103 protein-coding genes and 1 pseudogene are annotated in these 112,058 nt (G+C 73.3%); 58 read left to right on the top strand and 46 right to left on the bottom strand.

Annotation, left to right across the window (positions count from 1 at the left end):
- Positions 1-3 precede the first annotated feature (3 nt).
- Together ACIQOW_RS06065 and ACIQOW_RS06060 are read left to right on the top strand one after the other, a co-directional pair.
- The gene (locus ACIQOW_RS06065; protein WP_401080214.1) at positions 4-1,422 is read left to right on the top strand and encodes a family 2B encapsulin nanocompartment shell protein; all 1,419 of its coding nucleotides are present in this window, start codon (positions 4-6) and stop codon (positions 1,420-1,422) included.
- Between the two features lie 284 nt (positions 1,423-1,706).
- Positions 1,707-2,756 carry a family 2 encapsulin nanocompartment cargo protein polyprenyl transferase gene (locus tag ACIQOW_RS06060; RefSeq protein WP_401080212.1) on the top strand — a complete coding sequence of 350 codons (1,050 nt, stop codon included), beginning with the start codon at positions 1,707-1,709 and terminating at the stop codon, positions 2,754-2,756.
- Between the two features lie 105 nt (positions 2,757-2,861).
- Here ACIQOW_RS06060 and ACIQOW_RS06055 read toward each other — a convergent pair whose 3' ends face one another.
- Positions 2,862-3,902 (bottom strand): NAD-dependent epimerase/dehydratase family protein, encoded by a 1,041-nt coding sequence (locus tag ACIQOW_RS06055; protein WP_401080210.1) that lies wholly within the window; start codon positions 3,900-3,902, stop codon positions 2,862-2,864.
- Between the two features lie 185 nt (positions 3,903-4,087).
- Here ACIQOW_RS06055 and ACIQOW_RS06050 point away from each other — a divergent pair, with 185 nt between their 5' ends.
- Both ACIQOW_RS06050 and ACIQOW_RS06045 read left to right on the top strand, forming a co-directional pair.
- Positions 4,088-5,122 carry a DUF1254 domain-containing protein gene (locus tag ACIQOW_RS06050; protein ID WP_401080208.1) on the top strand — a complete coding sequence of 345 codons (1,035 nt, stop codon included), beginning with the start codon at positions 4,088-4,090 and terminating at the stop codon, positions 5,120-5,122.
- Positions 5,123-5,167: 45 nt separating this feature from the next.
- Positions 5,168-6,502 carry a DUF1254 domain-containing protein gene (locus tag ACIQOW_RS06045; protein WP_401080206.1) on the top strand — a complete coding sequence of 445 codons (1,335 nt, stop codon included), beginning with the start codon at positions 5,168-5,170 and terminating at the stop codon, positions 6,500-6,502.
- Between the two features lie 272 nt (positions 6,503-6,774).
- Here ACIQOW_RS06045 and ACIQOW_RS06040 read toward each other — a convergent pair whose 3' ends face one another.
- Entirely contained in the window at positions 6,775-8,718 is a 1,944-nt protein-coding gene (locus ACIQOW_RS06040) for a sigma-70 family RNA polymerase sigma factor (RefSeq protein WP_401080204.1), read from the bottom strand.
- A 150-nt stretch (positions 8,719-8,868) separates the two neighbouring features.
- Between ACIQOW_RS06040 and radA the strand changes: the two genes are divergently transcribed.
- Positions 8,869-10,392, top strand: a complete 1,524-nt coding sequence (gene radA, locus ACIQOW_RS06035; protein WP_401080202.1) for a DNA repair protein RadA — start codon at positions 8,869-8,871, stop codon at positions 10,390-10,392.
- Positions 10,393-10,591: 199 nt separating this feature from the next.
- On the top strand, positions 10,592-11,650 hold the full coding sequence (gene disA, locus ACIQOW_RS06030; RefSeq protein WP_401081326.1) for a DNA integrity scanning diadenylate cyclase DisA: 1,059 nt from the start codon (positions 10,592-10,594) through the stop codon (positions 11,648-11,650).
- Positions 11,651-11,867: 217 nt separating this feature from the next.
- On the opposite strand, the gene ACIQOW_RS06025 is transcribed toward disA, so the two are convergent.
- Positions 11,868-12,728: a hypothetical protein gene (locus ACIQOW_RS06025; protein ID WP_401080200.1), complete on the bottom strand. Its 861-nt coding sequence runs from the start codon at positions 12,726-12,728 to the stop codon at positions 11,868-11,870.
- A gap of 242 nt (positions 12,729-12,970) precedes the next feature.
- Between ACIQOW_RS06025 and ACIQOW_RS06020 the strand changes: the two genes are divergently transcribed.
- Positions 12,971-13,846 (top strand): A/G-specific adenine glycosylase, encoded by an 876-nt coding sequence (locus ACIQOW_RS06020; RefSeq protein ID WP_401081323.1) that lies wholly within the window; start codon positions 12,971-12,973, stop codon positions 13,844-13,846.
- A 162-nt stretch (positions 13,847-14,008) separates the two neighbouring features.
- On the opposite strand, the gene ACIQOW_RS06015 is transcribed toward ACIQOW_RS06020, so the two are convergent.
- Positions 14,009-15,604, bottom strand: a complete 1,596-nt coding sequence (locus tag ACIQOW_RS06015) for an MDR family MFS transporter (protein ID WP_401080198.1) — start codon at positions 15,602-15,604, stop codon at positions 14,009-14,011.
- A gap of 220 nt (positions 15,605-15,824) precedes the next feature.
- Here ACIQOW_RS06015 and ACIQOW_RS06010 point away from each other — a divergent pair, with 220 nt between their 5' ends.
- Entirely contained in the window at positions 15,825-16,457 is a 633-nt protein-coding gene (locus ACIQOW_RS06010) for a TetR/AcrR family transcriptional regulator (RefSeq protein ID WP_401080196.1), read from the top strand.
- 92 nt (positions 16,458-16,549) lie between these two features.
- Here ACIQOW_RS06010 and ACIQOW_RS06005 read toward each other — a convergent pair whose 3' ends face one another.
- The 8 genes and pseudogenes from ACIQOW_RS06005 to ACIQOW_RS05970 form a co-directional block, all read right to left on the bottom strand.
- On the bottom strand, positions 16,550-17,482 hold the full coding sequence (locus ACIQOW_RS06005) for a M23 family metallopeptidase (protein WP_401080194.1): 933 nt from the start codon (positions 17,480-17,482) through the stop codon (positions 16,550-16,552).
- A gap of 590 nt (positions 17,483-18,072) precedes the next feature.
- Positions 18,073-20,418: an immune inhibitor A domain-containing protein gene (locus ACIQOW_RS06000; protein WP_401080192.1), complete on the bottom strand. Its 2,346-nt coding sequence runs from the start codon at positions 20,416-20,418 to the stop codon at positions 18,073-18,075.
- Between the two features lie 343 nt (positions 20,419-20,761).
- Positions 20,762-23,281: an ATP-dependent Clp protease ATP-binding subunit gene (locus ACIQOW_RS05995; RefSeq protein WP_188297603.1), complete on the bottom strand. Its 2,520-nt coding sequence runs from the start codon at positions 23,279-23,281 to the stop codon at positions 20,762-20,764.
- A 686-nt stretch (positions 23,282-23,967) separates the two neighbouring features.
- Positions 23,968-24,318, bottom strand: a complete 351-nt coding sequence (locus ACIQOW_RS05990; RefSeq protein WP_401080190.1) for an Lsr2 family protein — start codon at positions 24,316-24,318, stop codon at positions 23,968-23,970.
- A 92-nt stretch (positions 24,319-24,410) separates the two neighbouring features.
- Positions 24,411-24,947 (bottom strand): amino-acid N-acetyltransferase, encoded by a 537-nt coding sequence (locus ACIQOW_RS05985; protein ID WP_401080188.1) that lies wholly within the window; start codon positions 24,945-24,947, stop codon positions 24,411-24,413.
- A 10-nt stretch (positions 24,948-24,957) separates the two neighbouring features.
- A complete protein-coding gene (locus ACIQOW_RS05980; RefSeq protein ID WP_188297600.1) occupies positions 24,958-25,395 on the bottom strand; it encodes a BlaI/MecI/CopY family transcriptional regulator in 438 nt (145 codons plus the stop codon).
- A 296-nt stretch (positions 25,396-25,691) separates the two neighbouring features.
- Positions 25,692-27,239 (bottom strand): annotated as a pseudogene (gene lysX, locus ACIQOW_RS05975) (bifunctional lysylphosphatidylglycerol synthetase/lysine--tRNA ligase LysX); the annotation flags it as partial.
- 125 nt (positions 27,240-27,364) lie between these two features.
- Positions 27,365-28,105: a hypothetical protein gene (locus tag ACIQOW_RS05970; protein ID WP_188297598.1), complete on the bottom strand. Its 741-nt coding sequence runs from the start codon at positions 28,103-28,105 to the stop codon at positions 27,365-27,367.
- A gap of 161 nt (positions 28,106-28,266) precedes the next feature.
- Between ACIQOW_RS05970 and ACIQOW_RS05965 the strand changes: the two genes are divergently transcribed.
- The gene (locus ACIQOW_RS05965; RefSeq protein ID WP_401080185.1) at positions 28,267-28,821 is read left to right on the top strand and encodes a SigE family RNA polymerase sigma factor; all 555 of its coding nucleotides are present in this window, start codon (positions 28,267-28,269) and stop codon (positions 28,819-28,821) included.
- Positions 28,822-28,881: 60 nt separating this feature from the next.
- A complete protein-coding gene (locus ACIQOW_RS05960) occupies positions 28,882-29,811 on the top strand; it encodes a hypothetical protein (protein WP_401080183.1) in 930 nt (309 codons plus the stop codon).
- A 31-nt stretch (positions 29,812-29,842) separates the two neighbouring features.
- On the opposite strand, the gene ACIQOW_RS05955 is transcribed toward ACIQOW_RS05960, so the two are convergent.
- The 8 genes from ACIQOW_RS05955 to ACIQOW_RS05920 all read right to left on the bottom strand — a co-directional run bounded on the left by ACIQOW_RS05955 (position 29,843) and on the right by ACIQOW_RS05920 (position 37,747).
- On the bottom strand, positions 29,843-30,631 hold the full coding sequence (locus tag ACIQOW_RS05955) for a type III pantothenate kinase (protein WP_188296988.1): 789 nt from the start codon (positions 30,629-30,631) through the stop codon (positions 29,843-29,845).
- 47 nt (positions 30,632-30,678) lie between these two features.
- Complete coding sequence (gene nadC / locus ACIQOW_RS05950) at positions 30,679-31,641, bottom strand: carboxylating nicotinate-nucleotide diphosphorylase (RefSeq protein WP_401080180.1); 963 nt, start codon at positions 31,639-31,641, stop codon at positions 30,679-30,681.
- Positions 31,642-31,645: 4 nt separating this feature from the next.
- Complete coding sequence (locus ACIQOW_RS05945) at positions 31,646-33,316, bottom strand: L-aspartate oxidase (protein ID WP_401080178.1); 1,671 nt, start codon at positions 33,314-33,316, stop codon at positions 31,646-31,648.
- Positions 33,317-33,331: 15 nt separating this feature from the next.
- Positions 33,332-33,781, bottom strand: a complete 450-nt coding sequence (gene panD / locus ACIQOW_RS05940; protein WP_401080176.1) for an aspartate 1-decarboxylase — start codon at positions 33,779-33,781, stop codon at positions 33,332-33,334.
- Positions 33,782-33,844: 63 nt separating this feature from the next.
- The gene (gene panC, locus ACIQOW_RS05935) at positions 33,845-34,750 is read right to left on the bottom strand and encodes a pantoate--beta-alanine ligase (RefSeq protein WP_401080174.1); all 906 of its coding nucleotides are present in this window, start codon (positions 34,748-34,750) and stop codon (positions 33,845-33,847) included.
- Positions 34,750-35,727: a Rossmann-like and DUF2520 domain-containing protein gene (locus ACIQOW_RS05930; protein ID WP_401080172.1), complete on the bottom strand. Its 978-nt coding sequence runs from the start codon at positions 35,725-35,727 to the stop codon at positions 34,750-34,752. Before ACIQOW_RS05930 ends, panC begins: the two co-directional genes overlap by 1 nt.
- A gap of 97 nt (positions 35,728-35,824) precedes the next feature.
- Positions 35,825-36,514 (bottom strand): response regulator, encoded by a 690-nt coding sequence (locus ACIQOW_RS05925; RefSeq protein WP_401080170.1) that lies wholly within the window; start codon positions 36,512-36,514, stop codon positions 35,825-35,827.
- 36 nt (positions 36,515-36,550) lie between these two features.
- Complete coding sequence (locus ACIQOW_RS05920; RefSeq protein WP_401081320.1) at positions 36,551-37,747, bottom strand: sensor histidine kinase; 1,197 nt, start codon at positions 37,745-37,747, stop codon at positions 36,551-36,553.
- Positions 37,748-37,911: 164 nt separating this feature from the next.
- Between ACIQOW_RS05920 and ACIQOW_RS05915 the strand changes: the two genes are divergently transcribed.
- Positions 37,912-38,928: an SAM-dependent methyltransferase gene (locus ACIQOW_RS05915; protein WP_401080168.1), complete on the top strand. Its 1,017-nt coding sequence runs from the start codon at positions 37,912-37,914 to the stop codon at positions 38,926-38,928.
- Entirely contained in the window at positions 38,925-40,094 is a 1,170-nt protein-coding gene (locus tag ACIQOW_RS05910) for an NADH-quinone oxidoreductase subunit D (protein ID WP_401080166.1), read from the top strand. Before ACIQOW_RS05915 ends, ACIQOW_RS05910 begins: the two co-directional genes overlap by 4 nt.
- A 6-nt stretch (positions 40,095-40,100) precedes the next feature.
- On the opposite strand, the gene ACIQOW_RS05905 is transcribed toward ACIQOW_RS05910, so the two are convergent.
- Complete coding sequence (locus ACIQOW_RS05905) at positions 40,101-40,997, bottom strand: hypothetical protein (protein WP_401080164.1); 897 nt, start codon at positions 40,995-40,997, stop codon at positions 40,101-40,103.
- A gap of 254 nt (positions 40,998-41,251) precedes the next feature.
- On the opposite strand from ACIQOW_RS05905, the gene ACIQOW_RS05900 reads away from it, so the two are divergent.
- Positions 41,252-41,698 carry a hypothetical protein gene (locus tag ACIQOW_RS05900; protein ID WP_401080162.1) on the top strand — a complete coding sequence of 149 codons (447 nt, stop codon included), beginning with the start codon at positions 41,252-41,254 and terminating at the stop codon, positions 41,696-41,698.
- 26 nt (positions 41,699-41,724) lie between these two features.
- On the top strand, positions 41,725-44,496 hold the full coding sequence (locus ACIQOW_RS05895; RefSeq protein WP_401080160.1) for a toxin glutamine deamidase domain-containing protein: 2,772 nt from the start codon (positions 41,725-41,727) through the stop codon (positions 44,494-44,496).
- 191 nt (positions 44,497-44,687) lie between these two features.
- Here the strand turns inward: ACIQOW_RS05895 and ACIQOW_RS05890 are convergent, their stop codons facing one another.
- The 3 genes from ACIQOW_RS05890 to ACIQOW_RS05880 form a co-directional block, all read right to left on the bottom strand.
- The gene (locus tag ACIQOW_RS05890) at positions 44,688-45,560 is read right to left on the bottom strand and encodes a hypothetical protein (protein WP_401080158.1); all 873 of its coding nucleotides are present in this window, start codon (positions 45,558-45,560) and stop codon (positions 44,688-44,690) included.
- Between the two features lie 216 nt (positions 45,561-45,776).
- Positions 45,777-46,037 carry a DUF397 domain-containing protein gene (locus ACIQOW_RS05885; protein WP_401080156.1) on the bottom strand — a complete coding sequence of 87 codons (261 nt, stop codon included), beginning with the start codon at positions 46,035-46,037 and terminating at the stop codon, positions 45,777-45,779.
- On the bottom strand, positions 46,034-46,840 hold the full coding sequence (locus tag ACIQOW_RS05880) for a helix-turn-helix domain-containing protein (RefSeq protein WP_401080153.1): 807 nt from the start codon (positions 46,838-46,840) through the stop codon (positions 46,034-46,036). Before ACIQOW_RS05880 ends, ACIQOW_RS05885 begins: the two co-directional genes overlap by 4 nt.
- 232 nt (positions 46,841-47,072) lie before the next feature.
- On the opposite strand from ACIQOW_RS05880, the gene ACIQOW_RS05875 reads away from it, so the two are divergent.
- From ACIQOW_RS05875 to ACIQOW_RS05845, 7 genes are all read left to right on the top strand, one after another.
- On the top strand, positions 47,073-48,365 hold the full coding sequence (locus ACIQOW_RS05875; RefSeq protein WP_401080151.1) for an SUKH-4 family immunity protein: 1,293 nt from the start codon (positions 47,073-47,075) through the stop codon (positions 48,363-48,365).
- 139 nt (positions 48,366-48,504) lie between these two features.
- Positions 48,505-49,359, top strand: coding sequence for a glycerophosphodiester phosphodiesterase (locus tag ACIQOW_RS05870; RefSeq protein ID WP_401080149.1), 855 nt, complete (start codon positions 48,505-48,507; stop codon positions 49,357-49,359).
- 151 nt (positions 49,360-49,510) lie between these two features.
- Positions 49,511-50,473 carry a Ppx/GppA family phosphatase gene (locus ACIQOW_RS05865; protein ID WP_401080147.1) on the top strand — a complete coding sequence of 321 codons (963 nt, stop codon included), beginning with the start codon at positions 49,511-49,513 and terminating at the stop codon, positions 50,471-50,473.
- Positions 50,474-51,090: 617 nt separating this feature from the next.
- Positions 51,091-51,918 carry a sugar phosphate isomerase/epimerase gene (locus ACIQOW_RS05860; RefSeq protein WP_188296338.1) on the top strand — a complete coding sequence of 276 codons (828 nt, stop codon included), beginning with the start codon at positions 51,091-51,093 and terminating at the stop codon, positions 51,916-51,918.
- Between the two features lie 45 nt (positions 51,919-51,963).
- Positions 51,964-52,734 carry a class I SAM-dependent methyltransferase gene (locus ACIQOW_RS05855; protein ID WP_401080145.1) on the top strand — a complete coding sequence of 257 codons (771 nt, stop codon included), beginning with the start codon at positions 51,964-51,966 and terminating at the stop codon, positions 52,732-52,734.
- A 150-nt stretch (positions 52,735-52,884) separates the two neighbouring features.
- Positions 52,885-54,729: a dihydroxy-acid dehydratase gene (gene ilvD, locus ACIQOW_RS05850; RefSeq protein WP_401080143.1), complete on the top strand. Its 1,845-nt coding sequence runs from the start codon at positions 52,885-52,887 to the stop codon at positions 54,727-54,729.
- 82 nt (positions 54,730-54,811) lie between these two features.
- A complete protein-coding gene (locus ACIQOW_RS05845) occupies positions 54,812-55,342 on the top strand; it encodes a hypothetical protein (RefSeq protein ID WP_401080141.1) in 531 nt (176 codons plus the stop codon).
- Positions 55,343-55,348: 6 nt separating this feature from the next.
- Here the strand turns inward: ACIQOW_RS05845 and ACIQOW_RS05840 are convergent, their stop codons facing one another.
- Both ACIQOW_RS05840 and ACIQOW_RS05835 read right to left on the bottom strand, forming a co-directional pair.
- A complete protein-coding gene (locus tag ACIQOW_RS05840; protein WP_401080139.1) occupies positions 55,349-55,729 on the bottom strand; it encodes a hypothetical protein in 381 nt (126 codons plus the stop codon).
- A 112-nt stretch (positions 55,730-55,841) separates the two neighbouring features.
- A complete protein-coding gene (locus ACIQOW_RS05835; RefSeq protein ID WP_401080137.1) occupies positions 55,842-56,291 on the bottom strand; it encodes a hypothetical protein in 450 nt (149 codons plus the stop codon).
- Positions 56,292-56,467: 176 nt separating this feature from the next.
- Between ACIQOW_RS05835 and proC the strand changes: the two genes are divergently transcribed.
- Positions 56,468-57,295: a pyrroline-5-carboxylate reductase gene (gene proC, locus ACIQOW_RS05830; protein ID WP_188296330.1), complete on the top strand. Its 828-nt coding sequence runs from the start codon at positions 56,468-56,470 to the stop codon at positions 57,293-57,295.
- A gap of 93 nt (positions 57,296-57,388) precedes the next feature.
- Positions 57,389-58,642, top strand: coding sequence for an MFS transporter (locus ACIQOW_RS05825; protein WP_401080134.1), 1,254 nt, complete (start codon positions 57,389-57,391; stop codon positions 58,640-58,642).
- A gap of 52 nt (positions 58,643-58,694) precedes the next feature.
- On the opposite strand, the gene ACIQOW_RS05820 is transcribed toward ACIQOW_RS05825, so the two are convergent.
- Positions 58,695-59,159: a hypothetical protein gene (locus tag ACIQOW_RS05820; RefSeq protein WP_401080132.1), complete on the bottom strand. Its 465-nt coding sequence runs from the start codon at positions 59,157-59,159 to the stop codon at positions 58,695-58,697.
- Between the two features lie 238 nt (positions 59,160-59,397).
- On the opposite strand from ACIQOW_RS05820, the gene ACIQOW_RS05815 reads away from it, so the two are divergent.
- The 5 genes from ACIQOW_RS05815 to ACIQOW_RS05795 all read left to right on the top strand — a co-directional run bounded on the left by ACIQOW_RS05815 (position 59,398) and on the right by ACIQOW_RS05795 (position 63,584).
- The gene (locus ACIQOW_RS05815) at positions 59,398-60,594 is read left to right on the top strand and encodes an acetoin utilization protein AcuC (protein WP_401080130.1); all 1,197 of its coding nucleotides are present in this window, start codon (positions 59,398-59,400) and stop codon (positions 60,592-60,594) included.
- Positions 60,595-60,820: 226 nt separating this feature from the next.
- Entirely contained in the window at positions 60,821-61,030 is a 210-nt protein-coding gene (locus ACIQOW_RS05810; protein ID WP_045699258.1) for a helix-turn-helix domain-containing protein, read from the top strand.
- 191 nt (positions 61,031-61,221) lie between these two features.
- On the top strand, positions 61,222-61,320 hold the full coding sequence (locus ACIQOW_RS05805; RefSeq protein ID WP_003948845.1) for a 30S ribosomal protein bS22: 99 nt from the start codon (positions 61,222-61,224) through the stop codon (positions 61,318-61,320).
- Between the two features lie 151 nt (positions 61,321-61,471).
- Positions 61,472-62,569: an NAD-dependent epimerase/dehydratase family protein gene (locus tag ACIQOW_RS05800; protein WP_401080128.1), complete on the top strand. Its 1,098-nt coding sequence runs from the start codon at positions 61,472-61,474 to the stop codon at positions 62,567-62,569.
- 7 nt (positions 62,570-62,576) lie between these two features.
- Positions 62,577-63,584 carry a lysophospholipid acyltransferase family protein gene (locus tag ACIQOW_RS05795; RefSeq protein WP_188296326.1) on the top strand — a complete coding sequence of 336 codons (1,008 nt, stop codon included), beginning with the start codon at positions 62,577-62,579 and terminating at the stop codon, positions 63,582-63,584.
- 112 nt (positions 63,585-63,696) lie between these two features.
- On the opposite strand, the gene ACIQOW_RS05790 is transcribed toward ACIQOW_RS05795, so the two are convergent.
- The 3 genes from ACIQOW_RS05790 to ACIQOW_RS05780 all read right to left on the bottom strand — a co-directional run bounded on the left by ACIQOW_RS05790 (position 63,697) and on the right by ACIQOW_RS05780 (position 67,683).
- Positions 63,697-64,989 (bottom strand): DUF5667 domain-containing protein, encoded by a 1,293-nt coding sequence (locus ACIQOW_RS05790; protein WP_401080125.1) that lies wholly within the window; start codon positions 64,987-64,989, stop codon positions 63,697-63,699.
- A 265-nt stretch (positions 64,990-65,254) separates the two neighbouring features.
- Entirely contained in the window at positions 65,255-66,076 is an 822-nt protein-coding gene (locus tag ACIQOW_RS05785; RefSeq protein WP_401081316.1) for an ECF subfamily RNA polymerase sigma factor, BldN family, read from the bottom strand.
- A 611-nt stretch (positions 66,077-66,687) separates the two neighbouring features.
- Positions 66,688-67,683: an HAD family hydrolase gene (locus ACIQOW_RS05780; RefSeq protein ID WP_401080123.1), complete on the bottom strand. Its 996-nt coding sequence runs from the start codon at positions 67,681-67,683 to the stop codon at positions 66,688-66,690.
- Positions 67,684-67,838: 155 nt separating this feature from the next.
- On the opposite strand from ACIQOW_RS05780, the gene ACIQOW_RS05775 reads away from it, so the two are divergent.
- The 7 genes from ACIQOW_RS05775 (at position 67,839) to hemB (ending at position 75,146) form a co-directional block, all read left to right on the top strand.
- Positions 67,839-68,114 carry a glutaredoxin family protein gene (locus ACIQOW_RS05775; RefSeq protein ID WP_401080121.1) on the top strand — a complete coding sequence of 92 codons (276 nt, stop codon included), beginning with the start codon at positions 67,839-67,841 and terminating at the stop codon, positions 68,112-68,114.
- A 183-nt stretch (positions 68,115-68,297) separates the two neighbouring features.
- Positions 68,298-69,032: an exonuclease domain-containing protein gene (locus ACIQOW_RS05770; RefSeq protein ID WP_401080119.1), complete on the top strand. Its 735-nt coding sequence runs from the start codon at positions 68,298-68,300 to the stop codon at positions 69,030-69,032.
- Between the two features lie 107 nt (positions 69,033-69,139).
- Positions 69,140-70,036 carry a redox-sensing transcriptional repressor Rex gene (locus ACIQOW_RS05765; protein WP_401081313.1) on the top strand — a complete coding sequence of 299 codons (897 nt, stop codon included), beginning with the start codon at positions 69,140-69,142 and terminating at the stop codon, positions 70,034-70,036.
- Positions 70,037-70,061: 25 nt separating this feature from the next.
- Positions 70,062-71,402: a glutamyl-tRNA reductase gene (locus ACIQOW_RS05760; RefSeq protein WP_401080117.1), complete on the top strand. Its 1,341-nt coding sequence runs from the start codon at positions 70,062-70,064 to the stop codon at positions 71,400-71,402.
- A gap of 41 nt (positions 71,403-71,443) precedes the next feature.
- Positions 71,444-72,451: a hydroxymethylbilane synthase gene (hemC, locus tag ACIQOW_RS05755; protein ID WP_401080115.1), complete on the top strand. Its 1,008-nt coding sequence runs from the start codon at positions 71,444-71,446 to the stop codon at positions 72,449-72,451.
- A complete protein-coding gene (locus tag ACIQOW_RS05750) occupies positions 72,448-74,097 on the top strand; it encodes a uroporphyrinogen-III synthase (protein WP_401080113.1) in 1,650 nt (549 codons plus the stop codon). The genes hemC and ACIQOW_RS05750 overlap by 4 nt, the downstream gene beginning before the upstream one ends.
- A 68-nt stretch (positions 74,098-74,165) precedes the next feature.
- Entirely contained in the window at positions 74,166-75,146 is a 981-nt protein-coding gene (gene hemB, locus ACIQOW_RS05745) for a porphobilinogen synthase (RefSeq protein ID WP_401080111.1), read from the top strand.
- Positions 75,147-75,215: 69 nt separating this feature from the next.
- Here the strand turns inward: hemB and ACIQOW_RS05740 are convergent, their stop codons facing one another.
- The 3 genes from ACIQOW_RS05740 to ACIQOW_RS05730 all read right to left on the bottom strand — a co-directional run bounded on the left by ACIQOW_RS05740 (position 75,216) and on the right by ACIQOW_RS05730 (position 76,475).
- Positions 75,216-75,485, bottom strand: a complete 270-nt coding sequence (locus ACIQOW_RS05740) for a hypothetical protein (RefSeq protein ID WP_401080109.1) — start codon at positions 75,483-75,485, stop codon at positions 75,216-75,218.
- A 214-nt stretch (positions 75,486-75,699) separates the two neighbouring features.
- Positions 75,700-76,044 (bottom strand): rodlet layer protein, encoded by a 345-nt coding sequence (locus ACIQOW_RS05735; RefSeq protein ID WP_401080107.1) that lies wholly within the window; start codon positions 76,042-76,044, stop codon positions 75,700-75,702.
- 86 nt (positions 76,045-76,130) lie between these two features.
- On the bottom strand, positions 76,131-76,475 hold the full coding sequence (locus ACIQOW_RS05730; protein ID WP_401080105.1) for a rodlet layer protein: 345 nt from the start codon (positions 76,473-76,475) through the stop codon (positions 76,131-76,133).
- 301 nt (positions 76,476-76,776) lie between these two features.
- Between ACIQOW_RS05730 and ACIQOW_RS05725 the strand changes: the two genes are divergently transcribed.
- Positions 76,777-77,439, top strand: a complete 663-nt coding sequence (locus ACIQOW_RS05725; RefSeq protein WP_401080103.1) for a hypothetical protein — start codon at positions 76,777-76,779, stop codon at positions 77,437-77,439.
- Positions 77,440-77,536: 97 nt separating this feature from the next.
- On the opposite strand, the gene ACIQOW_RS05720 is transcribed toward ACIQOW_RS05725, so the two are convergent.
- The 3 genes from ACIQOW_RS05720 to ACIQOW_RS05710 form a co-directional block, all read right to left on the bottom strand.
- Positions 77,537-77,914, bottom strand: a complete 378-nt coding sequence (locus tag ACIQOW_RS05720) for a hypothetical protein (RefSeq protein ID WP_401080101.1) — start codon at positions 77,912-77,914, stop codon at positions 77,537-77,539.
- 113 nt (positions 77,915-78,027) lie between these two features.
- Entirely contained in the window at positions 78,028-78,291 is a 264-nt protein-coding gene (locus ACIQOW_RS05715; RefSeq protein ID WP_401080099.1) for a chaplin, read from the bottom strand.
- A gap of 110 nt (positions 78,292-78,401) precedes the next feature.
- Entirely contained in the window at positions 78,402-78,644 is a 243-nt protein-coding gene (locus ACIQOW_RS05710; RefSeq protein ID WP_401080097.1) for a chaplin, read from the bottom strand.
- Positions 78,645-79,137: 493 nt separating this feature from the next.
- On the opposite strand from ACIQOW_RS05710, the gene ACIQOW_RS05705 reads away from it, so the two are divergent.
- The 5 genes from ACIQOW_RS05705 to ACIQOW_RS05685 all read left to right on the top strand — a co-directional run bounded on the left by ACIQOW_RS05705 (position 79,138) and on the right by ACIQOW_RS05685 (position 84,914).
- Positions 79,138-79,377, top strand: coding sequence for a chaplin (locus tag ACIQOW_RS05705; RefSeq protein ID WP_401080095.1), 240 nt, complete (start codon positions 79,138-79,140; stop codon positions 79,375-79,377).
- A gap of 243 nt (positions 79,378-79,620) precedes the next feature.
- Positions 79,621-81,297 carry an RICIN domain-containing protein gene (locus ACIQOW_RS05700; protein WP_401080093.1) on the top strand — a complete coding sequence of 559 codons (1,677 nt, stop codon included), beginning with the start codon at positions 79,621-79,623 and terminating at the stop codon, positions 81,295-81,297.
- A gap of 244 nt (positions 81,298-81,541) precedes the next feature.
- The gene (locus ACIQOW_RS05695) at positions 81,542-82,822 is read left to right on the top strand and encodes a hypothetical protein (protein WP_401080091.1); all 1,281 of its coding nucleotides are present in this window, start codon (positions 81,542-81,544) and stop codon (positions 82,820-82,822) included.
- Positions 82,823-82,885: 63 nt separating this feature from the next.
- Positions 82,886-83,377, top strand: a complete 492-nt coding sequence (locus ACIQOW_RS05690; RefSeq protein WP_401080089.1) for a MarR family winged helix-turn-helix transcriptional regulator — start codon at positions 82,886-82,888, stop codon at positions 83,375-83,377.
- 94 nt (positions 83,378-83,471) lie between these two features.
- On the top strand, positions 83,472-84,914 hold the full coding sequence (locus tag ACIQOW_RS05685) for an MFS transporter (protein ID WP_401080087.1): 1,443 nt from the start codon (positions 83,472-83,474) through the stop codon (positions 84,912-84,914).
- Positions 84,915-84,972: 58 nt separating this feature from the next.
- Here ACIQOW_RS05685 and ACIQOW_RS05680 read toward each other — a convergent pair whose 3' ends face one another.
- Complete coding sequence (locus tag ACIQOW_RS05680; protein WP_078589103.1) at positions 84,973-85,455, bottom strand: hypothetical protein; 483 nt, start codon at positions 85,453-85,455, stop codon at positions 84,973-84,975.
- 440 nt (positions 85,456-85,895) lie between these two features.
- Between ACIQOW_RS05680 and hemL the strand changes: the two genes are divergently transcribed.
- From hemL to ACIQOW_RS05645, 7 genes are all read left to right on the top strand, one after another.
- Positions 85,896-87,224 (top strand): glutamate-1-semialdehyde 2,1-aminomutase, encoded by a 1,329-nt coding sequence (gene hemL / locus ACIQOW_RS05675; RefSeq protein ID WP_188301334.1) that lies wholly within the window; start codon positions 85,896-85,898, stop codon positions 87,222-87,224.
- A 62-nt stretch (positions 87,225-87,286) separates the two neighbouring features.
- Positions 87,287-87,937 carry a histidine phosphatase family protein gene (locus tag ACIQOW_RS05670; protein ID WP_188301360.1) on the top strand — a complete coding sequence of 217 codons (651 nt, stop codon included), beginning with the start codon at positions 87,287-87,289 and terminating at the stop codon, positions 87,935-87,937.
- A gap of 143 nt (positions 87,938-88,080) precedes the next feature.
- On the top strand, positions 88,081-88,698 hold the full coding sequence (locus ACIQOW_RS05665; protein WP_401080084.1) for a TlpA family protein disulfide reductase: 618 nt from the start codon (positions 88,081-88,083) through the stop codon (positions 88,696-88,698).
- Positions 88,695-89,468 (top strand): cytochrome c biogenesis CcdA family protein, encoded by a 774-nt coding sequence (locus ACIQOW_RS05660; RefSeq protein ID WP_401080082.1) that lies wholly within the window; start codon positions 88,695-88,697, stop codon positions 89,466-89,468. Before ACIQOW_RS05665 ends, ACIQOW_RS05660 begins: the two co-directional genes overlap by 4 nt.
- A 2-nt stretch (positions 89,469-89,470) precedes the next feature.
- Entirely contained in the window at positions 89,471-91,267 is a 1,797-nt protein-coding gene (locus tag ACIQOW_RS05655) for a cytochrome c biogenesis protein ResB (protein ID WP_401080080.1), read from the top strand.
- Positions 91,268-91,270: 3 nt separating this feature from the next.
- Positions 91,271-92,461, top strand: a complete 1,191-nt coding sequence (gene ccsB / locus ACIQOW_RS05650; RefSeq protein ID WP_188301336.1) for a c-type cytochrome biogenesis protein CcsB — start codon at positions 91,271-91,273, stop codon at positions 92,459-92,461.
- A gap of 122 nt (positions 92,462-92,583) precedes the next feature.
- Positions 92,584-92,988 carry a hypothetical protein gene (locus ACIQOW_RS05645; protein ID WP_401080078.1) on the top strand — a complete coding sequence of 135 codons (405 nt, stop codon included), beginning with the start codon at positions 92,584-92,586 and terminating at the stop codon, positions 92,986-92,988.
- Positions 92,989-92,997: 9 nt separating this feature from the next.
- Here the strand turns inward: ACIQOW_RS05645 and ACIQOW_RS05640 are convergent, their stop codons facing one another.
- On the bottom strand, positions 92,998-94,095 hold the full coding sequence (locus ACIQOW_RS05640; RefSeq protein ID WP_401080076.1) for a ScbA/BarX family gamma-butyrolactone biosynthesis protein: 1,098 nt from the start codon (positions 94,093-94,095) through the stop codon (positions 92,998-93,000).
- A 348-nt stretch (positions 94,096-94,443) separates the two neighbouring features.
- Here ACIQOW_RS05640 and ACIQOW_RS05635 point away from each other — a divergent pair, with 348 nt between their 5' ends.
- On the top strand, positions 94,444-95,013 hold the full coding sequence (locus ACIQOW_RS05635; protein WP_401080074.1) for a ScbR family autoregulator-binding transcription factor: 570 nt from the start codon (positions 94,444-94,446) through the stop codon (positions 95,011-95,013).
- Positions 95,014-95,154: 141 nt separating this feature from the next.
- Here the strand turns inward: ACIQOW_RS05635 and ACIQOW_RS05630 are convergent, their stop codons facing one another.
- The 4 genes from ACIQOW_RS05630 to ACIQOW_RS05615 form a co-directional block, all read right to left on the bottom strand.
- Positions 95,155-95,766: a ScbR family autoregulator-binding transcription factor gene (locus tag ACIQOW_RS05630; RefSeq protein WP_401080072.1), complete on the bottom strand. Its 612-nt coding sequence runs from the start codon at positions 95,764-95,766 to the stop codon at positions 95,155-95,157.
- 225 nt (positions 95,767-95,991) lie between these two features.
- Positions 95,992-96,198, bottom strand: a complete 207-nt coding sequence (locus ACIQOW_RS05625; RefSeq protein WP_188301340.1) for an acyl-CoA carboxylase epsilon subunit — start codon at positions 96,196-96,198, stop codon at positions 95,992-95,994.
- 72 nt (positions 96,199-96,270) lie between these two features.
- Positions 96,271-97,872 carry an acyl-CoA carboxylase subunit beta gene (locus ACIQOW_RS05620; protein WP_188301341.1) on the bottom strand — a complete coding sequence of 534 codons (1,602 nt, stop codon included), beginning with the start codon at positions 97,870-97,872 and terminating at the stop codon, positions 96,271-96,273.
- A gap of 453 nt (positions 97,873-98,325) precedes the next feature.
- Positions 98,326-98,748 carry a PLD nuclease N-terminal domain-containing protein gene (locus ACIQOW_RS05615; RefSeq protein ID WP_188301342.1) on the bottom strand — a complete coding sequence of 141 codons (423 nt, stop codon included), beginning with the start codon at positions 98,746-98,748 and terminating at the stop codon, positions 98,326-98,328.
- Between the two features lie 95 nt (positions 98,749-98,843).
- Here ACIQOW_RS05615 and ACIQOW_RS05610 point away from each other — a divergent pair, with 95 nt between their 5' ends.
- Both ACIQOW_RS05610 and mqnP read left to right on the top strand, forming a co-directional pair.
- A complete protein-coding gene (locus ACIQOW_RS05610) occupies positions 98,844-100,301 on the top strand; it encodes a menaquinone biosynthesis decarboxylase (RefSeq protein WP_401080069.1) in 1,458 nt (485 codons plus the stop codon).
- Complete coding sequence (gene mqnP / locus ACIQOW_RS05605) at positions 100,298-101,197, top strand: menaquinone biosynthesis prenyltransferase MqnP (protein ID WP_401080066.1); 900 nt, start codon at positions 100,298-100,300, stop codon at positions 101,195-101,197. Before ACIQOW_RS05610 ends, mqnP begins: the two co-directional genes overlap by 4 nt.
- A gap of 26 nt (positions 101,198-101,223) precedes the next feature.
- On the opposite strand, the gene ACIQOW_RS05600 is transcribed toward mqnP, so the two are convergent.
- On the bottom strand, positions 101,224-101,979 hold the full coding sequence (locus ACIQOW_RS05600) for an alpha/beta fold hydrolase (protein WP_401080064.1): 756 nt from the start codon (positions 101,977-101,979) through the stop codon (positions 101,224-101,226).
- A 44-nt stretch (positions 101,980-102,023) separates the two neighbouring features.
- Positions 102,024-103,247, bottom strand: a complete 1,224-nt coding sequence (locus tag ACIQOW_RS05595) for an FAD-dependent oxidoreductase (protein ID WP_401080062.1) — start codon at positions 103,245-103,247, stop codon at positions 102,024-102,026.
- Positions 103,248-103,348: 101 nt separating this feature from the next.
- Here ACIQOW_RS05595 and ACIQOW_RS05590 point away from each other — a divergent pair, with 101 nt between their 5' ends.
- Positions 103,349-104,155 carry a TetR/AcrR family transcriptional regulator gene (locus tag ACIQOW_RS05590; RefSeq protein WP_401080060.1) on the top strand — a complete coding sequence of 269 codons (807 nt, stop codon included), beginning with the start codon at positions 103,349-103,351 and terminating at the stop codon, positions 104,153-104,155.
- A 130-nt stretch (positions 104,156-104,285) separates the two neighbouring features.
- Here ACIQOW_RS05590 and ACIQOW_RS05585 read toward each other — a convergent pair whose 3' ends face one another.
- The gene (locus tag ACIQOW_RS05585; RefSeq protein ID WP_401080058.1) at positions 104,286-105,002 is read right to left on the bottom strand and encodes an MOSC domain-containing protein; all 717 of its coding nucleotides are present in this window, start codon (positions 105,000-105,002) and stop codon (positions 104,286-104,288) included.
- A gap of 79 nt (positions 105,003-105,081) precedes the next feature.
- Positions 105,082-105,825, bottom strand: coding sequence for a cyclase family protein (locus ACIQOW_RS05580; protein WP_401080056.1), 744 nt, complete (start codon positions 105,823-105,825; stop codon positions 105,082-105,084).
- A 90-nt stretch (positions 105,826-105,915) separates the two neighbouring features.
- Here ACIQOW_RS05580 and ACIQOW_RS05575 point away from each other — a divergent pair, with 90 nt between their 5' ends.
- The 6 genes from ACIQOW_RS05575 to ACIQOW_RS05550 all read left to right on the top strand — a co-directional run bounded on the left by ACIQOW_RS05575 (position 105,916) and on the right by ACIQOW_RS05550 (position 111,767).
- The gene (locus ACIQOW_RS05575) at positions 105,916-106,590 is read left to right on the top strand and encodes a UbiX family flavin prenyltransferase (RefSeq protein WP_188301351.1); all 675 of its coding nucleotides are present in this window, start codon (positions 105,916-105,918) and stop codon (positions 106,588-106,590) included.
- A gap of 119 nt (positions 106,591-106,709) precedes the next feature.
- Entirely contained in the window at positions 106,710-107,168 is a 459-nt protein-coding gene (locus ACIQOW_RS05570) for an Lrp/AsnC family transcriptional regulator (protein ID WP_030055719.1), read from the top strand.
- A gap of 3 nt (positions 107,169-107,171) precedes the next feature.
- Positions 107,172-108,134, top strand: coding sequence for a threonine/serine dehydratase (locus ACIQOW_RS05565; RefSeq protein WP_401080053.1), 963 nt, complete (start codon positions 107,172-107,174; stop codon positions 108,132-108,134).
- A 52-nt stretch (positions 108,135-108,186) separates the two neighbouring features.
- Complete coding sequence (mqnE, locus tag ACIQOW_RS05560) at positions 108,187-109,350, top strand: aminofutalosine synthase MqnE (RefSeq protein ID WP_401080051.1); 1,164 nt, start codon at positions 108,187-108,189, stop codon at positions 109,348-109,350.
- 116 nt (positions 109,351-109,466) lie between these two features.
- Entirely contained in the window at positions 109,467-110,699 is a 1,233-nt protein-coding gene (locus tag ACIQOW_RS05555; protein ID WP_401080049.1) for a L,D-transpeptidase family protein, read from the top strand.
- Positions 110,700-110,822: 123 nt separating this feature from the next.
- Entirely contained in the window at positions 110,823-111,767 is a 945-nt protein-coding gene (locus ACIQOW_RS05550; RefSeq protein ID WP_401080047.1) for a beta-ketoacyl-ACP synthase III, read from the top strand.
- Positions 111,768-112,058: the final 291 nt, after the last annotated feature.

Below are 112,058 nucleotides of genomic sequence, written 5' to 3'. Positions count from 1 at the left end.
CTCATGTCGACCGAAACCAATGCCGGTGTTCCTGCGCCAGGTGCGCAGTCGGAGATCCGGCAGCAGCAGAGTCTGAGCACGGCGGGCGCGCGGAACCTCGCGACGACCACGAAGTCCGCACCGCAGATGCAGGGCATCAGCCCGCGCTGGCTGCTCAGGAAGCTGCCCTGGGTGCAGGTGTCCGCCGGTACCTACCGGGTGAACCGGCGCCTGCGCTACGCGGTCGGCCGGGGCCGGGTGAGTTTCGTCAAGACCGGTGCCGAGGTGCGGATCGTCCCGCCGACGCTGGCCGAGGTGCCGGTGCTGCGCGGCTTCCAGGACGAGGCCGTGCTGGAGGAGTTGGCCTCGCGCTTCGTGCAGCGGGACTTCAACCCGGGCGACGTCCTGGTCCAGGCCGGGTCGCCGATCACCGAGGTCTTCCTGATCGCGCACGGCAAGCTCGACCGGCTGGGCACCGGCAAGTACGGCGAGGAGACGGTGGTCGGCACCCTTGCCGACGGCGACCACCTCGGCGACGAGGCGGTCCGGCAGGACGGCGGCGACTGGCCGTACACCGTCCGCGCCGCGACCGCCGGCACCGTCCTGTCGCTGACCTGGCCCGCCTTCCAGGAGCTGCACGACCGCTCCGAGGCGCTCCAGCTCCAGGTCATCGAGTACCTGAACGGCTTCCAGCAGGCGCAGAACAAGCACGGCGAGGCCGCGATCGACCTCTCCGCCGGCCACCTGGGCGAGTACGAGCTGCCCGGCGCCTTCGTGGACTACGAGCTGAAGCCGCGCGAGTACGAGCTGAGCGTCGCGCAGACGATCCTCAAGGTGCACTCCCGGGTCGCCGACCTCTACAACCAGCCGATGAACCAGACCGAGCACCAGCTCCGGCTGACCATCGAGGCGCTGCGCGAGCGCCAGGAGCACGAGCTCGTCAACAACCCCGAGTTCGGCCTGCTGGAGAACGCCGCGTACGACCAGCGCTTCCAGACCCACTCCGGTCCGCCCACCCCGGACGACATGGACGAGCTGCTCAGCCGCCGCCGCGGCACCAAGATGTTCCTGGCCCACCCGAGGGCCATCGCCGCCTTCGGCCGGGAGCTCAACAAGCGCGGCCTCAACCCGGGCACGGTCGAGGTCGAGGGCAGGCAGATCACGTCCTGGCGCGGGGTGCCGGTCTTCCCGTGCAACAAGATCCCGATCGTCGGGAGCACCAGCTCGATCATCGCGCTGCGCACGGGCGAGGACAACCAGGGTGTCATCGGCCTGCACCAGACCGGAATCCCGGACGAATACCAGCCGAGCCTTTCGGTGCGGTTCATGGGAATCGACGACAAGGCCATCATTTCCTACCTGGTGAGCGCCTACTACTCCGCCGCGATCCTGGTGCCGGACGCGGTCGGCGTCCTGGAGAACGTGGACATCGCGCAGTACTGACGGTCGGCGGGGCCGGACGCGGAGCGATGCGTCCGCCCTGGGCAGCCCGACGGGCCCCGGGCGGACGGCGCGCCCCGGCGCGTCCGGGCACGCCCGCCCGTACGCGCAGAGCCCGTACGCGCAGAGCCCGTACGCGCAGAGCCCGCGGCGCAGCGCCCGCCCGTACGGACACGGCCCGAGGCGCGGCCCGGGCGGCGTGCGCCCGCGGCCGGCCCCGCAGCGCAACCCCGGCCCGCCGACGGCGGGCCGTCCCACGACAGGCGCCCGACAGGGGGAAACACCCAATGACGAGTCCCACGCTGGAGCGGGACCACAAAGAGGGGCACGAGGCGGCGGACATCCTCGCCAGGACCCGAGCCCTCGTCGACCCGGTCCTGCGGGCCGCCGTCGACTCGCTGCCCGGCACCATGCGCAAGGTGTCCGGCTACCACTTCGGCTGGTGGGAGGCGGACGGCACCCCCGCCGAGGCCCCCGCCGGCAAGGCGATCCGGCCGGCCATGGTCCTCGCCGCCACCCAGGCCCTGGGCGGCAAACCCGACGAGGCCGTCGCCGCGGCCGCCGCCGTGGAGCTGGTGCACAACTTCACCCTGCTCCACGACGACGTCATCGACCGGGACGAGACCCGGCGCCACCGGCCCACCGCCTGGCGGGTGTTCGGCACCACCGAGGCCATCCTGGCCGGGGACGCCATGCACTCCCTCGCGCTGCGCCTGCTCGCCGAGGACACCCTCCCGGCCGCCCACGGCTCGATCCGCCGGCTCGCCGACTGCGTGGTCGAGCTCTGCGAGGGCCAGCAGATCGACTGCGCCTTCGAGCAGCGCAACGACGTCTCGCTGCCCGAGTGCCTGGCGATGGCGGAGGCCAAGACCGGCGCCCTGCTCGGCGCCGCCTGTGCGATGGGCGCCCTGTACGGGGGTGCGTCCGAGGAGGCGGCGCAGGCGCTGGACGGCTTCGGCCGGGAGATCGGCCTGGCGTTCCAGCTGATCGACGACCTGATCGGGATCTGGGGGGACCCGGCGGTGACCGGCAAGCCGGTCGGCGCGGACCTGGTCGCCCGGAAGAAGTCGCTGCCGGTGGTCGCGGCACTGGGCTCCGGCACCGCCGAGGGCTCGCGGCTGGCCGAGCTGTACGTGCTGGAACGCCCGCTGAGCCCGGAGGAGTTGGCGCAGTGCGCGGCGGCCGTCGAGGCGGCCGGCGGGCGCGGCTGGGCGCAGGGCGAGTCCTGCGAGCGGATGGCCACGGCGATGGCGCAGCTGGCCGTCGCGGTACCGGAGCCGGCCGCGGCCGACGAACTGCTGGCGCTCGCCGAGCTGGTCACCCGCCGTACCCACTGAGCGGGCCGCCCGTGTCGAACGTCCCCGGTGGTGCGCCGGTGGGTGTCCCCGGGAGCGGGAGGCCGGCCCGGCCTCCCGCTCCCGGCGCCCGAGCCGGCCCCGCCCTCAGCCGAACGCGGCCAACAGCCGCCGCTCCTTGGCGGGTTCGATGCCCTGCCGTACCGGGGCCTCCGGCCGTCCCTTGCGCCCCTCGGCGTCGGTGTCCCCGGCCGGCCCCCGCGTCCGCAGCCACTCCCAGGTGTCCCGCGCCGTCTCGGCGAACGGCCGGCAGCGCAGCCCGGCCGCCTCGGCCCGGCTGGTGTCGGCCAGCCAGGTGCCCGCCATCTCGGGCAGATCCGGTGCCCAGAAGGGCAGTTCGGTCCACGGGGCGACCTGGTCAGGACCCTCGGCGAGCAGCGGCCCGTCCGGGACCGGGACCAGTTCGGTGTCCGCGGCGCCCGCCACCTGCCGGCAGGTCTCCAGCCACTCACCGAAGCGCAGCCGCCCGGGCGGCGCCGTGGTGACGAACCGCCCCGTCGTCCCGGCCGTCAGCAGGTCCAGTCCGAAGCCGGCGAAGTCCCGGACGTCGATCACCTGCATGGTCCGCTGCGGATCTCCCGGGGCGAGCACCCGCCCGCCGCGCGCCATCCGCTCCAGCCACCAGGGCAGCCGGCCGCCGTACTCGTACGGCCCGGCGAGCAGCCCGCTGTTCAGCAGCAGCGTGCGCTCGGCGCCGAACCCCGCCAGCACGGCGCGCTCGCAGCCGGCCTTCAGGGCGGTAGCGGCCGGCTGGCCGGGCGGGGTGTCGGCGGGACAGAGGTGTCGTACGGAGTCCTCGTCGATCACCCGGGCGGGCCAGTCGGCGAAGGCGTGCACGGAGGAGACGAAGGTGTAGTGGCCGGCCCGCCCGCCCAGCAGCCGTGCGCTGAGCGCGGCCTGGGCGGGCTGCTGGGCCGAGGTGTCGACGACGGCGTCCCAGCTGCGGCCGTCGACCAGCCGGGCGAGGTCTCCGGCCCGGTCGCGGTCGCCCCGGACGGCCTCGACGCCGGGCAGGTCGGCGGCGCTGTGGCCGCGGTTGAAGGTGGTCACCCGATGGCCCCGGGCGAGGGCCTCGGCAGCGTAGGCCCGTCCGAGGAAGGACGAGCCCCCAAGCAGGAGGATCTTCATACCGCCGAGTCTCCCGCCGCCGCCCCGCCCGTACGTCCAGCTTCGCGCTCAGCAGAGGGCGGACGACCAGACGCCGTACGGCCGCCGGTCCGACGTGCCGCCCCACCCGGCCCCGCCTAGCATCCCAGGTGTACCGATCCGAGCGACACGTCGATCCGAGCGGCCCGCGGTGGGAGAGCGACAGCATGGTCAATCCGGCACTCGTGGACCCGACCACCGTCCGCGCCACCGCGGCCGAGGCCTGGATCCGCGGCTACCCGCTGCTGCGGAACTACCGCGCCCTGTACGCCCAGGCCCTGGACGACGCGGACCCGGGGTACGTCGGCGGCTTCGGCGTCTTCCGCCACCAGCCGCGGCCGTCCGCGCCCGGCAGCGGCAAGGGTGGCGCGCCAGGCGGTGACGAGCCCGGGGACACCCTGGACTCCCGCGCCTGGCTGGACCTGCGCACCGAGCCCTGGGTGGTCTCGGTGCCCGCCGGGGACCGTCACCACGTCCTCCTGGTGCACGAACTCGACACCGTGTACGCCGGGTTCATCGGCACCGGGACCACCGGCCCGGGGTCCGGCGACCACCTGGTGGCCGGCCCCGACTGGCACGGCGAGCCCCCGCCCGGCATCAGCGGCGTGATCCGCACCGCCACCCGGCTGGTCGGCATCCTGGGCCGCACCCGCCTCACCGGGACCACCCCCGCCGGGACCGCCGCCCTCCAGGAGCGGTACCGACTGCGCCCGCTGCACGAGTACGCCGGGACACCCGCGCCGGCACCCGCCCCGGAGCCGGTCTGGCCGGTCTGGCGCGAGGAGGTGACGGACACCGTCGAGTTCCTCTCCTTCCTCGACTTCCTGCTCGGCTTCTTCCCGCTGGACGGCCCCGTCCCGCTGCCGTCCGCCGAAACCGGACTGCGCGGCCGCCTCACCGACCTCGGCGTCGACGGCCGTGGCGAGTTCGAGCCCGCCGCCCTCCCCCTGGAGGTGCGCGCCGAGATCGGACGCGGCCTCGCCGACGGCCGGGCCCGGCTGGAGCGCGCCACCGCGGAACTGCGCGGACGCACCGGGCTGTCCGGCACCCGGGAGCAGATCGGTGCGGACTTCCTGCGCCAGGCCGCCGGCGCCGCGCTCGACCTCCACGGGCTGCCCGCCGCGGAGGCCGGGGCCGACACCGCCCCGGCCGGCACCGCCCCGGACGGCCGCCGGCCGCTCCCGCCGCTCGGCCCGCGCTGACCGGACCCGCCCCGACCGCCCCTTCCCCCGTCCGAAGGACCCCCGATGAACCAGCCCGAGCTGGAGGCCCTGGCCGCCGACGCGTACGTGTACGGCTACCCGCTGGTCGCCGGCCTCACCATGGTCGAGCGCTTCACCAGGGGCGGCATGGGCACCCTGCCGGCGGCGCCGTTCAACCACTTCAGCCACGCCACCCGGCTGGCCGGCCCGGCCGACGACTTCGTCTCGGTCAACAACGACACGATCTACTCGATCGCCCAGCTGGACCTCTCCGAAGGCCCGCAGGTGCTGAGCGTCCCCGACACCGCCGGCGCCTACTACGTGGTGCAGTTCATCGACGCCTGGACGGACAACGTCGCCTACCTCGGCAGCCGCGCCACCGGCACCGGTGCGCAGACCTGGCTGATCGTCCCGCCGGGCTGGCACGGCACCCCGGCCGACCGGGACCGGGTGATCGAGCTGCCGACCACCGTCGGCACCGTCGTCGGCCGCTTCGCCTGCGCCGGCCCGGACGACCTGCCCCGGGTCAGGGCCCTGCGGACCGCCCTGGAACTGGCGCCGCTGGAGCCCGGGGGCCTGGTCGCCGGACTGCCCGAGCCGGACGGGGACGTGCCCGAGCGGCTGGCCTTCTTCGAGCGCCTGCGGGTCTGGATGCAGGCCTTCCCGCCCGCCACGGCGGACATCGAGTACCAGCGCCGCTTCGCCCCGCTCGGCCTGCTGGACGACGGCGCCTCGCCGTACCGGGCGGCCGCCCCCGAATGGACGCTGGCACTCGCCAAGGGCCTGGCCGCCGGCCGGGAACGGGTCGAGGACGCCACCCGCCCGCCGGAGGACCACCCGCCCGGCGAGTGGCGCGGCGCGCTCCACCTCTTCGACTACAACACCGACCACCTGGGCCCCGGCACCCTGGACGACCCCGAGTGGCGCATCCCCGACCGCCGCGCCGCCTACCTCAGCCGGGCCGCCGCCGCCCGGGCCGGCCTCTGGGGCAACCACGCGTACGAGGCCTCGTACGCGATGACCTACGACGACTCCGACGGCCGCCCCCTCACCGGCGCCAACAGCTACACCCTGCGCTTCGACCAGCCGCCCCCGGCAGAGGCGTTCTGGTCCGTCACGATGTACTCCGTCCCGGACTACTACCTGGTGGAGAACCCGATCGACCGCTACTCGATCGGCGACCGCACCCCCGGGCTGGTCCGCGGCGACGACGGCTCCCTCACCCTGACCCTCCAGCACGACCGGCCCGAGGACCCGGCCGCCGCCGCCAACTGGCTCCCCACCCCACCCGGCGAGTTCCGCCCCATCCTCCGCATCTACCGGCCCAAGCCCTCCGTCCTGGAGGGCAGCTACCGGGTCCCGCCGATCCATCGGACGTGACGGCCTTACTGCCGTCGTGCGTGAGAAGTCGGCCGGGTCGACTTCTCGTGCGTGCTGTCCTGTTCCGAGCAGGCTTGAGGCGGTGTTGTGCCGGCTGCTGCTGTTCCGAGTCCTTCGTGTCGGTGGGCGGCCACCGGGTCCCGCCGATCCGTCGGACGTGACGGTCTTACTGCCGTCGTGCGTGAGAAGTCGGCCGGGTCGACTTCTCACGCGCCCTGTCCTGCTCCCAACAGGCCTGAGGTGCCAGCCGGGTGGCAGCGTTGCGCGGACTGCTACCGACCCGGTGAGGACGCCGTCGCCGGGCTCGTCGGCTGCGGCGAGGCGTCCGGACCCGGCGTCGCCGTGGCCGTGCCCGAGGGGGAGGGGGAGCCCGGCGGCGAGCCGGACGGCGAGGCCGGCGACGTGGGCGTGTCCGACGGGGAAGGCGTCGCGGTGGCCGTCGGGTGCGGTGACGCGGTGGCGGACCCCGTCGGCACCGGCGTCGAGGCCGACGAGGCCGTCGAGGCCGGCGAGGGGTCGGCCGGGGAGGAGGCGGACCCGCCGCGGTTGTGCGGCCCGCCCTCCAGGGTGACCACCGCCTGCGAGGGCGGCAGCGCGATCCGGGCCGTCCAGTGCGTCGTCGGCGCCTGGTCTTCGTCCACCGTGACGATGACGGTGATCCGCTGGCCTGGCGCCAGGGTGCCGGCGTCGCGGCTGAGCCGGAGCCAGCCGGCGTCCGTCACCGCGCGCCAGCGAATCTCCGTGCCGCCGGAGTCGGTGAGGGTGAGGACGGTCCGGTTGCCGTACTCGCGGGCCTCGACGGTGAGCAGTCCGGCCGGGGCGGGTTCGCCCGGGCCCGGTGTGGAGGTCTGGTCGACCACGGGGGCGGGCGCGGCGACCAGGGCGGGGCTGCCGAGCGGGGCCGCGCCGTGCGCCGGGACGGGTACCAGCGCGCCCTCGAAGGTCAGTCGCGGAAACCCGGGATGCAACGTTTCTGCACCGCCGCTACCGGAACCACCCATGCCCCGGCCGGGCCCGGCCCCCGCCAGCTCCATCCCCGGCATGCCGGTCGAACCCGGCCCCACCGGGCCGCCCACCGGGGGCCTCGGCCGCTGCCCGGCCGGCCGTCCGGCCTCGTCCACCCGCACCGCCGACACCGAGGCCGCCGACCCTGACCCGCCACCGCCCCGGTGCCCGGCCCAGAGCGCGATCACCGGCGCCGCCAGTACGGCCGCGAGCACCCCGGTGGTCACCACCCGCCGGCGCACCGCCAGCCCGCGCCCCGCGTCCGGCGCCCGGTGCCGGGGGAAGCCGCCCTGGTCGAACCGCAACCCCGGCTCGGCCACCCGAGAAACCGACGTCCGAGAAACCGACGTCCGAGAAGCCGCCACCCGAGCACCCGCCACCGGAGCACCCGCCGCCGAGCCCGCCGTACCGTCGGCCGCCCCCGCCCCCGCCCCCGCCCCCACGCCCGCCGGAGCAGCCGGCACCGCCAGCCCCGACAGCCCCGCGGCCCGCTCCGCCGCCTCGCTCGCGGCCACCCGCTCCGCCGTCCCCCGGCAGCTCGGGCAGTCCACCACGTGCTGCACCAGCTCCCGCCGCAGCGCCGGGCCGAGCACCCAGTCCCGCCAGGACTCCGCCCCGGCCCCGCCGAGCCGGTCCAGTTCCGGGCAACTGCCCACGCCGAGCACCAGCAGCGCCGCCCTGGTCCTGGCCACCTCGGCCTCGGCCCCGGCCAGCAGCTCGCGGGTCCGGTCGAACGGCAGGCCCAGCACCGCCGCCACCTCCAGCGGGGTCAGCCGGTGCCGGGCGGACAGCTCCAGGGCCTCGCGCTGCTCCGGGTCGGTCCCGGCAGCCTCCGGCCAGGCGAGCGAGGACAGCTCGCGCCGCCGCCGGGCCGCCTCGGCCTCGCCCGGTTCCGGGCCGGCCGCCTGCCCGGCCCCGGTCACGCCCGGGCCCCCGTCCGCGAGCCGCCGCAGGCAGGCGTACCTGGCCAGCGAGAACAGCCAGGCCCGCAGCAGCCCGGGCTCGGCCAGCCGGTCGGCGTGCCGCCGCGCCAGCTCGCGGACCTCGCGCAGGGCGTCGGCGGCCGCGTCGTGCTCGCACAGCACCGAGAGGCAGTAGGTGAACAGGCCGTCCACCTGTCGGTCGTACGCCGCGAGCACGGCCGCGGCCCGCGCCCCGGCCGGTCCGTCCGCCCCGCCCGGCCCGTCCGGTCCAACAGTTCTCCTCGTCACCCGTCCGACGGTAGAGACCGCGGACGGCTGACCCCGACCATTCAGCGCGTATGTACTTCTTTCGGGTAACAACATCGCCCATCTGTGTGGATGCGCGGCGTGCCCGGCGGCGGACCGCCGCTGTCACACCCAGGCGCTACGGTGGGCCGCATGCCTCCGCGTTCCAAGACCACCGCCAAGCCGCGCCCGGCGTACCGCTGTACCGAGTGCGGCAACCAGCTGCCCAAGTGGGTCGGCCGCTGCCCGGAGTGCAACGCCTGGGGCACGGTCGAGGAGTACGGCGCGGTGCCGATCCGCACCACGGCCGCCGGCCCGGTCAGCGCGCCCGCCCGCCCGATCGCCCAGGTGGACGGCCAGGTCGCGACGGCCCGCTCGACGGGCGTGCCGGAGCTGGACAGGGTGCTCGGCGGCGGCCTGGTGCCCGGCGCGGTGGTGCTGCTGGCCGGCGAGCCCGGCGTCGGCAAGTCCACCCTGCTGCTGGACGTCGCGGCCAAGGCGGCCACCGCGCAGCACCGCACGCTCTACGTCACCGGCGAGGAGTCGGCCGGCCAGGTCCGGCTGCGCGCGGACCGGATCAACGCCCTCTCCGAACACCTCTACCTCGCCGCCGAGTCCGACCTCGGCGCGGTGCTCGGGCACATCGAGGCGGTCAACCCCGGCCTGCTGATCCTGGACTCGGTGCAGACCATCGCCTCGGCCGAGCTGGACGGCGCCCCCGGCGGCCCGGCCCAGGTCCGCGAGGTGGCGGGCGCGCTGATCCGGGCGTCCAAGGAGCGCGGCATGGCCACCCTGCTGGTCGGCCACGTCACCAAGGACGGCCAGATCGCCGGCCCGCGCCTGCTGGAGCACCTGGTGGACGTGGTGCTCAGCTTCGAGGGCGACCGGCACGCCAGGCTGCGCCTCATCCGCGGGGTCAAGAACCGCTACGGCGCCACCGACGAGGTGGGCTGCTTCGAGCTGCACGACGAGGGCATCGTCGGTCTGGCCGACCCGTCCGGCCTGTTCCTGACCAGGCGTGACAAGCCCGTCCCCGGCACCTGCCTCACCGTCACCCTGGAGGGCAAGCGCCCGCTGGTGGCCGAGGTGCAGGCGCTGATGGTGGATTCGCAGATCCCCTCCCCGCGCCGCACCACCTCGGGGCTGGAGTCCCCCCGGATCGCGATGATCCTGGCGGTGGTCGAGCGGCACGGCGGGGTGAAGCTCGGCAAGCAGGACATCTACACCGCGACGGTCGGCGGGGTGAAGCTGTCCGAGCCCTCCGCGGACCTCGCGGTGGCGCTCGCGGTGGCCAGCTCCTCCACCGACACCCCACTGCCCAGCAACCTGGTGGCGATCGGCGAGGTCGGTCTGGCGGGCGAGGTGCGGCGGGTGACGGGTGTGCAGCGCCGGCTCGCCGAGGCGCACCGGCTGGGCTTCACCCACGCCCTGGTCCCGCCGGACCCGGGCAAGGTGCCGCCGGGCATGAAGGTGGTCGAGGTGGCCGACATCGGCGAGGCGCTGCGGGCCATCCCGGGCCGCCGCCGCTCCGCCGCCAAGCCGCGCCCCGAGGCCCGCGGTGAGGCACCGTCGGCGCCGCCGGCCCCCCGCTCCGCCCGGGGCGCGGACCGCCCGGCGGCGCACCCCGAGGAGCTGATGGAGGGCTGGGAGCCGCTCGACTCCGACGAACTGCGCTGACCCAAGCCCTGCCGAAGCCACACACAGTTAGACTTTCCCCAGTCTCATTGGCCAGAAGGCAGTACCGAGCGGTACTGAGCGACAGAGCAACAGACCGCGGACCGGCGCACGGCGCGAGGCGCGGCACGGGGTCGACCGGAGGAGTCACGTGGCAGCCAGCGACCGGGGGGCGGACAAGGCCTCCCGCGAGGAGGCCCTGCTGCGGGCCTCCCTCACCGCCATCGCGCCCGGCACCGCGCTTCGTGACGGCCTGGAGCGGGTCCTGCGGGCCAACACCGGCGGTCTGATCGTGCTGGGCTTCGACAAGACCGTCGAGACCCTGTGCACCGGCGGCTTCGTCCTGGACGTCGAGTTCAGCGCCACCCGGCTGCGCGAGCTGTGCAAGCTCGACGGCGCGGTGGTGCTCGACAAGGACATCACCAAGATCGTCCGGGCCGGCGTGCACCTGATGCCGGACTCGACCATCCCCACCGACGAGACCGGCACCCGCCACCGCACCGCCGAGCGGGTCAACCGGCAGACCGGCTACCCGGTGGTCGCGGTCTCGCACTCGATGCGGCTGATCGCGATGTACGTCAACGGCACCCGCCGGGTGCTGGAGGACTCCACCACCGTGCTGTCCCGCGCCAACCAGGCGCTGGCCACCCTGGAGCGCTACAAGCTGCGCCTGGACGAGGTGGCCGGCACGCTCTCCGCGCTGGAGATCGAGGACCTGGTGACGGTCCGGGACGTCACCGCCGTGGCCCAGCGCCTGGAGATGGTCCGGCTGATCGCCACCGAGATCGCCGGCTACGTGCTGGAGCTCGGCATCGACGGCCGGCTGCTCTCGCTCCAGCTGGACGAGCTGATCGCGGGCGTGGAGCCGGAGCGCGAGCTGGTCGCCCGGGACTACTTCCCCGAGCGGGCCGCCAAGAAGGGCCGGACGGTCACCGAGGTGCTGGCCGACCTGGAGGCGCTCACCCACGCCGAGCTACTGGACCTCCAGACGGTCGCCAAGGCGCTCGGCTACTCGGGTTCGCCGGAGTCGCTGGACTCCGCCGTCTCGCCGCGCGGCTACCGCCTGCTGGCGAAGATCCCGCGCCTGCCCAACACGGTGATAGAGCGCCTGGTCGAGCACTTCGGCGGCCTCCAGAAGCTGCTCGCGGCCAGCATCGACGACCTCCAGACGGTCGAGGGCGTCGGCGAGACCCGTGCCCGCTCGGTCCGCGAGGGCCTGTCCCGCCTCGCCGAGTCGTCCATCCTGGAGCGCTACGTCTGACCGGACGCGCGGCGGCGACGGTCGCCCGAACGGCTGTGACGGCCCCCGGGGAAACGTTTCCCCGGGGGCTGTCACACGTCCGCGCCGAGCCCCGGCCGCGCCCAGGGCCGCCCCTCGGCCACGCCCCGTCGCCGCCTCGTCCGCGCCCGTACGCGCCCGTACGAGGAGGAGCCCCCGGCCGTGGCGGCCGGGGGCTCCGAAGGAAGGTGACCGGTTCTCAGCTGTCCAGCCGGATCGAGGCGCGCGCCGAGACCTTGTCCCCGGAGAGCCCGGTGAGCTCCGCGAGCACCACGTAGGTGCCGCTCGCCGGCGGCGTCTGGTCAGCGGTCGCGCACTGCGGCTTGCTGCGGCTGCGGTCCCAGGTGAAGGTCTCGGTCTGGCTGCCGTTGGCGCCGAGCTGCACCCAGATGCTGCCCTTGTCGGCCGGGCAGTCGCCGGAGGACCAGACCCGGTCGTTGCTGCTGCCGCTCACCGTGATCACGGAGGCGGTGCGGCCCAGGTCCACCCGGCAGTTGGTGCCGGAGGAGTTCTTGACCGTCAGGGCCAGCCGCGGCTTGTCCTTGGGCTGGTACGAGTTCTGGGTGCCGGCCAGCTCCAGCGCCACCTGCGAGGAGGCGCAGACCGGCAGCGCCATGATCTCGGTGGTGTTCACCACCGGCACGCCGCCGCCCGAGCCGCCCGCACCGCCACCGGTGCCGCCGCCGGTCGCCGGCGCGGCGCCGCCCCCGGGGGCCGGGTTGGCTCCGCCGGTGCCGGTGCCGCCGCTGAGGTTGACCTCGGTGCCGCCGCCACCCGCCACCGGGCCGCCCCCGGTGCCGGTACCGGCACCCGGACGCGCCGCCGGGCCGCTCGGGGAGGCACCCGGCGTGATGGCCTGGGCCGGGGTCTGGCTCTGGCTCTGGGACGGAACGGCCTGGGCGGCCTTGCTCTGTGAGCCGCCGTCACCGCCCCCGCCCTGATCGATCATCAGCCAGGCGATCAGGGCGACCACCGCCGCCCCGGCGACGAGCACGACGATGCGCCGACGCCAGTAGATCGAGGCCGGCAGTGGTCCGACGGGTTGACGCAGAGAAGGCACGACCAAACTCTACGAGACTGGGTGTGGCGATTGACTCATCAACACCGCACAGTCACCCCTTCCTTCACATGATCCGCCATTTGACCCGTTCGAGCGAGCCCCAATCGGACGATTTCCGGAGTCGCCCGGAGAATCCGGAGCGATCTGATCCACTTCGGCCAGGACGGCGGGCATGGGAGGATCGAAGGGCCATGACTGCCATCACCACCACCACCACCGCCGCCGACGCCGACCGGCTGCCGATGCCCCTGCCGCTGTTCCACTCGACCGTCCTGGACTGGTACGAGGCGAGCAAGCGCGACCTGCCCTGGCGGGCCCCGGACGCGACGCCCTGGGCGGTCGTGGTGAGCGAGTTCATGCTCCAGCAGACCCCGGTCAAGCGGGTGCTGCCCGCCTGGGAGGCCTGGCTCACCCGCTGGCCGACCCCGGCCGACCTCGCCGCCGACGCGCCCGGCGAGGCGGTCCGGATGTGGGGCCGGCTGGGCTACCCGCGCCGGGCGCTGCGCTTGCACGCGGCCGCGGTGGCGATCACCGAGGAACACGACGGCGAAGTCCCGGACGACCACGCCACCCTGCTCTCGCTGCCCGGGGTGGGGGAGTACACCGCCGCCGCCGTGGCCTCCTTCGCCTTCCGCCGGCGGCACGTGGTGCTGGACACCAACGTCCGCCGGGTCTTCGCCCGCGCGGTGACCGGCGTCGAGTACCCGGCCCAGGCCACCACCGCCGCCGAGCGCCGCACCGCCACCGCGCTGCTGCCCGACGACGCCGAGACGGCCGCCACCTGGGCGGTCGGCGTGATGGAGCTGGGCGCACTGGTCTGCACCGCGCGCGGCCCGGAGTGCGGGGACTGCCCGCTGTTCACCGGCTGCGCCTGGCAGCGGGCCGGCCGTCCGCCGTACGAGGGCCCGGCCCGGCGCGGACAGACCTACGAGGGGACGGACCGCCAGGTGCGCGGCAAGCTGCTCGCGGTGCTGCGCGAGGCGCACGGGACGGTGCCGCAGGCCCGGCTGGACGCGGTCTGGCCGGACGCGGTGCAGCGGGCCAGGGCGCTGGACGGGCTGGTGGCGGACGGTCTGGTCGAGCCGGTCGAGCAGGGCGTCTACCGGCTGCCCCAGTAGCCGGCCCCGCGGCAGCGACCTGCCCTCAGCGCAGCCCGACGGCGCCCCCGGGAACGACGGCGCCCCCGGGAACGACGGTGCCCCCGGGAACGACGGTGCCCCCGGGAACGACGGTGCCCCCGGGAGGAGGACCTCCCGGGGGCACCGTGCGGAGCGGGACCGTCAGACGGCCGCAGCCTCCAGCGAGGACTCGGCCGGCTTCTCGTCCTTGCCGGTCCCCCGCAGCGGCACCTCGCGCAGGAACACCGCCGCGGCGATCCCGATCACGGCCACGCCGACGCCCCACAGGAAGACGGTGTGCATGCCGTTGGACACCGCGTGGTGGTAGGCGTCCTGGATGGCCGGATCCAGCTTGCGCAGCTCGACCGGGCTCATCTGGCCCGGGTCCTGCACGCCGCCGCCGGCGACGGCCTGCTCGCCGAGCCGCTCCTTCATGGTGTCGGTCACCCGGTTGTTGAACAGCGCGCCGAACAGCGCGACACCGAAGGACCCGCCGATGGTGCGGAACAGGGTGGCGGTGGAGCTGGCCACGCCCATGTCCTTGAGCTCGACGCTGTTCTGCGCGACGAGCATGGTGATCTGCATCAGGAAGCCCATGCCGGCGCCCAGCACGACCATCCAGCAGGCCGAGGTGAAGCCGCTGGTCCCGGTGCCCATGGTGGAGAGCAGGAACAGGCCGACGGTCATCACGATGGTGCCGATGATCGGGTAGATCCGGTACTTGCCGGTCTTGGTGACGGCCTGGCCGACCACCAGCGAGATCACCAGCATGCCGAACATCATCGGCATCAGCAGCAGGCCGGAGTTGGTGGCCGAGGCGCCCTGGACGATCTGCTGGTACAGCGGCAGGAAGACGGTCGAGCCGAACATCACGAAGCCGACGATGAAGCCGATGATCGAGACCAGGGTGAAGTTCAGGTTCCGGAACAGGCCCAGCGGGAGCATCGGCTCCTCGACCCGCTGCTCCACGTAGCAGAAGGCGATCAGCGAGGCGGCGGCGAGCGCGGCCAGGCCGAGGATCTCCTTGGAGCCCCAGGCGTACTGCTGGCCGCCCCAGGTGGTGATCAGCACCAGCGAGGTGATGCCCGTGGTGAGCAGGACGGCGCCCAGGTAGTCGATCTTGGCGGTGCTGCGGACCTTCGGCAGCTTCAGCGTGACGACGACCACGGCGAGCGCGACCACGCCGAGCGGCAGGTTGATGTAGAAGGTCCAGTGCCAGCTCAGGTGGTCGGTGATGAAGCCGCCGACGAGCGGGCCGCCGATGGTGGCGAGGGCCATCACCGCGGCGAACATGCCCTGGTACTTGCCGCGGTCGCGCGGCGGGACGAGCGCGCCCATGATCGACATGACGCCGACCATCAGACCGCCGGCGCCCAGGCCCTGTACGGCGCGGAAGCCGATCAGCTCGTTCATGTTCTGCGACAGGCCGGACAGCGCCGAACCCACCAGGAAGATCACGATCGAGGTGAGGAAGGTGCCCTTGCGGCCGTACATGTCGCCGAGCTTGCCCCAGATCGGGGTGGAGGCGGCGGTGGCCAGGGTGTACGAGGTGACCACCCAGGACAGGTGCTCGGCACCGCCGAGGTCGCCGACGATGGTCGGCATCGCGGTGCCGACGATCAGGTTGTCGAGCATGGCCAGCAGCATGGTGACGACCAGGCCGACCATCACGAGGCGGATCTCGCGCGGTGACCGCGGTTGCTCCTCCTCGGCCGTCTTGTCCTCCGGCACCGGACCGGCGGTCTTGGACTGTGACATGAGGGGGGTCTCCCGGAGGTGTTGCGGACGGAGCGTCGCGCCGCGCGGCGGCTCACTTACTTGTCGCCCGGCTAGTTTATCGATCGTCGGCACGGTAGGTTGTTCACTAGCCGGTCGTCAAGCCAGTTTCCCGACCGAGCCCCTGGGCAGGGAGAATGAGTCCGGGGCGGACACCACCCCGGGGTCCGCAGCAGTCACCGACGCAGTCATGAGGCAGGCCATGGCCACTCCGCACAGCCCCCGCAGCGACACCCGGGCTCGCATCGTCGAGGTGTCACTGGAGCTCTTCTCCGAGCAGGGCTACGAGCAGACCTCACTGCGCGAGATCGCCGACCGCCTGGGCGTCACGAAGGCCGCGCTCTACTACCACTTCAAGACGAAGGACGACATCGTCCTGGGCATCGTCGAGCGGATGGCCGCGCCGATCGACGAGACCATCGCGTGGGGCCGGCAGCAGGCCTGGAGCCCCAAGATGCGCGACGAGCTGATCCGCCGCTTCGCGGACGGCATGGCCGAACGTGCCCCGCTGCTGCGCTTCTTCCACGAGAACCAGCCCGCGCTGCGCGAGTCCCCGGCCGGGCAGGCCTTCAAGGACCGCATGATCACCATGATGCAGCTGGTGTGCGGGCCGAACGCGGACTTCCAGGACCGGCTTCGGGCCGCGATGGCGCTGTTCGCCGTCCACTCGGCGCTGTTCCTGCTCAAGCAGGACAGCGCGGACTGCGCTCCCGTCACCGAGAACGTGTGGGGGGAGCCGCTGGAGCCGGCGCCCACCCTGCACCACGCGATCGAGGTGGCCAGGGAGGTCGCGCTCGAGATCGGCGGCCGGATCAGCCACCCCGGCGCCGCCTGAGCGGGCGCCGGCGCTGCCCCCGCCGGCACCCGAGGAGCCCCCGGCGCCGCCCGAGGAGCCCCCGGCCGCCGCCCGAGCGGGCGCCGGCCGGCTCAGAAGTTCGTGACGCCGTGCCCCGCGAGGTACGCGATCGGGTTCACCACCGCGCCGTAGCGGTTGCTGGTGCGGATCTCGAAGTGCAGGTGCGGGCCGGTCGAGTTGCCGGTGTTCCCGGACATCCCGACCCGCTCGCCCGCCGACACCCGCTGGCCCGCCGAGACGGAGACCGAGGACATGTGGGCGTACTGCGCGAAGTACCCGTCCGCCAGCCGCAGCACGACCTCCTTGCCGTACGCGCCGTCCCAGCCGGCCGACACCACGGTCGCGTCGCCGACCGCCAGCAGCGGGGTGCCAGGGGAGACCGCGAAGTCCACCCCGGTGTGGTACCCGGCCGCGTAGCTGCGGTTGGGCTTCCCGTACGGATTGCTGGTGGGCGCGTCCGGCACCGGGGCCGACCAGCCGGGAGCCGGGGCCGGAGCGGGCTCGGGTTCGGGCGCCGGTTCGGCGGCGGGCTCGGGGGCCGGTTCCGCTGCGGGTTCGGGCGCGGGCGGTTCGAACGGCAGCAGGTTGGCCGCCACCGCCACGAACTGCTGGGCCGAGTCGCCGTCGTCGGGCAGCTTGTACGGGCTGGGGCCGGCCACCTGGACCAGCCCCGCGCTCGGCAGCTCGGCCCGCGGCACGGTGAAGGCGGAGCTGCCCGGGGTGGTGGGCAGCACGGTCTGCGCCGAGGCGGTGCCCGGCACGGCGACCAGCAGCACACCGGCGAGCAGCACCGCGGCCGATCCGGCCGAGACCAGCGCGTGGTCGTGCTCGGCACGCTGCCTGCTGCCGGGCAGCGTGGCGTGCCGGGGTGATCCGAGCCTGCGCAGCGGCGCGGCATGGGTGCGGACGGCGTGGCCGAGCCGGGGCTGCCAGGCTGCGGCCCGGGCGGCCGTACCGGCGGCGAGCCGGCGCAGGGCCGGCCCCACGGGCGGGATGGTGGACATCGCTTGCCGTACCTCACGGATCGTACGAGGGCAGCACGAGGAGCCCGTTCGGGCGCGTGCTGAGCGGGGGACCACTCAGGTGTAACGGTCACCGAGCGGACTCCCAAACGGTGTGACGTACTACGGCGTGTAGTCAGCGTGGCGCCGGAGATTCAGACCGACGGAGTAACGATCATGGGATCCGGTCGCCCACGACCGCCCCGAAGCGTCCGGCGGCTCCGGCCGGTCCGGCTACTACCGTCGCTCGTACCGGGCCGTCGGCCTGTGACCAGTGCCACGCGCGGCCGGGGTTCGGCGGGCTCGGACCGCTTTCCGTCCGCCCCGCCGACCGGCCGGGCCGGCCGCGGGACCATCGGCCCGTGTTCGGCGACAGGGGCGAGGACCCCGATGCCGGCCCTCGGCCGGACCGGGGCCGACGTCGAGGTGGCGGCCGCCGCCTTCCCGGACCGGCTGCCCCCGTCCGGTCCTGAGGGCGCTCCGGCACGGCGGCCGGAAATGCGTCCGGCCCGCCCCCGCGCGGTGCGGGGACGGGCCGGACGTGGAGTTGTCAGAGCTGCCTGGTCACAGGCCGATCGTCAGTGGAGCGACGATCAGTTGTCGACCGGGCGGACCCGGATCCAGGTCTCCAGGTAGTTCGAGGACTCGTTCTCGACCTCGATGCTGGTCCCGGTCTTCGGGACCTCGACGCCGCTGTACGGGTTGTCCTTGTTCCACCACGACTTCAGGTCGTTGAACTCGTCGACGCCCTTGGTCTTCGGGATGACGGTCTCGACGCCGGCCTTGTGCAGGGACAGCGCGGAGACGCGGCGGGAGCCGAAGGTGGAGTCGAAGCCCTGCATGCGCGGACGCATCAGGGTGCCGTCGGTCCACTTCAGCGGGGTCGGGTGCGAGTCGACCGGCAGGATCAGGCCCTGGCCCGGGTGCGAGCTCACGTTGTTGTCGGTCTGCGACTCGTCCCACAGCCAGATCAGCAGGCCGGGCTGGTACGGGTAGTACTCCACCCAGTTCGGGCGGTCGGCGAAGCCGAAGTTGTACGGGCCGGTCTTCAGGGTCTTGTCGTAGGACACGTACTGCCGGTTCTCCGCGATGTAGTGCTGCGCGTAGTCCTTGGTGTACGAGCCGCCGAAGCGGGAGAAGCCGTTGGCCGCCCAGCCGTTGTCACCGTTCTCGACGTCGTCGCTGAACACGGTGGCGCCGTCGGCGACGACCGCGATGTTGTCCAGCGTCAGGCCGCGGTAGTGCAGGCCGCCGTCGGTGGTGTTGTGGTAGCGGAACTTGACCTGCTTGCCCGCGTAGGCGTCCAGGTTGAAGGACAGGTCGCCCCAGGCGGCCACCTGGCCGCTGAGGGCCGGACGGTCGTTCTCGCGGGGCAGCGCGGTGCCGTTCCAGGTGCCGTCGATGACGGTCCAGTTCGTGCCGCCGTCGGTCGAGACCTCGCCGAACGCGTAGTCGAAGTCCTGCTCCAGCTCGTACCAGGCCTTGGCGTTGATGCTGGCCTTGGTCTTGCCGGTCAGGTCGATGTCGCGGGTGAGCGTGACGTTCAGGTCGTCGGCGCTGCCGCTCCACCACTCACCGGCGCCGCCGAACGGCTTGTTGATCTCGGTGGTGATCTTCTTCGCGGGCAGGTCGACGATCAGGCCCTGCGGCAGGTCGCTGTTGTACTCCGCCGGGCCGATGTGGTGGGTCGACTCGGTGCCGGACTTGGCGCGGTCGGCCTTCAGCCAGCCGAGCTTGTACTTGCTCCAGGCGTCGAGGTCGTTCGGCATGTCGCCGATGGCGCCCTTGCCCTCGCCGAGCCAGGAGCCGGAGGACATCAGGGACCAGAAGCCGACCGAGTTGTCGATGCCCCGGCCGGTGGTGTCGTAGAGGTCCGGCAGACCGAGGTCGTGGCCGTACTCGTGGGCGAAGACGCCGAGGCCGCCGTTCTCCGGCTGCATCGTGTAGTCGCCGACCCAGATGCCGCTGTTGCCGACCTGGACGCCGCCGAGCTTGTTGCCCTCGGGACCGGCCGAGCCCTGGAGGTTGCCGTAGACGTACGAGCGGTGCGCCCACAGGGCCTTCTTGCCCTGCTTGCCGCCGCCGGCCGACTTGTCCTCGCCGGCGTGCACGATCTGGAAGTGGTCCAGGTACCCGTCGGGCTGGTTGAAGTTGCCGTCGTGGTGCGAGCCGTAGCGGTCCCACTGGTCGTACTGGGCCAGGGTCGCCTTGACCTGCGCGTCGGTCTGACCCTTGGCCAGCTGGTCCTTGTACCAGATGTCCACGGCGTCGCGGATCAGGTCCTGGGCGCTGGCGCAGACGTTGGAGCCGCAGTAGTCGGAGCCGTAGCGGGCCTCGTTCCACGGCACCCGGACCCAGTCCGAGACCACGCCGTCGACCGAGTAGCGGCCCGAGGACTGCTGCTCGTAGTAGGTCTTCAGCGAGGGCTTGTCCTTGGCGAAGTACAGGTCCTGGAAGTGCTTCTGGTTGTAGTCGGCCTGCCACGCGGTCGAGTTGTTGGTGGCCGCGTCCGGCTTCTCGATCTCGTTGTGCTTCGGGCCGGCCTCACCGCCGTACTTGACCTTGCCGTCCGGCGTCGTGGTGGTGTTGTCCACCTGGTCACCGAAGTCGACCAGGATGGTGAAGATCTTGTCCGTGCGCTCGCGGGCGAGCTCGACGTACTTGTCCTTGCCGAGCTTCACACTGGTGCTGCCGTTGTGCTTCTCGACCTGGGCGGTGCCGTTGAGCAGCTTCTCGGTGGCGGCCTTCTGCTCCGCCTCCACCTTCGCCGTCAGCGGGCCCGGGATGTTGTGCTCGGTGCTCTGGACGGCGTCGGCCGGGTCCCGCGGGACCGGGGCCGAGCCGGAGGCGACGGCGGTGCCAGGGAACAGGCCCGCGCCAAGCGTGACTATGACCGCTGTGGCCGTGGCAGCCGCAGCGGATCTCCTGATGTTCTTCAACGTTGTGACGTCCTCCCCGACCGGGGCTAGCTCTTGGCCAAAGCCCGGCAAACCAAAATGAAAGACAGGTGGACGTCATTTGATACAAGCGTGCATAAAAAAGATAGACCTTGACCGTGACATGGTCACGGCGCTATCCTCCGCGACTCCCCATCATCTGACTGTCTGTCAACAGTATGTTCGTTAAAGCTTGCTGAGAAACCGAGCGCACCCGCACCAGCCAGCACGGAGGCCACACGCCCGGTGCGGGCCCGCGCCGGACGCGGCGGGAGCGGAACGCACCGAGCCCCCGGCACGGGTGCCGGGGGCTCGGTGGCTGTGAAGTTGTCTGTTAAAAGTTGGGCTACTTCGTCAGGTCGGGACCGGACGAGGCGACCGCGGCCGGAGTGTCGGCGACGGCCGACTTCTCCTCGCCGCGGAAGGTGAACTTGGCTTCCTTGCCCTCGCCCTCGACGTCGACGACGACGATGTGGCCGGCCCGCAGCTCACCGAAGAGGATCTTCTCGGAGAGGTGGTCCTCGATCTCGCGCTGGATGGTGCGGCGCAGCGGACGGGCACCCAGGAGCGGGTCGTAGCCGCGCTTGGCCAGCAGCTTCTTGGCCTCGACGCTGAGCTCCAGGCCCATGTCCTTGTCCTTGAGCCGCTCGTCCACCTTGTCGATCATGAGGTCGACGATCTTGATGATGTCTTCCTCGGACAGCTGGTGGAACACCACGATGTCGTCGACGCGGTTCAGGAACTCGGGGCGGAAGTGCTGCTTGAGCTCCTCGCCGACCTTCGCCTTCATCCGCTCGTACCCGCTCTGGGTGTCACCCGTGGCCGCGAAGCCGAGGTTGAAGCCCTTGGAGATGTCCCGGGTGCCGAGGTTGGTCGTCATGATGATGACGGTGTTCTTGAAGTCCACCACGCGGCCCTGGGAGTCGGTCAGGCGACCGTCCTCCAGGATCTGGAGCAGCGAGTTGAAGATGTCCGGGTGGGCCTTCTCGACCTCGTCGAAGAGGACGACGGAGAACGGCTTGCGGCGGACCTTCTCGGTCAGCTGGCCGCCCTCCTCGTAGCCCACGTAGCCGGGCGGGGAGCCGAACAGCCGGGAGACGGTGTGCTTCTCGGAGAACTCGGACATGTCGAGCGCGATCAGCGCGTCCTCGTCGCCGAAGAGGAACTCCGCCAGCGTCTTGGACAGCTCGGTCTTACCGACGCCGGACGGGCCGGCGAAGATGAACGAACCGCCGGGACGCTTCGGGTCCTTGAGGCCCGCACGGGTGCGCCGGATGGCCTGGGAGAGCGCCTTGATGGCGTCCTTCTGGCCGATGACGCGCTTGTGCAGCTCGTCCTCCATGCGCAGCAGGCGGGACGTCTCCTCCTCGGTCAGCTTGAAGACCGGGATGCCGGTGGCGGTGGCCAGGACCTCGGCGATGAGCTCCTCGTTGACCTCCGCGACGACGTCCATGTCGCCGGCCTTCCACTCCTTCTCGCGCTTGGCCTTGGCCTGAAGGAGCTGCTTCTCGTCGTCGCGCAGGGACGCGGCCTTCTCGAAGTCCTGCGCGTCGATCGCGCTCTCCTTCTCGCGGCGCACGTCGGCGATCTTCTCGTCGAACTCGCGCAGGTCCGGCGGCGCGGTCATCCGGCGGATGCGCATCCGGGAGCCGGCCTCGTCGATCAGGTCGATCGCCTTGTCCGGCAGGAAGCGGTCCGAGATGTACCGGTCGGCCAGGGTGGCGGCGGCGACCAGGGCGGCGTCCGTGATGGAGACCCGGTGGTGGGCCTCGTAGCGGTCGCGCAGACCCTTGAGGATCTCGATGGTGTGCGGCAGCGAGGGCTCGGCGACCTGGATCGGCTGGAAGCGGCGCTCCAGCGCGGCGTCCTTCTCCAGGTGCTTGCGGTACTCGTCCAGGGTGGTGGCACCGATGGTCTGGAGCTCGCCGCGGGCCAGCATCGGCTTGAGGATGCTGGCGGCGTCGATGGCGCCCTCGGCGGCACCCGCACCGACCAGGGTGTGCAGCTCGTCGATGAACAGGATGATGTCGCCGCGGGTGCGGATCTCCTTGAGGACCTTCTTCAGGCGCTCCTCGAAGTCACCGCGGTAGCGCGAGCCGGCCACCAGCGCGCCCAGGTCCAGCGTGTAGAGCTGCTTGTCCTTGAGCGTCTCCGGGACCTCGCCCTTGACGATCGCCTGGGCCAGGCCCTCGACCACGGCGGTCTTGCCGACGCCGGGCTCACCGATCAGCACGGGGTTGTTCTTGGTGCGGCGGGACAGCACCTGCATGACCCGCTCGATCTCCTTCTCGCGCCCGATGACCGGGTCGAGCTTGGCCTCGCGGGCGGCCTGGGTGAGGTTGCGGCCGAACTGGTCCAGGACCAGCGAGGTCGACGGGGTGCCCTCGGCGGGCCCGCCGGCCGTGGCCGACTCCTTGCCGCCGCCGGTCTGGTAGCCGGAGAGCAGCTGGATGACCTGCTGGCGCACCCGGTTGAGGTCGGCGCCCAGCTTCACCAGGACCTGGGCGGCGACGCCCTCGCCCTCGCGGATCAGGCCGAGCAGGATGTGCTCGGTGCCGATGTAGTTGTGGCCGAGCTGAAGGGCCTCGCGGAGCGACAGCTCCAGCACCTTCTTCGCCCGGGGGGTGAAGGGAATGTGACCGGACGGGGCCTGCTGGCCCTGGCCGATGATCTCCTCGACCTGCTGGCGAACGGCCTCAAGAGAAATCCCGAGGCTCTCCAGGGCCTTGGCGGCGACGCCCTCGCCCTCGTGGATCAGACCCAGGAGGATGTGCTCGGTGCCGATGTAGTTGTGGTTGAGCATCCGGGCTTCTTCCTGAGCCAGGACGACAACCCGCCGCGCGCGGTCGGTGAACCTCTCGAACATCGTTTATCGCTCCTCAGAGCGGTCGGGCAGTTCGGGGTCCGTCCCCGCCCTGTCCTTCCGCATGCTAGTCCCGCTCAGCGGCGCGGCCCACGGATTCACTCCCCGGTAGAGGAGCGAGATGCTGCGCGACCATCCGACACCAATCCCAACCTGATGCTGGGAATCGGTGTTCCCACAGGTGGGCCGGATGCACCGGATTCCGCTACGCCATCGGCGAACACGTGCCGCCGGGGCGCGGACGCAACCTCGCCGGCCGGTCGCGCATACTGCCCCTGGACGGGCCGAAGAACCCGTCCACCTGCATTCATACCCGGTATCCGGGCGGTTCTCGCGCAGTTTCCGCGGTGGCGGTGTTCGCCTGGCGAGAAGTCCGGCCGCGGTGACGGCGGTTCGGGCGGAGGGCCCGGGCCGGTGCGCCGTCCCGATGGTGTCCGCGTTGCCGCTTCGCTCCTACAGCGTTGCACAGCCGGTGATTGTTCCGCCGCCCGAGCCGCCGCCGGGGCAACCGCCCGAGCCGCCGCCCGGGCCCGTGCCCGGCAGCTGTCCGGGGCCGGGGCGCCGGCGCCGTCCCGGCACGTGCCGCGGGGCGCGGAGGAGACTCCTCCGCGCCCCGTGCGTGAGACTGTCGGCGCCGTGTCCGCCCGCCGGGGCCCCGCACCCGCTCCGGCGGGCCTGCGGCGCCGGGATCAGGACGCGTTGGCCTTCTCGTAGGCTTCGCGCACGTTGCTCGGAACCCGGCCGCGGTCGTTGACGTCGAGGCCCTGCTCCTTGGCCCACGCGCGGATCTTGGCGGTGTCCGGCGCACCGCCGGACGGACGCGCCGCGCCGCCGCGGCCCGGACGGCGGGTGCCGGCGAGCCGGCCGCTCTGCTTGCGGCCCTTCTCCAAGTACGGCGCCAGCAGACCGCGGAGCTTGTCCGCGTTGGCGCTCTTCAGATCGATCTCGTAGGCAACGCCGTCGAGCGCGAACGTCACCGTCTCGTCCGCCGAACCGCCGTCGAGATCGTCTTCAAGAATGACCTGCACCCTCTGTGCCACGGGCTTCCCTTTCCGCTAAACGACCCATTGCCTGAGGAAAGGAAAGCGCCTTTCACCGGAAAACACAAACCCTTGACCCCCGGTGGAGCGGCTCAGAGGTGCAGCAGCATGCGCGAGTTGCCCAGTGTGTTGGGCTTCACCCGCTCCAGGTCGAGGAACTCGGCGACGCCTTCATCGTACGAGCGGAGGAGTTCTTCATAGACATCCGTAGCGATCGCCGCCGGGTCTGTCGTACCATCATCGGTTTCCTGGAGCTCTCCGATCTCGACGAAACCGTGTTTCGCGAAGAAGGGGACCTCGAACGTCAAGCAGAAAATCCGACGGACGCCCAGCCAGCGCGCGGTCTGCACCAGCTTCTCCAGCAGCAGGTGCCCGATCCCGTGGCCGCGGACGACCGGATCCACCGCGAGCGTGCGGACCTCGGCGAGGTCCTCCCACATCACGTGCAGTGCGCCGCAGGCCACCACGGCACCGTTGTCGTCGCGTTCCGCGACCCAGAACTCCTGGACGGATTCGAACAGTGTGACTGTGGGCTTGTCCAGCAGAATGCCGTCGCGGGAGTAGGCGTCGATGAGCCCGCGTACTGCCCGCACGTCCGTGGTCCGCGCCCGGCGGATGGTGACCTCCATGTCGGGGACGTTATCGCGCCGGTCCCGGTTCCGTCCCATCGGTATCCGGTCCGCCGGCCGCGGAATCCGCGCCGGGCGGATCGGACGGGAACAGTGCGGCCACCCGCAACGCGTCCCGGAGCGCTTCGCGTTGCTCGGGGGACATCAGGCCGAAGAAGTGCACCAGGGCCGCCGCCGGATTGTCACTGGTGGCCCAGGCGTCGTTCATCAGAGCCGCCGTGTACGCCTCACGCGAGGAGACCGGTTCATATCGATAGGCCCGGCCGGCCCGCTCGCGGCGCAGCCAGCCCTTTCTGTGGAGCTTGTCCAGGACGGTCATCACCGTGGTGTACGCGATTTCGCGTTCCGACCGCAGATCCAGGAGAACCTCGCGAACCGTCACCGGCCGGTTCCACTGCCACACCCGGGTCATGATGGCGTTCTCAAGTTCGCCGAGTTGCCGGACCATAGTGCGGCCAGGATAGGGAGTGAATGGGGCAAATCTTGTGAAGTGCGCCAAACCGGCGCGCCGCCACCCCCGGGAATCGGGAATGGCGGCGCGGGGGTCGTCCGGGGCGTCCGGCGGCGTCGGTCTCGGGTGCCGCCCGTCGCTCCTCGCGGGCCTCGGGGGCCCCGGGGGATCAGTCGACGTCTTCCTTGGCCCGCTGGGCCCCGCCCTGGCTGCGGACGATGGCCCGCACCAGGAATCCGAAGCCGATCGCCATGACCAGCGGCGGCACGATCGCGCTGACGTAGTCCATCAGGTCACTCCTCCTCGGTCTTCTCCGCCGTCGCGGCGGCAGCCTTGGGCTCCGGCTTCACCAGCGGGAAGAGCACCGTCTCCCGGATGTTCTTGCCGGTCAGCAGCATGATCAGGCGGTCCACGCCGAGGCCGAGGCCACCGGTCGGCGGCATCGCGTACTCCAGGGCGCGCAGGAAGTCCTCGTCCACCTGCATCGCCTCGACGTCGCCGCCGGCCGCGAGCAGCGACTGGGCGGTGAGGCGGGCGCGCTGCTCGACCGGGTCGACCAGCTCGGAGTAGGCGGTGCCGATCTCCGTCCCGAAGATCACCAGGTCCCACTTCTCGGCCACGCCGGGCTGCGAGCGGTGCTGGCGGGTCAGCGGGGAGACCTCGGTCGGGTAGTCCTTGATGAAGGTCGGCCGGACGGCGTTCTCCTCCAGCAGGCGCTCGACCATCTCCAGCACGATCTGACCGTGGCCCCAGTCCTTCTCGAAGGGGATGCCGTGCTCGGTGGCCAGCTTGCGCAGCTTCTCGACGCCGGTCTCCGGGGTGACCTCGACGCCGAGGCGGGCCGAGATGCCCGGGTAGACGGCGACCTCCTCCCACGGCTCGGCCAGGTCGATCTCGTGCTCGACGCCGTGCGCGTCCACGCCCCTGATCACCGTGGTGCCCAGCGCGTCCCTGGCCGCGTTGACGATCGTCTCGCGGATCAGCTCGGCCTGGGTGTCGTAGTCGCCGTACGCCTCGTACGACTCCAGCGAGGTGAACTCCGGGTTGTGGGTGGAGTCCGCGCCCTCGTTGCGGAAGTTGCGGTTGATCTCGAAGACCTTCTCGGCGCCGCCGACCACCAGCCGCTTGAGGTACAGCTCGGGGGCGATGCGCATGAACAGGTCGATGTCGTACGCGTTGATGTGGGTCTTGAACGGACGCGCGTTGGCACCGCCGTGCACCGGCTGGAGCATCGGGGTCTCGACCTCGATGTAGCCGCGGTCCTCGTAGGTGCGACGGATCGAGCGGACGACCTTGCTGCGCAGGTGCAGGATCTCGCGGGCCTCGGGGTTGACGATCAGGTCCACGTAGCGCTGGCGGACCCGGGCCTCCGGGTCGGTCAGGCCCTTGTGCTTGTCCGGCAGCGGGCGCAGGCACTTGGCGGTGAGTTCCCAGCGGTCCACCATCACGGACAGCTCGCCGCGCTTGGAGGTGATCACCTCGCCCTCGACGCCGACCTGGTCGCCGAGGTCGATGTCGGCCTTCCAGGCCGCCAGCCGCTCGGCGCCCAGCTTGTCCAGGGAGAACATCACCTGAAGGTCGCCGGTCCCGTCGCGCAGGGTGGCGAAGCAGAGCTTGCCGCCGGTGCGGGACAGGATCACGCGGCCGGTGACGCCGGCCCGCTCACCGGTCGCGACGTCCGGTTCCAGGTCGGGGTGCTTGGCACGCAGGTCGGCGATGGTGGTGGTGCGGGGGAATCCGACCGGGTACGGGTCGACACCGGCTGCCCGGAGCCGGTCCAGCTTCTCGCGCCGGACGCGCATCTGCTCGGGAAGGTCGTCGGTCGCGGGAACAAGGCTCTGATCGCTCACCCCACAAGGGTAGCCAGCCACACGTGGTGCTCCGCGACGGGATTGCCGTGAGGCGATTGCCGTGAGGGGAGGCCGCCCGGCCGGGCGGCCTCCCCTCACGGCGGGCTCGGGCGTGGTCAGCCGGTGCCGGTGGCGAGCTCGATCTCCTCGGGGGCCTCGTCGGCCGGCGGGGCGGGGTGGGACGGAGGCTTGGGGCGGCGGCCGAACAGCTCGGCCGGGGTGGGCATCCGGTGCGGGTGGGGCGGGGTCTTCGCGGCGGCGGGCTGCTCCGGGCGGGAGTCGGTGCTGCTCATGGTGATCCGTCCTCCTACAGGGGTGGGGTGACTGTGCGGCGGTGCGGCGGGGCTCGGTACGGCCACCAGGTGGCGTGGCTGTCCCGTGGTGAGGGCGAGCCGTTCGCGGACGGCGGCCTCGGCCAGCGCGTGGCAGCGCCCGGCCAGCCGGGAGCGGCGGGCCCGTTCGCCCTGGCCGCAGGGCTGGCGGGTCAGCCCGCGCAGTGCGGTGAGGTCCTGCGGCCCGGGCAGGTACCCGTCGGTCACCGCCTCCTCCAGTCGCTCCAGGTAGCCGGGGGCGCTGCCGGGCAGGGCGGAGCGGTAGCGTCCCAGGTCGGCGAGCAGGAAGGCGCGCAGCCGGCCGCCCTCCTGGACGGCCTCGTCGATCGCCTCGGTCAGGCGCAGGGCGTCCTGGACGTCCTCGGCCCAGAGTTCGGCGCCCGGCCCGGCGAACGCCGGCCGGTCGGGCCCCTGGAGGTGGACGGGGACGGCGGGGTGCAGGGCTTGGGCGAGGGCTCGGCGCAGCACGCGGACTTCGTCGGCGCTGAAGGCCATGCCGCCGCGCGATCCGTGTGGCGTAGGCATGGGTTGACACTACGTGAGGAATATCCGATTTGTCGGTAACCTCGCGCCGAACCACCGGCGTCCGGCCCGGTGAAAAAGCGTTTCGCCGCCATCTGTAACGCCGCCCGGGGCCCGCCTGGTCATCCAGGTGTCAGGGACGAACGAGGGAGGGGCCGGGCAGGATGCGACCGGACGATCAGGAAAAGGCGGCCCGCGGCCGGGGCCGGGACGAGGACTTCCAGGCCTTCGCGGCCGGCCGCGCCAGACCGCTCTACCGGTCGGCCTGCCTGCTCACCGGCGGGGACACCCACCTCGCCGAGGACCTGGTGCAGGAGGCGCTCGGGCGGATCTACGTCCAGTGGCACCGCACCTCGTGGTTCGGGGCCAAGCGGCGGATCGACAATCCGGCCGGGTACGCCCACACCGTGCTGGTGCGGGCCTTCCTCTCGCACCGCGGCCGCCGCTCCAGCGGCGAGCGGCCGGTCGACGCGGTGCCGGACGGCGCGGCCCCGCAGGGCGACCCGGAGCTGCGGCTGACCCTGGTGGACGCGCTCGGCCGGCTCACGCCGCGGGACCGGGCGGTGCTGGTGCTGCGCTACTGGGAGGACCGCAGCGTCGAGGAGACCGCCGCGATCCTGCAGAGCACCCCGGGCGCCGTCCGCACCCAGTCCTTCCGGGCGCTCGGCCGGATCCGCACCGTGCTCGGCGACAGCCTCGACATGCCGGCGGAACGCTGAGCCGGCTCTCACGACCCCCACTGATCACGTCAACTCACCAGGTAGAGAGGTTGGTTCAGCATGTCCGCAGAACACGACGGGCCCGACGAGCGGTTCGAGCGGGCCTTCGCCGAGGCCATCGGCGCGGCCGGCGGGGCCTTCGAGACCGAGGCCGGCCGGCTGGTCGACACCGGCTGGTCGCACGGGCGCCGGCTGCGCCGCAGGCGGCGGGTCGGCACCGCGGCGGGCGCCGCCGCCCTGGCCCTGGTCGGGGTGGGCGGAGCCGCGCTCGGCGGCCTGCTGCCCGGGCAGGTCGCCCCGGCGGTGGCCGGCCCGGCGTCGGGCGGGGTGTCGGGCACGCCCGCCGCCCCGGTCTCGGGACCGGAGTTCCAGCAGATGCTCACCGAACTGCTGCCGCAGGGGGCGGTGACGGTGGGGGAGGCCCGAGGGACCGAGAGCGACACCCCGCAGCTGCGGCTGGTCCTGGACGACGGGAACGGCGCGGTCCAGTACCTGTTCTGGATCATGGGCCGCGTCGGCGACACCGGCTGCCCGGCCACGACGACCCCGGGCGACACCTGCACCGAGTCGGACCTCCCGGGCGGCGAGCACCTGCGCGTCTACCAGGCCGGGACGCGCGACGGCGAGCCGGCCGGCTCCAAGATGTGGTCCGCCAAGCTGTCCGGGAGCGGCTACCAGGTGTCGATCCAGGAGTGGAACCGCAAGCCGCTGGAGCAGGGCGCGCCGATCACCCGCACCGACCCGCCGCTGACACCGGACCAGCTCGCCGCGGTGGTGAAGGCCCCGCGCTGGCAGCAGGTGGTGGCCGCGCTGCCGGACCCGCGGGCGGGGAAGCCCACCGGTCCGGCGCCCACGCCCACGCCCCCCGCACCGGGGACCCTCCCGATCACTCCGGCCCCGGGAGTCACCTTGTATCCCTGGGATGGGGTGAGGACCGGCCCGCAAACCGGCCCGCAGACCCTGCCGGCCTTCCCGAAGCCCGGCAGCTGAGCGCCGCTCGGCAGCCCCGCGACCGAGGGGCTCAGGCGGTGGGACGGTTGCGCTCGTACACCAGGCGCAGGCCGATCAGGGTCAGCCAGGGCTCGTGCTCGTCGATGGTGGTGGCCTCGCCGAGGACGAGCGGGGCCAGCCCGCCGGTGGCGATCACCTGGACGTCGTCCGGGTCCTTGGCCAGCTCCCTGGCCATCCGCTCGACCAGGCCGTCGACCTGGCCGGCGAAGCCGTAGAGGATGCCCGACTGCATGCCCTCGACGGTGTTCTTGCCGATCACGTTGCGCGGGCGGGCCAGCTCGATCTTGCGCAGCTGGGCGCCGCGGACGCCGAGCGCCTCGACCGAGATCTCGATGCCCGGCGCGATCGCGCCGCCGACGTAGTCGCCACGGGCGTTGACCGCGTCGAAGGTGGTCGCGGTGCCGAAGTCGACCACGATGCACGGGCCGCCGTACAGGTGGTTGGCGGCCAGCGCGTTGACGATCCGGTCCGCGCCGACCTCCTTGGGGTTGTCCATCAGGACGTGCACCCCGGTCTTCACGCCGGGCTCCACGATCACCGCGGGGACGTCGCCGTAGTAGCGGCGGGTCACCTCGCGGAGCTCGTGGAGCACGGCGGGGACGGAGGAGCAGATCGCCAGGCCCTCCACCACGGCCTCGCGGACCGCGGTGTGGTTGCCCATCAGCCCTTGCAGCAGCACCGCCAGTTCATCGGCCGTGCGGCGCGGATCGGTGGAGATCCGCCAGTGTTCCACCACGTCCTCGCCGTCGAACAGGCCGAGTGTGGTCTGGGTGTTGCCGACGTCGATGGTGAGGAGCACGGGGACGCTTTCTGCGAGTCGGGACGGGGCTGTGCTCGACCTGACGGTCAGGCGCGCAGGTCCAGGCCGATGTCCAGCACCGGCGAGGAGTGGGTGAGCGCGCCCACGGCCAGGTAGTCGACACCAGTCTGGGAGACCTCGCGCGCGTCGGCCAGGGTCAGTCCGCCGGAGGCCTCCAGCTTCGCCCGGCCGGCCACCAGCGTGACGGCCTCCTTCAGCTGTCCGACGGTGAAGTTGTCCAGCAGGATCAGGTCCGCCCCGGCCTCCAGCACCGGCGGGATCTGCTCCAGGGCGTCCACCTCGACCTCGACCGGCAGCTCCGGGTACGCGGCCCGGACGGCCCGGAAGGCCTCGGCCACGCCGCCGGCCGCGACCACGTGGTTGTCCTTCACCAGCGCGGCGTCCGAGAGCGCCATCCGGTGGTTGGCGCCGCCGCCGCAGCGCACCGCGAACTTCTCCAGCGCGCGCAGGCCGGGGGTGGTCTTGCGGGTGTCCCTGACCACCGCGCCGGTGCCCTCCAGGGCGTCCGCCCAGGCGCGGGTCGCGGTGGCGATGCCGGACAGGTGGCAGAGCAGGTTGAGCGCGCTGCGCTCGGCGGTCAGCAGGTCGCGGGTGCGGGAGCGGACCGAGAGCAGCACCTGGCCGGCCGCCACCCGGTCGCCGTCCTCGACGTGCCGCTCGACCTCGAACTCCTCCTCGCAGACCAGCGAGACGACCGCCTCGGCGACCCGCAGGCCGGCCACCACGCCGGCCTGGCGGGCGGTGAAGTCGGCGGTCGCGACGGCCTCGGCGGGCACGGTCGCCACCGAGGTGACGTCCTCGCCGCCGGCCAGGTCCTCGGCCAGCGCCAGGGTGGCGATGTCCTCGACCTCGACCGGGTCCAGCCCGGCCCGCTCCAGCAGCTCGGCCAGCTGGGGGTCCAGGCCGGTCTCGTAGCCCTCGCCGTCCCCGCAGGCGCAGCCGTCGCCGCAGCCGCCGGCCATCGGGAGTTCCTCGTGGGAGTGGGTCATGGTTCTACTGCTCCTCAGGGGTGCTGACCGGGCCGCCGGCGGCGGCGAGGGTGGTGATCAGGTGACGCCGCCAGGCGGCGTCGTCGCGCTCGGGGAAGTCCTCGCGCCAGTGGCAGCCGCGGGTCTCCGCGCGCTGCGCGGCGGCCGCGACCAGGGCGGTGGAGACCAGCAGCAGGTTGGCGGCCTCCCAGGTCTCCACCCGGGGGTCGGCCGGCTTGTCCTCGGCGAGGTGCGCGTACGTCTGCTCGGCGATCAGGCCGAGCCCGGCCGCGGCGCCGGCCATCGAGGCGGCCGAGCGCAGCACGCCGGCGCCGCGCGACATCAGCCGCTGGATCTCGGCGCGCGCCTCGGACGGCGGCAGCGGGACGGCGTGCGCGGCCCTGGCGGCCTCGACGTCCACGGTGCGTTCGGGCAGGTCGCCGGCCAGGTGCCGCCCGGCCAGGTCGGCGGCGATCCGCTCGGCGAAGACCAGGCCCTCCAGCAGCGAGTTGGAGGCCAGCCGGTTGGCGCCGTGCACCCCGGTGCAGGCGACCTCGCCGCAGGCGTACAGGCCGGGGACGCTGGTGCGGCCGTGCGGGTCGGTGCGCACGCCGCCGGAGGCGTAGTGCGCGGCCGGGGCGACCGGGATCGGCTCGGTGACCGGGTCGATGCCGTGGGAGCGGCAGGAGGCGAGGATGGTCGGGAAGCGCTGCTCCCACATCTCGGCGCCGAAGTGCCGTCCGTCCAGGTACATGTGCTCGGCGCCCTGCTCCAGCATGCGCCGGGTGATCGCCTTGGCGACGATGTCGCGCGGGGCCAGCTCGGCCAGCTCGTGCTGCCCGAGCATGAACCGGACGCCGTTCGCGTCCACCAGGTGGGCGCCCTCGCCGCGGACGGCCTCGGAGACCAGCGGCTGCTGGCCCTCGGCCTCGGGGCCGAGCCAGAGCACGGTCGGGTGGAACTGGACGAACTCCAGGTCGGTGACGGCGGCGCCGGCCCGCAGCGCGAGCGCCACGCCGTCACCGGTGGAGACCGCCGGGTTGGTGGTGGCCGAGAAGACCTGGCCCATGCCGCCGGTGGCGAGCACCACCGCGCGGGCCCGGACGGCGCCGACGCCGTCGCGCGCGCCCTCGCCCATCACGTGCAGGGTGAGCCCGGCCGCGTGCCCCTCGGCGTCGGTGAGCAGGTCGAGGACGAGCGCGTGCTCGATCAGCTCGATGTCCTGGTCGGCGCGGACGGCGTCGACCAGGGCGCGCGATATCTCGGCGCCGGTGGCGTCCCCGCCGGCGTGCGCGATCCGGCGGCGGTGGTGGCCGCCCTCGCGGGTCAGCAGGATCTCGCCGTCGGTGCCGCGGTCGAAGGCGGCACCGACCGCGATCAGCCGGCGGACGGCGTCCGGGCCCTCGGTGACCAGGGTGCGCACGGCCTCCTCGTCGCAGAGCCCGGCGCCGGCCACCAGGGTGTCGTCCAGGTGCTGCCCGGGGGTGTCCCCCTCGCCCAGGGCGGCGGCGATGCCGCCCTGGGCCCAGCGGGTGGAGCCGTCGTCCAGCATCGCCTTGGTGACCACCATGGCCCGCAGGCCGGCCTTGCGGACGTTGAGCGCGACGGTGAGGCCGGCGACGCCGGAGCCGACCACGACCACGTCGGTGGTCGCGGTCCAGCCGGGGGCCGGGGCGGTGAGGCGGTGCGTGGTCATGGGTGGGTGGCTCCTTCAGCGCGAGGCGGCGTCGGCCGCGTCGTTGCCGTCACCGTACGCCCTGTCCCCCCGGAGCAGTCCGGTGCCCTCCTGGGCCTCCGCCGGGTCCCCGCCCAGTCCGGTGATCCGGTTCCGCCCGTCCACGAAGACGATCTTCGGCTCGTAGCCCTTGGCCTCGGCCGTGTCCATCTGCCCGTAGGCGATGAGTATGACGAGGTCGCCGGGATGGACCAGACGGGCGGCGGCGCCGTTGATGCCGATCACGCCGGAGCCGCGCGGGCCGGCGATGGTGTAGGTCTCCAGCCGGGCGCCGTTGTCGATGTCGACGATGTGGACCAGCTCGCCGGGGAGCAGGTCGGCCGCGTCGAGGAGGTCCTCGTCCACCGTGACGGAGCCGACGTAGTGCAGGTCGGCCTGGGTCACGGTGGCCCGGTGGATCTTGGACTTGAGCATGGTGCGGAGCATTGCGGGTCACGCCTCCTGTGAGTGCATGCCGGAAAGACGGGGGGTCGTGCTGCCCGGTGTTCGCTACCGGACGATGAGGTGGACGTTGTCGATCAGGCGGGTCGTGCCCACCTTCGCGGCGACGGCCAGCACCGCCTCGCCCTGGAAGTCGTCCGCCGCCTCCGTGAAGGAGTGCGGGTCGATCAGGGCGAGGTAGTCCAGGGTGACGCCCTCGGCGCCGTCCAGGACGGCCGAGGCGGCCTCGCGGACGGCCTTCGGGCCCTGCGCGGCGGCGTCGCGGCCGGCGAACAGGGCCTTGGACAGGGCGAGCGCGTGGGCGCGCTCCTCCGCCGAGAGGTAGTCGTTGCGCGAGGACAGTGCCAGGCCGTCCTCCTCGCGGAGGGTCGGCACGCCGACGATCTCGACGTCGAAGTCCAGGTCGGCGACCATCCGCCGGATGATCGCCAGCTGCTGGGCGTCCTTCTCGCCGAAGAAGGCGAAGTCCGGGTCGGTGATGTGCAGCAGCTTGGCGACCACGGTCAGCACGCCGTCGAAGTGGCCGGGCCTGGTGGCGCCCTCGAAGCGCTCGCCCATCGGGCCGGCCACCATGCGCACCTGCGGCTCGCCGTTCGGGTAGACCTCGTCGACGGACGGCGCGAAGACCACGTCGGCGCCGTTCTCCTCGGCCAGCTTCACGTCGGCGTCGAGGGTGCGCGGGTAGCGCTCCAGGTCCTCGCCGGCGCCGAACTGGAGCGGGTTGACGAAGACCGTCACCGCGACCCGGCCGTCCCGGCCGACCTGCTTGCGGGCGGCGCGGATCAGCGCGGCGTGGCCCTCGTGCAGGGCGCCCATGGTCATCACGACGGCGTTGTCCACCGGCTGCTCGTCCGGCCAGAACGCGGCCTCGAAGTCGTCCACGGTGCGGGTGACGACGGCCCGGTGGACCTTCGGCGCCCGCTGGGCCTTGCTCGGCTGCTTGCCGCGTGCCATCAGTGCTTCTCCTCGTTCAGTACGTCCAGCAGTCCCGCCGCCGACGTTTCGTCGATCGTCCCGTTGGCGAGCGCCCGCTGCGCGGTCGCGCGGGCCATCGCCCGGTAGGCCGCCGGGATGTCCGGGGACACCGTACTGAGCTGCGCCAGGTGGCGCCGTACGGTGCCCGCGTCGCCCCGGGCGACCGGGCCGGTGAGGGCCGCGTCACCGGAGCGCAGGCTGTTGTCCAGGGCGGCGCCCAGCAGCGGGCCGAGCATCCGGCCGGGCTCGGCGACGCCGGCCGTGCGCAGCAGGTCCATCGCCTGCGCGACCAGGGTGACCAGGTGGTTCGCGCCGTGCGCGAGGGCGGTGTGGTAGAGCGGGCGGACCTCCTCGGGCACCCACTCGGGCTCGCCGCCCATCTCCACCACCAGCGCCTCGGCGACCGGCCGCAGCTCCTCGGGGGCGGTCACGCCGAACGGGCAGCCGGCCAGCCTGTCCAGGTCGACGGAGGTGCCGGTGAAGGTCATCGCCGGGTGCAGGGCCAGCGGCAGCGCCCCGGCCCTGGTGGCGGGCTCCAGGACGGCGACGCCGTGCGCGCCGGAGGTGTGCACGACCAGCTGGCCCGGGCGGACCGCGCCGGTGGCGGCCAGCCCGGCCACCAGGTCGGCCAGCGCGTCGTCGGGGACGGTCAGCAGCACCAGGTCGGCGGCGGCCAGCACCTGCGGCGGGGTGACGATCCGCACGCCGGGCAGCAGCGCGTCGGCGCGGCGGCGGGAGGTGGCGGACACCCCGGAGGCGGCGACCACGGTGTGCCCGGCGAGCTGGAGCGCGGCGCCCAGCGCGGGGCCGACCCGCCCGGTGCCGACCACGCCGACGGCCAGCCGGGCCGGGCGGTTGCCGGGATCACCGGGATCGCCGAAAGCCTGGTCGCCGAGGCCGTCGGTGAGCGGGGCGAACTCGCCGAAGTCGGCGAAGCCGGACGGATTCACGTCCACCCTTGTCCTGCCTTGTCCTGAATGACCGTTCCGGTCCACTCGGCGGGTACCGGACGTACCGCCCCAGTCTACGGGGACGCCCGGTCGCCGAGGCGGCTCAGTCGGAGGCCCCGGCCCGGATCAGCCCGGCCTCGTACGCCAGGACCACGGCCTGGACCCGGTCGCGCAGGCTCAGCTTGGCCAGGATCCGGCCGACGTGGGTCTTCACGGTGGCCTCGGAGAGCACCAGCCGGGCCGCGATCTCGCCGTTCGACAGCCCCTGGGCGACCAGCAGGAACACCTCCCGCTCGCGCTCGGTCAGCGGGCCGAGGGTGTCCGAGCCCGGCGCGTTGTGCGGGGTGGGCAGCACCTCGGCGAAGCGGTCGATCATCCGGCGGGTGGTGGTCGGGGCGACCACCGCGTCCCCGCCGTGCACCGCGCGGATCGCGGCCACCAGCTCGGTCGGCGGGACGTCCTTGAGCAGGAAGCCGCTGGCGCCGGCCTTGAGCGCGGCGAAGGCGTACTCGTCCAGGTCGAAGGTGGTGAGGATGAGCACGTGCGGGGCGTCCGGCAGCGGGCTGCCGTCCTCGGCGAGGCAGATCCTGCGGGTCGCCTGCACGCCGTCCAGCCGCGGCATCCGGACGTCCATCAGGATCACGTCGACCTCGGTGTGCCGCAGCCGCTCCAGGGCCTGGGCGCCGTCGCCCGCCTCGGCGGTGATCTCGATGTCGCCCTGTGACTGGAGGATCATCCGGAAACCGGTGCGGAGCAGTTCCTGGTCGTCGACGAGCATCACGCGGATGGTCAAGGTGGGACTCCTTGGAAGGGGGGACGGCGGACGGGGCTAGTGGGCCGCCTTGAGCGGCAGGACGGCGCGGATCCGGAAGCCGCCGCCGGGGCGGGGGCCCACGTCGAGGCTGCCGCTGACCATGCCGACCCGTTCGCGCATGCCGATCAGGCCGTGGCCGAGGCCGTCCGTGCCGCCGCCGGCCAGCTGTTCGTCGGTGCTGCCGCGGCCGTCGTCCTCCACCAGGACGGCCAGCTCGCGCTCGCCGAAGTCGACGGCGACCCGGGCGTGCACGTCGGGGCCGCCGTGCTTGCGGACGTTGGTCAGCGCCTCCTGGACGATCCGGTAGACGGTCAGCTCGACGCCCCGCGGCAGCTCGCGCGGGTGCCCCGAGGTGGCGTAGTCCACGTCGAGCCCGGCCGTGCGGACCTGCTCCAGCAGCTCCGGCAGCTCCTCGACGCCCGGCTGCGGCACGTACTCCTCGGCCTTGGTGTCGGAGGTGCGCAGCACGCCCAGCAGCCGGCGCATCTCGACCAGCGCCTGGCGGCCGGTGGAGGCGATGGTGCCGAGCGCCTCCTTCGCCTGCTGCGGGGAGTTGTCCAGGACGTACGCGGCGCCGTCGGCCTGGACGATCATCACCGAGACGTTGTGCGCGACCACGTCGTGCAGCTCGCGGGCGATCCTGGCCCGCTCGGCGGCGACCGCGACCTTGGACTGGGCGTCCCGCTCGCGCTCCAGCCGGGCGGCGCGGTCCTCCAGCTCGGTCAGGTAGGCGCGGCGCACCCTGGTCAGCCGGCCCCAGGCCCAGCAGAGGATGAACGGCGTGCTCATCAGCAGCGTGAGCAGTGCCGCCTCGCCGAAGCTGTACGGGCGGGTGTGGACGTCGCCGCCCTGGTCGAAGGCCGTCTTCACCAGCCTCAGCTGCCAGAAGACCAGCGGCCCGGAGGCCAGGCCGGCGGCCAGGGCCAGCCGGGAGGTCCACTTCCGGCCGAAGGCGGCGCCGGTGTAGGCGAAGACCAGGTAGGCGACCGCGGAGGCGCCCGGGACGATGTCGGCGAGCACCTGGGCGACGCCCACGGCGGTGGCGGCGGCCACCGTGACGTCGGGGTTGCGGCGGCGGAACACCATCAGCAGCGGCAGCAGCACCGCGATCAGGATCGAGACGTCGAAGCGCCAGCCGTCGTCGGCGTAGCCGTCGCTCGGGAGCAGGCCGAAGAGCAGCACGACGGCCGCCCAGGCGGCGTCGACCACCATGGGGTGACGGCGGAGCCAGGCGTTGAGTCGATGCACGTGTCCAGCGTAGGCAGTCGCTCCGCATGCCCAGGTCCGCCGGTAGGGCGATCCGCTCTACTCCGTAGGTCGGAGAAGCACCTGGTCCGATTGGGAGGGCCCGCCGGCGCCGGGTAGCGTCCCGCCCCATGACTTGGATGCGGTGGGCGCCCGCCATGGACCAGGCCCTGTACGAACCGGGGCGGGGCTTCTACCGCAGGCCGGAGGGCCCGGCCGGGCACTTCCGCACCTCGGTGCACGCCTCGCCGAAGTTCGCCCGTGCGGTGGCCCGCCTGCTGCTGGAGGTTGACGCGGAACTCGGCCGCCCGGAGGAGCTGGCCCTGGTCGACGTCGGGGCCGGGCGGGGGGAACTGCTGACCGGCGTGCTGGCGGAACTGCCCGGCGAGGTGCTGGCGCGGCTGCGCCCGTACGGCGTGGAGATCGCGCCGCGCCCGGCCGGGCTGCCGTCCACAGCCCTGTGGACGGACGAGCCGCCGCGCGGCGTGACCGGGCTGCTGTTCGCCAACGAGTGGCTGGACAACGTCCCGCTGGACGCCGGCGAGGTGGACGGGGACGGGGTGCTGCGCTACGTCGAGGTGGACACCGGGACCGGCGGGCAGCGGCTCGGCGAGCCGGTCTCGGCGGCCGACGCGGCCTGGGCCGGGCGCTGGTGGCCGGCCCGGGAGCCCGGTGACGTGGTGGAGTTCGGCGGCCCCAGGGACGCCGCCTGGGCGCGGGCCGTGGCCGGGCTGGAGCGCGGGCTGGCCGTCGCCGTCGACTACGGGCACACCGCGGGGCGGCGGCCGCCGTTCGGCACGTACGCGGGCTTCCGGGACGGCCGGGAGGTGGCCCCGGTGCCGGACGGCTCCTGCGACGTCACCGCGCACGTGGCGCTGGACTCCGTCGCCGTGCCCGGTTTCCACAGCCTGTGGACGACGCAGCGGGAGGCCCTGCGCGCGCTCGGCGTGAGCGGTGAGCGCCCGGCGCTCGCGCTCGCCACCAGCGACCCGGCCGGTTACCTGCGGGCGCTGAACGGGGCGGGGGAGGGGGCCGAGCTGACCGACCCGGGCGGGCTGGGCGCCTTCGGCTGGCTGGTGCAGGCCGTCCGCATGCCGGTACCGCCGGGCCTGGAGGCGCTGCCGGGATGGCAGACTCTGGGGGCATGAGGGAGACCACGGTCGGCATCGGGGCGGGAGCCGAGAACTTCACCGGCGAGGCGGGCAGCACCGACATGGTGCTCAACATCGGCCCGCAGCACCCGGCCACCCACGGCGTGCTGCGGCTGCGGATGCTGCTCGACGGCGAGCGCGTCGTGAGCGCGGAGCCGGTGATCGGCTACATGCACCGGGGCGCCGAGAAACTGTTCGAGGCTCGCGACTACCGGCAGATCATCATGCTGGCCAACCGGCACGACTGGCTCTCCGCCTTCTCCAACGAGCTCGGCGTCGTGATGGCCGTCGAGCGGATGCTCGGCATGGAGGTCCCGGAGCGGGCCGTGTGGGTCCGCACCCTGCTCGCCGAGCTCAACCGGGTGCTCAACCACCTGATGTTCCTCGGCTCGTACCCGCTGGAGCTGGGCGGGATCACCCCGGTCTTCCACGCCTTCAACGGCCGCGAGGACCTCCAGCACGTGCTGGAGGAGGCCTCCGGCGGCCGGATGCACTACATGTTCAACCGGGTCGGCGGCCTCAAGGAGGACCTGCCGGCCGGCTGGCTCGGCCGGGTCCGCACCGCCGTCGCCACCGTGCGCTCGCAGCTGCCGGTCTTCGAGGACCTCGTCCTCGGCAACGAGATCTTCCGCGCCCGCACCGCGGGCGTCGGCGTCCTCACCGGGGCGCAGGCCCAGGCGTACGGCGTCAGCGGCCCGATCGCCAGGGCCAGCGGCCTCGACCTCGACCTGCGCCGCGACGAGCCGTACCTCGCGTACGGCTCCGAGGAACTGCGGCAGGTGCTCACCGTGGTCACCCGCGAGGAGGGCGACTGCCTGGCCCGCTTCGAGTGCCTGCTGGAGCAGACCCTCAACTCGCTCGACCTGGCCGACGCCTGCCTCGACAAGCTCGCCGCGCTGCCGCCGGGGCCGGTCAACCAGCGGCTGCCCAAGGTGCTCAAGGCACCCGAGGGCAGCACCTACGCGTGGACCGAGAACCCGCTCGGGATCAACGGCTACTACCTGGTCTCGCGCGGCGACAAGACGCCCTGGCGGCTCAAGCTGCGCTCGGCGTCCTTCAACAACGTCCAGGTGCTCACCGAACTGCTGCCCGGGACGCTGGTCGCGGACATGGTGGCGATCCTCGGGTCGATGTTCTTCGTCGTCGGCGACATCGACAAGTAGGGCCGGTCAGGCCTTCCTGGCCTTCTTGCCCGGGTCGGCCGGGTGCGGGGCGACCTTGCGGTCGCCCTTGGTGGCGATCCGCTCCTCGCACAGGCGGGCCAGCACGTCGTATCCCGCCCTGCCCATCAGCTCGGTGAGTTCGGGGCGGTAGCCGACGTACACCGGCTCCGCGCCCTGGTGGGCCGCCGGGGCGCCGGTGCACCACCAGTGCAGGTCGTGGCCGCCCGGGCCCCAGCCGCGGCGGTCGTACTCGCCGATCGAGACCTGGAGGTAGCGGGTGTCGTCGGGGCGGTCGATCCAGTCGTAGGTGCGGCGGATCGGCAGCTGCCAGCAGACGTCCGGCTTGGTCTCCAGCGGCTCGCGGCCCTCCTTGAGCGCGAGCGCGTGCAGCGCGCAGCCGGCGCCGCCCGCGAAGCCCGGGCTGTTCACGAAGACGCAGGCGCCGCCGACCCGGCGGGTCTGCCGGTCGCCGTCCTCGTCCAGCATGGTGATGCCGCCGTCGGCGACGATCCGGCCCTCGGCGTCGGTGCCCTCGGCGAAGTTCTCCCAGAGCTCGGGGGTCAGCCGGTCCGCGTGCGACCGGACGCGCTTCTCGTCGTCCTCGTCCGAGTAGTGCGCGCCCAGCGTGCAGCAGCCGTCCGACTCGCCGCGGCCCTCGCGGATGCCGTGGCAGCCCTGGCCGAAGACGCAGGACCAGCGGGAGGTCAGCCAGGTGAGGTCGCAGCGGAAGACCTGCTCCTCGTCGGAGGGGTCGGCGAACTCGACCCAGGCGCGGGGGAAGTCGAGCGGGACCTCGTCGCGCGGGATCTCGCGGCGCAGGGTCGGCATCGCGAGGTCGACGGGGGCGGGGGCGGCCTTGGGCTTCGCCTTGGCCTTCTTCTTGGACGTGTCTGCTGGTGCCACTCGGCAAGGGTAGAACGTTCGGGGGCACAGACGCGGTGGCGGGACCGGTGGCGGGGCCGGTGGCGGGGTCCGCGGGGGCGGTGGCGGCCGCGGTGAAGGCGGGGTGAAGAGGTCCGGAGGGCCCTGCGGGCGGCCCCGGCGGCGCGCCTAGGATGGCGGCCGGTCCGCTACGAGGCCCGCGACGGGTCCGCTACGAGGCCCGCTGCGATGCCGCTACGAGGCCCGCGACGGGTCCGCGACGGGGAGGTACGGGGATGGCAGGCGGCAACACCGGGAAGTCCGGCCGCGCGGGCGGGGAGTTCGCCCTCAGGCCGTGGGAACTGCACGGTGAGGGGCGGGAGTTCGAGCGGATCGGCGGCGAGCTGACGAAGGCCGTCGCCGCCCTGGAGCAGGGCCTCGCCGCCCTCGGCGCCCCCTGGGGGACGGACCGGCCGGGCAGCGGCTTCGCGGCCGTGTACGGTCCGGCGCGCGGAGAACTCGTCGGCGGGCTGAGGGGGGTGGCCGGACGGGTGACCGGGGTCGGGGCCGGGCTGCACACGATGGCCGCGCGGACGGCGGACGCGGACAGCTCGGCGGCGAGCGGGTTCGGGGCGACGGCGGTGCCGGAGGCGGCAGGGGCGCCGGGCGTGCCGGGCTCGGCAGGGGTGCCGGGGGCAACCCCGGGGGCGGCTCCCGTCGTCCCCCAGGACATGTCGGTCTGACGGACCCGGCTCGGAGGGGGAAGCGCGTGTCCAGGAAACTGCCGGAGGAACTGGTCCCGGTGCTGGTCAGGACCGGCCGGCAGTGGCCGCAGGCCGACGAGGAGGGCCTGCGCAAGGCGGCCGGGGTCTGGCGCGAGTTCGGCCGGGAGGCCGACCGGCTCACCCGCCGCTGCGGCGAGTCCGTCCGGCGGGTCACCGCCGACAACTCCGGCCACGCCGTCGAGTCCTTCGGCGCGTACTGGCAGACCTTCAGCGGCAGCGGCAGGGGCCACCTGGACGACGCGCACAGCGCGGTCGGACTGGTCGCCGGGGCCTTCGACACGGCCGCGCGGGCCGTGGACACCTGCAAGGCCGAGATCATCGCGACCCTGAACCAGCTCGCCGCCGACCTCGGGCAGGCCGAGGAGCAGGCGGCCAGGGCCCGGGTGGAGGCCGGCCGGGTCGCCACGGCGGCCGCCGGGGGACCGGCGCGGAGCGGGGTGACCGGCGGGCTGGAGAAGTCCGTCGGAGACCTCGCCGCCAAGGTGCGGAGCACCGCCACCGAACAGGTCGCGGCGGGCCTGGCGGCCGTCGCCGTCGAGGCCGCCGGGCTGAAGATCGGCGGGCTGCTCGCCGAACTCGGCCGTGCCATGAAGGACGCGCTGGCCGGGGTGCTCAAGGAGCCGGCCGCCGTCGCGCTGCTGAGGCTCGGCACCGCGCAGGGGACGGGGATCACCGCCGCCTCGTACCGCACCGGCGCGTTCGACCCGCTCGCCGCCGGGCTGCCCGCCGCCCTCGGCGAACCGGGCGTGCTCGGCGCGGACGGCTCCGGGCTGGTCCTGCTCGCCGGGAAGGACGGCAGGCCGCTGGTCGGCGTCCCCGGGCTGACGGTCAAGGTGGACGGGCACGGTACGCCGGTCCTCGGCCCGGACGGGCAGCCGGTCATCCTCCGCGCCGACGGCACGCCGGTGGCCGACGCCTCCGGGCTGCTGGTCGTCCCGGGGCCGGACGGCAGGCCGGTGGTCGGGGTGGCGGACCTGGCGGTCCGGCTGGACGAGCACGGGCGGCCGGTGCTCACCGACGAGGACGGGAAGGCGGTCCACGGGGTGCCGCTCGCCGGGCTGACGCCGGGCACGGACGGGCCGGGTGCTCCGGGTGCTCCGGGCGTTCCGGGTGCTTCGGGTGCCGACAGGCCGGGCGCGGGGGCGGGGACGCCCGACGGGCCGGGGGAACCGAAGACACCGGGCGTCGTGACGGTGGCCTCGGCCGCCCTGGCGGACCCGGGGACGGTGCTCGGCGGGCCGGACCCGGCGGGTGTGGCGGGCGCGCCGACGGGTGCGGCGGCGTCCGTGGCCGGGTACGTCACCGGGGGCTCGCCGGGGCAGCACCGGGCGACGGGCGGTGGCGTCGCCGGTGGTGGTGGTGGCGGCGGTGGCGGTGGCGGGGACTGGGCCCTGCCGGAGCGGGACACCGGGGCGCAGGCGCGGTCCGTCGCCGCGCCGGTCCGCCAGGGCGGGGGGCCGGCGGGCCGGTCGGACGGGGACTACCCGCTCCAGGCGCCCGCGGCGGTTTCGCACAGCGGTGGCAGCGGCAGTAGTGGCAGTAGTGGCAGCGGCGGCGGTGGCGGCGGCCCGGTGACGGTGCGGACGGACTCGGTGAGCGCGCCGGTCGCGCCCGTCACCGCGCCGTCCCCCGGTGGCCCCGCGCACGGCCCGGCGCCGGAGGCTCCGCCGGCGGTCCGGCCGGTCGGGGTGCCCGGACAGTTCGGGACCCCGGTGTACGGCGGGTACCAGCCGGCCGGTTCGGTCGGCACCGTCGGGCCAGGGCCGCTGGCGGGCGCCGCCGGCGGGCCGGTGAACGTGGCGGCACCGTTCGGCAGCGGCGTCGGGGCGGGGCCGGCCGTCGGCGGGGCGCAGCCCGGTGCGGTGGCCAGGCCCCCGGCCGGCACCGTGCCGCACCCGGTCGTCGGGCCGCCGCCCGTCCACGCCGTGCCGCCGCCCCCGGCCGTACCGCCGGTCGTCGGCACCACCCCGGTGATCGGCCGGCCCGAACCGCACCCGCTGGACGGCAGGCGGCGGGAGAGCGCGGCGGGCACCGCCGACCCGACCCCCGCCTGGGGTGTGGTCCCGGTCGCGACCGCCCATGCGATGGCCCTCCAGCTCGCCCTGCGCGCACGGCGCGGAGCCCCGCCGTACGATCCGGCGGTCCGGCCGCGCAGCATCGCCGACAGCCGTCCGTACGGCCTGCCGGGCGGGCTCGCGCCGGTCGACCCGGAGCACCAGGCCGAACTCGAACGCCGCGTGCCAGGGGGCGGAGACGGCCTGCCCGCCCGTCACCCCGACCCGGCCGCCGGCGGCTGGGCGGAGGCGGTCAACGACGGCGGCTACCGCGAACCGGGCCGGGCGAACAACAGCCTGGAGATCGCCCTTTCGGCGGTCGAGTGCTACACCGGCCGCCCGACCTGTGCGGCCCCCCGCGTCCCCACCGAGGGCGACGCCGGGGAGCGTGGCGGCCGGGACCGCGCCGAACGCGAACTCGGCGCCCCCTTCAGGGACCTGGGTGACGGCGACCGGGCGTTCGAGCGCCTCGCCGACGGCCTCCGCCGGGCCGGCCACGGCTCCCAGGCCGTGCTCCTCACCCTCGACGCCTACGGCCGCCCGCACGCCTGGAACGCGGTGAACCACCGGGACGTCGTCACCTACCTCGACCACCAGCTCGCCCGCCGGGCGCCGGTCCCGCTCCACCTGGCCACCCACGGTCTCTGGGCCATCGCCCTCACCCCGGAGGGGCGGCCCCTCGCCCTCGCCCCCGCCGCGTGATCCCCCGCGCGCCAGAAGTCGGCCAGGTCGACTTCTCGTGTGCAGGCCGCTGGCTCTTCTTCCGTCGTGTCGTCTGCGGCCTTCAGGGCCGAACCGCGCCCTCGTCCCGGCCGCATGGCCCGTACGCCTCTGCGTGAGAAGTCGGACGGGCCGACTTCCGGTGCCGGCTGAGGGTGTGGCCAGCGGGCGTGTCAACGGGTGGGCAGGGCTGGGGTGCCGTGACTTCGGAGGGTGTCGCGGATTCGGGCGGCGTGGCGGTGGACGGCGGCTGGTGGGAGTGCGCCGGGGCGGGGTGGTGGGGGTGCCGGGGTGCCGTGGCAGGTGCGGCAGAGGCCGCCGAGGAGGGTGTGGGGGCGGCAGGGGGTGCGGCAGGCGGTGCATTCGGGGATGCGGGTCGTCTGTGGTGGGCGGGGGCGTTCCGGGGGGAGTTTGTCGATCAGGCGGCGGCGGGTGAAGGCGGCCGGGCTGTGGATGTCGGGCGGGAGGCCGTTGGTGAGGGCGATGGTGAAGAGGGCGGGGGTGGTGCCCCGGGCGAACCATTCGGCGGCGAGGGGTTCGAGGGTGGTGCAGTCGGCGGCGGAGAGGGCGAGGCGGGGGTCGGCGAGGCCGAGGCCGGCGAGGGCGGCGTAGGCGGCCGAGGGGAGCGGTGTGTGGTTGCGGACGGGCGTTCGCTCGTCCGGGGGATCGGGATCGGCGGGCGTTGACGCGTCGCCGCTGTCGTTGGTGCCGCCGGTGGCGAGGAAGTGGTTCCACCAGGCGTCGGAGCGGGGGGTGCGGGAGAAGTAGGTGTGGAACACCCAGCGGCAGTCGGTGGAGCTGAGGCGTTCGCGGACGCGGCGCAGGTGGCCTGCGGTGGAGAGCCTGGTGAGGGCGGTGCGGCAGGCCATCTGGCCGTAGTGGGGCTGGAGGACGGCGAGGGTCTTGACGTCCATGGCGGCGCCGTCGGGGAGGTGATCGATGAGCGAGGCGAGGTAGGCCTCGCGGGCCGGGAGGTGGGCGAAGTCGGTCGCGGAGCGGGGGAGTTGCTCCGGGGCGGACTGCTTGCCGTACCCGGGCGCGGCCATGGCGGTATTGTCGTGGGTAGCCACAGGATCGATTCCTAGTCTTCGATCGTGCCGGTCAGACCCCCGTTCGGTGCTGGTAACACCGGTCGGGGGTTGTTTCGTTGCTGCGCACGCTACATGGCCGAACTGCCTGTGGAAAAGTCGTGACGATAAGTCATATCTGCTGCTAGCAGGGCCGGTTAGGTAGGTGGTTTTACCTCACCGTTCCCTTGAGGGTCACTCGGCCCGCGCGGCTTGAGCTTCGGGCGCGAACGAGACGAAAGCGGACCAGGCCTCGGGGGAGAAGGCGAGGGTCGGGCCGGCCTTGTCCTTGGAGTCGCGGACGTGAATGGTGGAAGGGCAGGCGGCGACCTCGACGCAGTCGCCGCCCTCGGTCCCGCTGTGGCTGGACTTCACCCAGGCGACAGCGACTTCGACGCAGTCGCCGCCCGCAGTTCCGCTGTAGCTGGACTTCACCCAGGTCGGGCTGGTGCTCATAGCTCCTCCGCCAACTTGTTGATGAAACGGGCTGACTCCTCAGGGCTGAGAGCCTGCCGCTGAATCGTCGCATGGCGCTGCCACAGTCCATTGACCTTCTCCGGGTCGGAGTAGAGGAAGCCGATGGCCTGGCCTTCCTCGTAGGCGAGGCGCTCGTGCTCGGGAGTCTCCAGCAGGACGAATGCGCCGTTGACTCCGGGGTGAAGTGTGGTGCCGGGCACGACCTGGATGTCGATGTGCCGGGGCTTGCCGACCTCAAGGAGACGCTCCAGCTGCTCCTTGTGCCCTGCGGTGGTGCCGATCCGGCGCAGGAGGGCGAACTCGTCGATGAGGAAGTTGAACGACTTGGTCTGGTTGCCGAGGATCTCCTGGCGAGCCAACCGGGCAAGGAGCCGCGCCTCCAGGGTTTCGTCGTCCATCGGTGGCCAGTGCACGCTCAGCAGCGAGCGGACAGTGGGCTCGGTCTGGAGCAGACCGGGGATGAGCTGATTTTGGTACGAGCTCAAGACAATGGCCTCGGGCTCGTACTGCATGAGGTCGTGTGAGAAGGGGGCGAACCTCTCCGGCACCATGAATGCGGCTGCCGCGACCAGCATCCCGTTCGCGTCACACAACTCATCTGCGGCTTGGAGTAGTTGGAATGTCGGCCGCCGCCGACCCGCCTCCATCGACCGCACGCTCTCGATGTCGTAGTGGGACGCCTGGGCCAACTGTTCCCGTGTCACGCCCGTCCGCTGGCGAAAACGCTTGACCTGATCGCCGCCGTACTTCCAAGCCATCGGGTACTGCTTCGGCGTGCTCACGGCTCCGCACCCCCTCCTGCCCTGGTCGCAGGGCGGTCAAGCTCTCGCTGCAACTGCGCTGTTGCTCCCGAGGCTATGCCCGCCTGTCGAGGCTTGAAGAGGGAAATGGCCGAACTCAGCTCTTCGGAGTGAAACCTTCCGTGCCCCCACCGGAAGTCGGCCCGGCCGACTCCCGGCGCGCGGGGGGCGTAGGGTCGCGGGTCGGGGAGCGGACGGGACGGGGGTGGGGCCGGTGGTTTCGCGGGCACAGGCGGTGGAGGCGGGGCACCGGTGGATCAACGGGGACCTGCCGCAGGGCGCCGGCCCGGTGCGGCGGGTGTGCACCCACGAGTTCGAGCTCGGCTGGGTGGTGTGGGCCGAGCCCGCCCGGGTGCCGGTGGACCCGCGGACGGGGGAGCGGCGGGCGCCCGAGGAGGTGGGGGCGGCCTGCGCCGTGGTGGACCGGGAGAGCGGACGGTTCACGGTGTGGCCCTCGGTGCCGGTGGACGAAGTGGTCGGGCTGTACCGGGACTTCGTCGGCGCCGGTGCCTACGACCCGACCCGCCCGCCGGCGACCGGCCGGGGCGCCAGGGCCGAGCTGACCTACCGGGACGCCGCGGGCGAGGAGCGGTCGCTGGCGCTGCGCTCGGCGGCGGGCCTGCCGCACCCGGCGCTGCGCGGCTGGTGGTGGCTGCGCGAACAGGGCGTCACGGCCGAGGACGTGCTGGCCGTCCGGACCGACCTGCGGCCCGGCGCCCTGCCCGGCGGCTACTGGTCGTACGCGCTGGCCGCCGAACTGCCGCACGTCCGGATCGACTTCGACCTCCCGTACGGCCCGCGCTTCGACCACCGCGCCGCCGCCGTACGGGCGCTGCCCGCGCCGTCGGACGGTCCGGCCCGCAACCGGGTGCCCTTCCCCCGGCCGGTGCGCGCCGACCCCGGCGAGCCCGACGCCGCGCTCGCCGCCCGGCTCGCGGAGCGGTTCGGCCCGGCGGGCGTGCGGCGCTTCGACCCGGCGGACGTCGTCCGCGCCGAGCTGCCCGGGGACGCGGCCGCGCTGCTGCTGGCGGTGGGCCTGCCGGTGGCCGTACCGGGCTTCTTCGCGCTGCACCACCCGGGCGCCGGGGCGATCGCTGACGGCGTCCGCCAGGGCACCGTGCTGCCGCCGCTCGCCGCCCACCTGGCCGGACTCGGCCGTGGCACCCGGGCAGCCGGGCGGGAGCGCCTGGCGCTCGCCGGACCGGTGCTGCTGGGGACGGACGGCTGGGCGCTGCTGGCCCTCGACCCGGCCGACGGCGCCGTCCTGGCGGTGGACCCGGACTACGCGACCGCCCGCCACTGCAACGCGGGCCCGCGCGCCTTCGTCCGCTGCCTGGAGGTGTTCGCCGGCTGGTGGCCCGCCCTGCGCGGGCTCGACCCGGTGGCCGCCGGCGAGGCGGTGGACGCCCTGCAGCGCGCCCTGGTGGAGGCGGACGGTACGGTCTTCGCCGACCCGGAGAACTGGTGGGCCGTCATCGTGGAGCAGCTCTGGGACGGCCTGTTGTGACAGCACGTCGGTCGGGCGGCCGGGGAACCGCACACCGCCCCCGCGCTGTCGGTACCCGGGACACCGCACCACCGCAGCCGACCACCATCCGCAGCAGCACCCGCAGCAGCGCCCGAAGCAGGACCTGGAGCATCGAGCCGTGACCGCCCCGCCCCGCGCCGCCCGTACGGCCGTCCTCGCCGCCCTCGCGGTCCTGGCCGCCGGGTGCGCCTCCGGCGGCCCCGTGCTGCGGGCCCGCCCGGCCACCGCGCCGCCGGTCTGCGAGTCCCCGGTGGTGATCGGCCACCGGGGGTCTCCGCGCAAGGCGCCGGAGAACACCATGGCCTCCTTCGACACCGCCCTCGACCAGGGCGCCGACTGGCTGGAGACCGACGTGCAGACCACCAGGGACGGCGTCCCGGTGCTGATGCACGACTCCACCGTGGACCGCACCACCAACGGCAAGGGCGCCATCGCCGACCTGACCGCCGCCCAGATCGCCGCGCTGCGGGTGACCATCGGCCCCGGCCCCGCCCAGCCGGTCGCCACCCTGGACCAGCTGCTCAAGCGCCTGGCCGACAGCAACGCCACGCTGCTGATGGAGATCAAGTGGCAGCGCCCGGAGGACGTCGCCAGGATCGCCGGGATGGCCGCCGGCAGCAGGGCCCGCGTCGTCCTCTACTCCTTCTCCGCCGACCACCTGCGCCAGGCCCACGCGGTCGCGCCCGCCCTGCCGATGGTGCTGATCCAGAGCGGCGCGATCGCCGAGGACGCCGGCGACCTGCCGCTGCGCGGCATCGCCCTGGAGAGCGGCCTGGCCAGCTCCGCCCGGATCGCCGCCGAGCGCCGTGCCGGGCACGAGGTGTACGTCTGGACGCTGGACAGCGAGGAGTCCTGGCAGCTGATGGCGGCCAGGGACGCCGACGGCCTGATCACCGACACCCCGGCCCCGGCCCGCCGCTGGGTGGACGCCAACTGCCCCACGGAGCGCGGGGGCGGGCCGCGCGGGCACTGACGGCCGGGGCGGGCGCGGACAGCCGGTGCGGTGCGGCCGTGCCCGGCCCGCGACAACGGATCACCACCGGGCCCGCCGCCCGGTCCGGGACCAGCGCGAATACCGCCGCACCCCCTCTCGCCAGGGCCCGCATCGCGTAGCGTGGAGATTTATGCGACTCGGTGTGCTCGACGTAGGTTCCAACACGGTCCACTTCCTCGTGGTCGACGCCCATCCGGGCGCCGCGCCGCTCCCCGCGTACTCGCACAAGGCGGAGCTGCGCCTGGCCGAGCTGCTGGACGCCGACGGTGCGATAAGCGAGGCCGGCGTCGAGCGGCTGATCGGCCACATCGCCTCCTCGCTGCGGGTCGCCGAGGACAAGGGCGTCGTCGACATCCTCCCGTTCGCCACCTCCGCCGTGCGCGAGGCCGCCAACGGCGAGGAGGTGCTGCGCCGGGTGGCCGCCGAGACCGGCGTCGAGCTGCGCGTGCTCTCCGGGCAGGACGAGGCCCGGCTCACCTTCCTGGCGGTCCGCCGCTGGTTCGGCTGGTCCTCGGGCCGGCTGCTCAACCTGGACATCGGCGGCGGCTCGCTGGAGATCGCCTGCGGCCTGGACGAGCAGCCGGACGTCGCCGCCTCGCTGCCGCTGGGCGCCGGCCGGCTGACCGCCCGCTGGCTGCCCGGGGACGTCGCCGACCCGGACGGGCTGCGCGAGCTGAGACGCCACATCAGGGCCGAGCTCGCCACCGTGGTCGCCGAGATCACCAGGCTCGGACCGCCGCGGCACGCGGTCGCCACCTCCAAGACCTTCAAGCAGCTGGCCCGGATGACCGGCGCGGCCCCCGCCGACGCCGGCCCGTACGCCGACCGCCGGCTCACCCGCAGCGGGCTGGCCGCCTGGCTGCCCCGGCTGTCCGCGATGACGGTCGCCGAGCGCGCCCAGATCCCCGGCGTCTCCGAGGGCCGGGCCAAGCAGCTGCTGGCGGGCGCGCTGGTCGCCGACGCCGCGATGGACCTGTTCGGTCTGGAGGAGCTGGACGTCTGTCCGTGGGCGCTGCGCGAGGGGATCATCCTGCGCCGCCTGGACGCCATGGACAGCTCCGCCGACCGCCGCCGCCCGGCGCTCACGCCGTAGCCCGGCCGCGGCCGTCCGCGCCCGCGCGAACCCGCGCGAGCCGGTCCGGGCCCGGGCGGCCGTCCCTCCGGGGGAGGCGGCCACGGGCGGCCACCGGCCGGCCACTCCGGGACAACGTGCCGATGGTCACTGCGCCGGTCGTCCCGCCCCGTTCGCGGCGCGCTCCGCTTACGCTGTCTCCCGTGGTGCAAGCAGCGGGCGAGGACGGATCGCAGGAGGACCGCGCTCCCGGGAACGGGCGGTCGCGGTCGGACGGCCCGCGCCGCCGGCTCGGCAAGGCGGTCACGGGCGCCACCGCCGGACAGGCCGCCAAGCAGGCCGCGAAGGCCGTCAAGGCGGCCCGGCGCACCGCGAAGCAGGCCGCCGCGAAGCCGCCCGCCCCCGAGGCTCCCGCCAGGAAGAAGGGCACCGCCGCGAGGAAGACGGCCGCCGCGAAGCAGGCCGGCAGCAAGCGGACCGCCGGAAAGCGGGCCGGCGCGAAGCAGGCCGCCGCCCCCAGGGAGACCCGCACCGCCCGGGCCGCCGGCGCCGCCAAGGCCGCCGTCCAGTCCGTCCGCTCGGTCAAGGCCGCCAAGCGCGACGCCGCCCGCCCGCCGCTGCTGCGCACCACCGACCGGCTGGTGCTGCCCCGGCACCCGGCCCTGCACATCCCCGACACCAAGGTGGCGCTCTCCACCGCCTCGGTGTACCCGGCGAGCACCGCCGTGGCCTTCGAGCTGGCCGCCAAGCTCGGCTACGACGGGGTCGAGGTGATGGTCTGGAACGACCCGGTCAGCCAGGACCTCGACGCCCTGCGCCGCCTCTCCGACGCCCACCGGTTGCCCATCCTGGCCGTGCACGCCCCCTGCCTGCTGATCACCCAGCGGGTGTGGAGCACCGACCCGTGGACCAAGCTGGTCCGGGCCAGGGCCGCGGCCGAGAAGCTCGGCGCGAGCGCCGTCGTCGTCCACCCGCCGTTCCGCTGGCAGCGCCAGTACGCCAGGGAGTTCGTCGAGGGCATCGGCCGGATGGCGGGCGAGACCGACGTCCGCTTCGCCGTCGAGAACATGTACCCGTGGCGCTACCGCGACCGCGAGATGCTCGCGTACGCCCCGGGCTGGGACGTCACCGACGAGGAGTACCGGCACTTCACCATCGACCTCTCGCACGCCGCCACGTCCCGGATCGACACCTTCGCCATGGTCGAGCGGATGGGCGACCGGCTCGCCCACGTCCACCTGGCCGACGGCAGCGGCTCCGGCAAGGACGAGCACCTGATCCCCGGCCGGGGCAAGCAGCCCTGCGCCGAGCTGCTGGAGCACCTCGCCCGCACCGGCTTCGACGGCCACGTGGTGCTGGAGGTCAACACCCGCCGCTCCGCCTCCCCCGCCGAACGCGAGGCCGATCTGGCCGAGGCCCTCGCCTTCACCCGCTTGCACCTGGCCACCCCCTCGCGCGTACGCTGAGCCGTCCGGCCGGCCGGACGCGAACCGCCGTACGGAGGAGGGCACATGACGGAGGGCCGGGACTACCGCGAGGCCGCCCGGAGCTTCGGCGGGGTCGCCGCCGAGTACGAGCGGGGCCGCCCCGGCTACCCCGACGGCCTGTTCGACGCGCTGGAGCGGCTCTGGGGCCGCGGCCTGCGCGGCGCCCGGGTCCTGGACGTCGGCGCGGGCACCGGCATCGCCACCCGGCTGCTGGCCGCGCGGGGCGCGGAGGTCGTGGCCGTCGAGCCCAGCCCCGGCATGGCCGCCCGGTTCCTCGCCTCCTCGCCGGCCCTGCCGCTGGTCCGGGGCACCGGCGACGACCTGCCCTTCCACGACGGCTCCGCCGACCTGGTCAGCTACGCCCAGGCCTTCCACTGGACGTACCCCGAGAAGTCCGTCCCCGAGGCGGTCCGGGTGCTGCGGCCGGGCGGTGCCGTGGCCGCCTGGTGGAACGTGTACGACGAGACCGTGGCGTGGATCCGGGCCAGGGACCGGCGGATGGCCGCCGCCCTCCCCGACCGGTACCGCGGCTACGGCGGGATCGACCACCACGTCGGCCACTTCGCCCCGGCCGGCCTCGCGGTCGAGCGGACGGTGCTGCGCTGGGAGCGGCGGGTCCCCGTCGACCACGTGCTCACCGACCTGACCTCGCGCTCCTACCTCGCCTCGCTCGCACCCGGGGAGCGCGCGCCGGTGCTGGCCGCCGAACGGGAGGCCATGCTCGCCGAGTTCCCGGACGGCATCGTGGTCGAGCCGTTCGCCCTGGACCTCACCGTGGCCGTCAAGCCGGGCTGACACCGGCCGCGCCGGCCCGCCCGCCGCCTGCCCGCATCGCGGACGGGCCGTCCGCCGTCCGGACGGCGGGCGTAGGCTCGGTACCCACAGCGGCCCCCGAACCCTCCCACCAGCGGGGCGCCGGCGACAGCCCCGAAGGAGTGGAGCGCAGTGCCCGAGCTGAGGTCCCGTACGGTCACCCACGGTCGCAACATGGCAGGCGCCCGGGCGCTTCTCCGGGCGGCCGGCGTAGCCCGCGAGGACTTCGGCAAGCCGATCATCGCGGTCGCCAACTCCTTCACCGAGTTCGTCCCCGGCCACACCCACCTCCAGCCGGTCGGCCGGATCGTCTCCGAGGCGATCAAGCAGGCGGGCGGCATCCCGCGCGAGTTCAACACCATCGCGGTGGACGACGGCATCGCGATGGGCCACGCCGGCATGCTCTACTCGCTGCCCTCGCGCGACCTGATCGCCGACTCGGTCGAGTACATGGTCAACGCCCACTGCGCCGACGCCCTGATCTGCATCTCCAACTGCGACAAGATCACCCCGGGCATGCTGATGGCCGCGCTGCGCCTGAACATCCCGACCGTCTTCGTCTCCGGCGGCCCGATGGAGGCCGGCAAGGCCACCCTGGTCGACGGCACCGTGCGCAAGCTCGACCTGGTCGACGCGATCTCCCAGGCGGTCAACGAGAACGTCTCCGACGAGGACATCGCGATCATCGAGGAGAACGCCTGCCCCACCTGCGGCTCGTGCTCCGGCATGTTCACCGCCAACTCGATGAACTGCCTGACCGAGGCGATCGGCCTCTCGCTGCCCGGCAACGGCTCGGTGCTCGCCACCCACACCGCCCGCAGGGCCCTGTACGAGGACGCCGGGCGCACGGTCGTCGAGATCACGAACCGCCACTACGGCCAGGACGACGCCTCCCTCCTGCCCCGGGCGATCGCCACCCGCGCCGCCTTCGAGAACGCCATGGCCCTGGACATCGCCATGGGCGGCTCGACCAACACCATCCTGCACCTGCTCGCCGCCGCCCAGGAGGCCGAGCTGGACTTCGACCAGCGGGCCATCGACGCGATCTCCCGCAAGGTGCCCTGCCTGTCCAAGGTCGCGCCCAACGGCTCGTACTACATGGAGGACGTGCACCGGGCCGGCGGCATCCCGGCCCTCCTCGGCGAACTGCACCGGGGCGGGCTGCTCAACGAGGACGTCCACACCGTGCACGCCGACTCGCTCGCCGAGTGGCTCAAGACCTGGGACGTGCGCGGCGGTTCGCCCTCCGCCGAGGCCGTCGAGCTGTGGCACGCCGCCCCCGGCTGCGTCCGCTCCGCCGAGGCCTTCTCGCAGTCCGAGCGCTGGGAGTCGCTGGACACCGACGCGGCCGGCGGCTGCATCCGCAGCGTCGAGCACGCCTACTCGGTCGAGGGCGGCCTGGCCGTGCTGTACGGCAACCTCGCCGAGGACGGCTGCATCGTGAAGACCGCGGGCGTGGACGAGTCGATCTGGACGTTCAGCGGCCCGGCCGTCGTGGTCGAGTCCCAGGAGGACGCGGTCGAGGCGATCCTCGCCAAGCGGGTCAAGGAGGGCGACGTCGTCGTCATCCGCTACGAGGGCCCCAAGGGCGGCCCCGGCATGCAGGAGATGCTCTACCCCACGTCCTTCCTCAAGGGCCGGGGCCTGGGCAAGGCCTGCGCGCTGGTCACCGACGGCCGCTTCTCCGGCGGCACCTCGGGCCTGTCCATCGGGCACGCGTCCCCCGAGGCGGCCTCCGGCGGCACCATCGCGCTGGTCGAGGACGGCGACACCATCGCCATCGACATCCCCGGCCGCCGGATCTCCCTGGAGGTCCCGGACGAGGTCCTGGCCGAGCGCCGCCGCGCCCTGGAGGCCGCGGGCGGCTACCGGCCGAAGAGCCGCGACCGCCAGGTCAGCCAGGCCCTGCGGGCCTACGCGGCGATGGCCACCTCCGCCGACAAGGGCGCCGTCCGCGACGTGAGCAAGCTCGGCTGAGACCGGACCGCCACGGAGGAGCCGTCCCGGACTGCGGGACGGCTCCTCCGGCACGTGCGGTGGCCGGGTGATAATCGACGACGTGAGCGATCAGCCCCCCATCCCCGCCCCCAAGCCCGACGGCGCCCCCGAGCCGGAGCCGATCCGCTGGTTCGGCACCAGCTGGCTGAACCGGGACGGCGGCTACTGGCCGCGCCGGGTCGCCGTCTCCGTCGGCTCGCTGGCCGCGACCGCCGCCGTGATCCTGGTGCTGCGCTTCGGCGTCGAGGGCATCGCCCTCTCCGACAACGGCACCTTCCTCAACGGGCTGCTGACCGCCGCCATCGCGGTCTGCTCGATGATGGCCGTCCGGCGCACCTGGAAGTCGCTCACCGAGGGCAGGGACCAGCTGACCGGCTGGATGGCCGAGGACAAGTCGCTCGGCGCGGTCTGGCTGATCGGCGGGGCCGGCTCGCTGCTCGCCTACTTCGTCCGCAGCCTGGTCGAGGCCCCCGGCGAAGCGGTCCGGCGGGCGGCCTACGAGCGGGCCGTCGTCCAGTACGAGAAGCGCCAGGCGAGCCGCAGCCGCCGGCCCGACACCAAGGCGCCGGGCCGGGCCAAGCGCAAGCGCTGACGGCGGTCAGCCGGTGAGCTTCAGGACGGCGAGCAGCGCGGCGACGGCCAGCGCGACGTAGAGCGGGGTGCGCCAGGCCGCCCGGCGGCGCGGCCCGGCCTGGCGGCCGGCTGACCGTGGCCCCGGCCCGCGACCGAAGCGCCTCGGCTTCGCCGGGCCGTCGTTGACCGAGCGGCGCCCGCCCGGGTCGACCGGCGGGGTGTGCTTCCACCGGGCGGCCAGCATGCGGGTGCGTCCGGCCTGCTCCTTGTGGGCGGCACCCCGGACGAACTCCTCGTCCAGGACGAGCCCGGCGAACGGGTCCTTCGCGCCCGCCCCGGACGGGGCGGACCCGTCCGGTTCGTCGCCCCGGCCCGGGCGCGGCTGCGGATCTTCGGCTATCGGCATCGCGCCAGTATGCCGACGGGGTGTGACAGCGCGTCGGCCAAGGGCACCCCGCGGGGTGAACCCGGGCTCCGGGCCGCGTTCCGTCTTCGCGCGACCGCGTCCCCGCCGGCGCTCATCCCTTGCCGCGGGCCCGCTTGACCGATCCCACCACCCCGGCGACCGCCAGCAGCAGGCCGGCCGGCAGCAGTGAGACGAAGAAGGCGCCGAACAGGCCCTCGTCGCCGAGGAACAGCTGGGCCAGCGTGTTCAGCGCCAGCAGTCCGCCGGCCGCCGGGAGCGCCGACTGCCACGGGTGCTCGTCCGCCCAGCGGCGCAGCCGCCGGTCGGTGCCGTCGCCGCGCAGCCGGCCGCCGACGGCGCCGACCAGGAAGAAGAAGAACAGGCCCCAGCCGGCCGGTGAGGCCAGCATGCTCAGCGACCAGTCCCCGGAGACCGCCTCGATCCCCAGGGCCGTCGCCCCCACCACCGCGCCGACCCCCGTGGCCGTCCGCCACGGGCCCACCGTCGCCGAGGCGACGGCGAGTCGCCGGTTCTCACGTCGGGACATCTCGTCGTGTGCCATGGCTCCACGGTGCGCCCGCCGGAGCCGGGAGGCCATAGGGGAAACCCCCGAGATTTCACCCTGGGCGACCTCAGGGGTACGGCGGCCGGGCCCGGGGCGACCACGGACCGGACGGTCCCTCCGGGCGCCGTCGCGCGGTGCGAGGATGGCCGCAGTACCGAGGCAAGGAGCGGACCATGGGCAGCAGCGCAGCACCCGGACAGAAGATCGCCTTCCTGGGCACCGGCAAGATCGGCGAGGCCCTGCTCTCCGGTCTGCTGCGGGCCGGCAAGGACCCGGCCGACGTCCTGGTGACCGCCCGCCGCCCGGAGCGCGCGGCCGAACTCGCCGCCCGCTACGGGGTGGTGACCGTCTCCAACGCCGAGGCCGCCAAGCTCGCCGACACCCTGATCCTGGCGGTCAAGCCGCAGGACATGGGCACCCTGCTGGACGAGCTGGCCCCGCACGTCAGCCCGGACCGGCTGGTGATCTCGGCCGCGGCCGGTGTCCCGACGGCCTGGTTCGAGGAGCGGCTGGCGGCCGGCACCCCGGTGGTCCGGGTGATGCCCAACACCCCGGTCCTGGTGGACGAGGGGATGAGCGTGATCTCGGCCGGCTCGCACGCCGGCGAGGAGCACCTGGTGCGCGCCGAGGAGATCTTCAGCTCGGTCGGCAAGGCGCTGCGGCTGCCCGAGGCCCAGCAGGACGCGGCCACCGCGCTGTCCGGCTCCGGCCCGGCCTACTTCTACTTCCTGGTCGAGGCGATGACCGACGCCGGCATCCTGCTCGGCCTGCCCCGGCAGGTGGCGCACGACCTGATCGTGCAGTCCGCGATCGGCGCCTCGGTGATGCTGCGCGACTCCGGCGAGCACCCGGTGAAGCTGCGCGAGGCGGTCACCTCCCCGGCCGGCACCACCATCGCGGCGATCCGCGAGCTGGAGAACCACGGGGTGCGGGCCGCGCTGCTGGGCGCCCTGGAGGCGGCCAGGGACCGCTCCAGGGAGCTGGCGTCCGGCGGGAAATGACCGCTGCGCGACCCCTCCCGCAATCGCGGCGCACCCCCTACGCTCTCGCCAACATCGGCCTACCGGCCGGTAGTGAGGTCGCCTGGAGGTCCGTTGAGTGCCGCACCGCCCGTCCGGTCCCTCTCGTCCCCGGCACCGCCCGGCCTGCGCGCCGGGCGGGCCGCGCTCGCCGTCAGCTTCCTGCTCCAGGGCGTCACCTTCGCCCTGCTGGTCACCTGCATCCCGGAGATCCAGCACCGGTACGGGCTGAGTGACGGCCTGCTGCCGGTCTTCCTGGCCGCGGTGCCGATCCTGGCCGGCGCCGGCTCGATCGCCTCCGAGCGGCTGGTGAAGCGCACCGGCGCGCGGGCCGTGCTGCGGGTGGTCCAGCCCGCCGTCTGCCTCGCCCTGGCGGCCGCCGGGCTCGGCGGCACCCTGTGGCAACTCGCCCTGGCACTCGGCGCGTTCGGGCTGCTGGTGGGCGCGCTGGACGCCAGTATGAACATGCTCGGGGTGGGGCTCCAGCACCTCTACGGCCGCTCGATCATGATCGGCTTCCATGCCGCCTTCAGCCTCGGCGGCATCCTCGGCGCGGCGCTGGCGGGCCTCGGCTCGCACTACGGCCTCGGGCTGCCGGTGCTGTTCGGCACCACCGCCGCGGTGATCGCGCCGCTCGCGGTGCTGGCCGGCACCCTTCCCCGGCCTCCGGCTCCGGGGACTCCCGCCGCCGGCCCGGCCGAACTCGGCGACGCCGTCCGGGAGGCCGCCGAGGCCGCGGCGAGGCCCGTCCCCTGGCGCCCGCTGCTGCCGCTCTGCCTGGCGATGGCCTTCGCGTACATCGCGGACGCCTCGGTCTCCAACTACAGCGTCAAGTACCTCACCGACGGCCTGGGCAGCCGCGAGGACCTCGCCAAGCTCTCCTACCTCGGCTACATGGTCGCGATGCTGCTCGGCCGTTCCCTCGGCGACCGCGCGGTGCAGCGCTTCGGCGCCGTCCCGGTGGTCCGCGCGGGTGCCGCGCTGGCCGCGCTCGGCTTCGGGCTGGCCGCGGTCGCGCCCGCCGCCTGGGCGGGCATCGCCGGGTTCACCGTGCTCGGCTTCGGCATCTGCGCGATCATCCCGCAGGTGTTCGCGGCCGGCGGCCGGCTCTTCCCGGCGGACTCGGACGCCGCGGTGGCCCGGCTCAACCTGTTCAACTACGTGGGTTTCCTGGTCGGTTCGCCGCTGGTCGGGGCGATCGCGGACGCGAGCTCGTACCGCTGGGCACTGCTCGCCCCGATGCTGCTGGTGCTCGCCGTCCTACCGCTGGCCGACCGCTTCGCCCCCGCACCCGCACCCGTTCCGGCGCCGGCCCCCGCCGTCGGGTGACGCCCTTGCCCCCGCCGTCGGGTGACGGCGGGGGCGGTCGACGGGACGGGGGTCAGCTGATCACGGTCTGGAGCTGGGGCACGCCGAAGGTCCAGCTCTGGTCCTTGGCCATGGTGGTGCCGCCCACCTGGCCGAACTCGTAGTAGACGTACGGCGCCCAGTTCAGGGTGTACGGCGCGGTGCCCCACCCGGGGGTGTCGGTGATCTTGACGGTGAGCGTGACGCTCTTGGTCGCTCCCGGCGCGATCGGCGCGTTGAAGTGGAAGTTGGCGCTGTTCCCGGTGAACGCGCAGTCGGAGGTGTCACCGGTGCAGGCGGTGATCGTGAAGGCTCCGGCCTGCGTGTTGGCCGGCCAGGTCGGCTGGACGGACTCGTAGGCGAAGTAGATGGCGCTGTTCTCGGCGTTGGTGAGGGACAGCGTCAGGGTCAGCTGGTCTCCCGCCTTGGCCGTCGACTTGTCGACGGCGAAGGTGGTGCCGCTGACCGCGGCGGAGGCCGGCTGGGCGGCGAAGAACACGCCAAAACCCAGTATTGCAGCGAGAATTACCCCAAGGCGTTGCACGCTGAATGGCTTCATGGCGGAGAGGATATGGAGTCGTAAGGCTTTTGTCTGCACCGCCTCAACACCCGCCTCCACAGCTGCCCCACAACTTCCGTAGTTTCAATGCGCACCTGGCGTCCACCGAGCCTCACCCGCGCCGCCCCGGCGCGCCCTGGCAACGGAGCGGTCACCGTCACCCGCTACGGTGGAGGCCATGCCCGAAGCCGAGCGTGACACCCCCTGCGGCCTGCACCTCTTCTGGGACGAGGCCGTCACCGCCTACGACTTCGGGCCCGGCCACCCGATGGACCCGACCCGGCTGGCCCTCACCATGCGACTGGTCGAGTCACTCGGACTGGACACCGGGCCCGGGGTGACCGTCCGCTCCGCGCCGCCCGCCGGCGAGTCCACCCTCCGGCTGGTGCACACCGGGGAGTACGTCGAGGCGGTCAGGTACGCCGCCGCCCACCCCGACCACTCCGACCCCCGGCACGGACTCGGCACCGACGACACCTGGTCCTTCCCCGCGATCCACTCGGCCTCCGCGCTGATCGCCGGCCAGTCGGTCGCCGCCGCCGAGGCGGTCTGGCGCGGCGAGACCCCGCACGCCGTCAACTTCACCGGCGGGCTGCACCACGCGATGCCGGGCAGGGCCTCCGGCTTCTGCGTCTACAACGACCCGGCGCTGGCCATCGCCCGGCTGCTGGAACTCGGCGCCGAGCGGGTCGCCTACGTCGACGTGGACGTCCACCACGGCGACGGCGTCCAGGCGGCCTTCTGGAACGACCCCCGGGTGCTCACCGTCTCGCTGCACGAGCACCCCGCCACGCTCTTCCCGCAGACCGGCTGGCCGGTCGAGACCGGCGGCGAGGACGCACCCGGCTCCGCCGCCAACCTGCCGCTGCCCGCGGGCACCGGCGACTCCGGCTGGCTGCGCGCCTTCCACGCCCTGGTGCCCGAACTGCTCGACGCCTTCCGGCCACAGGTCCTGGTCACCCAGCACGGCGCCGACACCCACCTGGAGGACCCGCTCGCCCACTTCGCCGTCACCGTGGACGCCCAGCGGCTGATCGCCGAGGCGCTGCACGACCTCGCCCACCAGCACACCGGCGGCCGCTGGGTGGCCACCGGCGGAGGCGGCTACGCCGTGGTGGACGTCGTCCCGCGCTGCTGGACCCACCTGGTCGCCACCGCCGCCGCCAGGCCCGTCGACCCGGTCACCGAGACCCCCGAGGCCTGGCGCGCCGAGGTCTACCGCCGCACCCGCCGCCCCGCCCCGCTGCGGATGACCGACGGCGCCCGCCCCGCCTGGCGCGACTTCGACGCGGGCTACGATCCGGCCGACCGGCTCGATCAGGCCATCCTCGCCACCCGCAGGGCGGTGTTCCCCCAGCACGGGCTGCTGGCCTGATACCGCCCCTCCCGGCCGGGGGCGGCGCGGTCCGTGCGTACGGCGGGCAGTGCCATCCGCCGATCGGCTACGTACTGCAACAGTCCTATCTCTCACCGTACGAGGACCGGCCTTCCCCTCTTCCCACTGGTACCACCCATAACTACTCTGGGGATACACGTGTGCCGGTGGAGTCACCGGAGGGGAAGCCGGTGCCTTGCACACGGGTAAGGGTCGGGTGATGGTCATGAGTTCCGTCGAGCGCCCCCTTCAGGAAGTCGTCTTCCTGACCGTGGCGGAGGTCGCCGCGGTCATGCGGGTGTCCAAGATGACGGTGTACCGCCTGGTGCACAGCGGAGAGCTGCCGGCCATCCGGGTCGGACGGTCCTTCCGGGTGCCCCAGCAGGCGGTGCACGAGTACCTCAAGGAGTCCTACGTGCGGCTCGAAAGCGCGTAGGGGCGGGTCGGCCGGGGGTGGTTCCGCGACTGCGGAGCCACCCCCGTTCGCCGTTGATTTCCCGGGTGTTCCCCGGTTGCCGGGGGCGCGATTTACAGCCCCGGGCAACCGGAAGGTAGGCTAGGCCCTCACGTCAGTCGTATGGACTCCGTCTCACACGGGCGAGAGTCTCAGTGAGCGAGGGTTGTTCCGTGGGCTCTGTCATCAAGAAGCGTCGCAAGCGTATGGCCAAGAAGAAGCACCGCAAGCTTCTGAAGCGCACCCGCGTGCAGCGTCGCAACAAGAAGTAAGCGCCCCCGGCCGCGCTCGGCGCGCCCAGCGCTCCCACCGCCCGCCCAAGCCCGTCGTGGCCTGGGCGGGCGGTGTCGTTTCCCGGGCCGGTGGGGCGGCGCGGTACGGTGCACGCAGGCCGCTCGGGCCGAGGGAATGGGGTGCAGCACCGTGGGCGTGGTCGTGCTCGTCACCGGCGTGGCCCGCCATCTCGGTGCCCGGTTCGCCGCCGAGGTGCGCCGCCGGCCGGGCGTGGACCTGGTCGTGGGCGTGGACGTGCAGCCGCCCCGGCTGCCGCCCGAGGAGCCGGCGGGACCGGCGGCCCCGTACCGCTTCCACCAGCTCGACCTGCGCCGCCCGGCGCTCTCCCGGGTGCTCGCCGAGCACGGGGTGGACACCGTGGTGCACCTCAGCGTCAGCGCCACCGGCCTGGGCTCCACCAACCGCTCCGCGGTGAAGGAGTCCAACGTGATCGGCACCATGCAGCTGCTCGGCGCCTGCCAGAAGGCCCCCGGGGTGCGCCGGCTGGTGGTGAAGTCCACCACGGGCGTCTACGGCTCGGCGCCCCGCGACCCGGCGGTGTTCAGCGAGCGGATGCAGCCCAAGGACCCGCCCGGCGGCGGCTTCGCCAAGGACGCGGCGGAGGTCGAGGGCTACGTGCGCGGCTTCGCCCGCCGCCGCCCGGACGTCGCGGTGACGGTGCTGCGCTTCGCCAACATCGTCGGCCCGGACGCGGACACCCCGCTCAGCGAGTACTTCGCGCTGCCGGTGCTGCCGACCGTCCTCGGCTACGACCCGCGGCTTCAGTTCGTCCACGAGGACGACGCCGTCGCGGTGCTCTGCCGGGCCGCCGGCGAACCCGCGCCCGGCACCGTCAACACCGGGACCTTCAACGTGGCGGGGGAGGGCGTCCTGCTGCTCTCCCAGTGCGCCCGCCGGCTCGGCCGGCCGACCCTGCCGCTGCTGCTGCCCGCGGTCAGCTGGATGGCCGTGCTGGCCAGGCAGACCCGGCTGGTGGACGTCTCGCCCGAGCAGCTGCGGCTGCTCACCCACGGCCGGGTGGTGGACACCGCGCGGCTGCGCGACACCTTCGGCTACCGGCCGGCCTTCAGCACCCCCGAGGCCTTCGCCGACTTCGCCGCCGCCAGGGGCCCGGGCCTGCTGCCGCCCGAGCGGCTGGCCGCCGTCACCGACCGGCTGACCACCCTGCTCGGCCCGGAAGCGGCCGCCGCGCCGGACGCCGTACCGAACCGCCGACCGAGGAGCTGAACCCGCGATGAGTGCCGCAGCCGAGAACGCGCCGGGCGAGGCCAAGGTCATCCCGATCGAGTCGGCGCCCAGCTGGAGCTCGCCGGAGGGGCCGAATCCGGCCGACCGGCTCGCCGAGGCCGTCGGCGGGGTGCTGTCCGGGCCGCTCGGCCCGGCCGCCACCCGGCTGTTCGGCAAGGGCTGGGAGGGCCGGGCCGCCGAGCGGCTGGCCTTCCTGCGCCGCCGGGTGACCGGCGACTACGAGGTGGACGAGTTCGGCTTCGACCGGGAGCTCACCGAGGAGGTGCTGCTCTCGCTGCTGCGCCCGCTGGCCGAGAAGTACTTCCGGATCGACGTCCAGGGCGTGGAGCACATCCCGGCGGAGGGCGGCGCGCTGATCGTCGCCAACCACTCGGGGACGATCCCGCTGGACGCGCTGATGACCCAGGTGGCCATCCACGACCACCACCCGGCCCGGCGGCACCTGCGGATGCTCGCCGCCGACCTGGTCTTCGTGCTGCCCGGCATCAACGAGCTGGCCCGCAAGGCCGGTCACACGCTGGCCTGCAACGAGGACGCCCAGGCGCTGCTGGAGCGCGGCGAGGTGGTCGGGGTCTGGCCGGAGGGCTTCAAGGGGATCGGCAAGCCGTTCTCCGAGCGCTACAAGCTCCAGCGGTTCGGCCGCGGCGGCTTCGTCGCCTCGGCGCTGCGGGCGCGGGTGCCGATCGTGCCCTGCTCGATCGTCGGGGCCGAGGAGACCTATCCGATGATCGGCAACGTGAAGACGCTGGCCCGGCTGCTGGGCCTGCCGTACGTGCCGGTCACGCCGACCTTCCCGTGGCTGGGACCGCTCGGGATGCTGCCGCTGCCGACCAAGTGGACGATCCGCTTCGGCGAACCGATCGCCACCGACGCGTACCCGGCGGAGGCGGCGGACGACCCGATGCTGGTCTTCGACCTGGCCGACGAGGTGCGCGAGACCATCCAGCACACCCTCTACCAGCTGCTGGTGCAGCGGCGGTCGGTGTTCTTCTGAGCAGCCCGGTACGCGAACGGCCGGAGGGCCCGGCGGAGTGGATCTCCGCCGGGCCCTCCGGCCGTTCCGTTCAGCCCGTTCCGTTCAGCCCGTTCCGGCCGGCCCGTTCCGTTCAGCCGCCGAGGATGCGCAGCCCGGGCAGCAGGTCCGGGAGCAGCGGGGGCACCTCGACGCCCTGCGGCTGGGACGGGCTCGGCGCGCTGGGCGTGGCCGGCTGCGGCACCTGCGGCGGGGCCGCGTCGGCGCTCGGCGAGGGCTTGGTGCCGGTGAGCCCGTCGGTGAGGCCGCCGACCAGGCCGTTGACGGTGTCCGGGGCGCTGCTGGGCAGGGTGTCCGGCAGCAGGCCGCCCTTGCCGCCGGTGCCGGAGGCTCCGCTGCCGGGGGCCGCCGGGGCGTGCTCGGTGGCGCCCGGGCGGTTGCCGGAGGCGTCGGAACCCGGGGTCTGCCCGGTGCCGGAGGTGCTGCCGGAGCCGCCCGCCGGAGAGCCTGCCGGGGAACCGCCGGTCGGGGCGGCCGAGCCGTCGCCCGCTCCGGTGCCGGCCGAGTCACCGCTCGTGGCGGGTGGCAGGGCCAGGCGCAGGGGCGCGACGTCCTCGCTTATGTCGTCGAAGAGCCGGCTCACCAGATCGGCCTGCTGGGTGAGCTGGACGGGCAGCCTGCCCTGCAACTCGCTCCAGCGGCCGTCCTCGTCGTGGGCGAAGCCGGCCAGTGCCCGCATCGGGTCGAGCGAGCCGTTGCTGCGGTAGACCGAACGCAGCAGGTCGCGGCCCTTGAGGGCGTCGGCGTGCATGTCGTCCAGCGCGCGGCGGACCTGCTCGACGGTGACGGGGCTGAGCGCGCCGGCCGGGCCGGTGCGGCCGACCAGCGTCTTGGCCTCGCCGAGCCGGGTGGCCGCGCTGTCGAGCAGCAGTTCGCCGCGCTCGGAGTCGGAGCCCGCGAGGTCGAACCTGAGCCCTTCCAGGCCGCGCTTCAGGCCGTACAGCGTGTCCCCGGGGACGGCGTTGGAGCTGGCCGTGGCCGCGCCGGCCAGGCTGCCGACGGCGAGCCCGGCGACCAGCCCGCCGATCGCGAACCGCCGGCTCCAGCGGCCGCGCGACGCCGCCCGGATCGCCCGGCGGCGCTGGCGGGGGACCGCCCCGCCCGTCCCGCCGGCGAAGGCCTGCTCGAACGCGGCCATCAGCTGGGCGCGTTGGACCGTTCGGACCTCCCGGTCCAGCACCGGCCCCGGCAGCCCACCCAGCGCGTCGGTCAGACCGACCAGGCCGGCCATCGCGACCGAACCGGTGCCGGTGGCAGCGGTGTTGTCCGATTCGGCGTTGGCCGCAGCGCGTTGCTCCGCCTGGTGGGCCTCCAGCGCCTCGGCGAAGGCCTTCGCCCGCCGGTGCTCCAGCACGTTTGCCGTCACGGGCCGCACCTCCCTTCGTCGTTGTCGACACCCCGGCCCGCCGGACGGTTGCCCTGGCTGGCCAAAGCCACTCCATCGGGTGATAGGCCGCAATTCGACTTGACCGTACGCCCGGTGGGGGCTTGCATGCTGGCCAACGAGCGGTGCGGGTGGTCGGTTACGCGCGGCTGATCATCGGACCGACCGTTCACCCTGACGTGTCGGCCCGGCGTGGACGGTGACGGCCCGCCGGGCCGTATGGCGGACGGGCCGTCGACGGTCCCGCTCATCGCGCGTCGGGCGGGAGCAGCCGGGCCAGGGTGCGTACGGCGCGGTACTGGAGGGTCTTGATGGCGCCCTCGTTCTTGCCCATGATCCGGGCCGTCTCGGCCACCGAAAGCCCTTGCAGGAAGCGCAGGGTGACGCACTCCTGCTGCTGCGGGTTGAGCCGGCGCACCGCGTCCAGCAGGGCGGCGTTGGAGAGCGACTCCAGCACCGACTCCTCCGGGCTGCGCTCGCACTCGTTGGAGTCGAGCATCTCGCCGGTGGTGACCTCCAGCCGGAAGCGGCTGGACTTGAAGTGGTCGGCGACCAGGTTGCGGGCGATGGTGACCAGCCAGGCGCCGAAGTCCCGGCCCTGCCAGGTGAAGGTGCCGATCCGGCGCAGGGCGCGCAGGAACGTCTCGCTGGTGAGGTCCTCGGCGGTGGCCCGGCTGCCGACCCGGTAGTAGATGTAGCGGTAGACGGTGTCCGCGTAGTGGTCGTAGAGCCGGCCGAAGGCCTCGCTCTCGCCGGCCTGGGCCCGCTCGACCAGCTCCATGATCGGGTTGTGCTCGGTCTCGTAGCCGGGGCTGGGCGCGGTCCTGGCGCGGCCCCGGCCGACGCCGGTGCTGCCCGAGCGGCCGCGCGAGCCGGTGCCGGTCGAGCCGGCTGCGGTGGTGCGCAATGCCGTGCCGGGGCCCTGCGGGTGGCCGAACGTTCCTCCGGCGAGCGCGAGTCGGGGCGGGTCGGCGAACTGGCTGCGGAGCAGGCTGCGCAGCAGGTCCAGGCCGGTGGAGATCTGCCGCTCGGCGGTGGGCCGGCCGCGGAGGCCGGTGCGGGGGCGCAGGGGCACGGACGACGGGCGGGAGGGTGCAGGCGCGTCGTTCCGGACGGGTGGGTACACGGGACTCCCAGAGGCAGAACTGTGGACGGATCACCTCCGCCTGCGCGGAGAGCACTCCCCGAAGCGTCCGTTCGAGCGGGACGCGTGGTGACGTGCATCCAGGAGAGAATAACGCTTTGTGCAATGACAGCTACACCGTGTGGTCGAAGTGGTCGTTTGGGATCCATTTGTTGTGCATATTCGGCTGACACTGACCGGTGCTGTCGGCGTTCATCCGGCTCAACGTGATCGAACGGGTGCCCTGGGTGACCAATTCGGCGGCCTGAGGGGCGGTTTCCCAGCCTCGGGGCCCGGCAACCCCCGACTTTCCAGGTCTGGCGAACGATCAGAACCAGTCACTCGGCGACAGGTTCGTGCAGGTGGTCCGACTGTCCTGCGGCGAAAGGGAGTTCGCCCGTACGAGGGGCCAGGTCAGAGGCCTTGTTGACGCCCGCTCACCCTCCGGGGCGAGCCCGCCGGGGCGGCCTCCGAACGCCTCCGAACGGGCCCCGAACGTCTCGGAACGTCTCGGAACGTCTCCGCACGGGCCGCGGGCAGGCTCCGGCGCGGGACGCTCAGGCGTGGTGCCGCCGCCGGTTCAGCGCCACCCCGGCCGCCGCCGCGCCGGCCAGCACCCCCAGCGCGGCCGCCGCCGGCAGCCCCACCCGGGCCGCCTTGCGTCCGGTCCTGAAGTCCCGCACCCGCCAGCCCTGGGCCCGGGCGTGGCGGCGCAGCGCGCCGTCCGGGTTCACCACGTACGGGTGGCCGACCAGCGAGAGCATCGGGATGTCGTTGGCCGAGTCGCTGTAGGCGGCGCAGCGGTCGAGGTCGAGGCGTTCGCGCCGGGCCAGCGCGCGGACGGCGGCGGCCTTGGCCGGTCCGTGCAGCAGGTCGCCGACCAGCCGGCCGGTGTAGCAGCCGTCCCTGGCCTCGGCGACGGTGCCGAGCGCGCCGGTCATGCCGAGCCGCCTGGCGATGATCCTGGCCACCTCCAGCGGGGCGGCGGTGACCAGCCAGACCCGCTGGCCGGCGTCCAGGTGCATCTGGACCAGGGCGCGGGTGCCGGGCCAGATCTTGTCCGCCACGACGTCCTCGAAGATCTCCTCGCAGATCGCCTCCAGGTCGGCGGTGCGCTTGCCCGCCACGATGCCGAGGGCGGACTGCTTGGCGTCCGAGATGTGGTCCGGGTCCTCGGTGCCGTGCAGCCGGAACCAGGTCTGCTGCCAGGCGAAGCGGGCGATGTCGCGGCGGGTGAGGAAGCCGCGGCGGTAGAGGCCGACTCCGAGGTAGAAGACCGCGGCGCCGCGCAGGATGGTGTTGTCGCAGTCGAAGAAGGCGGCGGCGCGGGGGTCGTCCGGGTCGGGGGTGTGGTCCCCGTCCGGGGCCTTGGAGGTCTTCCCCGTCCTGGCCCCGTCCGGCGCGTCCGGCGCGGCGGAGCCCGGTCCCGCGGTGCCGGGCGCGGGCTCGGCGCGCAGCGCGGCCTCGGCCGCCTCGGCCGCGGCTTCGCCGGCCAGGGCGCTCCGCTCGCTGCTGGAACGCCTTGCCTGGGTGAGCCTTCTGAGCACGGCCATGTCATCGAGGATAGCCAGCCGGGTGCGCGGTGGCCGTGACGGAGCCGTGCCCGCGAGGTGAACAGCTCCACCGGCCCCGCCGAGAGCCGAAGCGCAGGTCGGGACAGGGGCCGGGCCCTCCGGGGGCGGGCGGTGGGGTGGCGCAGAATGGGGCGGTGAGCCCACTGCTGCGACGTAAGAGCCCCAAGCCCGCGGACCGGACCGTGACCCTGGTCGGCAAGCCCGGCTGTCACCTGTGCGACGAGGCCCGCGAGGTGATCGTCCGGGTGGCGGGCGAGCTGGGGGCGTCCTTCGAGGAGAAGGACATCACCCAGGACGAGGAGCTGTACCGCCGCTACTGGGAACAGATCCCGGTCACCCTGATCGACGGCCGCCAGCACGACTTCTGGCGGGTCGACGAGCGCCGTCTGCGGACCGCCCTCGGCGGCTGAGCGGGGGCCGGGCCGGGCCCGGGCGGGCGTTCGTCCGTGTACCGACCCCCCGCCGATCGGCGGGGGCGGTTCGCCGAATCGTTGCCGAAGACACCCCGTTCCGGCATGGGGCGGGACGGGTTGGTCGGCTTACGATCGAACGCGTTTGCGCCCATGGGGGGCTGAGCACACGAGGAGTGCGCCATGCTTCCCGGCCCTACCCCTGGGACGCCCGGAGCCCGGGGCTTCGCGGTGGTGGACGTGGAGGCGACCGGCCGCAGTCCGTGGCGGCACCGGATGGTCGAGGTCGCGGTGGTGCTGCTCGACGAGCGGCTCCGCCCCGAGGGGGAGTTCGCCACCCTGCTGGACCCGCTGGGCCCGGTCGGCCCGACCCATGTGCACCGGATACGCCAGCGCGACGTCGAGGGCGCCCCGCGCTTCCGCGAGATCGCCCCGCGGCTGCTGGAGCTGCTGGCGGGCCGGGTGCTGGTCGGTCATCACGTCAGCTGTGACCACGCGTTCCTGGATCGCGAGTTCGCCAGGATCGGGGTCCCGCTGCCGTCCGTCCCGCTGCTGTGCACGATGCGGCTGGCCCGCGCCCACCTGCCGGCGGCCCGCGGTCACGGCCTGGCGGCCTGCGCGGAGGCGGCGGGCCTCGGCTGGTACCCGGCGCACACCGCGCTGGGCGACGCCCGGGTGACCGCCGAGCTGCTGCGGCACTGTCTGGACGCCCCGTCCTGCCCGCCGGACGACTGGACCGGCCCGCTGCGCGAGGCCGCCGGGGTGCCCTGGCCCCGGCTCGGCCGGGCCCGTTCCCGCCCGGCGGGCACCGGAGTCCCGCTGCTCCGCAGGGAGGCGCCGTACGGTCCCTGGCTGCCCGGCTGCCAAGCCCCGGAGGTGGTGCTGACCCAGGCCGGTGCTATGGGTTCGACGGCGTGATGCGCATCACTGTGCGGGGACAAAACGGACACCATCTTTGTGCACACGTTCACAAACGCATAGCCTGGCTGCCAAAGCCCAGCTTCACCCACAGGAGCACCGTGGCAATCGGCCGATCACCACAGAGCAGTTCGCAGACGCCCGACCAGGGCGCCGCGCGCCGACCCTCGCGTGCCCGGGGCATCCCGGAGGCGACGGTCGCCCGCCTGCCCCTCTATCTGCGGGCACTCACCGCGCTCTCCGAGCGCTCGGTGCCGACGGTCTCCTCCGAGGAGCTGGCCGCCGCGGCCGGCGTGAACTCGGCCAAGCTGCGCAAGGACTTCTCCTACCTCGGCTCCTACGGCACCCGCGGCGTCGGCTACGACGTCGAGTATCTCGTCTACCAGATCTCCCGCGAGCTCGGCCTGACCCAGGACTGGCCGGTCGTCATCGTCGGCATCGGGAACCTCGGCCACGCGCTCGCCAACTACGGCGGCTTCGCCTCCCGCGGTTTCCGGGTCGCCGCCCTGTTGGACGCCGACCCCAACGTGGTCGGTTCCACCGCGGCCGGACTGCCGGTGCGCCACATGGACGAGCTGGAGTCGATCGTCGAGAGCCAGCACGTCTCCATCGGTGTGATCACCACCCCGCCCGGCGCCGCCCAGCAGGTGTGCGACCGGCTGGTGGAGGCCGGCGTCACCAGCATCCTGAACTTCGCCCCGACCGTGCTGACCGTCCCGGACGGCGTGGACGTGCGCAAGGTGGACCTCTCCATCGAGCTGCAGATCCTCGCCTTCCACGAGCAGCGCAAGGCCGGCGAGGAGCCGGACGACCGCGCCGAGTCGGTGCTGGACCGCGCCCCCGGTCCGGTCCGGGCGGCCGCCGCCAAGCTGCGCCGCGCCGCGGGCGGCACCGGCAAGGGCCGGGGCACCGTCGAGTCGGCGGCCAAGGACCAGGGCGAACCGGCCAAGGGAAAGACCGCCACGGGCGGCGACGGGGATCTCTCCGCGGTGATGCCCGCATGAACACCGAGAGCTGTGGGGGGCGGGCATGAGCCTTCTCGTCGTAGGGCTGAGCCATCGCACGGCCCCGGTCGGGGTGCTGGAGCGCGCCGCGCTGACCGGTGAGGTGCCGACCCGGCTGCTGCACGACGCGGCCGCCACCACGACCGTCGCCGAGGCCGCGCTGCTGAACACCTGCAACCGGATCGAGCTGTACGCCGACGTGGACAAGTTCCACGCCGGCGTCGCCGAGCTGTCGCTGCTGCTGGCCCACCACAGCGGGGTGGACCTGGAGGAGCTGACCTCCCACCTGTACGTCCACTACGAGGACCGCGCCGTCCACCACCTCTTCTCGGTGGCCTGCGGCCTGGACTCGATGGTCGTCGGCGAGGGCCAGATCCTCGGCCAGCTGCGCGACGCCCTGGCCAAGGCCCAGGAGGAGCACACCGCGGGGCGCGGCCTGAACGAGCTGTTCCAGCAGGCGCTGCGGGTCGGCAAGCGGGCCCACAGCGAGACCGGCATCGACAAGGCCGGCCAGTCGCTGGTCACCTTCGGCCTGGAGCAGGTCGCGGCGGGCGCGGGCGAGATCGCCGGCAAGCGCGCGCTGGTCGTCGGCGCGGGATCGATGAGCTCGCTGGCCGCCGCCACCCTGGTCCGCTCCGGCGTGACCGACCTGCTGATCGCCAACCGGACCCCGGCCCGCGCCGAGCGGCTGGTCGAGATCCTCGGCCCGGACGTGGCCCGCACCCTGGACCTCGCCAAGGTGCCGGAGGCGCTGGCCGACGTCGACCTGGTGATCTCCTGCACCGGCGCGTCCGGCGTGGTGATCAAGGCCGAGGACGTGGCCGCCGCCGTCGCCGCCCGCACCTGCGCGCAGCCGCTCGCCCTGCTCGACCTGGCCATGCCGCGCGACGTCGACCACGCCGTGCACGAGCTGGCCGACGCCCTGCTGGTCGACCTGGAGAGCCTCTCCCACGCGCACGCCGCCAGCCCCGGCGTCGGCGACGTCGACGAGGTCACCCGGATCGTCTCCGACGAGGTGACCGCCTTCGGCGCCGCCCAGCGGGCCGCCCGGATCGCGCCGACCGTGGTCGCGCTGCGCTCGATGGCCTCCGGCGTGGTCGCCGCCGAGCTCGGCCGGCTGGACTCCCGGCTGCCCGACCTGGACGAGCGCTCCCGCGCGGAGATCACCCAGACCGTCCGCCGTGTCGTCGACAAGCTGCTGCACGCCCCGACCGTCCGGGTGAAGCAGCTGGCCGCCGAGCCCGGCGGCGCCTCCTACGCGGAGGCGCTGCGCGAGCTGTTCGACCTCGACCCGGCGGCCGTGCACGCCGTGTCGGGCACTCCCGTAGGCGGCGCGCCCCAGCCCTCGGCCGGGGGCGTCAGATGAACCGTCAGCCATCCCACGAGTACCACCGGGACGATCACCTCATGAATGGTCAACCGATCACGGAGCAGCCCGCGGCCACCACGGCCCTGCGGCTCGGCACCCGGCGCAGCGCCCTCGCCATGGCGCAGTCGGGCATGGTGGCCCGCGAGGTGACCAGGGTCACCGGGCGCCCCGTCGAGCTGGTCGAGATCACCACCTACGGCGACACCTCGCGGGAGTCGCTGGCGCAGATCGGCGGCACCGGTGTGTTCGTCTCCGCGCTGCGCGACGCGCTGCTGGAGGGCCGGATCGACTTCGCCGTGCACTCGCTCAAGGACCTGCCCACCGCCGCCCCCGAGGGCCTGGCGCTGGCCGCCGTCCCGGAGCGCGAGGACGTCAGGGACGCCCTGGTCGCGGCCGAGGGCCTGACCCTGGACGAGCTGGTGGAGAAGCTGGCCGGAGCCGGCCGCCCGGCCCGGATCGGCACCGGCTCGCCCCGCCGGATGGCGCAGCTGAACGCCTGGGCCACCGCCCGCGGCGCCCAGCTGGAGACCGTCGCGATCCGCGGCAACGTGGACACCAGGATCGGCTTCGTGACCAGCGGCGAGCTGGACGCGGTGGTGCTGGCCACGGCCGGCCTGAACCGGCTCGGCCGCAGCGCCGAGATATCCCAGCACCTCGGCACCGAGGTGATGATCCCGGCCCCCGGCCAGGGCGCGCTCGCGATCGAGTGCCCCTCCGCCGCCACTGACCTGACCGCCGTGCTCGCGGCCCTGGACCACGCCCCCACCCGGGTCGCCGTCGCCGCCGAGCGCGCCCTGCTGGCCACCCTGGAGGCCGGCTGCTCGGCGCCGGTGGCCGCGCTGGCCACCTGGGGCCGGGAGAACGAACTGCGGCTGGACGGCGTGGTCGGCGACCCCGACGGCTCCGCGCTGCTGAAGATGTCCGCCAACGGTCCGATCGTCCTCGACGAGACCGCCGAGCGGCAGGCGGTGGCCCTCGGCCGCGCGCTGGCCGACCGGCTGCTCGCCGCGGGCGCGGCCGCCCTGATGGGGGAGCGAGCCCGATGAGCCCCACCACCGCCACCGACGCCCTGTTCCCGGCGGGACAGCCCGCCACCGGACGGTGCACCTTCCTGGGCGCGGGCCCCGGGGACCCGGGGCTGCTGACCCTGCGCGCGGTCGAGGTGCTGTCCACCGCCGACGTGCTGGTCGCCGACCCGCTGACCGCCGCCGCCGTGCGCAGCCACTGTCCGGCCGGTGTGCAGGTGCACGCCCCCGCCGCCGAGGGCACCGACTTCGACCTGGCCAAGCTGGTCGCCGAGGCGGTCCGCTCCGGCAGGCACGTGGTCCGCACCGTCGACGGCGACCCCGGCCTGGACGGCTGCGCCGCCGAGGAGATGCTCAGCTGCGCCGGCGACGGGATCCCGTTCGAGGTGATCCCCGGCGTCGCCCAGTCGGTCGGCGTCCCGGCGTACGCGGGCGTCCCGCTGCGCGCCGGGGCCGGCACCGACGTGCGCTTCGTGGACGGCGCGGCGCTGCTGGCCGGCAGCCCGGTGGACCTGGGCGGGGCGGAGACCACCCTGGTGGTCCGCACCACCCTGGGCCGGCTGCCCGCCACCGCGGGCGCCCTGGTCGCGGGCGGCCGCAAGCCGGACTCGGCGCTGAGCGCCACGCTCTCCGGCACCACCACCCGGCAGCGGACCTTCACCTCGACCCTGTCCGGCATCGCGGCCGACCTGAAGGCCGCCCGGGTGCTGCCCTCGCCGGTCTCCGCCCCGGTCGATCCGGCCACCTCGGTGATAGCCGTGGTGGGCGAGCAGGTCGCCCACCGCGCCTCGCACTCGTGGTTCGAGACCAAGCCGCTGTTCGGCTGGAACGTCCTCGTGCCGCGCACCAAGGAGCAGGCCACCGGCCTGTCCGAGCAGCTGCGCTCGTACGGCGCGGTGCCGCAGGAGGTGCCGACCATCGCGGTCGAGCCGCCGCGCACCCCGCAGCAGATGGAGCGGGCCATCAAGGGCCTGGTCACCGGCCGGTACGAGTGGATCGCGTTCACCTCGGTGAACGCGGTGCGCGCCGTCCGGGAGAAGTTCGAGGAGTACGGCCTGGACGCCCGGGCGTTCGCCGGGATCAAGGTCGCGGCGGTCGGCGAGACCACCGCGCAGGCCCTGGTGGACTTCGGCGTGAAGCCGGACCTGGTGCCCTCCGGCGAGCAGTCCGCGGCCGGTCTGCTGGAGGACTGGCCGCCGTACGACCCGGTCTTCGACCCGATCGACCGGGTGCTGCTGCCGCGCGCCGACATCGCCACCGAGACCCTGGTGGCCGGCCTGGTCGAGCTCGGCTGGGAGGTCGACGACGTGACGGCGTACCGGACGGTGCGCGCCTCGCCGCCGCCGGCCGAGACCCGCGAGGCGATCAAGGGCGGCGGCTTCGACGCGGTGCTGTTCACCTCGTCCTCGACCGTCAGGAACCTGGTCGGCATCGCGGGCAAGCCGCACAACGTCACGGTCATCGCCTGCATCGGCCCGGCCACCGCCAAGACCGCCGAGGAGCACGGCCTGCGGGTCGACGTGATGGCCCCGGCGCCGTCGGCGGCCGCGCTGGCCCAGGCGCTGGCAGACTTCGGGGCCAAGCGCCGCGACACCGCGACGGCCGCCGGTGAGCCGGTCTACCGGCCCAGCGAGCGTCGTCCGGGTTCGCGCCGCAAGGCCCGCTGACACCCCTCACGGCCGGGGGCGGCCGACCGTCGCCCCCGGTGCTGCACAACCGTTCGGAGAGAGAAGCCGTGTCCGCTGAATTCCCGTACGTACGCCCCCGCCGGCTGCGTCAGAGCCCGGCGATGCGCCGCCTGGTGGCCGAGACCCGGCTGCACCCGGCGGAGCTGATCCTGCCGCTGTTCGTCCGTGAGGGCGTCAGCGAGCCCGTCCCGGTGAGCTCGATGCCCGGCGTCGTCCAGCACTCCAGGGACACCCTGCGCAAGGCCGCGGTCGAGGCGGCCGAGGCGGGCCTGGGCGGCCTGATGCTGTTCGGCGTCCCCGAGGTGCAGGACGCGACCGGCAGCGAGGGCACCAACCCGGACGGCATCCTCCAGCAGGCGATCCGGGACGTGGTCTCCGAGGTCGGCGACTCCCTGGTGGTCATGTCGGACCTCTGCCTGGACGAGTACACCGACCACGGCCACTGCGGCGTGCTGGCCGCCGACGGCAGCGTCGACAACGACGCCACCCTGGAGCGCTACGCCGAGATGGCCAGGGTGCAGGCCGACGCCGGCGTCCACCTGGTCGGCCCGTCCGGCATGATGGACGGCCAGATCGCCGTGATCCGGCGGGCGCTGGACGAGGCCGGGCACCAGGACGTGGGCATCCTCGCCTACACCGCCAAGTACGCCTCGGCCTTCTACGGCCCGTTCCGCGAGGCGGTCGGCTCCTCGCTCAAGGGCGACCGCAAGACCTACCAGCAGGACCCGGCCAACGCCCGGGAGTCGCTGCGCGAGCTGGCGCAGGACCTCGCCGAGGGCGCGGACATGGTGATGGTCAAGCCCGCCATGGCCTACCTGGACGTGCTGCGCCAGGTCGCCGACGCCTCCCCGGTGCCGGTCGCCGCGTACCAGGTGTCCGGCGAGTACGCGATGGTCGAGGCGGCCGCCGCGAACGGCTGGATCGACCGGGAGCGGATGATCATGGAGACGCTCACCTCGATCCGCCGCGCGGGCGCCGAGCAGGTCCTCACCTACTGGGCCCTCGAAGCCGCCGCGATGCTCAAGTAGCGGACGCACCGCACGACGGAAGGCCGGGCCGTTCCCCTCACGGGAGCGGCCCGGCCTTCCGGGTTCCCGCTAGATGCCCACGTCGCCGGCGTGCGCGAAGCCCACGCCGCCGCCGATCAGGTCGGTGGAGGTCGCGGCGCCGCCGCCGAAGCCGCCGGCGGCGGTGTCCCCGGCGTGGGCGATGCCGAAGCCCTCGCCGGCCAGGAACGGCTGGTCGGCCGAGGCGACGAACTCGCCGCCGCCGGCCACACCGACGTGGGCGAAGGCCGGGGTGGCGGCACCCGCGAGCGCCAGGGCGGCAGCGGCGGTCAGTGCGGCCTTGGCCAGCTTGCTCTTCATGGAACTGCCCTCTCTCTGGGAGCGCCCCCGCGGGCGCTCTGACACGTGATCACATCCGGCGGCCGGGACCGGCGCCCCACGCGCCGGACCGGATCGCCGCTCACCCGTCCGGACCGCGCCGCGGCGCGACCGGCCGGACACTTTCGTCCGCGAAGCCCGGAGGGCCCGGGGAGGTGTTCCTCCCCGGGCCCTCCGTCCGTGCCGTGCCCCGTGATCAGCCGATCAGGTGCGAGACACCCGCGTCGCCCGAGGACTGGGTGTTCTGGCCCACGTCGCAGATCTGCTTCGGGGTGCTGTTCAGGATCGGCACCTCGACCGGCACCGCGACACCGATGACGGCGACGGCGATGTTGTGGATCTCCGGCAGGCAGATGTTCGGGTTGTCCAGAACGTGGCTGTTCGGGCTGCCGTTGCCGGTGGTGCCGGTGTGGTTGGTGCCACCGTTGCCCTGGACGGAGGTGGCGGCGCCGTCCGCGTCGACGATGGCGGACGCCGAGCCCGCGGACATCGCGAGGGCGGCGACGGCCAGGCCGGCCGCGGCGAAGGACTTCTTGATCATTTCCGGTTTTCCTCTCGGGGGTGAATCGGGGAGCGATTCGGGGGTGGATCAGAGGGGTGGTGCAGGGAGAGCAGAGCGGGGAGCCGTCAGCCGATCAGGTGGGACACGCCGCCGTCGCCCTGGCTCTGGGTGCCCTGGCCGATGGTGCAGTACTGCCTGCCACCGGTGTTGGCGACCGGGACCTCGACCGGGACGGCCACGCCGAGCACGCCGACGGCGATGTTGTGGATCTCCGGCAGGCAGATGTTCGGGTTGTCCAGGAAGTGGAAGTTCGGGCTGTTGTTCCCGACCGTGCCGGTGAAGTTGGTGCCGCCGTTGCCCTCGATCGAGGCGGCGGCGCCGTCCGCGTCACCGATGGCGGACGCGGGCCCGGCGGCACCGGCCAGCGCGGCGACGGCCAGGCCGGCGGCGGCGAAGGACTTCTGGATCATGGCGAGATCCCTCTCTGAAATGCTCTTTGGATTCCGTGCGTACAACGCTGAGAACGCTCAGACCCGGTCTGCAGTCACTGACGTCCAGATCAAAGAACGACGGCACGGAAGGTTACGGGGATTCTTGAAAAGAGTCCCGGAGACACGGCGGCGGATCGTTTCCGGTCGGATTATTAACCCGAACCGGTTAATCGCCGCAATCCACACTCCCGGTCACTCGTTGAGCAGATCGCTTTCCGGCTGCGGCCCCCGCAGCCCTTCCCCAGTGATCCCCAGTTCGGACAGCAGAACGGTGAATAGCATGAAGTTCTCCAAGCGGGCCGGCGCGATGCTGCTGGCGGTAGGCGCCGGCGTGCTCGCCTCCCCGGGAGCGGCCTCCGCCGCCCCGGTCGGACTCGACCAGGTCGGCGTCCTGGAGGACGCGCTGGCCACCCAGCAGGTCCCGGCGGACGTCCCGCTCGCCCCGCTGGGCAGCCGGCTCACGGCCGGCATCCCGACCTCGCTGGTCATGCCCCCGGTGCCCGCCCGGACCACCAGCACCGACGGAGCGCTGCTCCCCGAGCAGATCCTTCCCCAGCTGACCACCGGCAAGGTCGGCCCGAGCGCCAAGGCCGACCTCCCGCTCCCGCTGGTCGACCAGAGCGCCGACCTCGGCAAGGTGCTGCTGGACGCCCCGGCCGCGCCGCTGCACGCCAAGACCCCCGGGCTCACCCTCGGCAAGCCGCTCGCGCTCGCCCAGGACGGCGCCGGCCAGCTCGCCGACGGCCGGCTGAAGGTGGACGAGATCGACCCGCGCCTGGTCTCCGGGGCGGTGCAGGTGATCCCCGGGGCCAAGGCCAGCCTCGGCGACGAGGACAGCCGGCTCTCCCTCACCGACACCGCCGGCGCCCTGGCCGACACCGCCACCACGACCACCACCACCGTGGTGGGGCAGTCCGGCCTGACCGACCTCACCCGCCTCTGAGGCCTGTCCCGGCACGAGGGCCCGGCACCCCGGCCGCGTGGCGGGGTGCCGGGCCCTCGTGCGCCCGGGCTCTCGTGGGCCCCGGGCCCCCGGGGGCTCAGCCCGGCAGGAGGCCGGTCAGCCCGCCGACCAGCGGGAGGTCCTTGGCGCCGCCGCCGGCGCTCAGCGGGCCGGTCAGCGTCCCGGTGCCGACCGCGGGCAGGCCCTGGTCGGGCTGGAGGGCCGCGCCGTTGTTGAGGAAGTCGGCCGAGGAGTTCGCCCACGGGTCCAGCCGCAGGCTCTTGATCGGCGCGATGCCGTAGCCGAGGCCGGTGGTCGTCCCGCCCAGCGCCTGGCCGAGGTCGGTCTTGGTCAGCGTGGCCGGACCGGCCGGGGCCTCGCCCGCCGCGGTGGCGGCCTGCGCCGAACCGGCGCCGAGCAGCACCGCGGCACCCGCGGCGGCGGCCAGGACGGCCGCGCTCTTCTTCGAAACCATCGTGATCACCCTTCGGTGGATCGGGAGTCCCGGACGGCTGTCCGGGGACGCCGAACTGCCCCCCGGCCGACTGGTCGGGGGGCAGGACGGCCGGTACGCGTGCCGATCGGGGATCAGCAGTCGTCCGCGGGCGGCGCCTCCACGTTGGCGCAGGTGTTGCCGAACGCCGGGTTCAGCAGGCCGACGATGTTGACGGAGTTGCCGCACAGGTTGACCGGGATGTGGATCGGCACCTGGATCTGGTTGCCGGAGATGACACCGGGGGAGCCGGCGGCGACGCCCTCGGCGCCCGCGCTGGCGGCGGCGGAGCCCGCCGCGCCCAGCACCAGGCCGGCAGCGGCGGCGGAGAGGACGGCGGCCTTCTTCATGTTCTGCATGGGGGTTGATCTCCTCGATCACACACGGGTGGAGCGTGCCGCGCCCCGGCGCTGCGGGGCGCGGCACGGGCTCGGGTGAATCAGCTGTCGCCGGTGCGGCGACGGCGGGTTCAGCCGGCGTTGACGCACTCGTTGCCGAACGCCGGGTTCAGCAGGGCGATGATGTTGATGGTGTTGCCGCACAGGTTGATCGGCACGTGGACCGGGATCTGGATCTGGTTGCCGGAGAGCACGCCGGGGGAGCCGGCGGCGACGCCCTCGGCGCCCGCGCTGGCGGCCGCGCCACCGGCGGCACCGAGCACCAGGCCGCCGGCGGCCAGCGACAGGACGGCGGCCTTCTTGAAGTTGCGCATGTCATTCCTCCGATTTCTGCCCGACGGAAGGGAAATGTCGGGAGCCGGGCGAGCACGAAATACTCACCCGAGGGCTTCAGGGATTGCCGCGATTGTCACTCGGGCGGCGCACACCGGCGTGTTCCGCCCATGGCTCGGGCGTGGCCGCGGCCGCCGTGTCGCGGTGCCTCTCGAAACGGTTCCCGCACGGCCGGGAAAGGCTCGGACAAAGGCGCGACGGTGGAATTCCGGTCAGGCGATCCGGCACGGGTTGCCGGGCGCCGGGTATGGGAGGCCCGCCGCGTGGGGGCCGTGGAGACCGGGTTCCGTGAGGGAGAACGAGGAACCGCGGATCGGGAAACGGTCCGGTCCTTCGATCACCCGAATGCCGGGCCCGCGGCGCCGTTGGGCCGGACGGGTGACAGTGGGCGGCCTGTCGCAACCGGTCCGGTGGGGTCTCGTTCTAGATGTCGCACTCCCCGTGCATCTCTGTCGAACAGTCAGGAGGCTCGCTATGAGCATCAAGAAGACCGCCGCCGTCGGCGCGGCCGTGGTGGGCATCGTGGCCAGCGGCGCCGGTGCCGCGATGGCCAGCTCCGGCGCCCAGGGCGTCGCCGCCGGTTCCCCCGGTGTCGTCTCCGGCAACCAGATCCAGGTCCCGGTGCACGTTCCGGTGAACGTCTGCGGCAACACCATCGACATCATCGGCTTGCTGAACCCCGCGTTCGGCAACAAGTGCGCCAACGTGGGCTGATCCAGCACCCGGTTCGGCCGGTGAGAGCCGCCGCTCCGCGCTTCCCTCCTGGGGCGCGGGGCGGCGGCTCCTCGTTTCCCCGGAATCTGTGGTCCCGTCAGTTCCCGGTGATGTCACACGTCTTGTTGTGTTACTTGTCAGTTCCTAGAATGCGAGACCTGCTCACCTTTCCCTGCTCCTCTCTTGCCCAGAGCCGCTCGGCGCCCCGCCGAAGCGGGTCCCCACCCTCGCAAGGAGTCGCGTGTGATCAGGTCCCCACTGTCGGCTGCGCGGCGGACGCGCCCGGGTGCCTCCCGGTGCGCCGCGCTGCTCGCCACCGGTGCCCTCCTCGCCACCCTCGGCCTGGCCGGCGCCCCCGTCGCCCTGGCCGATCCCGCCCCGGCCGCGCCCGTGGCCGCCGCCCGCCCGTCCGCGATCGTCGCCCTCGGCGACAGTGCCATCTCGGGGGAGGGCGCCGGCACCGACACCAACGACGGCTACTTCCCGGAGACGGACAGTCCCACCAACTACTGCCACCGCCATCCCAAGTCGGAGATCTTCGTCACCGACATCCCCGGGGTCACCCCGATCGACCTCGCCTGTTCCGGCGCCCAGACCGGCGACCTGGTCAGCGACCCGGAGCTGGCGAAGATCACCGGCCCCGGCAGCGGCGACTTCGGCGAGCCCAAGCAGGACGTCAAGCTGGCCGACACGGCGGCCAGGTACGACGTCAAGATGGTCGTCGTCACCATCGGCGCCAATGACGACTTCGACTTCAGCGGCATCATGATGCACTGCCTGGCGCAGTACTTCCCGATCCCCAAGGACCAGGGCTGCCGGGACACCATCGGCAGCGACGAGATCCGCCGCCGGGCCAAGGGCGTCCAGCCCAAGGTGGTCGCGGCGCTCCAGAACATCCGTCAGACCATGCGGAGGGCCGGCTACGCCGACTCCTCGTACCAGCTGGTCTACCAGTCGTACTTCAACCCGATCACCCCGGACATCCGGCGCAACGACTACGTCGGCAAGGTCGCCGACGGCTGCCCGGCCTTCCCCGAGGACCTCGCCTGGGGCCACAACTGGGTGGTGCCGACGCTCAGCGACGCGCTGCGCGGCGCGGCCGAGCAGGTGCCCGGCGTCCGGTACCTGGACCAGCGGCGGGTCGCCTTCGGGCACGAGGTCTGCGCGGAGTGGACGACCTCCCCGTACGAGTACAGCAACGGGGACGTCATCAACCTCTCCGAGTGGGTGCGCAACGGCTGCGACTCGCAGATCGGCATCCCCGGGCTGTGCATGAACATGGTCCGCCAGTCGTACCACCTGCGGGTGGCCGGCTACCGCGGCGAGGGCGTCTGCCTCGGCCAGTTCTACTCCCGGCCCGAGCTGGCGCAGGCGTACTGCACGCTCAACCAGCAGAACACCACCTCGATCCAGCCGCTCAGCCCCGGACAGCCGTTCGGCGACGTCCCCGAGGACGGCTCCTGGTACCAGCTGACCAACGCGGCCGGCGGCAACGCGCTCGACCTCAGCGGCGGCGGCAGCTACGGCGACTCCACCGACGGCCGGCCCGCGATCACCTATCCGGCCACCGGCGGGCTGAACCAGTCCTTCGTCCTGGAGGCCAAGGCCGGCGGCAGCTACGAGCTCGACTTCAGCGGCAACCGCGACATGTGCCTGGACGCCAACGCGGCCTCCACCGCCCCCGGCACCCGGATCCAGCAGTGGCGCTGCACCGGCGGCGGCAACCAGCACTGGGTCTTCAAGCCGGCCGGCAACGGCCGCTACCGGATCGCCGACTCGCAGGACCAGACCAAGGTCCTGGCCACCGGCGGCACCCTCGACGCCAAGGGCAACCCGTACGTCGAACTCGCCACCGACACCGGAGCCCCCAACCAGCTCTGGCAGCTCACCAAGCTCGGCATCGTCTACGTCCACGGCTGATCCACCCCGCCCGCCCTCACCCCGTCGCCGCCCCCACCCGGGCGGCGACGGCCGCGTTCACGGTCGGCCGGAGTCGGCCGTGGACGCGGCGGGGCGGCGGGGTATTCGGCATGGGCGGCATGGTGCTGGGCGACGGTCGGGGGACGCCAGCGGTTTTCGGCGCGGGGACGTGCCGTAGGCTCACGGGAAAATCGTTGCGCCGGAGCCGCGCGGACACGAGCGGGGCGGGGAGTACCCAGACCAGATGAGCACGGCATCGAGCACCGAGTCGTCCAGCACCCAGCCCGGAGCGCCCGAAGGGGCGCCGGCGGAGGCCCCCGAGGAGCGGACGGGCCGGGAGCCCGGGCGGTTCGGGGCGCTGGTGGACCGCTTCGCGCCCGCGCTGGGCGCGTACGCGGTGGTCAAGGCCATCGGCCTGACCGTCTTCATGCTGCTGCTCTCGCACACCGGCGACTACCTGAAGAAGCAGCCGGGCCGCGGCGGCGGCACCAACGCCTGGGACGTGCTGGGCACCTGGGACGGCGTCTGGTACCAGCGGATCGCCGAGAACGGGTACGACCCGCAGCTGATCCCGCTGCACGGCTTCCCGCTGGCCACCTACTACGAGAACTCGGCCGCCTTCTTCCCGCTCTACCCCTGGCTGATGCGGCTGGTCGGCACGGTCACCGGGCTCGGCCCGTACGGCTCGGGGATCGTCGTCTCGGTGCTCGCCTCGTTCGTCGCCGCGGCCGGCATCTTCGCCGTCGCCGAGCGGCTCGGCGGCTACCGCGCGGGCGTGATCGCCGCGGTGCTCTGGGGCCTGTTCCCCGGCTCGGGCGTGGAGTGGGCGGTCTACTCGGACTCGCTGTTCGTCGCGCTGTCCGCCTGGGCCTGCTACTGCGTGATGACCCACCGCTGGCTCGCCGCCGGCCTGCTGGCGCTGGTGGCGGGCCTCAACCGGCCGACCGCCGCCGCGCTGATCGCGGCCGTCTCCATCGCCGCGCTGGTCGCGCTGGTCCGCCGCACCGACGGGGTGGCCCGTCCGCTGACCGCGATGCTGATCACCCCCTGGGGCCTGATCGGCTACGTCGCCTGGGTCGGCTGGAAGATGGGCGACTGGGGCGGCTACTTCAAGCTCCAGCAGGGCGCCTGGAACCGCTACTTCGACGGCGGTGCCTCCACCCTGCGCACGATCATGGACGTGATCACCGGGCACTGGGACTTCTGGCAGTCCAACCCCGTCCCCGACCTGATCGCGATCGCCCTGCTGATCGCCCTGCCCGGGCTGCTGGTGCTGTTCTGGCGCACCCGGCCGCCGCTGGTGCTGTGGGTCTACACCGCGCTCACCATCCTCACCGCGCTGAGCAGCAACCAGATCTTCGGCAACATCTCGCGCTACCTGCTGCCCGCCTTCCCGCTCTGCATCGGCCTGGCGGTGGCGCTGCGCCGGATGCGGACCTCCTCGCTCGCCGGGCTGCTGGCGATGCCGGTCCTCGCGGCGGGCTGGTACGCGGGCTATGCGCTGTTCGAGTTGGGCATCCCGTAGACCCGGCGTTGGTTGGCAACGGGATCATCCGGCAGCAGACGGGCCGTTGCTAACCTCGGAGCCATGACGACGACCCCGCCGCCCGTGCGCCAGATCCGCGACATCTCCGGGCTGATGGACCACGCGAGCCACGTGCTGGCCACCCGGATGGCGGCCGCCTTCACCGAGCTGGGGATCACCCCGCGCGCCTACTGCGTGCTGTTCCACGCGCAGGAGGCCGAGCGCACCCAGATCCAGCTGGCCGAGCTGGCGGACCTGGACAAGACCACCATGGTGGTCACCGTCGACGAGCTGGAGAAGGCCGGCCTGGCCGAGCGCCGTCCGTCCGCGACCGACCGCAGGGCCAGGATCGTCTCGGTCACCGCGGCGGGCGAGCGGACCGTGACGGAGGGCACCGCGATCGCCGACCGGGTGCACCGGGAGCTGCTGGAGGCGCTGCCGCAGCCCGAGCGCGAGGTGTTCGTCTCGGCGCTGACGCACCTGGTGGAGGGGCACCTCGCGGAGCCGGTCGAGGTCGAGCGCACCGTCCGCCGGGCCCGCCGTTCCCGGGGCTGATCCCGGAAGCCCAATCTGCTCCCGAGATAGATAGTCCCGAACAAAACGATCTGATAGCGTCCTACCCGGTACTCGACGAACCGGGAGAACCGCCATGACCACGCACGCCCCGGCCGCCCCCAGGCCGGCTTCCGCGACCCCCGCCCGCTCCCGCCCGCTCGCCCTCGCGGTGCTCTGCGCGGGAATGCTGATGATCATCCTGGACGGCTCGATCGTCACCGTGGCGCTGCCCGCGATCCAGGACGACCTGCACTTCTCGCCCGCCGGCCTCACCTGGACGGTCAACGCCTACCTGATCGCCTTCGGCGGCCTGCTCCTGCTGGCCGGGCGGCTCGGCGACCTGATCGGCCGCAAGCGGATGTTCGTCGCCGGGCTCACCGTCTTCACCGCCGCTTCGCTGCTCTGCGCCGTCGCCACCGGGCAGGAGATGCTGATCGCCGCCCGCTTCCTCCAGGGCGTCGGCGGTGCGATGGCCTCCGCGGTCAGCCTCGGGATGATCGTCACGCTCTTCCCCGAGCCGGCCGAACGCGGCCGGGCGATCGGCGCGTTCGGCTTCGTCGGCGCGGCCGGCGCCTCGATCGGCCAGGTCCTCGGCGGGGTGCTCACCCAGGCGCTCGACTGGCACTGGATCTTCCTGATCAACCTGCCGCTGGGCCTGGCCGCCGTGCTGCTGTCCGTCCGGGTGCTGGCGTCCGACCGGGGTCCCGGCCTGCGGGCCGGCGCCGACGTCCTCGGCGCCGTGCTGATCACCGCCGCGCTGATGCTCGGCATCTACACCGTCGTCGGCACCGGCGAGCACGGCTGGGCCTCCGCCCGAACCCTCGGCCTCGGCGCGCTCTCGCTCGCCCTGCTGGCCGGGTTCCTGCTCCGCCAGGCGCGGGCCGCCCAACCCCTGCTCCCGCTGCGGATGTTCCGCTCGCGCAACGTCTCCGGCGCCAACGCCGTACAGGTGCTGATGGTCGCCGCGCTGTTCGGCTTCCAGATCCTGGTCGCGCTCTACCTCCAGAACGTCCGCGGCTACGGCCCCGCCGCCACCGGCCTGGCGATGCTCCCGGCGGCACTCGCCATCGGCACCGTCTCGCTCACGCTGTCCGCCCGGCTGAACGCCCGCTTCGGCGAGCGCCCGGTGCTGCTGGCCGGGCTGGTCCTGCTGGTCGCCGCCCTGGCGCTGCTGGTCCGGCTGCCCGCGGACGGGGACTACGTCCTCGACCTGCTGCCCACGATGCTGCTCGCGGCCGGCTTCGGCCTGGCGATCTCGGCGCTCACGGTGCTCGGCATGTCGGGCGCGGGGCCGGCGGACGCGGGCACCGCCTCCGGCCTCTTCAACACCACCCAGCAGGTCGGCGGCGCGCTCGGGGTCGCCGTCCTCACCACCCTCGCCGACGGCCGCACCGGGGCCCTCGTGGCCGCCGGACACCCGGCGTCCGAGGCCCTCACGGCTGGATTCCGGCTCGCCTTCGGGGTGGCCGCGGGCCTGCTGACGATGGCTCTGCTGCTCGCCGCCGCCGTCCTGCGGCCGGCCGGAGGGCGGAACTGATCCACCGTCAACCGGGCCCGCCCCGGTCCGCGTTCGGCGCGGGCCGGGGCGCCCGGCGTCAGGGCCAGACCAGGCAGTACAGCTGGTGTCCGGCCTCGTGCAGGCGGTTGGCGAAGTCCTGCCACTCGTGCAGCATGCTGTAGATCACGAACGCGTCCCGCGGTCCGCGCCGGTCCGGCACGGTGGACCAGATGAACGCGGCGGCGCCGAGTTCGGTCTCGTCGGCCTTGCGCAGTGGTTCGACGACGTTGTGGGGGAGCTGGACGACGGCGTAGTCGGGGTGCAGCACGACCAGCTCCAGCGGCGGCACCTGGTGCAGCGGGACGCCCTGGATGCCGGTGAGCACCATGGCGCTCATGGTCTCCGGTTTGATCTTGGTGGAGAGGTGGCCGGTGGGGGAGCCGCTGGTCTCCATCAGGTCGCCGAGCCGCCCCAGCGAGCCGAGCTCGCCGGCGTCCAGGCCGAGTCCGCCGGGCCCCAGGGCGGTGGGGACTCTGGCGGCGGTCGCGCGGTCGGGGGCGCCGAAGTACTTGTACGTCACCCCCACGCGTCCCTCACCCCGCCTCTCACCGCCGCGACGACCTCGACCCGTACCCGCTCCCGTACCCCCGCGTGCGGCCTCGGTGGGCCGGCGGGAGCCCCCCGCGGCCTCGTCGTAGCCGTCCTGCGCCTCGGACACTCGGACCATCCTCACCGGAATTCGCCGGAATCGACAGACCCCCGCACGTCCGGCGTCCCACCGGTCGTGCTCCTTACCCGTCATGCGCCGCCGTACCCACTCGCGGTACGCGGCAGTCCTCTCCACACCCCTGCACACAGACCGGAGCGCCTGCGCACTCTGTGTACACAGTCTGACTGGTCCCCGGTCCGGTGCAGTCAGCGGCCCCTGCTGTACGGACAACCGTACAGACAACGGTGCCCGGATCATCGTTCCAGATGATCGGGTCGGACATGCAGAGCGCAAGGACACGATTTGAGACCATGTCTTTTGTGAGCTATCCCTACGAAGCCCCCCAGTCCCAGTCGCTGTTCGACCGCGCCTCCGTGGTGACCCCCGGCGGCGTCAACTCCCCGGTGCGCGCCTTCCGCGCGGTCGGCGGCACGCCGCGCTTCATGGTGTCCGGCACCGGCCCCTACCTCACCGACGCCGACGGCCGCGAGTACGTCGACCTGGTGTGCTCGTGGGGTCCGATGATCCTCGGCCACGCGCACCCCGAGGTGATCGACGCCGTCCGGCGGGCCGTCTCCCACGGCACCTCCTTCGGCACTCCCGGCCAGGGCGAGGTCGAGCTGGCCGAGGAGATCGTCGCCCGGGTCGCCCCGGTCGAGCAGGTCCGCCTGGTCTCCTCGGGCACCGAGGCCACGATGTCCGCGATCCGGCTGGCCCGCGGCTTCACCGGCCGCGCGAAGGTGGTCAAGTTCGCCGGCTGCTACCACGGTCACGTGGACGCGCTGCTGGCCGCCGCCGGTTCCGGCGTCGCCACCTTCGGCCTGCCGGACACCCCGGGCGTCACCGGCGCCCAGGCCGGCGACACCATCGTGCTGCCGTACAACGACCTGGCCGCCGTCGAGCGGGCGTTCGCCGCCCACCCGGGCGAGATCGCCTGCGTGATCACCGAGGCCTCGCCCGGCAACATGGGCGTCGTCCCGCCGCTGCCCGGCTTCAACGGCGGCCTGGCCCGGCTCTGCCGGGAGAACGGCGCGCTGTTCATCTCCGACGAGGTGATGACCGGCTTCCGCGTCTCCAAGGCCGGCTGGTACGGCCTGGAGGCCGCGAACGAGGGCTGGGCGCCGGACCTGCTGACCTTCGGCAAGGTCATGGGCGGCGGCTTCCCGGCCGCGGCCTTCGGCGGCCGCGCCGACGTGATGGCGCACCTGGCCCCGGCCGGCCCGGTCTACCAGGCGGGCACCCTGTCCGGGAACCCGATCGCCACCGCGGCCGGCCTGGCCCAGCTGCGCGGCTGCACCGACGAGGTGTACGCGACGGTGGACCGGGTCGCCGCCGAGATCTCCGGCCTGGTCACCGAGGCGCTCGCCAAGGAGGGCGTGGCGCACCGTCTCCAGACCGCGGGGAACATGTTCTCGGTGTTCTTCACCGAGGCCGCCGTCACCGACTACGACGAGGCGAAGACCCAGGAGGCGTACCGTTTCACCGCCTTCTTCCACGCGATGCTGGCCGAGGGCGTCTACCTGCCGCCGTCCGCCTTCGAGTCCTGGTTCGTCTCGGCGGCCCACGACGAGCGGGCGATCGAGCGGATCGCCGCCGCGCTGCCGGCCGCCGCGCGCGCCGCTGCCGCCGCCACGGCCTGAACCCTCTGAGTCCCAGGAGTAGTCGAGAAGTGAGCGCCAAAGAGATCACCGTCGTCCACGTGATGCGGCACGGCGAGGTGCACAACCCGGAGGGCGTCCTGTACGGGCGGCTGCCGGACTACCACCTGTCCGAGCTGGGCCGGAAGATGGCCGAGCGGGTCGGTGAGGACCTGGCCGACCGGGACGTCACCCATGTGGTGGCCTCCCCGCTGGAGCGGGCCCAGGAGACCGCCGCGCCGATCGCCGGGGCACACGGCCTGGAGGTCGCGGTGGACGGGCGGCTGATCGAGGCGGAGAACGTCTTCGAGGGCAAGACCTTCGGCGTCGGCGACGGTTCGCTGCGGAACCCGGGTTACTGGAAGTACCTCACCAACCCGTTCAAGCCCTCCTGGGGCGAGCCGTACCTCGACCAGGTGGTGCGGATGATGGGTGCGCTCGGCGCCGCCAGGGACGCCGCGCGCGGGCACGAGGCGGTCTGCGTCAGCCACCAGCTGCCGATCTGGATCCTCCGCTCCTTCGTGGAGCGCCGCCGGCTCTGGCACGACCCGCGCAACCGGCAGTGCTCGCTGGCCTCGCTGACCAGCTTCACCTTCGAGGACGACAGGATCGTCTCGGTCGGCTACCGCGAGCCGGCCCGCGACCTGCTGCCCGCGCACCTGGTGGGCAAGGGCCGCAAGGGAGACAAGCCGGTGGGCAAGAGCTTCGGCGCCTAACCCCGCGTAAGCGGTAGGTAAGTATGACTTCGGGTCACCTGGTATCTGCCGGGTGACCCGATTTCGTCGCAGGTCAGAAGGGGTGCCACGCGCAAGGGAGGACCCCGGCGAACCGGCCCGGAACTCCATGCGAAACTTTTCACATGTCTGCCATGACGCGTCCCCGTCCCCGTGTCGCCGCAGCAGCCGCCGCCACCGTCGCCGCCGCTGCGCTCGCCCTCACCGGTTGCTCCTCCGCGGGCTCGTCGGGCAGCGGCGAGGGCCAGGTCGGCTTCGTCACGGTCAAGGGCACCAACCTGTCGAAGGCGGACGCCGGCAAGCGCGGGGACGCGCCGGACATCACCGGGGAGACCCTGGAGGGCACCCCGGCCAAGCTCTCCGACTACCGGGGCAAGGTCGTCGTGCTGAACGTCTGGGGCTCCTGGTGCGGTCCCTGCCGGGCCGAGGCCAAGAGCCTCCAGAACGTCTCGGAGAAGTACAAGGACCAGGGCGTCCGGTTCCTCGGCATCAACACCCGGGACACCGAGAAGCAGAACGCCGTCCGCTTCGAGCAGGAGCAGGGCGTCACGTACCCGAGCCTGTTCGACCCGGCCGGCACCCAGCTGCTGAAGTTCCCCAAGGGCAGCCTCAACCCGCAGTCCATCCCGACCACCCTGATCGTCGACCGCGACGGCAAGCTCGCCGCCCGCGCCGTCGGCGGCACCACCGAGGACGCGCTGGAGTCGATCCTCCAGCCGGTGGTCGCGGAGCAGAAGCAGTGAGTCCGACGCAGCAGCTCGCCGACACCACCTCGACCGTCCAGAGCGGCGCGCTGCTGGCCGCCGCTCCGGTCGCGCTGCTGGCGGGGCTGGCGTCCTTCTTCTCGCCGTGCGTGCTTCCGCTCGTCCCCGGCTACCTGTCGTACGTGACCGGCTTCTCCGCCGCGGACCTCGCGGACGCCCGCGGCTCCCGGCGCGGCCGGATGCTGCTCGGCGTGGTGCTGTTCATCCTCGGTTTCACCGCGGTGTTCGTCTCCACCGGAGCCCTGTTCGGCTACTTCGGCCAGGAGCTCCAGGACTACAAGCGGATCATCAGCGTCGTGCTGGGCTCGCTCACCATCGTGATGGGCCTGGCGTTCATGGGCCTGGTGCCAGGGCTGAGCATGCGCGAGGTCCGGTCGCACCGCCGCCCGGCCGTCGGCCTGCTGGGCGCCCCGATGCTCGGGGTGGTGTTCGGCGTCGGCTGGACGCCCTGCATGGGGCCGACCCTGACGGCCGTGCAGAACCTGGCCCTGAACCAGGCCGACGCCCAGCGCGGCGCGCTGCTGACCACCTTCTACTGCCTGGGCCTCGGCGTACCGTTCATCCTGGCCGCGGTGGCCTTCCGCAGGGCGCTGGGCGCCTTCGGCTGGGTCAAGCGGCACTACCCGCTCGTCATGAGGATCGGCGGCGGCATGCTCGTCGCGGTCGGTCTGCTGCTCGTCACCGGGATCTGGGACTCGATGATGAGCGAGTTGCAGTCCTGGACCGCCGACTTCCAGATCGGAATCTGACCGTGAGCAAGACCACGACCGAGACCGAGCAGCCCCCGGCGCCGGACGACGCCGCCGCCGAACGGCTCAGCACCGCGCCGGTCGAGTCCGAGGGACCGGTCGGCATAGGGGCGTTCGGCTGGGCGCGCTGGATGTGGCGCCAGCTGACCTCGATGCGGGTCGCCCTGGTCCTGCTGTTCCTGCTGTCACTGGCCGCCATCCCGGGCTCGCTGATCCCGCAGAACGGCCAGAACCAGTTCAAGGTGCAGACCTGGAAGGCGCAGCACACCACGGTCGCGCCGATCTACGAGAAGCTCCAGCTGTTCGACGTCTACAGCTCGGTCTGGTTCTCCGCGATCTACATCCTGCTGTTCGTCTCGCTGGCCGGCTGCATCGTCCCGCGCACCTGGCAGTTCGTCGGAGTGCTGCGCTCCCAGCCGCCGGCCGCGCCGCGCAACCTGACCCGGATGCCGGTGCACGCGGCCTGGCGCACCACGGCGGACGCCGGGACGGTGAACGCCGCCGCGCACCGGCTGCTGCGCAGGCGCGGCTTCCGCGCCCACCTGTCCGGCGGCGCGGTGGCCGCCGAGAAGGGCTACCTGCGCGAGGTCGGCAACCTGCTGTTCCACCTGTCGCTGTTCGCGCTGCTCGGCGGTTTCGCCTGGTCCAGCCTGGCCGCCGGCACCGGCGGCAAGCTGATGGTCGAGGGCGAGGGCTACTCCAACACCATCACCCAGCTCGACGACTTCACCGGCACCCGGTTCTACGGCAGCCAGGACCTGGACCCCTTCTACCTGAAGCTGAACGGCTTCACCTCGGAGTTCCAGACCAAGGGCGACCAGATCGGCGCCGCCCGGCAGTTCACCGCGAACGTCGAGTACTACGGGGGCAGCGACCAGTCGAAGCTCAAGCAGTCGACGATCGAGGTCAACCACCCGCTGGAGATCGGCGGCAGCAAGGTCTACCTGATCGGCCACGGCTACGCCCCGGTGATCACCCTCAAGAACGGCAAGGGCGACGTCGTCTACCAGGGCGCCGTCCCGTTCCTGCCGCAGGACGGCAACCTGACCTCCACCGGCGTCGTGAAGGCCTCCGACTACGGCGTCGGTCCCGACGGCAACAAGACCCAGATGGGCTTCTCCGGCTTCTTCCTGCCGACCGCCCCGCTGAGCTTCGAGGGCACCGGACCGGTCTCGCTGTTCCCCGGTGCCGCCGCCCCCGAGCTGGTGCTGAACGCCTTCGCGGGCGACCTGGGCACCGACTCCGGCCTGCCGCAGAACGTCTACCAGCTCAACACCCGCAAGCTCACCCAGCTGACCCAGGACGGCCAGCCGGCCAAGGCCAGGCTCAAGCCGGGCCAGGGCTGGACCCTCCCCGACGGCTACGGCTCCGTCACCTTCGAGGGCTACAAGCAGTGGGCCAGCTTCAACGTCACGCACCGCCCGGGCAACGAGATCGCCCTGGCCGGCGGCGTGCTGGCGATCCTCGGCCTGATCGGCTCGCTGTTCATCCAGCGCCGCCGGATCTGGGTGCGGGCGGTCGCCCTGCCGGGCGGCGGCACCCAGGTGGAGCTGGCCGGCCTGGCCCGCAGCGAGTCGGCGAAGATCGCCGAGGAGCTGGCGGAACTCGCGGTGGACCTCCAGGACGACGCCCCGGCCTCCGACGGGGACGACGCCCCGGCCTCCGACGGGGACGACGAGGACGATGAGGACGGCGCCGGGCGACCGGCCGCCGCGCCCGAGCCCGACGCAGTGCCCGACGACCCCGAGGCCGAGGCCTCAGCCCCCGCAGTCCCTGCCGACCAGAACTCCAAGGAGTAGACGGTGCAACTCGCCTCGGCGGTCGACCCACAGCTGGCCGACCTCTCCAACAACCTGATCTATTCGGCGATGGTGGTCTACACGCTCGCCATGTTCGCCCACATGATCGAGTGGACCTTCGGCAGCAAGGGCGCCGTGGCCGTCCGCTCGAAGGAGCAGGCGGGCAGCCTCGGCGAGACCGTCGCGGCAGCGGCGCCGAAGGGCGCGAAGAAGGTCACCGTCACCGTGGCCGGCGCCGGCGGCGGCACCACCACGCTCACCCGCACCGCGATCGCGGGCGAGGGCGCGACGGTGGTCACCAGCGGGCGCGCGGCGGACGAGGAGGACGGTCCGGGCGCGGCCGGCACCAACGAGAAGGCCGACCTGGCCGGCCGGATCGCCATCTCGCTCACCGTGCTCGCGGCACTGCTGCACGTGGGCGGGATCGTCACCCGCGGCCTGTCGGTGTCCCGCTGGCCGTGGGGCAACATGTACGAGTTCTCCTGCGCCTTCGCCTTCGCGATGACGGCCGCGTACCTGGTGCTGCTGGCCGCGAAGAAGAAGGTCCGCTGGCTCGGCCTGCCGGTCGTCCTCGCGGTGCTGCTGACCCTCGGCATCGCCACCACGGTGCTGTACACCGACTCCGAGCAGCTCGTCCCGGCGCTGCACTCGCCGTGGCTGGCGATCCACGTGTCCACCGCGATCTTCTGCGGCGGCGCCTTCTACGCGGCGTTCATCGCCACTCTGCTGTACCTGTGGCAGGACTCGTACCACACCCGGGTCGAGGCCGGGAAGTACGACTTCCTCCAGCCGGGCGCGGCGCGCTCGCACGACGGGCGGACGTACTCGCGGACGCGGATCCTGCTGGCCCGCGTCCGGGTCTCGGTGTGCAACCGGCTGCCCGCCGCGTCCACCTTCGACAAGCTGTCCTACCGGATCAACGCCCTGGTCTTCCCGCTGTGGACCTTCACCATCATCGCGGGCGCGATCTGGGCCGAGGCGGCCTGGGGCAAGTACTGGGAGTGGGACCCGAAGGAGACCTGGTCGTTCATCACCTGGGTCGCCTACGCCTGCTACCTGCACGCCCGGGCGACGGCCGGCTGGAAGGGCCGCAAGGCCGCGTACCTGGCGCTGGCGGCGTTCGCCTGCTGGCTCTTCAACTACTACGGCGTGAACATCTTCGTCACCGGAAAGCACTCCTACGCGGGGATCTGACCGGGGCACACGATCACCCACCGGCCCGGCTCTCCCACAGGTAGCCGGGCCGAGGTGCAGACAGGGGTAGTGCGCGCCGGCCGCCGGCCGGTGCGAGAGGGATTCGAGGAGGAAATCGCGCGATGGAGTGCGACGAGGTCATGCTGACCGTCCGAATCACCGCCGCCGAGCGCATGCTGCTCCGCAGGCTCGCCCAGGGACACCGGAGCGACGTGTCCGAGGTGGTGTCCGACGCGCTGCTGGACATCATCCCCACGCTCAGCGCGCCGGGAGACGCCTACCGGCTGCTGGGGGCGCTGGCGGTGCCCGCGCCCTGCGCCCTGACGGTCTGGCTGCCGACCCCGCTGGCCGACCTGCTGGTGCCCGGCGCGGCCAGGATCGCGCAGATCACCGACGTCCGGGTCGAGTCGGCGAGCGCCGCCCTGGGCGCGGCGCTGCGGCTCTGGCTGGCCCAGGACCCGGTCAGGCTGGCGACCAACCTGAGCGTGATGCACGCGGGCCGGCCGTCCGCGCTGATGGCCGCCTGAGCGCGGCCGTCAGCTCGCCAGCGGCAGCCGGGTGCCGCCGAGGCCGGGCGTGGCGGGGCGGCCGTCGTAGGCGTCCCGCCTGGCCGGCACCCCCGGCTCCCCGGCCGGTCCGTGCACCGGCTCGGTGAGCACCCGGCACTCGGCCGCCGTCCGGCCGTCCTGGAGCAGCTGGACCAGGACGGCCGGACGGCCGCCGGTCGCGGCCGGCTCGGTGGCCGCCCGGACGAAGCAGGGCCGGTCCAGTTCGATGTAGCGGCCGAAGGAGGTCACCAGCTCGACCGGTACCACCGGCTCGGGGTAGCACAGCCGCTGGGCGGCCTGCCGGGCGGCCTCCAGCACCAGCATTCCCGGCACGTGGTCCAGCTCGTGGTCGAACAGCACCGGGTGCGTGACGTCGGCCCGCAGCAGCCAGGTGTCCGGTGCCAGGGTCGGGCTGAGCACCACGTCCGCGGGCTGGGCGCGGCCGACCAGTTCGGGCGCGGCGGGCGCCGGCGGCCGCGGCGGGACGACGCGCCGCGCGGGGCCGCGCAGCCGGGCGTACGAGGCGGGGGAGAGGACCCGCAGCTGGCCGGTGCCGTGGCCGATCGGCCGGCCCTCCCTGGTGACCTCGATGCGCACCCGCAGCGAGACCAGCCCGCCGTGCCGCATCCGGACGTCCTCGCAGCCGACGCCGAGCATCAGCGAGACGGGGCCGGGCGTGACGGCCAGGCCGGGCAGTCCGGGCTCGCCGAGCGCGTAGGAGAGGTCCTCCATGACGAACTGGTGGCCGCGCGGCACCCCGAACCCGGCGTGGCCGATCAGCAGACCGGCCTGCCGGATCGTCTCCGCCAGCAGCACCGGGTCGTGGTAGCGGTCGCCGGGCAGCCGGTAGAAGCCGTGCAGCCGGGGCCACTGGGCGCCGAGCAGGAAGTCGTACGGGCCGGTGGCCTGCCAGCCGGTGAGGAAGACCTCGGACACCGAGGCGCGGTGCACCAGGTGCCGGGAGACGGTCCGGTCGTGGAAGTCGTAGCCGGTCGCGGGGCCGTCGTGGAAGCCGGGACCGTCGGCGTCGCCCGGGCCGGGGTGGGGGTACGGGCCGTGCGGGTCCGGCTCTACGATCGATGGCATGACTGGCCCCCGCTTCAGGGTGTCGGTCGGAGCGGCCGCCACGGCCGTCCGAGCAAAACATACATACCACCCGGTTTGTCTTTGGCGACTGGGGGTGCCCCGGCCGACCGTACCGGCCCGATCACGCTACCTGCCGTGGACTGGGGGAATGCCTGTTCTGGGTGGCTCAGGCCATGGGGGGAGGGCCGTCCCCGCTGGACGGCGGGGGCGGAGCAAGCGCTAGATTAGATACCAACCATGCGGTTTCGGACGGTACGCTCCGCATGCGAGCGCCGCTCCCCGAAGGGGACGCGCCGACAGCAGCCGGGCGGGGTGGGGATCGCGCCCGGCCGAGTCCGGAGGGGGCCAGTGGTCAAGCAGGAACGGGCTGGGCGGACCCGGCGGGCCGTACTGCTCGCCGCCGCGGAGACCTTCGCGCGGGTGGGCTTCGAGGCCGCCAGCCTGGTCGACATCAGTCGCCGGGCCGGGGTGAGCAAGGGGGCCCTCTACTTCCACTTCGTGTCCAAGCAGGCCCTCGCCGACGGGGTGCGCTGCGCCGCCGGGCGGCAGGTCGGCTCGGCCGCGCTGCGCGCCCTGCGGGCCGAGGGCCCGGCGCTCCAGGGCCTGATCGACTTCTCGCACGAACTGGCCGGGATGCTGCGCGAGGACGTGGTGGTGCGGGCCGGCGTCCGGCTCGGCCGTCCGGGCCCTCCGCGCCGGGGCGGCGCCCGGGACGGTGCGCCCGGCCCGGTGGGCCCGGACGTCGCCTGGCGCAGCCTCACCGCCGTCGTCCACCGCCTGCTGGACCGTGCCGCCGAGGCCGGTGAGCTGTGCGCCGGGGTGGACCGGCGGGCCGCCGCCGAACTGCTCACGCGGCGGCGGCCGGCCAGGTGCTGCTGGCGGGCGAGGAGACGGACCGGCCGGGGCCCGAGGCCGTGAGCCGGCTCTGGACGGCCGCGCTGCCGGCCCTGGTGGCGGCCGAGCACCGGGGCGGCTACCGGGTCTGACCGGAGCCGGCCGACGGGGGCCGCCCGGCGCCTCGGGCCCGCCCGGCGAGGTGCCTCGGGCCCGCCCGGTGCCTCAGGCCCGCCCGCCGACGCTCAGCCGGGCGAGGGCGTGCGGCTGGACCAGGCCGGGCAGCAGCAGCGTCCACAGGTCCGACAGCCGCTGGATCAGGTCCTGCCGGTCGGCCAGCACCTGGGAGCTCAGCTGGATGCCGGTGACGGCGCCGGTGATCACCCCGGAGGCCGCGGTCAGGTCGATCCCCGGGTGGAGGTCCCCCGCCTCCCTGGCCCGCTCCAGCAGGACCCGGACCGTGTCCATCCACCCCTGGTAGGCCGCGAGCTGCGGCTGGGTGAAGCTGCCGTGCTCGATCGTCAGCCGGATGCTGCCGCGCACCAGCGGGTCGGTCAGGAGCGCGCGGGCGAAGGCGTACCCGAGGTCGATCAGGTTCTGCACCGGACTGTCCGCGGTCGGCTCCCAGCCGGAGATGAAGGCGCCCTGCCCCTCGATGACGGCGAGCGCCAGCTCCTCCTTGGAGCCGAAGTGGAAGTACAGCGCGCCCTTGGTGACACCGGCGCGGTCCAGGATCTCGGACATCGTGGCGGCGGCGTAGCCCCGCTCGTCGAACACCTCGGCCGCCGCGATGAGTACCGCCTGGCGGGTCGCCAGCGCGCGTGCCTGCCTGGCCATCGCAGCCTCCCTGGAAAGTTCTGGTACTCGGCAGCGGCCGGTCCTGTGGGGGCGGACGGGGCGGCGGACGCATACCGTCCAGCAGGTATCCTACCGAGCCTTTCGCGGGCCCTTCCGGCCTCGCTCGGGCAGGTGGGAGTGCCGGGCCCGCGCGGCCCCGGGGGGAACGCACGACGGCCGGTCACCCGAACGGGGTGACCGGCCGGAGGCCAGGGCCGTGGGCCGTCAGGCGGCCTGCTGCCAGCTGACCGGCGAGTAGTACGCCGGGCGGCGCTCCAGGCGCTGCCAGCTGGCGATCGGCTCGACGGGAGCGGCGGCGGCGGCCTGCTGCGCGGCGGCGCGCGCGGCGAGGACGGCGGTCAGGGCGGCGAGTTCCTCGTCGGTGAGACTGCCGCGGACGATGCGGACGAGGGGTTCGGCGGAAGCGGTCATGTCCTGGTTTCTCCCCCGGGTTGCTGTGGTCTGGGGCGGGTGCCCCGGTGGACTGCTGCGGTGGAGCGGGCGTTACATCGGCGGGTTGCCGTGCTTGCGGCTGGGCAGGTCGGCGTGCTTGGTGCGGAGCATGGCCAGGGCGGAGGCGATCACCTGGCGGGTCTCGGCCGGGTCGATGACGTCGTCCACGAGGCCGCGCTCGGCCGCGTAGTACGGGTGCATCAGCTCGTTCTTGTATTCCTTGATCTTCTGGGCGCGCATGGCGTCCGGGTCCTCGGCGGCGTTGATCTCGCGCCGGAAGATGACGTTGGCCGCGCCCTCGGCGCCCATCACGGCGATCTCGTTGGTCGGCCAGGCGTAGGACAGGTCCGCGCCGATCGAGCGGGAGTCCATCACGATGTAGGCGCCGCCGTAGGCCTTGCGCAGGATCAGCGAGATGCGCGGCACGGTGGCGTTGCAGTACGCGTACAGCAGCTTGGCGCCGTGCCGGATGATGCCGCCGTGCTCCTGGTCGACGCCGGGCAGGAAGCCGGGGACGTCGAGCAGGGTGACCAGCGGGATGTTGAAGGCGTCGCACATCTGGACGAAGCGGGCGGCCTTCTCGCTCGCGTTGATGTCCAGCACGCCGGCCAGCGACTGCGGCTGGTTGGCGATGATGCCGGTGACGTGGCCGTCGACCCGGGCGAGCACGCACAGCACGTTGGTGGCCCAGCGCTCGTGGACCTCCAGGAACTCGCCGTGGTCGACGACCTCCTCGATCACCTTGCGCATGTCGTACGGGCGGTTGCCGTCGGCGGGCACCAGGTCCAGCAGGCTGTCGTTGCGGCGCTCGACCGGGTCGTCCGTCATCACGGACGGCGGCATCTCGCGGTTGTTCTGCGGCAGCAGCGACAGGAGGTAGCGGACCTCCTCGATGCAGGACTGCTCGTCGTCGTAGACGAAGTGGGAGACACCGGAGACGCCGGCGTGCACGTCCGCGCCGCCGAGGCCGTTCTGGGTGATCTTCTCGCCGGTGACCGCCTGGACGACGTCGGGGCCGGTGATGAACATCTGCGAGGTCTCGCGGACCATGAAGACGAAGTCGGTCAGCGCGGGGGAGTACGCGGCGCCGCCGGCGCACGGGCCGAGCATCACCGAGATCTGCGGGATGACGCCGGAGGCCTTGGTGTTGCGCTGGAAGATGCCGCCGTAGCCGGCCAGGGCGGTGACGCCCTCCTGGATGCGGGCGCCGGCGCCGTCGTTCAGCGACACCAGCGGGGCACCGGCCGCGATGGCCATGTCCATGATCTTGTGGATCTTCTGCGCGTGGGCCTCGCCCAGCGCGCCGCCGAAGATCCGGAAGTCGTGCGCGTAGGTGAAGACGGTGCGGCCGTGGACCGTGCCCCAGCCGACGATCACGCCGTCGGTGTGCGGCTTCTTGGCCTCCAGGCCGAAGCCCTGGGCGCGGTGCCGGCGCAGCGGCTCGACCTCGCGGAAGGAGCCCTCGTCCAGCAGCAGCTCGATGCGCTCGCGGGCGGTCAGCTTGCCCTTGGCGTGCTGGGCCTCGGTGGCCTTGTCGCTGGGGCCGCGGCGCACCTTCTCGCGCAGCTCGTGCAGCTCGGCGACCCGTCCGCGGGCGTCGGCCGGGACCTCGGGGGCCCCACCGTCGACCTGCGCCTCATGCACAACCGTCATCTCGAACCACTCCAAGGGTGAGGGAACTGTCCGACAGCCAACGTCATGCTGTGCCCCCGGCTGCGAATCACTTTCTTCACTTATGACTGTACGAGGGGCCGTGCGCTGGTTTCGGCGTCGATTCCGTACAAGGTCGGGTTCGTTTAGCTGTCAGGCCTGGACAGAAGCGGTTGGTTCAGCCGCTGAGCGCTCGGTGTTCACTCGGGTACCGGGGGTTGTCGGGCAGGTGATGGCCCGATGATCTGAGCATGAAGGAAAGCGCAGGTCAGGGCCGTCTTTTAGCAATGTGGGCCGGTCCTCCGGGGGCGCGCTCAAGGTCTGCTCAAGTCCGGCGGCGGAACGGTTGCCGGCCGGGCGAGGCGGCGGAAAGTCGTAGGGAAGCGCCAAAAACACCGCAGCCCACCCCGGGTGTCAGGGGTGGGCTGTCCGGGCGAGCGGTCGGACCGGCTCCGATCAGCTCTTCTTGCCGTCCTCGGGCTCGTCGCGGTCGCGCAGCTCGCGCTCGCGACGCCGCAGATCGGACTCCCACTGCTTCAGCATGTCCTCGTGGTCTTTGTCGTTCCTCTTCAACGAGGCGAGGAACTCCGGGTCGTCGTCCGGCGCCGTCGGCCGTCCGCCGCGCGGGGCCGGGCGGCCCTGGCGGTCGTCGGCCGGGTACCCCGCGTGGGCCCCGGCGGGGGCGGCCGGCAGGAAGCCGCGCCGCTTGCCGGCGATCAGCCAGGCGATCGGGCCCAGCGGCGGGAAGAGCAGCACGATCAGCACCCAGACCACCTTCGGCAGGTGCTTCACCTCGTCCTCGGGCGTGGTCAGGCAGTCCACGAACGCCCAGACCCAGAGCGCGAGCGGAAGGATGATGGTCAGAAGAATCCTCAGCACGGCCGGGTTCTCCTCCCTGGCGGCGACGGTGGGGGCGGGCGCCTTCCAGGGGCCCTTGACCCGGCCAGGCTATCGGGTGGCGGATACTGACAGGCATGGCATACGACGATCTCCGCTCGTTTCTCCGGGCCCTCGACCGCGAGGGCGACCTCAAGCGCATCAAGGCGGAGGTGGACCCGCACCTGGAGATCGGCGAGATCGTCGACCGGGTGCAGAAGGCCAAGGGCCCGGCGCTGCTCTTCGAGAACGTCAGGGGATCGTCGATGCCGCTGGCGATGAACGTCTTCGGCACCGAGCGGCGGCTGGCCAAGTCGCTCGGCCTCAAGGGCCCGGACGACATCTCGGAGAAGATCGCCGGGCTGCTCAGGCCGGAGCTGCCGCAGGGCTTCACCGGCTTCCGGGACGCCTTCGGCAAGCTCGCCTCGATGGCGCACGTCCCGCCCCGGAACGTGAAGTCCGGTGACGCCCCGGTGCAGGAGGTGGTGCTCACCGGCGACGACGTCGACCTGGACGAGCTGCCCGCCCTCTTCACCTGGCCGCTGGACGGCGGCTCCTTCTTCAACCTGGGCCTGACCCACACCAAGGACCCGGACACCGGCATCCGCAACCTGGGCCTCTACCGGCTCCAGCGGCACGACCGCCGCACCATCGGCATGCACTGGCAGATCCACAAGGACAGCCGCAACCACTACGCGGTGGCGGCCAAGCGGGGCGAGCGCCTCCCGGTCGCGATCGCCTTCGGCTGCCCCCCGGCCGTCACCTACGCGGCCACCGCGCCGCTGCCGGGGGACATCGACGAGTACCTCTTCGCCGGCTTCATCGCGGGCGAGCGGGTGCGGATGGTCGACTGCAAGACGGTGCCGCTCCAGGTCCCGGCCGACGCCGAGGTGGTCCTGGAGGGCTGGCTGGAGCCCGGCGAGACGCTGCCCGAGGGCCCGTTCGGCGACCACACCGGCTTCTACACCCCGCAGGAGCCGTTCCCCGCGCTGACGATCGACTGCGTGACGATGCGCCGCCGTCCGATCCTCCAGTCCATCGTGGTCGGCCGCCCGCCGACCGAGGACGGCCCGCTGGGCAAGTTCACCGAGCGGTTCTTCCTGCCGCTGCTGAAGATCATCATCCCGGACATCGTCGACTACGACCTGCCCGAGGCCGGCGGCTTCCACAACTGCGTGATCGTCTCGATCGACAAGAAGTACCCCAAGCACGCCCAGAAGACGATGCACGCGATCTGGGGCGCGCACATGATGTCGCTGACCAAGCTGATCATCGTGGTGGACTCCGACTGCGACGTGCACGACTACCAGGAAGTGGCCTGGCGGGCCTTCGGCAACGTCGACTACAGCCGCGACCTCACCGTGGTCGAGGGCCCGGTGGACCACCTGGACCACGCCTCGTACCAGCAGTTCTGGGGCGGCAAGGCCGGCATCGACGCGACCAGGAAGCTGCCCGAGGAGGGGTACACCCGGGACGGCGGCTGGCCGGAGATGGTCTCCTCGGACCCGGCGACGGCCGCGCTGGTGAACCGCCGCTGGAAGGAGTACGGACTGTGAGCAGCACGGCCGCGGTAGAGGTCCCCGGGCGGACGAAGGCGTTCCTGCGCCTGGTGATGATCGAGCACTCGGTCTTCGCCCTGCCCTTCGCCTACATCGCCGCGCTGACCGCGATGTTCCTCGCGGACAAGCGGGTGCACTGGGGCGAACTGTTCGTCGTCACCGTCTGCATGGTCGGTCTGCGGACCTTCGCGATGGCGGCCAACCGGATCATCGACCGCGAGATCGACGCCCGGAACCCGCGCACCGCCACCCGCGAACTGGTCACCGGCGCGGTCTCGTTGAAGACCGCGTACGTCGGCTCGGCCGTCGCGCTGGTGGTCTTCCTCGGCGCCGCCGCGATGCTGAACCCGCTCTGCCTGGCGCTCGCGCCGGTGGCCGTGGTGCCGATGGTGGTCTACCCGTACGGCAAGCGGTTCACGGACTTCCCGCAGGCGATCCTGGGGCTGGCCCAGGCGATGGGGCCGGTCGGCGCCTGGCTCGCGGTGACGGGCAGCTGGTCCTGGGAGGCCGCAGTCCTCGGCGCGGCGGTCGGCATCTGGATCGGTGGCTTCGACCTGATCTACGCCTGCCAGGACGTCGAGTCCGACCGCCACGGCAAGGTGCGCTCCGTCCCGGCCCGGTTCGGCATCCCGGCCGCGATCCGCGGTGCGCGGGTGTGCCACCTCCTGACCACGCTGCTGCTGGGCTGGTTCGCGGTCCTCACCGACGCCGGCGTGGCCTTCTGGACCGGCCTCGCGGTCGTCGCGGGCGCGTTCGTCTACGAGCACACCATCGTGAAGCCGAACGACCTGTCGAAGCTCAACCGGGCGTTCTTCCAGACCAACGGCTTCGTGGGCATCTCGCTGTTCTGCTTCGCCCTGCTGGACCTGGTCGTCCGCGGCCTCGGGATCTGACCCCGGGCGCCGGCGCGCCCGCGGCCTCAGTCGTGCAGGAAGCCCTCCATCGCGACGGCCAGGGCCACCGGGGCCTCGTACATCGGGTAGTGCCCGCAGCCGGCGAGCTCCTCCAGTTCGGCGTTGGGGTAGTGGGTGAGGAAGGTGCCGCGCATCACCTCGGTGGTGAGGGCGAGGTCGTACTCGCCGACGATCACCTTGACCGGCACCGGGTTGCCGTCGACCCGGCGGGTCAGGTCGGCCGTCGTCCAGTCGCGGACGTAGCCGCCGAAGGCCTCGGGGGTGGACAGTCGCAGGGACTGGTCGACCATCCGGTCCAGCCAGACCCGGCCGGCCCGCCTGCCGGTGACCAGGTCGAGGATCGCGAAGCGCTTCTCCCGGTCCTCGGCGGCGCCGTGGAACAGCGCCTCGCCCGCCTCGTCCAGCGGGTACGGCCCGGCCGGCACCGGGGCCAGGCCGACCAGCTTGCGGACCCGCAGCGGCGCCTCGGCGAGCACCTGCTGCGCCGCCTTGGCGCCCATCGAGTGGCCGACCAGGGAGAAGCGGTCCCAGCCGAGCCGGTCGGCCAGGGCGAGCGCGTCGGAGGCGATCTCGGCGAGCGTGTACGCGCCGGGGACGTCCTTGCGCTGCCCGTAGCCGCGGTAGTCGAAGAAGGCGTAGCCGAAGGCGTCGCCGTCGAGGCAGTCGAGGAACGGGCCCCAGCCCGCGCTGGTGCCGAACCAGTCGTGCAGGACCAGGACGTGGTGGTCGCCGGTGCCGGTCGAGCGGTGAGGGATCGTCATGTCCTCGGTCGTTCCCCGCGATCCGCCCGTCCGAACGGGTGGGCTCAGGCCTCGCGGCGGGCGAAGGCCGGGGCGTGCTCGGGCAGCGGCCCGAAGGCGATCAGCCGGGACATCAGCAGCGGGAAGCCGGGGAGGTACCGGGCGAGCAGCACCAGCCGGGCCGGCGGCCCGGTCTGCCGGCCGGTGAGGACCGGCTCGAACAGCAGGCGGTGCAGGACCCGCTGCATCCCCTGCATGATCACGGTCGGCCGCCACCGGCGGTGCTGGACCCGGGCCAGGGCCGCGGTGGTCGGGCGGCCGCGCCGCAGCGGCTCGGCGAGCAGGGCGGCGGTCGCGACGGCGTCCTGGATGGCCAGGTTGATGCCCACCCCGCCGGCCGGGGACATCGCGTGGGCGGCGTCGCCGATCAGCAGCAGCCCGTCCCGGTACCAGCGGTCCAGCCGGTTGAGCCGTACGTCGAGCAGGTGCAGGTCGTCGAGGGTCTTCAGCTGGTCGACCCGGTCGGCGTACTGGGGCAGCAGCGCGGCGATCCGCTCGCGGAAGCGCTCGACGCCCTCGGCGCGCAGGTGCGGGTCGGTGCCCTTGGCGCGGAAGTAGGCGACCTGGAAGTAGTCCTTCCGGGCGAAGCTCAGCGCCATGTCGCCGTGCCCGAAGCCGGGGACGAGGCTGGGCGGCAGGGCCTGCTCGTGGGGGTGCCGGGGCAGCCGGAACCACCAGACGTCGAAGGGCACCGGGAACTCCCTGGGCGTCAGCCCGGCCGCCCGGCGCAGGGTGGAGTGCCGGCCGTCGGCGGCGACGGTGAGGCCGGCGCGCAGCTCGCCCTCCTCGCCGTCCCCGGTGCGGTACCGGACGCCGGTCACCCGGCCGCCCTCGCGGAGCAGGCCGGTCGCCTCGGTGTTCATCCGCAGCGTGAAGGTGGGCTCCCGCCGGGCCTCGGTGACCAGGAAGTCCAGGAGGTCCCACTGCGGGATCATCGCGATGTAGTTGTACGGCGCGGGCAGCCGCTCGTAGGCGCTCAGCGCGACGGGGGCGGCGCCGGGCGGCCGCACCACCAGGTTGCCGAGCCGGCTCTGCGGCAGGGCGGCGAACTTCCGGCCGAGGCCGAGTTCGTCCATCAGCCGCACGGTGGAGGCGTGGACGGTGTCGCCGCGGAAGTCGCGCAGGAAGTCCGTGTGCTTCTCCAGCACGGTGACCTCGATGCCGGCGCGCGCCAGCATCAGGCCCAGCATCATTCCGGCAGGGCCGCCGCCGGAGATCACGACGCTCATGGCTCTCCCCTTTCAGTGCTCATTCGATCACCGTCCGTGTGGAACCTGCATGTACAGAGTCTCTGGAACCGTCTCAGATGTCAAGTAGTACGATGCTTCACATGAAGGAGCTGGTGGCGGCCGCCCTCACGGCGGCGAAGGAGCGGGGCCAGGACGTCGCCGACGTCCCGCTGACGGCGATCGCGGCGACGGCGGGCATCTCCCGCAGCACGCTGCTGCGCCGGATCGGCGGCTCCCGGACGGCGCTGGACGCGGCCGTCAGGGAGGCGGGGGTCGACCCGGGCGGACGGCCGCCGGTGCGCGAGCGCGCGATCGAGGCGGCGGCCCTGCTGGTGGCCGAGCGCGGCCTGGCCGGGGTCACCCTGGACGCCGTCGCGGACCGGGCCGGCTGCTCGCTGCCCAGCCTGCACGCCGTCTTCGAGGGGCGGGACGGCCTGCTCGCCGCCGTCTTCGAGCGGCACTCCGCGCTGCCCCGGCTGGAGGCCCTGGCCGCCGACCCGCCGGAGGGGCTGGAGGGCACCGTGCGGGCGCTCCACGCGGCCTTCGCCGCGGCCTTCGAGCACGAGCCGCGGATCGTCCCGGCGGTCTTCGCCGACCTGCTCGGGCGGCCGGACGGCCCGGCCGCCCGGGTGCTGGCCGTCGGTCTGCCGCGGACGCTCGACATCCTCGACGGGCTGCTGGGGCCGCACGTGCGGGCCGGCCGGCTGAGACCGCTGCCCACCCCGGTGCTGGTCCAGCTGCTGCTCGGCCCGCTGCTCAACCACGTCCTGATGCGGCCGGTGCTGGAACCCGCCCTGGGGGCGGGGCTGCCCTCGATGGACGAGACCGTCGAGATCTTCGTCGACGCCTACCTGCGGGCGGTCGCCGTTCCCGCCCCGGCGCCGGGGGGCGAGGCCGGCGGGCCCTGAGCGGGCCCTCCCTGCGCCCCCGTCGAGCAGGCCCTCCGCCCGGTCCGCGGTCACCGGCCCCGGCGGCCGGCCGGTTCTCCTGCGGCGAAGGGGAAGTGGCGATGCGTCGGATCGACGTGGGGCGGTGCGATCAGTCCAGGACCAGCCGGTCGCCGACCCGCAGCCGGCCCGGGGCGGCGACCTCGGCGAGGGCGTCCAGCCGGCCGTCGTGGGCGTGCACGACGGCCTTGAGGATCTCGGGCGCGTGCGGCAGCCCGGGCTGCGGGGCGCCCGTCATCGCGCAGCGCTCGCTGGAGGCGACGAAGGAGAGTCCGGCGCCGCCGGGGGCCTCGCCGCGGGCCCGCCGGCCGAGCCAGGCGTCCTCGGCGAACGGCGGGGTGCCGGGCGGGGTGCGCAGCACGATGTTGGGGCGGAACCGGCGCTCGTCGACCACGGCGAACGGGACGGCCTCGCGGACCCAGTCCAGGGTGGCGGTGCTGAGCACGCTGACCGGCATCCGGTCGAAGTGCGAGACGGCGTCCTCGCGGGCGAGTTCGACGTCGTCGAGCTGGAGGTAGGCGCGCAGGAAGGCGTCCGGCCGGTCGACCGGGCGGCCGAGCGGGTCGAACAGCTCGGGGCCGTCGATCCGGTGGCCGAGCCGGGCGGAGAGGCGGAGCAGGCCGTCCATCCGGCGGAAGCGGCGGGTGTCCTTGCCCGAGCCGAGCTTGCCGGTCGCGTCGCGGACGGCGTAGAGGCGGTCGCCGGCCAGGCCGCGCTCGTCCACCTCGACGGAGTCGAGCCGCTCGCCGCCGGTGGATTTCACGGGGTAGCGCCAGATTCGCTCGATCACTCCGATGATCTCAGCCATGGCCGGAAAGCGTACTGGCGTTGACGGGGGATGGTCTAGACCAAGTCGGGCAGGGTCGGGCGGGGACCGCCGGAGCGGCTCAGCCCAGCCGGGCCACCGCCCGTACCGGCGCGCCGTCCGCCGCGACCAGCCGCAGCGGGAACAGTGAGACCTCCACCGGCAGTCCGGCCTCCTGGGCCGCCAGCAGCGGCCGCAGATCGGTCAGGTTCTCGGCGATCACCCCGCCGCCGGACGCGCCCAGCAGCACCCGGTGCGCGGCGAGCGAGGGCTCGTCGGGGGTGCCGTGGTCGTGCTCGTCGGTGAGGTCGGCGAGCAGCGCGGCCACCGCGGGATCGCCCGGACCGGGGTCGGGGGTCGGGTCGACGCTGAGCGCGTCCACCCCGACCGTCCGCACCCCGGCGGCGACGATCGCCTCGGCGGCGGCCGGGGTCAGGCTGGGGTGGGCGAGGTAGACGTCGGTGCCCCAGTGCCGGGCCCAGCCGGTGGCCAGCAGCAGGACGGTGCCCTCGGCGGCCCGTGCCAGCGCGGGCGCCAGCAGCTCGGGCGTGACGGCCGTCCTGGGCTCCAGCCCGCGCAGGTCGGCGACCACGGCCGGGCCGGTGAACCGCTCCAGCGGCAGCCCGTCCAGGGTCGGCCAGGTGACGTCCACGTGGTACGGCGCGTCCACGTGCGTCCCGGACTGCGAGCCGAGGTGCAGGGCCAGCACGTTCACCCCGGCGGTGGCCGTGGTGAGCGCGGGCTCCAGCAGGACGGCCGGATCGCCGGGGTAGACCGGCATCGCGGTGGTCACCTGATGGGTGAGGTCGACGAGGGTCGCTGCCATGCCCCCATCCTTCCAGGGGACGGCGGCTCCCGGGCCCCTCCCGGCCCGCCCGGGCCGAACGCGCAGGTCGGGCCGGGACAGAATTGCCCCATGGGAACTGCGAAGCGTCAGCCGTGGGTGGTCGGGGTCTCCGGTGCGTCGGGGACGCCGTACGCGGCCTCGGTGATCCGCGCGCTGCTGGCCGCCGGCGAGGCGGTGGACCTGATCGTCAGCCGCGCCGCCAGGCTCACCATCCTGGACGAGACCGGGATCTCCTTCCGGGACGCCCACTGGCGCACCGACCTCGCCGCCTGGCTCGGGAGCGACCAGGGCCTGGACGACGTCCGCTACTGGTCCGCCGGGGACTTCGCGGCCGGCCCGTCCAGCGGCTCGTACCCCGCCAAGGGCATGCTCGTGGTGCCCGCGACCACCGGCGCGGTGGCCGGGATCGCGCTCGGTCTGAGCAAGGACCTGTTGCAGCGCGTCGCCAGCGTCACCCTCAAGGAGCGCCGTCCACTCGTCGTCTGCGTGCGCGAGGCACCACTCAACGGGGTGACGTTGAAGCACCTGGTGGAGCTCGACGCGCAGGGGGCGGTCGTGCTGCCCGCTTCGCCCGGTTTCTACGCCGGCGGCTCCACCGTGCGCGAACTCGTGGACTTCGTGGCCGGGCGGGTGCTGGACGCCGTCGGCGTGCCGCATTCCCTGTACCTGCGCTGGGAAGGGGAGTTGGGAGCGGCCGCCCGCCGGGTGGACGACAACGGCGGCGGGCGGATCGAGGGGGAGTAAGGAGACCGGGGGCGGGAGAGTATGTTCTCTGCGATATCCGGGTCGGTCGGCGCACAGTGCCTTTGAATCCGGATAATGATCTGTGGGTCTGGCGAGGTTCGGAAGGACGCGGACGGTATATGGACACGGTGGACAGACAGCTCATCCAGGCGCTCCGGGAGAACGGCCGTGCGTCCTACGCCGAGTTGGGCCGCCTGGTCGGGCTCTCCGGCCCGAGCGTCACGGACCGGATCAACCGCCTGGAGCAGGCCGGTGTCATCACCGGCTACCGGGCGACGGTCAATCCGGCCTCGCTCGGCTTCGGCGTCACGGCCCTGATCGGCCTTCAGCTCACCGACGCCGCGGACCACGAGGACGTCGCGTTCCGGCTGAAGGACCTCAACGAGGTCGAGGACTGCTGGTTCATCGCCGGCGACGACTCGTACATGCTCAAGGTCCGGGTGGCCGACGTGGCCGGCCTGGAGTCGGTGGTCAAGCGGATCTCGGGCACGAAGGGCGTGGCCAGGACCCGCACCACCGTCGTACTCTCCACGAAGTGGGAGAACCGGGTGAGTGAACTCCCCCCTGTAGGAGAGTGACGCATGGCACTGGTCGGCCTGGAGGAACTGCGCGCCGCACGGCAGCGGATCGCGGGGATCGCCGTACGCACCCCGCTGGTCCCCGCCCCCTGGGCGGCCGACGGGGAACGGCGGCTCTGGCTGAAGCCCGAGAACCTCCAGCCGACCGGGGCCTTCAAGACCCGCGGCGCCTACAACCGGCTGGCCGCGCTCACCGCGGACGAGCGCTCCCGCGGCGTGGTCGCCCAGTCCAGCGGTAACCACGCGCAGGCGGTGGCGTACGCGGCCAGGACGCTCGGCATCAAGGCCGTGATCGTGATGCCGGACACCTCGCCCGCGGTGAAGGTGGAGGCCACCCGCTCGTTCGGCGCCGAGGTGATCCTCGTCGCGCCCGAGGAGCGGGACACCCTGCCCGGCGAGCTGGCGGCGAAGCACGGCTACGTCTGGGTGCCGCCGTACGACGACCCGTTCATCATCGCGGGCCAGGGCACGGTCGGCCTGGAGATCGCCGAGGACGCCCCGGCCGAGCTGGACACCGTCCTGGTGCCGGTCAGCGGCGGCGGCCTGATCAGCGGGACGGCGGCCGCGCTCAAGCTCACCCGCCCCGGCATCCGGGTGGTCGGCGTGGAGCCCGAACTGGCCGCCGACGCCCAGGCCAGCCTGCGGGCCGGCCGCCGGGTCGAGTGGCCGGTCGCCGACACCTACCGGACCATCGCGGACGGGCTGCGCACCCCGTCGCTCGGCGTGCTGCCGTTCGAGCACGTCACCGCCTACGTGGACGACATCGTCACCGTCACCGAGGACGAGATCCGCGCCACCGTGGCCGTGCTGGCCCGGCGCGGCAGGCTGGTCGCCGAGCCCTCGGGGGCGGTCGCCCCGGCCGCCTACCTCCACCGCGCGGCCGAGACCGGGGGCCAGGCGGTGGCGGCCGTGGTCAGCGGCGGCAACATCGACCCGGTACTGCTCGCCGAGCTGCTGTCGGCATAGGCGTAACCTCGTTCCGGCAAGGAATCGAACGTCGGAGGAGGCGGGGCACCGCATGGACGCAGGACTCAAGCGCGAGCTGGAGGCGAAGGTCTACGCGGGTGAGCGGCTGACCCGCGAGGACGGGATCGCGCTCTACGGGAGCGACGACCTGGCCTGGCTGGGCGGGCTGGCCCACCACGTGCGGACGCGGAAGAACGGCGACGTCGTCCACTTCAACGTCAACCGCCACCTCAACATGACCAACGTGTGCAGCGCGTCCTGCGCGTACTGCTCGTTCCAGCGAAAGCCGGGCGAGAAGGACGCCTACACGATGCGCATCGAGGAGGCCGTCCGCCTCGCCAAGGCGATGGAGAGCGACTCCCTCACCGAGCTGCACATCGTGAACGGCCTGCACCCGACCCTGCCGTGGCGCTACTACCCGCGCTCGCTGCGGGAGCTGAAGGCGGCGCTGCCGAACGTCTCGCTGAAGGCCTTCACCGCCACCGAGATCCACTGGTTCGAGAAGATCAGCGGCCTGTCCGCCGACGAGATCATGGACGAGCTGATCGACGCCGGCCTGGAGTCGCTGACCGGCGGCGGCGCGGAGATCTTCGACTGGGAGGTCCGTCAGCACATCGTCGACCACGACACCCACTGGGAGGACTGGTCGCGGATCCACCGCCTCGCGCACGGCAAGGGCCTCAAGACGCCGGCCACCATGCTGTACGGCCACATCGAGGAGCCCCGCCACCGGGTGGACCACGTGCTGCGGCTGCGCGAGCTCCAGGACGAGACCGGTGGCTTCCAGGTCTTCATCCCGCTGCGCTACCAGCACGACTTCCACGACTCCAAGGACGGCGTCGTGCGCAACAAGCTGATGGCCCGCACGGAGATGGCCACCGGTGCCGAGGCGCTGAAGACCTTCGCGGTCTCCCGGCTGCTCTTCGACAACGTCCCGCACGTCAAGGTCTTCTGGGTGATGCACGGCGTCACCACCGCCCAGCTGGCGCTCAGCCACGGCGCGGACGACATGGACGGCTCGGTGGTCGAGTACAAGATCACCCACGACGCGGACAACTTCGGCACCCCGAACAAGCTCGGCCGCGACGACCTGCTCGGCCTGATCCGCGACGCCGGCTTCCGCCCGGTGGAGCGCAACACCCGCTACGAGATCATCCGCGAGTACGAGGGCCCGGACCGGACGCGCCGTGAGTCCCCGCAGGCGATGCGCCTCTGACCTGCGAAGCATCCCCGCCGCCCCGGCCGCTCTCCGGCCGGGGCGGCGGTGTCTTCACCGCCTCCGCACGAGGCCCGGGTTTACCAACGGGTACGGCGTTTGGCAGGATCGACCGCATGTCCGGTTCTGATCGCGCCACCGCGTACCCGCCGCACCAGCCGATGCGGGATCCGGTCGACCTGATGCCGCAGCAGCCGTACGAGGGCTTCCAGCCGTACCAGCAGCCGGTTCGGGAGGGCTACGGCCACGGCGGGTACCAGCCGTACGAACAGGCCCCTGACGGGTACTACGTGGCGTACGGGCAGCCGGTTCAGCCGGTTCAGCCGGGCGAGGCCGAGCCCGGCTACGAGGCCTGGCCCGGCTACGAGGCGGGGCCCGTTCCCGTCCACGAGCCCGTTCCCGCGTACGAGCCCGAGCCGATCTACGAGCCCGAGCCCGTGGTGCTCGCCGCCGCCCCCGTGGCCCCCGTCGTGGGCGCCAGGTCGGCTGCCCGGGGCCGGCGGCGCAAGGCCAAGCAAAAACGTCACGGCAAGGCCATGATGGCCGGCACCGCCCTGCTGGTCGCCGCCACCGCCGGCTGGTACGCCGTCGGCCAGGACGGCGCCAAGCCCGGCATCGCCGCCGCCGACGGCCCCGGCCCGGAGGGCGTCAGCAAGCCGGACCAGCCCGTCCCGGCCCCCGCGGCCGCCCAGGCCGCCTCCGACCGGCAGTCCGCGGCCCCGGCCGCCGACCGCAGCCAGACCCGCCAGGACGGCTCGGTCGCCGCGATACCCGGCCTCGGCGCGGCCTTCACCGCGAAGATCCCCGCCGAGACCGCCCAGGTGGTGGTCGCCACCGGCCAGGACAAGAACACCGACAAGAACAGCGTCACCCTCTGGACCCGCACCCCCGAGGGCCGCTGGCTGGCCGGCGAGACCTGGCAGGGCCACAACGGCAAGAACGGCTGGACCACCGACCACAACGAGGGCGACCTGCGCAGCCCGATCGGCGTCTTCGGCCTCACCGACGCGGGCGGCCGCAAGGCGAACCCGGGCAGCAAGCTCCCGTACGACAAGGACCCGAGCTTCGTGGTCTCCGGCACGGGCTTCTTCGGCGACCAGCTGGCCGGCTCCTTCGACTACGTGGTCGCGATCAACTACAACCGCGTCGCCGGCAACACCCCGCTCGACACGCGCCGCCCGATGGGCTCCAAGAAGGGCGGCGGCATCTGGCTCCACGTGGACCACGACGGCCCCACCCACGGCTGCGTGTCGATCCCCGAGGACAAGATGGCCCAGCTGATCCGCACCCTGGACCCGGCCGCCCACCCGGTCATCGTGATGGGCGACTCCGCCGCACTGGCCGCCTGACCTCGGCATTGTGCACGGCCCGGGCACCCCAACGGGTCTTGTCGATCTCCTACAGATCGAGGGGACGGATCCTGTCACCGGTCATACCCTGCTGACCAGTGGGTAACGGGGTTCCATGGCAGTATGAGCGGTTCGCGCATTGTGGCACTCGGCCACTTCCAGCCCCCCAAGGTCCTCACCAACGACGACCTGGCGGCACTCGTCGACACCGACGACGAGTGGATCCGCACCCGTGTGGGCATTCGCACCCGGCACATCGCCGAGGACGAGACCCTGGTCGACCTCGCCACCGAGGCCGCCCAGAAGGCACTCGCCAACGGCGGCCGGACGGCGGCGGAGATCGACCTCGTGGTGGTCGCCACCTGCACCGCGATCGAGCGCAGCCCCAACACCGCCGCCGCCGTGGCCGCCCGGCTGGGCGTGCGCTCGCCCGCCGCGTACGACATCAACACGGTCTGCTCCGGCTTCTCCTACGCCCTGGCCACCGCCGACCACGCGATCCGGGCCGGTTCGGCCCGCCGCGCGCTGGTGATCGGCGCCGAGCGGATGTCCGACACGCTCGACTGGACCGACCGCTCCACCTGCGTGATCTTCGGCGACGGCGCCGGCGCCGCGCTGGTCGAGGCCCAGGAGGAGGGCGCCGAGCCCGGCATCGGGCCGGTGGTCTGGGGCTCGGAGCCGGAGCGGGGCGACGCGGTGGTCATCACCGGCTGGGACCCGGTGATCAGCCAGCAGGGCCAGTCGGTCTTCCGCTGGGCCACCACCCAGCTCGCCCCGCTGGCCAGGCAGGCCTGCGAGCGCGCCGGGATCGACCCGTCCGAGCTGAAGGGCTTCGTCCCGCACCAGGCCAACCTGCGGATCATCGACGCGATCGCCGGCAAGCTGGGCCTCGTCGACGCGGTGGTCGCCAGGGACGTGGTCCACTCCGGCAACACCTCGGCGGCCTCCATCCCGCTGGCCTTCTCCAAGCTGGTCGAGCGCGGCGAACTGTCGCCCGGCGACCCGGTCCTGCTCTTCGGCTTCGGCGGCGGCCTGGCGTACGCCGGCCAGGTCGTGCGCTGCCCCTGACCCGGCGGACGGCCCCGACGCCGCCCTCAGGCCGCTGTGACGCCGCCTGAGGGCGGCTCGACGCTGTCCGAGGACGTCCTCGGCGCCGTCTGAGGGCGGCAGCCGCCGCCTCGGCGCCGCCTGAGGGCGTCGCGACCCGGTCCGGAGACGGACATGCCGGTGGGGGGGGCCCCCGGGCCGGGGGGCCCCCCCCCCCCCCGTGGGGGGGGGGGGGGGCCCCGGGGGGGCCCCCCCCCCCGGCCCCGGGCCCCCGCCCGCGGTTCCCCGGCCAGAGGCCCGGGGGGGCGCGGG

The sequence above is a fragment of the Kitasatospora sp. NPDC091335 genome (assembly GCF_044757205.1).
Taxonomy (GTDB): domain Bacteria; phylum Actinomycetota; class Actinomycetes; order Streptomycetales; family Streptomycetaceae; genus Kitasatospora.
This window is presented reverse-complemented; position numbering and strand designations above follow the sequence as displayed.

Excerpts from the sequence above, each read along its gene's own strand:
- ACIQOW_RS05630 (WP_401080072.1), bottom strand. The coding sequence starts at position 95,766 with ATGGCCAGGCAGGCACGCGCGCTGGCGACCCGCCAGGCGGTACTCATC.
- ACIQOW_RS05915 (WP_401080168.1), top strand. The coding sequence starts at position 37,912 with ATGACTTGGATGCGGTGGGCGCCCGCCATGGACCAGGCCCTGTACGAA.
- ACIQOW_RS05720 (WP_401080101.1), bottom strand. The coding sequence starts at position 77,914 with ATGGTTTCGAAGAAGAGCGCGGCCGTCCTGGCCGCCGCCGCGGGTGCC.
- ACIQOW_RS05890 (WP_401080158.1), bottom strand. The coding sequence starts at position 45,560 with ATGGCCGCGCCCGGGTACGGCAAGCAGTCCGCCCCGGAGCAACTCCCC.
- ACIQOW_RS05980 (WP_188297600.1), bottom strand. The coding sequence starts at position 25,395 with ATGGTCCGGCAACTCGGCGAACTTGAGAACGCCATCATGACCCGGGTG.
- ACIQOW_RS06050 (WP_401080208.1), top strand. The coding sequence starts at position 4,088 with ATGGTCAATCCGGCACTCGTGGACCCGACCACCGTCCGCGCCACCGCG.
- ACIQOW_RS05580 (WP_401080056.1), bottom strand. The coding sequence starts at position 105,825 with ATGGCAGCGACCCTCGTCGACCTCACCCATCAGGTGACCACCGCGATG.
- ACIQOW_RS05610 (WP_401080069.1), top strand. The coding sequence starts at position 98,844 with ATGGCATACGACGATCTCCGCTCGTTTCTCCGGGCCCTCGACCGCGAG.
- ACIQOW_RS05730 (WP_401080105.1), bottom strand. The coding sequence starts at position 76,475 with ATGATCCAGAAGTCCTTCGCCGCCGCCGGCCTGGCCGTCGCCGCGCTG.
- ACIQOW_RS05695 (WP_401080091.1), top strand. The coding sequence starts at position 81,542 with ATGAGCACGGCATCGAGCACCGAGTCGTCCAGCACCCAGCCCGGAGCG.
- ACIQOW_RS05575 (WP_188301351.1), top strand. The coding sequence starts at position 105,916 with ATGGGAACTGCGAAGCGTCAGCCGTGGGTGGTCGGGGTCTCCGGTGCG.
- ACIQOW_RS05740 (WP_401080109.1), bottom strand. The coding sequence starts at position 75,485 with ATGAAGAGCAAGCTGGCCAAGGCCGCACTGACCGCCGCTGCCGCCCTG.
- ACIQOW_RS05555 (WP_401080049.1), top strand. The coding sequence starts at position 109,467 with ATGTCCGGTTCTGATCGCGCCACCGCGTACCCGCCGCACCAGCCGATG.
- ACIQOW_RS05645 (WP_401080078.1), top strand. The coding sequence starts at position 92,584 with ATGGAGTGCGACGAGGTCATGCTGACCGTCCGAATCACCGCCGCCGAG.
- ACIQOW_RS05815 (WP_401080130.1), top strand. The coding sequence starts at position 59,398 with ATGCCCGAAGCCGAGCGTGACACCCCCTGCGGCCTGCACCTCTTCTGG.
- ACIQOW_RS05670 (WP_188301360.1), top strand. The coding sequence starts at position 87,287 with ATGCGGCACGGCGAGGTGCACAACCCGGAGGGCGTCCTGTACGGGCGG.
- ACIQOW_RS05985 (WP_401080188.1), bottom strand. The coding sequence starts at position 24,947 with ATGGAGGTCACCATCCGCCGGGCGCGGACCACGGACGTGCGGGCAGTA.
- ACIQOW_RS05685 (WP_401080087.1), top strand. The coding sequence starts at position 83,472 with ATGACCACGCACGCCCCGGCCGCCCCCAGGCCGGCTTCCGCGACCCCC.
- ACIQOW_RS05585 (WP_401080058.1), bottom strand. The coding sequence starts at position 105,002 with ATGGCTGAGATCATCGGAGTGATCGAGCGAATCTGGCGCTACCCCGTG.
- ACIQOW_RS05835 (WP_401080137.1), bottom strand. The coding sequence starts at position 56,291 with ATGGCACACGACGAGATGTCCCGACGTGAGAACCGGCGACTCGCCGTC.
- ACIQOW_RS05970 (WP_188297598.1), bottom strand. The coding sequence starts at position 28,105 with ATGCCTACGCCACACGGATCGCGCGGCGGCATGGCCTTCAGCGCCGAC.
- nadC (WP_401080180.1), bottom strand. The coding sequence starts at position 31,641 with ATGACCCACTCCCACGAGGAACTCCCGATGGCCGGCGGCTGCGGCGAC.
- ACIQOW_RS05865 (WP_401080147.1), top strand. The coding sequence starts at position 49,511 with ATGCGACTCGGTGTGCTCGACGTAGGTTCCAACACGGTCCACTTCCTC.
- ACIQOW_RS05600 (WP_401080064.1), bottom strand. The coding sequence starts at position 101,979 with ATGACGATCCCTCACCGCTCGACCGGCACCGGCGACCACCACGTCCTG.
- panD (WP_401080176.1), bottom strand. The coding sequence starts at position 33,781 with ATGCTCCGCACCATGCTCAAGTCCAAGATCCACCGGGCCACCGTGACC.
- ACIQOW_RS05595 (WP_401080062.1), bottom strand. The coding sequence starts at position 103,247 with ATGAGCGTCGTGATCTCCGGCGGCGGCCCTGCCGGAATGATGCTGGGC.
- ACIQOW_RS05565 (WP_401080053.1), top strand. The coding sequence starts at position 107,172 with ATGGCACTGGTCGGCCTGGAGGAACTGCGCGCCGCACGGCAGCGGATC.
- ACIQOW_RS06015 (WP_401080198.1), bottom strand. The coding sequence starts at position 15,604 with ATGTCACAGTCCAAGACCGCCGGTCCGGTGCCGGAGGACAAGACGGCC.
- ACIQOW_RS05690 (WP_401080089.1), top strand. The coding sequence starts at position 82,886 with ATGACGACGACCCCGCCGCCCGTGCGCCAGATCCGCGACATCTCCGGG.
- panC (WP_401080174.1), bottom strand. The coding sequence starts at position 34,750 with ATGGCACGCGGCAAGCAGCCGAGCAAGGCCCAGCGGGCGCCGAAGGTC.
- ACIQOW_RS05855 (WP_401080145.1), top strand. The coding sequence starts at position 51,964 with ATGACGGAGGGCCGGGACTACCGCGAGGCCGCCCGGAGCTTCGGCGGG.
- ACIQOW_RS05900 (WP_401080162.1), top strand. The coding sequence starts at position 41,252 with ATGGCAGGCGGCAACACCGGGAAGTCCGGCCGCGCGGGCGGGGAGTTC.
- ACIQOW_RS05620 (WP_188301341.1), bottom strand. The coding sequence starts at position 97,872 with ATGACGGTTGTGCATGAGGCGCAGGTCGACGGTGGGGCCCCCGAGGTC.
- hemC (WP_401080115.1), top strand. The coding sequence starts at position 71,444 with ATGAATGGTCAACCGATCACGGAGCAGCCCGCGGCCACCACGGCCCTG.
- ACIQOW_RS05705 (WP_401080095.1), top strand. The coding sequence starts at position 79,138 with ATGAGCATCAAGAAGACCGCCGCCGTCGGCGCGGCCGTGGTGGGCATC.
- ACIQOW_RS05750 (WP_401080113.1), top strand. The coding sequence starts at position 72,448 with ATGAGCCCCACCACCGCCACCGACGCCCTGTTCCCGGCGGGACAGCCC.
- hemL (WP_188301334.1), top strand. The coding sequence starts at position 85,896 with ATGTCTTTTGTGAGCTATCCCTACGAAGCCCCCCAGTCCCAGTCGCTG.
- proC (WP_188296330.1), top strand. The coding sequence starts at position 56,468 with ATGGGCAGCAGCGCAGCACCCGGACAGAAGATCGCCTTCCTGGGCACC.
- ACIQOW_RS05840 (WP_401080139.1), bottom strand. The coding sequence starts at position 55,729 with ATGCCGATAGCCGAAGATCCGCAGCCGCGCCCGGGCCGGGGCGACGAA.
- ACIQOW_RS05715 (WP_401080099.1), bottom strand. The coding sequence starts at position 78,291 with ATGCAGAACATGAAGAAGGCCGCCGTCCTCTCCGCCGCCGCTGCCGGC.
- ACIQOW_RS05640 (WP_401080076.1), bottom strand. The coding sequence starts at position 94,095 with ATGCCATCGATCGTAGAGCCGGACCCGCACGGCCCGTACCCCCACCCC.
- ACIQOW_RS05665 (WP_401080084.1), top strand. The coding sequence starts at position 88,081 with ATGTCTGCCATGACGCGTCCCCGTCCCCGTGTCGCCGCAGCAGCCGCC.
- ACIQOW_RS05810 (WP_045699258.1), top strand. The coding sequence starts at position 60,821 with ATGAGTTCCGTCGAGCGCCCCCTTCAGGAAGTCGTCTTCCTGACCGTG.
- ACIQOW_RS06045 (WP_401080206.1), top strand. The coding sequence starts at position 5,168 with ATGAACCAGCCCGAGCTGGAGGCCCTGGCCGCCGACGCGTACGTGTAC.
- ACIQOW_RS05710 (WP_401080097.1), bottom strand. The coding sequence starts at position 78,644 with ATGCGCAACTTCAAGAAGGCCGCCGTCCTGTCGCTGGCCGCCGGCGGC.
- ACIQOW_RS05760 (WP_401080117.1), top strand. The coding sequence starts at position 70,062 with ATGAGCCTTCTCGTCGTAGGGCTGAGCCATCGCACGGCCCCGGTCGGG.
- ACIQOW_RS05735 (WP_401080107.1), bottom strand. The coding sequence starts at position 76,044 with ATGATCAAGAAGTCCTTCGCCGCGGCCGGCCTGGCCGTCGCCGCCCTC.
- ACIQOW_RS05995 (WP_188297603.1), bottom strand. The coding sequence starts at position 23,281 with ATGTTCGAGAGGTTCACCGACCGCGCGCGGCGGGTTGTCGTCCTGGCT.
- ACIQOW_RS05795 (WP_188296326.1), top strand. The coding sequence starts at position 62,577 with ATGAGTGCCGCAGCCGAGAACGCGCCGGGCGAGGCCAAGGTCATCCCG.
- ACIQOW_RS06020 (WP_401081323.1), top strand. The coding sequence starts at position 12,971 with ATGCCCCTGCCGCTGTTCCACTCGACCGTCCTGGACTGGTACGAGGCG.
- radA (WP_401080202.1), top strand. The coding sequence starts at position 8,869 with ATGCCTCCGCGTTCCAAGACCACCGCCAAGCCGCGCCCGGCGTACCGC.
- ACIQOW_RS05590 (WP_401080060.1), top strand. The coding sequence starts at position 103,349 with ATGAAGGAGCTGGTGGCGGCCGCCCTCACGGCGGCGAAGGAGCGGGGC.
- ACIQOW_RS05965 (WP_401080185.1), top strand. The coding sequence starts at position 28,267 with ATGCGACCGGACGATCAGGAAAAGGCGGCCCGCGGCCGGGGCCGGGAC.
- ACIQOW_RS05960 (WP_401080183.1), top strand. The coding sequence starts at position 28,882 with ATGTCCGCAGAACACGACGGGCCCGACGAGCGGTTCGAGCGGGCCTTC.
- ACIQOW_RS06065 (WP_401080214.1), top strand. The coding sequence starts at position 4 with ATGTCGACCGAAACCAATGCCGGTGTTCCTGCGCCAGGTGCGCAGTCG.
- ACIQOW_RS05910 (WP_401080166.1), top strand. The coding sequence starts at position 38,925 with ATGAGGGAGACCACGGTCGGCATCGGGGCGGGAGCCGAGAACTTCACC.
- ACIQOW_RS06055 (WP_401080210.1), bottom strand. The coding sequence starts at position 3,902 with ATGAAGATCCTCCTGCTTGGGGGCTCGTCCTTCCTCGGACGGGCCTAC.
- ACIQOW_RS05945 (WP_401080178.1), bottom strand. The coding sequence starts at position 33,316 with ATGACCACGCACCGCCTCACCGCCCCGGCCCCCGGCTGGACCGCGACC.
- ACIQOW_RS06005 (WP_401080194.1), bottom strand. The coding sequence starts at position 17,482 with ATGTCCACCATCCCGCCCGTGGGGCCGGCCCTGCGCCGGCTCGCCGCC.
- ACIQOW_RS05570 (WP_030055719.1), top strand. The coding sequence starts at position 106,710 with ATGGACACGGTGGACAGACAGCTCATCCAGGCGCTCCGGGAGAACGGC.
- ACIQOW_RS05920 (WP_401081320.1), bottom strand. The coding sequence starts at position 37,747 with ATGGTGGTCGACGCCGCCTGGGCGGCCGTCGTGCTGCTCTTCGGCCTG.
- ACIQOW_RS05780 (WP_401080123.1), bottom strand. The coding sequence starts at position 67,683 with ATGGCCGTGCTCAGAAGGCTCACCCAGGCAAGGCGTTCCAGCAGCGAG.
- ACIQOW_RS05725 (WP_401080103.1), top strand. The coding sequence starts at position 76,777 with ATGAAGTTCTCCAAGCGGGCCGGCGCGATGCTGCTGGCGGTAGGCGCC.
- ACIQOW_RS05550 (WP_401080047.1), top strand. The coding sequence starts at position 110,823 with ATGAGCGGTTCGCGCATTGTGGCACTCGGCCACTTCCAGCCCCCCAAG.
- ACIQOW_RS05885 (WP_401080156.1), bottom strand. The coding sequence starts at position 46,037 with ATGAGCACCAGCCCGACCTGGGTGAAGTCCAGCTACAGCGGAACTGCG.
- mqnE (WP_401080051.1), top strand. The coding sequence starts at position 108,187 with ATGGACGCAGGACTCAAGCGCGAGCTGGAGGCGAAGGTCTACGCGGGT.
- ACIQOW_RS06010 (WP_401080196.1), top strand. The coding sequence starts at position 15,825 with ATGGCCACTCCGCACAGCCCCCGCAGCGACACCCGGGCTCGCATCGTC.
- ACIQOW_RS05625 (WP_188301340.1), bottom strand. The coding sequence starts at position 96,198 with ATGACCGCTTCCGCCGAACCCCTCGTCCGCATCGTCCGCGGCAGTCTC.
- ACIQOW_RS06060 (WP_401080212.1), top strand. The coding sequence starts at position 1,707 with ATGACGAGTCCCACGCTGGAGCGGGACCACAAAGAGGGGCACGAGGCG.
- ACIQOW_RS05770 (WP_401080119.1), top strand. The coding sequence starts at position 68,298 with ATGCTTCCCGGCCCTACCCCTGGGACGCCCGGAGCCCGGGGCTTCGCG.